Raw genomic sequence first — 115,343 nt, forward strand, 5'->3', positions numbered from 1 at the left:
TATAGACAAGTCATTCTGCAGCTTCACCTTTAATTTTTGATCACTTTCCAGTTTTCTAAAATCCAATATTTGATTTACCAGTTCCAACAAACGATTGCTATTTCTATGCATCATGCGCAAAATTTTAGAATCTGGGGCCACACCATATTTAGTGTATTGATCCAAAGGAGAGGCAATCAAGGTCAACGGGGTTCTTAGTTCATGGGAGATATTGGTAAAAAATCGCAATTTCATCTGTGCCAATTCTTCAAATTGATATACCCGTTCCTTTTCCAATGCAAACTTATTCTTTATTCTTTCCCGTTTAATTATTCGCAATAAGACAAGCGTCAGAAGAAGGATTAATAAGCTTACAAAAATAAACTTAACCCAGAATAGCTCCCAAAACGGAGGTTTTACTACTATATTTAAATGGGTAATTTTGGTGTCCCATATCCCATCCTCATTGCTAGCTTTTAGTAAAAACTTATAATTCCCAGAAGGTAAATTTGTATATGTTGCCTTTGTTCCGTTGGCTATGGTCCATGACGTATCAAAGCCCTCTAATTTATAGGAGTACTGACATCTTTGGGTATTTACATATTGGATTGCCTGAAACTCTAATTCAATTTTTTTATCCGTATGCTCCAAATACAGATTATCTTCAACTTCTATACTTCGCTTTATATAGGAACTATTGGGTTGCACTAATTCATTATTTACCCAAAGCTTGGCAATATAAACCGCCGGTACATTTTTCTTGGGCTCCACCTTTTTGGGGTCAAAAACCATTAAACCTTTGTTAGTGGAAAAAACTAAATGGCCATTGTCCAACATGCAACTGGAGAGACCAATTTTGTGAGATATTAATCCATCCTGACTATTTAGTATTCTAATTTCATTATCGGTGTAATTGAACTTTATTAAACCATTTGGAGTGCCTACCCATAAATTGCCATCCATATCTTGTTGAATGGAATTTATGATCTTATCCTTTATAATATCATGGTTAAGCTGCGTAAAAACATTGTTTGCCCGGTCAAAACTACATAAACCAGAATTGGTCCCCACCCAAAGAACATGATCATTATCTTCAAAAATTGTGTTTATAAAATTATTGTTGATGGTCTGCGTGTTTCCTATTTGATGGCGGTAATGTGTAAATTCTTGGGTTTCAGGCAGATATTTTTTAAGGCCGTCTCCATCGGTACCTATCCATAACTGTCCTTCCGAATCCTCAAAAACAATATTACCCCTATGAAAATAGCCTATTCCTTCAGGTTTATTGGGGTCACAATCAAAATAGGTAGTGGTATTGGTTTTGGGATCAAAAACCCTTGCGCCCAATACTTCCCCTGTCCATATATACCCTTCCGAGCTTTCCATGGCATCAAACAATTCACCAGGTTCACGGGGATACTTTTGCAATAGCTCACCAGATGGGGTAAACTTATATATATCATTCCTGTCCACTACCCAAACATTTTGGCCATTAAATGAGGTTATATGGGTCCGATTTATAAACCCTTTTAAAATCCTTAGTAGTTTGTGATTTTTTTTGTCGAATATCTTGATTTTCCCTCCTTGAAAAACCCAATAATTCTCCTCGGTCTTAAAAATTTTCACATCTGTTCTAGGTTCCAGAAAATAGTCGAATATTACAGGAGATTTTTTTACCAGAAAAAAATCTCCGTTCTGATCCAAAACCCAAGATTCATTTGACAGCTTGTTATGGAATACCTTTACTAGATTAAATCCATTATCTACAAATCTATCATTCAAGGAGATGTGTTCCTTTAATTCAAAATCCGAATCCACCAGGGCAATCTGATCCTTTTCCAGCAACCAACAATGTCCGCCAAAATCCTTTTTTATATAATTGGCCCTTTCAAATAAAAAATTGAAGTTTTGAAAGTCATTGGAGCTATCCAAAGTATAAAGCTTAGTATTGGATAGGATCAATTCTTCATAGTACTCTAAATTTGGATAATAATGTGCGGCACCCCCTGACTTTTGGGACAGCCTTTTGAACTTTTCCGTCTTGGGGTCAAAAATATTCAACCCTATCCAAGTTCCTACATACAGTACATCTGCTGGTCCTTCCTCAATTGCTAGTACATTGTTGTGACTAATACTTAAAGAATCATTTACCTCATGTGCATAATTTTTAAAAGTACCTTTTTCCCTATCCATTCGGTTCAATCCACCCCCATCGGTTCCCACATAAAATTCCTTTCCCGAAGTTTCAAAAATGACCCTTACCTCATTAAAACTTAAACTTTTCGGATCCGTTTCATTATGAATAAATCTTTGAAAGCGATCATATTCGCGATCATATTTTAATAGGCCACCCCCATAAGTCCCAACCCACAGCGTACCATCAGTGTCTTCGTACAAACAAGAAATATGATTATCCGTGATACTGGTTGCCTCATTTTCATTTTTTATGTAATTCTTAAAGTTGCCCCCATCATATCTCCACAATCCATTTGTCGTAGCAATCCATACAAAGCCATATGCATCTTCCAAAATATCAGTGGCATTGGTTTCTATTGGTAGTTTAAATCGTGTTATCTCATAGGTAGTTGATGGTTCTTGAGCAACAGATAAAACTGTTCCGATGAACCAAAAACAGAAAAAGACCAAGGGATAATAAAGTTGTTTATTAAACATTTTATAAAAATAGAAACAATTCAATACAAATTTTGAATCATTGGTGAACGCACTCGAAAAATCGCGGTGTTCATTAATTTCGGCTCTGTTCCTACCTATAATCTTATAGATTCCTGAAAAATTGCAAAGCGGAAGATAAAAATTATATCAGAATAGTGACCGAAAAACTGGGCACTAAAGTGGAAACCGTACTTTTTATTCTTTTTAATTTTAAAAAGCAAAAAGGCTGATCTTCATTGGATTTCCCATCAAGCCAATAACATTAAATATTAATCTCACAAATCCCATTGAATTTGATTTATGGAAATGGTTTTACACCCGAGATTCAAATTAGGCCAACTAGTAAAAAAAGGAACTCATGGTGCATTACTACCCAGTACAACCAAGGTATTAAGATAACGCTAAGTCAAATTCCATTATTTGATATTTGGCAAAAAAAATGTACACAAAATTCATTAACAAGAATATTATTTCGCTATCAACGTTATTGTGTCCCCTTTTTCTGTTTCGATAAAATACTCATAAAAGACTGGAACATCTATTTGAGGCAATTGTGTTTTCTTATGATCCAGAAATGGTCCTACATCCATTGGACACAATAAATCATTGGGTGTCTTTTCCTTCATCATATGCCCTCCCTTAATATCTAAGGCTACTGAACTTCTTATGGGCAGTACTCCGCTTTTATTGGCAACAATTTTCGCCTCCTTTATTGAATTACTTTTCCAAGTTATGCCTACTTCGAAATCACCACGCGCTTTTAGACCCGTAGCGGTCCCTTGTTTCCATTTAGTAGGTAAAGCAGGAAGTAAGTGAACAAAGCCATCATGAGTTTGTAGGAGCATTTCAGCAATACCCGCCGTAGCACCAAAATTACCATCAATCTGAAATGGTGGATGTGCGTCAAACATATTTGGATAACTGCCAGAGCCCTTAAATTTGGGATCATTCTCTTTAACTAGATTTATTAATTTTGACATAATTTCCAAAGACTTATCACCATCGTAAAGTCGGGCCCACATATTTACTTTCCATCCCATGGACCAACCAGTGGCCTGATCCCCTCTTCTTATCAATACTTGCTTTACAGCCTTTGTCAAATCTGGACTAGTTGTCGGAGTAATTTGATTTCCTGGATGGAAAGGATACAAATGAGAAATATGTCGATGGTGAATTTCCTTATCTTCAAAGTCGAACTGCCATTCTTGAAGCTGTGCATATTTCCCTATTTGATAAGGTAACAATCTATTTTGTTTTTCAATTATTTCATTCTTCAATTCAGTATCATCAATGCCCAAAATGTCCAAGGATTTCAAATAGCGGTTAAAGCTCTCCTTTATTAAAGCCATATCCATCGTTGGTCCTGGACTTAAAGTTGAGCTTTCTCCTTCCCCATATAAAAAACTTTGTTCAGGCGAATGACCTACAGGCGTCACCAAAAAACCGTCTTTATTGGGAACCAGCCAATCTTTGTAAAAAAGTACTGCTCCCTTAAGTAATGGGTAGGCTTCATCCCTAAGAAATTCCTCATTACCCGTGAAAAGATAATGTTCCCAAAAATGGCTAACCAGCCAACCCGAAGCTACTGGCCAAAATGAGCAGGCACAGGAATCGACAGGCCCAGAATTCCGCCAAATGGACATATTATGGTTGGCCAACCATCCAGAATTACCATACATTGAGCGTGCCATTTTTGCCCCATTTTCCGACAACTCCTTTACAGATGTGAAAAATGGTTGATGGCATTCCGAGAGATTTGTGACCTCCGCAGGCCAGTAGTTCATTTCCATATTAATATTCATTGTATATGCACTGGCCCATGGCGGTATAAGTTTATCATTCCAAATCCCCTGTAAATTAAGTGGCTGTCCTCCAGGCCTTGAACCCGAAATCATTAAATAGCGCCCGTACTGAAAAAATAGTGCTACGAGATTTTCATCACCTCCTCTTTGTAGCGCATGATCCGTTCGTCAGTGGAAAGACTTAACCGTTTCCCGACTTTGTTTATTTCAATATCGACTCGATCAAACAGAGAAGTGTAGTCCGCAATATGACGTTCTTTAATTTTCTCATAATTGGAATTCAGCACCCCTTTAAGATATGACTTAACCCGTTGTCCAGGCAATTCTATACTAATAGGGCTTTCGTCGAAAGCAGTAAAACTTGTAGCCGATGTAAGCTTTATGACCATTTCATCGACATTCGTAAACGTTAACTTCCCATCGATGTATACTACTTCTCCGCCCTCATGATCAACCATTAATCGAGATTGAAAGTACATACCTAACCCATCTACCTCATCATGGTATAGAATCTGTTTGGCAATAGGTTTTCTAGTACGATCCTTATTATATATTTCTGGATATTTATGCTCGTCCTGATAGTTTTCCACGTGTTCAAGGGTTCTTCTCAGTGCAAATCCAGGTACCTGTGCATTAAGACAAAGTTCATTATTTGAGCCACCAACTTCCATTGTAGGTTCGTGAATCGTGGAGAAAGATATCGCTCCGCTCATTTTGTCCGGTCCTTTGGATGAAAGCTTAATAACAAAAATGTGATCAGGATAACTGGCAAAAACTTCCCTTTCGTATTTAGTTTTACCAATGGCATACGACACTTTATGTACGGCATTGGAAATATCCAATACTCTTTTGTAATTGGAGACCTTTCCGGTATGTAGCATATCTATCCAGAGATCACTCATGGGCTGGTACAAATCCTGCGGGCGACCCAACCATTTTTTTTGAACCATTTCCTGACCCTCGGCATATTTACCTTGATCAAACAATGCCATAATTTCATTATAGTCCGCGCGAATATTAAAATTTTCATATTTCCTGTGCGGATCACCACTGTACAGTGTTGACTCGTTGAGTTGAATTCTCTCCTTATAGGGATCGCCAAAGAACATTCCTCCCATATACCCATTCCCTATGGGTAAGGCCTCCGTCCATACCTCGGCAGGTTTATCATACTGAAGGATGTATGAATTGGTTTGCCCAAATACATTATAAACAAAGAGCAAATAAGCTATAATTCCAATTGTTTTTTTCATAATATCAAATTGCCTATTTTACTTTCCTATTTATGATTAACTATACGTACGTCTGCCCGTCTACTTTCAGGAAATACTTTTAGCCCCTCTATTTTACCGTCTTTGAATATTCCTTCAACAGTAGTATTTTTCGGTGCATGCAACTTAAAATTCACATCCCAAGTTTTTGGCCAAGCCGGAAACAACAGTATTTCGTTTCCAAAACATTGCATCAACATTTCCTGTAGTCCGATCATACCAGAACCTCCCCAATTGTGATCAGGAACCCAGTCATGTCCAGGGCCCCAGAATGTTGGATATCGACGATCTGAATTTTTCAATTTCTTTGCATTATAATCTGCCGCAGCATCGGTCATTCCCATCCTAGCAAATTGAATACCGTCCTGATGCCAGCTAATAATATTTCCTTTTCGGAAGGCAGGAGCTAAATCATAAGAGTTTTGGAATGATTCTAGCTCCGTATCACCAATCTTAAACTGATTAAAAGGAAACAGCGGGTAGAATTGTGGTAGTTCTTGGTTTGACTCATTTATCCAGCTTTCCGCTGGCTTAATTGTTCGTATACCATTGACCTCTTCAAATGCGTAATTGGGAATGCGGTTTAAATATTCCCGATAGTATTCTTTTCTTTTTGAAGGGAGTAATTTTTCGCTTAAGGTCAGCATGTTGGTCAAGCATGCCTTAAGACCCGAAAGTACGTCAACAGGGTTTTTTGCCCCGCGATACGATTCACAAGAAGTAGAAGGAAAAATTACAAGTTTTCCGTTTTTATCCAATTCTTTAGCGTTACGCATTTTTTGTCGTCCACGGTAGTGTTCATCAAAAAAGATTAAAGACTTTTCAATGAAAGGCATATACCTTGTTATATCGGCTCCAGTAAATCGGTGATATTCCAATATTATATAGGCATGTTCAATCTGCGACTCCCAATGGTAGGCTATGGACCCATTTGCCATGACCCCTTTTTCTACAGGGTCATTATATGCTTTAGCTCCATTTGCTCGAGGGTCGCCAAAAGGAATTTCCTCCCCGCGTATCCTGTAATTTTGATCATTCTGCCATCCCCAGCCATCTCCAAAGGCTATTCCTGGAACACTCGTATATTCACAATAAACTGCCCCTTCATGGCCAAAATGTTCCTTTACACGTGCAGTAGCACCTGGCAGTCCTTTTAGGTACAGTTCAAACTGAGGCAATATCGCATCAAAATCACCCGATTTAAGCATTGGCCAATAAAGCAATCTCTGGTTTTGTGCCGTAAACACGGATCCGCCCCATTGACGCCAATCGGGACCGTGCGCTTTTTCTTCATTCACCAGACCAGAATCAAAAGTTAGATTACCACCGTTAAATTTTGTTGGGTATTCGCCAAAAGCATTTCCCCCCAGCTGGTAACGGAACAATTGATAGTTACGTCCAATTTGCCAAATGGAATCGTTGGGATTCGAATTTTCAGGTTGGATCACAATATAACTTCGATTCCAGAAATCGTTCCACCACAATACCGAATTCTCAAATGATTTCTGATGGTCAACTTTAGAAGATTCAACCGTATTTAAAAGCTTGGCTTTCCATTCGGAAACTGTTTCAGCTTGTGCAATGTGTGTTGCAATACTAATTTTATGTTTCCTTTTTGCGGTGTTACTTTTTATTCCCCAAGATTTAAAAGGAGTATTCTGATATTTTCCAACCCTAGTTCCATTTGCAATAAAGCCCTCGCCAAATAACAATCCTCCAAATGTTCGATTTTTTAGGTCATCTTTTATTTCATCGGTATATTCCTCCAATCCCTGAAGTTTTACATATGCCTCAGGTATAGGTTTCATGACCGGGTTGCGGTGATAAAATAAAATTCCATCAGTCCATTGTTCAAAAATGTCTTTAGTCCTGATAACTTTTCCGGGATAACCTTCAAGGCCAAATGCTCCGAAGCGTTCCTTTCCAAACGTTAATTCTTTATCTTCTGTTCGCCAACTTTCGTATTCAACAGTGGCATTTATTTTTTGATTTGATTCTACATCTATGTGTACGATTGGTCGAAATACATCGACCCATAATTTAATTTTAACATTTAGACTGTTTGGAACAACCTTTTTCTTTGATTCAATCTCAATAAATCCGTCGACTAATTCTAGCTCTTGCTTGAAGCTATTTTCTCCAACCAATGGGTTTGGATTCAATTTTACACGGAAGCGGCCCATTTTTAAAAACTCTCCGATTTCACTAAAGCTACCACTGCGCTGTACATAAAGTAGGACCTCACCGTTTTCTACCCAAACGTTACACCCAATATCACCACCACCCAATGGCATTGATTCAGAACTATTTTTACTTGGCTCTTGCCAAACAATATTGTATAAATCAGGTAGTTGTTGTTGTGATTGGGAAAAGACTTTACTCAGACTAATCAGTAAAAAATAGAGTATTTTTATTTTATAAAAATTCATCGCATATTTACTTTTATTTAAAAAAAAGGACTGGCGTTAAATCCAGTCCCCTTTTTCCAACTAACTCAAAACAACTCTTATTACTTTTTTCTAGAATAGTTATAATCAAGGTACTTATAGGCCTAATGTTCTATAGTTCAGTTCAGATATTATTATGCCCTAATATGTTAATACCCTGGGTTTTGTTGTAAATTAGGGTTAACATCCATTTCAGATTGTGGAAATGGCCATAAATAGTGTTTTGTAGGATTAAATACGCGTGGAGTACCACTATTAGGTTCAACCAACGTATTGATATAGGTCTCTGCCAATTTCCATCTTCTAATATCACTGTATCTCAACCCCTCCATTGCGAACTCAACCCTCCTTTCGTTCCAAATTCGAGCCCTCATTTCGTCTTTAGATAACCCATCTGGAAGGGGTGGCATACCAATTCCTGTTCTTCCACGTACAGCATTTACTGCATCATACACTTCAGTCGTAGGGCCGCTGATTTCGTTTGTCGCTTCAGCGAAATTCAGCAAGACCTCTGCATATCTTAACAATATCCAGTCATGTTCACTTCTGGTGGCATAATCCACCGGTAGTGCTTCCACATCAGCACCTTTGGTTGGCATATACCCAGTGACAGAAGGATTGTTATAGGCGTAAGGTAAAATTTCTCCTGAGGCTTTAACGGCTGGGTCATCAAATGGTTTTAAGGTGTATTCCAACCTTGGATCCCGGTTTAACTTATAATTGGCAGGGTCGTACAGTGGAGATTCACTAATCGATAGGCCATCTGTGCATTCGAATGCATCCCTGAGTTCCTCTCTAGGGTTCCAAACTCCATGCCATTCAATTCTAATATCCTGTTGGTTGGAATTGTCAGGGTTTAGATATCTAGTTGAAAACATTATTTCCGGATTGGCATCCTGCCCATATACCAAGAACATATTCTGGAAATCATCCGATAGACTAAATTTTCCCTCAGTCATTACTTGATTTGCCGCAGCTGCTGCACCTGACCAATCACCTTGATATAGCAGCACCCTCGATTTTAGTGCCAATGCAGAACCTTTTACCGCGTGTCCTGCACTGCTGTAATCCGTATTGGGCAGATTAGTGATAGCTAGATCTAAATCCGCAATAACCTGGGCAATAACCTCCTCTTTTGAACTCTGAGCCACCTTAGCCTCCCCAATATTTTCAAGCGTTTCTGTATATAATGGCACTCCCCCGTAATAGTCGGTCAATGTAAAATAAAACAACGCCCTTAAAAATAGTACCTCTGCCTTATAAACATCTATTGTACTGGTAGGGATTGGAGTGTTATCAATGTTGGCCAAGAAAAAATTACATGATGCTATACCTCTGTAACAATCATTATAGACAGATGAAATTAGTCCCCCTGAGGTGGATTCTACTAAGCCTAAAGCCATGTTTTGGGCATTGCCACTTCCATTACTTGCCTCTCCAGCAAGAACATCTAAACTCATCTTACTCTCGAAATTGAATGTAGAATTATTTAGGCGTGCATAACAACCGGCAAGGGCCATGTCGGCATCATTCTTGGTATTCCAGAATGTAGAGCTTGAAATTTCAGTCAACGGATTTTTATCCAATAAGTCTTTTTCACATGAAAGTGTAAAAAGTGCCAATAGGACAATGGTGAAAGTGATAACCTTGTCCATTTTTATGTATATCTTCATAATAATATATTTTAAGATTATATTTTCAATTTAACTCCCATAGTGTATGTCGTGAGCTGAGGGTAGGCCGTAAACCAGCCGGTATTGGCCTTTTCAGGATCTGATCCCGGCCATTGCGTGATGGTAAATAAATTGTCGCCGGACATGTAAATATTAATACCCTGAAGTCCTATTGTTTTGCATATATCGGTGGGGATATTATATCCGATAGACAAGTTCTTAAGTCTGAAATAGGATGAATCCAATAACCAATAGGTGTTAGGTGTTCCAGTGACCGGTCCGTATCCAGTAACGAACATGGCAGGATGTGAATTTGTAGATCCTTCCCCTGTCCATCTATTTTTTACGAAATCAAGTGTCGGTGGCGATCCTTGCATGTACGGCGTAAGACCCCATGCCAATGTCTGGACGTGTGCCTTGGACCCCTCGACTCCTTGGAAAAACAGCGACAAATCAAAGTTTTTCCAACTAAGGTCTAGTGTGCCACCATAAAAGAACTTGGGATAGGCTCCATCCACCACGACCCTGTCATCGGCATTTATGGTGCCATCACCGTTTGCATCCTTGAATTTCAGGTCTCCCGGTTTTGGGTTGAACGGATGAACGGCAGCTGCATCTATTTCCGTCTGGTTTTGAAATATTCCGTCGAATTCGATCAAATAATGGGAATTAAACGGAAGACCTACCTGAGTAGTGGTATTTCCATAAGTCGGGGACAAAATCTCCAACACTTCATTCTTGTAACTGGAATAATTGACACTAGTACTGTAGGAAAAATCACCAAAACTTTTCTGGCTACCCACGACAAGATCGATTCCCGTGTTCTTCATTTTGCCAAAGTTCACTGTGGGTGCAGATAAGCCAATACTTGCCGGTACCGGAATCTGATAAAGGATATCATCGGTAATTTTGTCATACCAGTCGAACGTAAAGCTAAACAAGCCATTGAGCATGCTAAAATCAACTCCCAAATCGGTCATTGTAGTTGTTTCCCATTTAAGACTTTTATCCACCATGCGGCTTTGTATTACACCTGGTTCCGAGTTTATAAACGGGTAGGAAGTGGTTGACAATACTTCTTGATAAGGATAAAGTCCAACATTTTGGTTTCCCAATTGTCCCCAGGAAGCCCGGAGTTTTAAATTGCCCAACCAATCCACTTTGTCCATAAACGCTTCTTCTGAAATCCTCCATCCAGCTGATAAGGAAGGAAAGAAACCCCATCGTGTATCCGGTGAAATTCTCGAAGTACCGTCGTATCTGGCATTGGCCTCGAGCAAGTATTTACCCTGATAATCATAATTAATTCTCCCAAAATATGACTGTATTGCCCACTCCGTTGCACCACCACCGGTAGATTGACCATTGGTAGCACCGGCATCCAATTCTTTCAGATCGTTGGTCGGAAAATTAATTCTCTGCCCTCTAAGATATCTATCCTTAAATCCTTCTTGGTTATATCCTGCCAAGACACTGAAGTTGTTATCGTTTAAGGATTTGGTATAATTTAGGGTTGAATAAAAGGTAGACAACTTACTGGTGGTCCATCTATCCTCCACCCCTAACCTCCAAGTAGCATTGTTGTGGGCATATGAACCGTCTTTAAAGTAATAGTTGTCTACGGCATGCTCATGATTCTTATACTGATTATTGTCAATGGTAAGGGCATATTTGGAATTCCAAGTCAGGTTATTGGTAAGATTAACCTCACTATAGAACTGGGGCAGTACATTGTACCGGGTCTCCGTCATTAGACCACTTGCATCTTGAGCGTCAGGGTTTCTAACAGTCCATTCGGCAATATCGGCACTGTAACGGGCTACATATCCAGTACTTCCATCCGGCAAAGTCATCGTAGGTGTATAATTTGGTCCTGCTCCGTAAATGGCAAGAATTTGGTAGTCCACATTATTGTCCCAGTTACTTCTGGTTATGTCCTTATTTACAAACTGAATGTCGCCCCCGATCTTGATCCAGTCATTCAATCTGGAGTCTACCGTAACACGGCCGTTAAATTTTTGATACTCATAATTACTTGTGATACCTGGTTGGTCCAGATATCCAAGGGAAGCACTGAAAACCGTTTTTTCGTTTCCCCCACTGATACGAAAAGACTGGTTATGTGCAATGGCGGTATTGAAAGTATGGTCGATCCAATTGAAATTGGGATAATTTACAGGATCGTTAGGGTTGTTTCTGAACCCATCTATTTCCGCCTGGGTGAAATGTGGGGCTTGACCGTTCCTAATCCTTGCTTCGTTCCAAAATTGCATATAGTCTGCAGAATTGTACAATAAGTCCGGCAATCTACTAGCGCTCTGCGCCTGAATATTGCCGTGATAGTCAATTACAAGGCTACCTGCTTTACCTTGCTTTGTAGTAATAAGAATAACCCCATTGGCAGCTCTGGCTCCATAAATGGCACTGGAAGCGGCATCCTTTAAAACAGAAACCGATTCTATGTCGTTCGGGTCAAGGTTGGTCATATCACCGCTTATACCATTTATAAGCACCAATGGACTACTTCCCGCTCCACTAAATGTACCTATTCCCCTTATCCGCAGAGTATTTCCTTCATCTCCAGGTTTACCGGAAGACGATGAAACTTGTAGACCAGGAACTCTCCCCTGCAATAAGTTTTCTACATTCGCTGCCGGTCTCTTTATAAGTTCGTCAGAACTTACCGTAGCTACAGAACCCGTAAGGTTTTCCTTTTTTTGCGTACCGTATCCCACCACGACGACTTCATCCAAACCAGCGGCATCCTCTTTTAATACTGCCGTGACATTACTTCGGCCATTGAGTGATATTTCCTGTTTAGTAAAGCCTATGTACGAAATGATAAGCGTAGCATTGGCTTCCTGTACTTGTATTGAAAATTTTCCATCAAAATCAGCGGTAACCCCATTGCTGGTCCCTTTTTCAACAATGTTGGCTCCTGGTAGGGGCATCCCCTCATTATCCATTATGGTTCCACTCACCTGAAATTGTAATTTCTTATCCAAGATCTCAACTAAATTATTTACAGAGGAATCAACTGGACTTTTTTTCACTACAATAGTGGAACCATCTGTAAATTTATATGTAAAACTTATGGGAGAAAGACATTTATCCAAAAGATCACCAGCTTTGATAACTCCTTTTTTAAGGTCTATATCTGGAGCAATCTTAATGAGATCATGTCTATATACAAACTTATAATCCGTTTGTTTATTGATTAGCCGAAAGACCTGTTTAACGTTCAAGGTGACATCTGAATCGACAATAATCTCTGCATTTTGGCCTACCCCACTGATGGGGGTGAGTGCAAATGAAATCGAGCAAAAGAGAAAAATAATGGATTTCATAAAAAAGCGTAAAAGGACTTTACCCAACGGGCAAGGTGGTCGGTTGGTTAATTTAATTTTCATAAATTTGTAATGGTTTAGTTAAACATTGTTTTAATTGATCTACTGGGAAAAAGGCTATTGCTGTGGAAGGTGCTGGCCTTTTCCTTTTCTTATTTAATACTAATTGTTTTATTGTTTATTTCAAATTTTATCTGACCCTCGCTGGTGGCCTCAATAAGCTTGAGTATATCCTCTACGGTTTCGGTTCTTTCCAATATTCCAGTAAAGACAAAACTCTTGTGCTTGGCATTTTCATAAACAACTTCGGTATCATACCATCTGGACAAATCCGTCATTATTTCTCCTAAAGGTTTTTCATTAAAACTAAACAATCCGTTTACCCATGCAATTTCTTGGGAAACATCAATTTCTTGAATATCCATGTTATCACTACCACGACTAATCCTGGCCTGTTGATTTGGCCGCAAGGTTTTACTTTGCTCTCCCTTTTTTATATTAATTTTCCCTTCTACCAAGGTGGTGGAAATTAGCTCCTCATTATTATAGGCCCTCACATTAAATTCGGTACCCAATACATTTATTTCCTGGGATTTGGTCAACACATGAAAGGCAGCTCCCTTGTGCTCCTCACTGGGTGAAACCTTAAAATAAGCTTCCCCGTAGATTAGTTCCACGTTACGCGTAAGACCGTCCTTAAATGCTACCGGATATTTTAATTTGGATTCTGAATTTAACCAAACCTCGGTCCCATCCGATAATTTAACGAAAAACTGCCCTCCCCTAGGAATAGTGAGGTAATTGTACATCTGCTCTTTTACATCGGTTTCATTTTGTTCTTTATCAACATATATTAATTCTTCACCATTACTGCTAGCCTTAGCAGTTTGAATTTTTTTCCCTTTTTCCAAAGCTACCTCATTACCATTTTCAAGGGTCAGAATGGCCTTATCAGTACCCGCTACAATTAAATTAGATTGTTTTTCAGGTTCAGACACTTTCACTGGCCTATTATCATACAAAAGGTAAAAAGCCATGCCAAGCAACAGCATAATGGAAGCCGCTACCGCTATTTTCTTAGATAGGTACACCCTTCTTGTCTGTTCGCCCTTTTTCAACCTAGTTTTAATAGTCTCCTTGGCCTTATTAACATCATATTCTGTCATGGAAAGTGTACTTAGGTATTGTGTTTTAACAAAATTATTAAAGACTTGAATTCTTTGTTCATTCTTAATAAAAGTTTCCAATTTTTCCAACTCGGAATAATTTGATTCTTGATTTAAAAACTTAACGATTATTTTTTCTATTTCGGCCATTTAATTTTTTACACTTATGTACCTAATACGTTCAAATTTTTAATACCCCTCTATTTTTTTATGATTATTTTGAATTTTTTACTAATATTATCTTCTAATAATGATAATAACGCATTTAAAATGAACAGCAAAAGAAGCTTATTCCTGGCCAAAAGGTTAATTTTAGGTGATGAAAAAGCCTATGACCTGCTAATGGATTCTTATTACCAGAATTTGTGTACCTATGCCCAATCCTTGTGCCACGACCATAGTATGGCCGAAGATATTGTTCAAAATGTATTCGTCACTATTTGGACCAATAGAAAAAATATAAATCCTAAATTATCCGTAAAAAGTTATTTATACAAATCGGTCTATAACGAGTTTATTAACCAATATCGTAAAAATAAACCTGTAATATACTTGGAGAAAAAATATTTTGAAGCCATAGATCTGGTGGCAGATATAGAACCTGAAGAATTGGATGGTCTAATTAACTTAATGAATGCCGAAATTGAAAATTTACCTTCCAAATGCAGGGAGATATTTTTAATGAATAAAAAAGAAGGGCTTACCCATACCGAAATCTCCGAATACTTGAATATTTCCATAAAAACCGTGGAGGGCCATATTACACGAGCCTTCAAGATCCTTACCGAAAAGCTCGGTTCCAAGGTGGAAGCCGTACTTTTTATTCTTTTTAGTTTCAAGAAAGAAAAACAACGGCCTTATTTAGGCTGAAAAAATGCCTCCGCAGGAATAGTCCCTTTCTCTATACCAGGACCGTGCCATTCCAATTTTAGGGATGGTTTTCCTTTTGGTCCTGGGGTATAATATAATCGATATGGATGCAGGCCAGCCTTAAGTTTAATATCTCCGCTTTTGGGTGCGTTTCTAAAGTATTCATAGTCGGCATCAACAACTGCAACATCATGGATCCTAAGAAATGCTGCCGAATTGGCCGAGACGTAAAAGGTATAGTCCCCATCAACTGGAACACTTATGTAGCCCTCCAGAAGCATAGCCCCCGATTTGAGACTGTGCTGTATCACCGCGCTCAACTCCTTTTCCTCTCCAGAATTGGATTCCTTGAGGTTGCTTACTTGTGGCACCCATGAAAAATTGCCTTGATATGTCCTCCATTTTATACCCCTTTCCATTTCCCGCTCAGTAACTGCAGGAATAAGGGCGTCATCGTAGGGTCGTAAAGCCGTATTGTTTGGCGTACGCGAACGTAGAACCTTATCCTTCATCTGCTGCTGTAAGGGAGCCAATTTTGGGTCCTTGGCCAGATTCTGCGTCTGTTGGGGATCTTTTACCACATCATAAATTTCAAAATCATCGTCCTGGGACCTAATATCGTAACGCAAGCCAACATAATCTTCTAAACGTACCATCTGCATTTGGTTGCGACGGCGCCCTTGGTGCCCCGGAATAAAATCAGCGTATTCCGGTGTTTTGCCTGGCTGATAGTATTCAATATAGATATTACTATTGGGCTGTTTGCCTTTTCCCAGTAAGGAAGGCAATAGGGATACCCCGTCCGATACTGCCGGTGCGGGAAGTCCGGCCATCTGAGCAAAGGTCGGCATCCAGTCATAGGAAATACTAGGGGTTTCAATCTGGCTCCCTGCCGGGATTTTCCCTGGCCATATTGCCAATGTTGGCATACGCACTCCACCTTCCAAACAATCGCGCTTTATGCCATCAAAAGGCCCAAAACTCTTAAAAAAGCTAGGTGATATAGGTTCATTGGTTATATACGATTCCTTGGACGGACCGTTGTCCGAAGTAAATACCACCATGGTATTTTCATCAATTTCCAAATCTTTGAGCAGTTGCAGTATATCGCCCACGGCATCGTCTATCCGCCTGGTATCAGTTGCATAACGTTTGTAGACCTCAGGCCATGCCAATTGGGCAGTTGCTAGATCCCCATCATGGTTATAAGTTGCATTGGCATAATCTGGATGCATCCAAGAATCCACCTTTCCAGAAGCGGTATTGATCATATGCCCTGGCTCTCCCAACCATTGTAGTCCGCCATGCAATCCACCTCCCTCAGGGTAGGCCTGGGTAGGCAATTCTAGAACGGCATGGGGGGTATCATAGGCCAGATACATAAAAAAGGGCTTATCGCCATCGTCTCCTTTCTTAAAATCGACAATCCATTTCTTCGCAGCCGCCGTAAACAAGTCGGTAGTATAACATTTATCAAGGTCTTCGGCAATATTGGTCCTGTTTTCATACACTTCTTTCTTACCTCTATAAACCCCTTCTTTAGGATAGTGCTCATGACCATCACCATGACGTATATAACCCAAATAGTAATCAAAACCTCGATTAAGTGGGTGGGCAGTCCAATTGGGTGCCTTACCTCCTTTTCCCTGTAAGCCCCATTTTCCAATGGCCGCTGTGGTATAGCCTGCAGTTTGCAATACAGACCCTAAGGTGTGGTTATTATCCAAGGCCTTGTCGAACTGATTGTCCCTGATATTGGCATGACCCTGACTACGCCCCAACAACAGTGAGGCCCGGGATGGGGCACAGACTGGTGCGGCAGAATAATGCTGTGACATCAGGGCACCTTCCGCTGCCATTTGATCCAGATTGGGAGTATACGCTCGCGGGTGGACAGAACCTTTTTCCATAGCCCTCATATTTTGAAACAATACACCAAGGTCCCCATACCCCAGATCATCTGTAAGGATAAAAATGATATTGGGCTTTTTGTTAACATCATCACCCATCGGTTTATTATTAGTTTGGGCAATTAATGAATTAAAGGCACCTACCAATATAAGGGCAAGCATACTTTTTGTGATCATTATTTTATAAATCATAAAGTGTTATTTTCTTATCTGATTAAAAATGGGTAGGTCAAATTAAGATTAATCCTTTGAATGGAAAACAAATGTAGTTACCGATTTACCCAAGACCTGTATCTTACCATTAGGTATTTGACCGTCGGACATTTTATGAAGATTATGGGATTCATTGGTAACATAAGTCCGGACTTCATTAATAAATGGCTTATCTATATTTAATTTTAAATCCTTAGCCTTTTCCCCTTGGTTTACTGCAACCAACACCAAACTTTTGTCCGTATTTATATAGGCCGATAACAATACTCCATCTTTCAGGTTTTCCACCGTATTAAAATTGTCATAGGTGACCAAGACCCTTTTGGCTCCTGGCCTTATAAACCTGGAATAATTTCCCAATGCCCAAAGTAATTTGGTGCCATAGAAGTTTCCGTCCTCACTATCCTTATCCACATAAATTAGTCCGTCTTTAAAATCGTACGGGCTCATTGCCAACCACCAATGCCAAGCACTGGCATTGGCAATAGTAAGGTCGGCATGAATGAGACGGGCCACGTAAAGTGCCGTGGACATACCTAGATCCCTACCTTTTCCCCTGATCTCCTCATTGTTCTCCAAAATACAGTATTCGCTCATCCAATATTCCAAGGAAGGATATTCAGCTAGTTTTTGTGCAATCCGCTGCCTTTTATTTTTGAGTTTTGAAATATCCCAGGTAGTAAAGTAACTGTGTGCTGCTATTTTTGGGGCCAAGGATTTTAAATCCCCTAAATAATTAGGGCTTTCAGGACTAAAGAATGTAGTAATCTGGTTGCTCCTATTCCGATACTTTTCTTTTTCCCCAGTTATATAGTCTATTTGGCCCGCTTCAGTTATTTCTATTTTTGAATCTATTTTTTGCTTAAGAAACACAGAATCGATCACCCTAGTAGCATTGGCCAATTCATCATTGTTCCAGGGAGACCCCTCCTGTCCGCCTTTCCATTCCCACTGGGGTTCGTTAAACGGACTTATATACTTAAATTGGATTGCTAAACTGTCTTTAAAATGTTTTAGCACCGTAGCTAGAAATTTGGCATAATCCACATAGTTGTCCTTGGATAAATTTGCGGCCAAGCCATCAGTAGAATGTGCCTTATGGTTTGTTGTCAACTGTATGGGCGGACTATTGACAAATGCAATGAATTGATTCACCCCTTGTTTCTTTGCCGCTTGTAGGAACCATTGTTGCCCAGCCTGCTTTTGCCAATCATAACTTCCGTCATTCTGTAAAAAGCCTTCGGCCCGCCTCCACGGATCTTTTATACCACTTTCTTCTCCTTGAGACGTACTCCCTGCCCCTATATTAAAACGCCAAGCCGACAATCCAATTCCCTTGGGAGAACCGTTGGCATCGCGTTCCATACTAAATAACCACCTGGCCATTTGGCTCTTTTTTTCATTGGACCATAAGCCCGTATATTCGGCCGCCCATGCATCCGAGGCTGCAAAATTATGAATGGTCTGAAACTCCTTATCCGTAAAAATATCGACCTCTACCAGCCCCTTTTCCTGCGAAAGCGCAAAGCAAGAAGTTAGTAAAGTACAGGCCAACATGAAACCGAAATGCAAATTCCTATTTTTTGGAAGTATCGTAAGCTTTAAAAATTTACCTATTTTCATTATGCTTCTATCGCCAATTATTTAAACTGAAATTCCTCTGAGTATGTTCTACTATTATTTAATTGCTTTATAAGCGCCTTGGCCTTTTTGGGCTGGTCATCTATAATATTCCTAGTTTCACTAGGTTCTTCCTCTATATTATACAGCTCATAGTTCCCCGCTTTATTAACATTATATCTAATTAATTTCCATTTCCCTGACCGCAGCGCCTGTCTACCTCCCCGTTCATGAAATTCCCAATACAAATAGTCATGTTTAGGTTGCTTCTTTTTACCCAGAAGCGTGGGTAAAAAAGATATCCCGTCCAAATCACTATTCAGTTCAACACCTAATAAGTCGGCCATAGTAGGCAAAACATCCCAAAAAGCCGAAATATGGTCGGTTTTAGTATCTTTTTCAATTACACCAGGCCAACTGGCAATCATGGGTACTCTGATTCCCCCTTCGTACAAATCGCGTTTATAGCCCCTGTATATACCATTACTATCAAAATAGTCAGGGTCTGCACCCCCTTCTTTATGAGGGCCGTTATCTGATGTAAATATGATTATGGTATTATCTGTTAATCCCAGTTGCTCTACCTTTTGCATAATTTCTCCTACTTGATCGTCCAAAAGGTTTACCATGGCAACAAAGGCAGCATGCGGAAATTCTTGGGACCCATAAGGGCCTTTTCTGTATTTGGGCCCATCATCAACTCCCTTGTACGGACTTTCCGGATCAAAGGCTCCTATATATTTTTCCATATATTCCCTAGGGGCAAACAGTTCGGCATGGGGCACGATAGACGGATAATAAAGAAAAAAGGGATTGTCTTTATTTTTATCTATAAACTGTAGCGCCTTCCTATGGATAAGGTCAGGGGCATATTCCCCGGTTCCTCTTCCCGTGTTTCCTTCTAAAATCACTTTCTGGTCATCCTCCCATAAAAAGTAAGGATAGTAATTATGGGCCAAAGATTGATTGTTATACCCATAAAAATGGTCAAAACCTTGCTTTAAAGGATCTCCTTCAGATCCAACCTTCCCCATTCCCCATTTTCCGAAGGCAGCTGTAGCATATCCATTTTCCTTTAACACCTCTGCCAAGGTAACACTCTGGGCAGGCAGTGGCACCTTCTTATTACCCCTTATTGGGGTATGCCCTGTGTGCTGTCCTGTCATCAATGCAGAACGGGAAGGGGCACAGACGGTAGACCCGGAATAATGTTGGGTAAATACCTTACCCTGTTTGGCCAATTTATCTATGTTTGGTGTTGAAAATTTCTTTTGGCCATAACAACTTAAATCACCGTAGCCCAAATCGTCGGCAAGGATATAGATAATATTGGGCTTTTGCTTGCCTACTGCCAGGCCATCCAAATCCTGTGCATGTCCCCCCGAGGTAAAAAGAAGAATAACCAACAGGAATCGCATATTTTTAACAAGGATTTTGCACAACCTAATACTGTTTTGGTTTGTTTTTATCATGTAACTTATCTTTTAAACAACTAATATATTCAATATTACCTCTTATTTTTTATAGATACCGTAAATTCTAAGTGAGCGTATTTTGTACTGGTAATCAATACTTCGGCCCCATTTTATATCCCCGTTTTTAAATACCTCTATCCAAATTGATAGTTCATATAAAATAAAAGGGGCTACCAAAAAATGGCGCCCCTTTTAGCAACTAAAAAAACTAACTTACTAACACTATATCCAACTTACTATTTTACGTTTAGGTAGGTACCCTGATCAAAAGTAAATACCTCTGAGGGGGTCCTAGCTTCTTCAAGTATATTTTTCATCTCCTCTACTACTTTGGGGTAATCTTTGGCAAGGTTGTTCTCTTCTCCTAGATCGGTATCCAGATCATAGAGTTCTATTGGTGAATCTGAAGAACCAAATACATTGTATTTTACTGCCTTCCAATTCCCTTTTCGGATGGCCTGTCTACCCCCTTTCTCATGAAACTCCCAATACAAATATTCATGTTCTTCTTGATCTTTTTCCTTGCCCAAGAGGGTAGGCAAAAAGGAAACACCATCCAAAGACTGGGGCACTTCCAAATTGGCAATATTGGAAATAGTTGGAAAAACATCCCAAAATGCCGAAACATGATCTGTTCTGGTATTTGGCTTTATTTGTCCTGGCCATTTCACAATTAAAGGAACGCGTATACCTCCTTCATAAAGGTCGCGTTTGGTGCCTTTGAAAGGACCATTGCTGTTAAAATACTCCGGATCGGCTCCACCTTCCATATGTGGGCCATTGTCCGAGGTAAACATCACAATGGTGTTATCTGCTATTCCCAGTTTTTCCAATTTAGCCATAATCTCACCCACTTGGTTGTCCAGGATGTGGATCATAGAAACAAAGGCGGCATGGGTTTCTTTCTGGGATTCATAGGGCCCTTTTCTATATTCCGGACCGTCATCTACACCCTTATAAGCTTTTTCTGGAGGGAATTTGCCCCTGTATTTTTTTAATATTTCCTCCGGGGCTGCCAGTTCCGCATGTGGGATAATGGAAGCAACGTAAAGGAAAAATGGATTATCCTTGTTAAACTCTATAAAGTCCAAGGTCTTTTCATGAATTAGTTGGGGCGCATATACGCCTTTATTCTTTCCTGAATTTTCCTCCAACACCAAGGAGTCCTTATTGGCCCATAGGTGTCGCGGATAGTAATTATGCCCTAACCGTTGGCAATTGTATCCAAAAAAGGTATCAAAGCCTTGGTTAATTGGGTCTCCTTCGGAACCGGGGTAACCCAAACCCCATTTACCAAAAGCACCAGTAACATAACCCGCCTTTTTCATGGCCTCTGCCATGGTAAAGGTATTGTCCGGAATAGGATACTGCCCTTCCGGTTGAATTTCTTTATTGCCACGGACAAAAGTATGTCCAGTGTGCATTCCGGTCAATAGTGCGGACCTGGACGGAGCACATACTGTACTGCCGGAATAATGTTGGGTAAAAAGCATGCCTTCCCTTGCCAACTTATCTATGTTGGGTGTGGTAAATTTTTGCTGACCATAGGCACTTAGGTCACCATAGCCCAAATCATCGGCTAGAATATAAATGATATTAGGTTTATCTACCTTATTGAAGGTGGGTTCCTCCCCTGATGTAGTAGGAATTTCCCCCTTGTTTTTACAGGAGGACAATACACTGATCATGAATAAAAAGGAAACTAAATAAGAGAATTGTCTCATAATTGGTAGGTATAAAAAATACCATGGGACAAGAAAATCATGTCCCATGGTGGTTACTTTATGTTGTATTATCTGTACCCGTTATTGGTAGGGTCGGACTCCAATAAATTTGGATTTAATTCCAACTGATTCTGTGGAATGGGCAACAATACGTGATATGGCTGAATGTTGGCAGCCGGATTGTTCCATGCCCTGTGTTCAACAGTTTTCACCCTATCCAACAATATACCCCATCTAATTAGATCCATTCGTCGGTGTCCCTCGGCACTTAGCTCAAACTTTCTCTCCTCGTACATAGCCTCTCTAAACTCTCCTTGAGACATTCCGCTCCAAGGCTGATCTGGCTCAAAAGCTCGTTCCCTTACCTTATTCACATAAAAATAAGCATTATCTGGTCCGTTCAATTCATTTTCGGCCTCAGCAGCCATCAAATAAACATCTGCCAAACGGAAAACGATATAGTTTTCGGGGTGATTTCCTCGCAAAGAGTTTTCCTGATCCAGATTCCAATTCTTCCTAAAGTATGGAAAAGATAATTTCCAGCCTAAATATTCGGTAACAATGGTAGCATCATAGCGCAAATCGCCATCTTGCCAATTCTCCCTTAAGGCAAATTCTGGCAAAGGAACTGACCAACCATAACCGGTCATATCTTCATTTCTGTCACGCAAAAGGCCTTGAAATATATTAACCTTGGAACCAGAAACCCCGTTTACCACGGTATCCTTATTACGATCTGCAGGTTCGTCCCTGATACGGGGGTTGTAATCATCTGTTCTTGTTGTAGATAATTCACCTACTAAATCTGCCTCAAAATCGATTACAAAAATATGCTCATTGTTGTACTGTGCACCTGGATCGGACTGATCAAATACATCGGCATAATTATCCAAAAGTGAATGAGGACTTTGATCGATAACAATATCACATTCAGCCTTGGCCAATGCCCACTCTTTATCAAAAAGGTGGTATTTAGCCTTAAGGGTCGCAGCAGCCCATTTGGTAGCCCTACCCAAGTTGTTACCCGAATATGAAGTAGGCAATAGATCAAAGGCGCGCGCCAGATCCGTCTTCATAGCGCTTCTAATTTCCGCTTTAGGCGTTCTCCCAAGTGTGGACCTTTCTGGCACTGGTAATTGCTCGGTATAAAATGGAACGTCGCCCCAAAGATTGGTTAAATGATAATAGGCCAAAGCCCTTAAAAACAAAAGCTCTCCCACTCTTTGATCCCTAGCATCTTGCGATAAGCTTTCATTACCTTCAATATTGGTAATAAACTCGGTGGTATTGTTTACCACGCGATATAGGTAAATCCAGGTACCATTGCCATCTGCCGTACCTTCTTGAATAAGATAATTGTGTATAGATCCATTTACGTTTCTATTGGCCGCCTGTATATCGGCTCCGCTTGTGTAATAATTGTCCAGACCGCGTTGTGCGTAAAGGTTGTTGTTATGAAATAACCTGTAGACACCGTTAACGGCCAGCTCGGCTTCCTTATCATTGGTAAAAAAGGCCTCCGGTGTTATCTCATCCCTTAGATCTTCTTCCAGAAACTTGTCACAAGAGCTCAAAACAAGTAAGCCCATGAGTAGCATTAAAAATTTGCTCGTTATATTAGTTTTCATATCTATTTTTTTTAAAATTCTACTTTTACACCTAGGGTTATGGTTTTAGCATATGGATATTGACCAGATGCAAAACCTTGGGAAACAGAACCAAGTCCGCTACCTGCAGTAAAAGCATTTACTTCCGGATCTCCCAAAGTAAAATCTGACCATAGGAAAAGATTTGTTCCGGTAACATAAACATTCATTGCACTAAACACATTCCCCAGCCCTTTGGCTTCCATAGGTATGTTGTAGTTAAAAGTCATTGTTTTTAATCTTAAATAGGAGCCGTCTTCAATATTTAAGCTACTATTAGGGTTAAACAGACTATTGGATGGACCAGCCCTTGGTATATCAGAGGTTTCATTTACCCCGGCTATCCAACGTTCCATTACTATAGGATCCACATTTTGTTCTCCCCTACCGTAATAGGCCGTCTGGGTTCTAGTATTAAAAATTTCAGCTCCATAGCTACCATGGAAAAATACATCCAAGGAAAGGTTTTTATAGGTAAAGGTATTTCTAAATCCTCCATAAAAATCCGGTATTGGACTACCAAGTACCTGAAAGTCTTCGTCATTGATATTAGAATCGCCATTTACATCCTCAAATCTAGGACCACCAATAAAGGACACTCCTTCTCTACCGTCGGCGATAATCTCTTCGGCAGTCTTATAGGTCCCCAAATATTTCGCCCCAACAAAAGTTGGCATCGCCTCCCCAACAATTAACCTAGCAGAATTACCCCCTTGATTTCCCGTTGATTGTAGTGAAATATATTCCTGATCATCCAGTTCCAATATCTCACTTTTGTTAGAGGATATACTAAGATTGGACTCCCAAGTAAAGTTATCATTCTGTATGTTGATGGTATTAAGACCAAATTCAAAGCCTCTGTTCTCTACAGAACCTAAATTCTGCAATTGGGTGGTTGAATTGGCTCCTACCTGACCAGATAAAGCCACTGCCAAAAGAAGATCCTCGGTTGTCTTTTTGTAATAATCGGCCTCAAAAGATATTCTATTGTTCCAAAATCCGAGTTCCAGACCAAGGTCCATTTGCTTGGTGGTTTCCCAAGTTAATCCACTACTGGGCACTTGTCCAACCAATACTCCATTCACCGAAGTACCATTGAATACGGTGGTTGTGTTGGCATATGTGGCAATGGAATTGTAAGCTGCAACACCTTGTTCCCCAACAATACCATAACTACCTCTAATTTTAAACCTATTTATTACATTGGAATCTATCATAAAATCCTCCTCATCAACATTCCAAGCTGCACCTACAGAAGGGAAAAAAGCATACTTATTGCCTTCCTCAAATACTGAGGAACCATCATATCTTCCTACCAAGGTAAGCAAGTATTTACTTTTATAGCCGTAATTTACCCTACCAAGAAAAGAGGTCAAGGTTCGCTGACCGTAACCCGAGCCAACCTTTGCAGTTTCCGAATCCCCAAGAGCCAAATTATTAAACTGCACTACATCGTTAGGGAAATTATCTGCTTCTGCAAACGTACTTTCATTATTATCCTTTTGCCAGGTAAATCCACCCAACAATTTTAGAGAGTGATCACCCAAATCTACGTTATAGTTCAGGGTGTTCTCGTTTAGGATACTTTTGGAAAAATTGGTGTTGATCCTACCATAACCTCCATTCACACGTTCGGGTAATATACCCGGCAAATAGTTGTTTTGCTTAACATAATTTAGCTGGGCACCAAATGTAGATTTAAAGGATAGGTTTTTAGCTATTTCATACTCTGCATACGCATTGGTTATGATTTGGGTCACCAAGTCATGATCTACTCGTAATTGTATGTCAGCTTCCGGGTTTCGCTCTAGGCCGGCACTAATAGGGTTTTCAAAAGAAAAACTTCCATCTTCCAAATAAACTGGTCTAATAGGTAAAACACTGGAAACAATATTCCCGTAATTTACCTTATTGTTTTCTACTTTATAATGCGTTAGGTTTGTTCTGATTCCTGTCTTAAACCTATCGGAAATTTTTACATCCACATTGGTCCTAAAGTTTACCCTTTCCAGACCAGACCCCCTTAACAACCCTTTCTGATTGTAATAGTTACCTGAAATAAAATAATTAGCATTTTCAGAATTTCCGGTAATGGACAAATCCGTATTGGAGATCGTTCCTGGCTGCTCTACTAAATCCAACCAATCTGTTGTAGTGGTATTTTCGGGATCCAACACCAACGGCAATGTAGTATCTGTAAATCCAAAACCATCAGGTCCAGGTACAAACTGATAGGATTCATTTTTATAATCGATAAAATCCTGTCCCCCCAGAATATTGATCCGGTTGGCCGTTTCCTGCATACTTTGGTAATGATTGATGGCAATTACCGGCTTTCCTGCCGCCATTCCCTTACCATTTTTTGTTGTAATCAAGATAACACCGGAGGCCCCCCTAGTTCCGTAAATAGATAGGGCGGTAGCATCCTTCAGAATTTCAACCGATTCAATATCGTTGACATTAATGGTATTAAGGTTAAAACCAGTACCGGCAATAAAGCCATCTACAACATATAAGGGGTCATTGTTTCCATTAATGGAACTGTTACCCCTAATACGAATAGTAGCACCCGTACCCGGTGTTCCGTTATTGGAAGTAACCTCTACCCCGGTAGCACGACCTTGTAAGGCCTGATCTACCCTGGCTACTGGTTGGTTTTCCAAAACATCCGATTTAACAGAGGATACAGAAGAAACCAAATCCTTTTTAGTAGAAGTACCGTAGCCTATAACTACAACCTCATCTAAAAGTGATACATCTTCCTGTAGCACCACATCTATAGTAGTGGAAGCGCCTACCGTAACATTTTGAGCAATAAAGCCCAAATAACTAAATTCCAAAACTGCCCCCTGAGCAGCCTTTATGGAATAATTCCCGTCAAAATCAGCCACAGTTCCTGTAGCGGTTCCCTGTACCAAAACGTTCACCCCTGGAAGAGGCTGGCCAGTTTCATCCGTCACAGTTCCGCTAACAACTTGCTGCGCTTGTAGCGACACCATACTGAAAAACAGCAGTAGCAATAAAATTCTCTTTAATTTCATATTGGTTTTTATTGGTTAACATTAAACCCGATTTTTCTTTAACAATCGGCATTGTGTAAATGTATAATGGAGTCGAAAATTATAAATCTCGATTAGGTGTCAAAATGTTGCATTCCCTTGTATTACAGGCGTAAATAAACTATTTTGCAACATTTAAACCCCTAATAATAGACATAAGCACCCCTCAATTAGAGCTTTCGCCGCTTATTTTTAACACTTATTAACAATATTACTGGCATTATGCATACCCAAAGACACTTAATTGCTCCTTTTAATTGCAATTTTTTCCCAGGTAGTGGCAATTATGCTCAGAACAAGCCATACTCTATGAAGCAGATACCTTTATTCTTCCTAGCCCTACTACTATCTTTAGGGTGCATGGCCCAAGAGAAAAGTGCATATCTTCAAAAACTGAACATAGAAGGCATCCCTTTCAACAAAAAGACCAATGTTATATTTGAAGACCACCTAGGCTTTCTATGGTTGGGAACAGATAGTGGGCTATACCGATATGACGGTCATACACTAATTGAAAACCAATACGATGTTTTTGACGAGCATTCCATTCCCAACAACAGTATAAACTCCCTTGTGGAAGACAATCTTGGAAATCTATGGATAGGCAGTGAAAGTTATTTAATATGGTACAATAGAAAAACAAACCAATTTAAGGGCTTCTACAAAAACAATACCTCCAAATTATTGGGAAAATCATCGGATGGTACAATATGGGCCAATTTAAGGAACACCGGGATTGTAAAAATAATTCCCAACCAAAAGGCAGAGAACCTTACATTTATTACGGAATTCAATTATAAGCAAGAAAATAAAATTTGGACCAATGATAAACAGGTAAATCATTTAGAGGAAGATCTATTTGGTAGATTATGGTTTGCCACACCCAATGGCATACTCGTTTTAGGTCCCGATAATAAATTAATTGAAAGCGGATTCCCAAAAGCTACAGAAGCGCTTATCAAAACCAATAACAACAGTTTTATTGCAAGAACTGATCAAGGTATATATGTTCTTGGCTATGGGCAGGACAACTATGAATTGGAAGTCTTGGAAAGCTATACCACTTTTCCAATTAACAAAACCAAAAACACTGCGTTAACGGCATTGGCAAAAGAAAAGGAATCCCCTATCTTATGGATTGGAACACAGTCTGGAGTAATTAAGGGAAGTCGCAAAAACAACCAATACTCCTTTCAACACATAAACAACTCCAACAACCCTTATGGGTCTCTAGGGGTTCGCATCAACTCCTTGACCATTGATAAATTCAATAATCTTTGGTTGGCCACCAACAAGGGGGTAAAAAAGTATACCGGTAGAACTTCAATATTCCAATTTACTCCGTTGGACAAGGAGTTGACCAATTTCTTTCCCCAATCGCTACTAAAAGAAAACAGCCACAAGTTCTTATTGTCTATTAATGGGAAAGGGCTTTATCGCTTTAACAAATCCCTGAACACCAACAAACTACTACTGCCTACCCAAGAACTTTCAACCGTTGTCAGGAAAGACTATGAAAAAAAAGAACTCTTAGTGGGCCTTGGCCCATACCTTTTAAAAACCACAAATTATCTGCCTAACAGGAGTTCCTTTAAAACGGATACCCTTGAACAATACTCAAAGGACATAAAAGATATTATTCCCATTAACAAAAATGAAACTTGGGTAGGACTTTGGGGCGGGGGCATCGACATTGTAAATACCGAGGCAGCCCTGTCTAATTTTAAACAAAAGATAATCTCGCTACTATTAGGTAAAAACGTATCGGTAATGCTATTGGACCGTATGCAAAACATTTGGGTAGGAACCAGAGGAGACGGACTATATAAAATAGACCTGATCAATGAAGAGATAAAAACATTTATCCCTTCTATAGATCACGGCCTTTCTTCCAATGCCATATTAAGTTTGTTGGAAACGGGACAAGGTAACATATGGATTGGGACAAGAGGTGGAGGTTTAAATTTTTATAATGCCCAAGACCAGTCCATAACATCCTATGGCAAAAATGAGGGCTTACAATCTACCACTATTGCAGGTATAGAGCAGGACAAGGACGGGTATTTATGGTTAAGTACACGTGCGGGCATTTCACGCTTCAATATAGACGATAAAAAGTTCGTGAATTTTGGAATGGAAGACGGTCTTGCCGAAAGTCATTTCATATTCAATTCCCACACCAAAGATGATAAAGGCGTCTTATATTTCGGTTGCCCAGGTGGATTTTATAGCCTTAACGCAAATAACTACCAGAAATCCAAGCTTTTACCCAACACCATCATCACTAAATTCCATGTTCTTAGCAATGGATCAAAAAATTCAAATTTAAAAGACATATCAACCTCCCTGGCACTACAAGAAGACACCAAAGAGTTGGAATTACCTTATAACAACAATAATATTGCCATAGAATTCTCCTCATTGGATTTTACGGCCCCCAATAAAAACAAATACGCTTATAAGTTGGAAGGAATCAATGACTTTTGGAACCGCACCACTGCCTCCAACAGAAATGCCAATTATAATGACCTTCCTCCGGGAAAATACACTTTTAAGGTAAGAAGCAGTAACAGTGATGGCGTATGGAATACCACCCCAGCCTCATTTAGCTTTATAATTACCCCTCCTTATTGGAAAAGCAATTTGGCTTATCTAATTTACTTTATACTATTGACTATTTGTATATACATTACCTATCTACTGGTACAAAGGTGGTATAAACTGAAAAAGAATTTAGTTACCGAAACAATCAGCCGAGAAAAAGACAATGAAATAAACCGAATGAAAATGGTCTTTTTTACGGACATTTCCCATGAATTACGTACTCCTTTGGCCTTAATTCTAGGAACCATTGAAAAAGTAGTAAAAGAAAAAAAATTCACTCTAAGTCCGTTAACCTCCCAACGTATCTACAATAACACCTTAAGGATGCACAGGCTGATCAACCAAATAATGGACATTAGAAAATTTGACGAGGGCAAGCTCAAATTAAATATTTCAAAAAATGATATCGTAAAGGACATCAATACAATAAAGAGTGCCTTTAACGACTTTGCACGGATTTACGAAATAAAATATGATTTCAAATGCGAAAAACAAGAAATAAAAGGTTGGTACGATGTAGATATTTTAGAAAAAATACTATTTAACCTTTTATCCAACGCCTTTAAATACACTCCTAAAAAAGGGGAAATCAACGTTACGCTACAATTGGCCAACACCCATGATCTTTACTCTATTGTAAAGCTAAGAGGAAAAGGGAAATACATTAAATGTAGCGTACGCGACAATGGTATTGGAATACCTAAAAGTGATTTGCCCAACATTTTTGATCGATATTATCAGGCGACCAAAGCATATAGCAATCAAATACCAGGTACCGGAATTGGCATGGAACTAGTTCAAAAACTTGTAGAAAGACATCATGGTGCTATAAGGGTTGAAAGTGAAGAAGGTGTATTCACCGAGTTTACGTTTTTTCTTCCTGTCAATAAAAATGCCTTTGATAAAAATGAAAGGATTGATACTGGAAAACCACTGACCAGAAATTTCATTCACAATTCCGAATACCAGGTCATTGAGGAAGTCTCTTCAGAATTTGAAGCAAAGACAAACTCAAATAACGACGGTAAACCCAAGGTGTTATTGGTTGAGGACAACAATGACCTCAGGTTAATGCTAAAGCAGGAGTTAATCAATGATTTCTACGTTATAGAAGCCTCCAATGGCCAAGAGGGCTACAATTCAATTATAGAAGAAAGACCTCAATTGGTTATTTGTGATATTCTTATGCCTGTTGAAGACGGTATTTCAATGCTAAAACGGGTCAAAGAAAATAATGACATAAACACCATCCCCATTTTTATGTTGACCGCTAAAAATTCGGAGGACACAAAAATTGAATGTTTAAGTCTAGGGGCGGCAGATTACATAGAGAAGCCTTTTAGTATAGAATTTGTAAAATGGAAGGTTAAAAACACCCTTCTAACCAGAAAAGAACTCAAAGCAAAATATAGCAAAATCATTACCTCGGCACCTTCTAATATTGAGGTGGAGTCCAATGATGAAAAGTTTATAAAAAAACTGATCCAAATTATTGAGGATTCCATGGATGATAATTTACTGAGTGTAGAGTACCTGGCTTCGGAGGTGGGTATGAGCAGGGCCAACCTGTATAGAAAAGTACAGGCCATTGTAAGTGATACTCCCGTTAACTTTATTAAACAAATACGGCTTAAAAGGGCTGCCCAATTACTACAGAAAAACAATATGTATATTTCGGAAGTAGCCTATATGTGTGGTTTCAACAATCAGAAATACTTTAGTAAATGCTTTAGTAAGGAATATGGTAAAAGTCCCACGGAATACGCTAAACAATTTTCTGCCGAGAAAGTGGAACATCCGTCTTAAAACAAATTTTAAACTCAAAAGAAAAATGGAAATATATTGTCCCATATAACTATGCTGCCCTATTTTTGACACATAACCCATTTGGAGATTCCATTAATCTTATGAAACATACAAAACACTTCCTCTTTATTATTATTGCAACCATATTGGTGACAATCTTTCAATCTTGTAAAGCTCCCAAGGACAAACAAGCAGACAAGCCGCTCCCCAATATTGTACTGATAAATGTTGACGATCTAGGATGGAAAGATCTGGGCTTTATGGGAAGTGAATATTATGAAACACCCAATCTGGATATTTTGGCCAAAGAAGGGATGATATTTTACAATGCCTACGCGGGGGCAGCCAATTGTGCCCCTAGCAGGGCCTGCCTCCTTTCCGGGCTCAACACCCCGAGGCATGGTGTATATACTGTTAGTCCATCGGACAGGGGCAACCCCAAAACCAGAAAACTGGTACCCATAAAAAACACCAAGCATCTTAATGACAGCCTCTACACACTTCCACAAATGTTAAAGTCGGCCGGATATGTTACCGGAAGTTTTGGGAAATGGCATGTTGGAAATGACCCCAAAAAACAAGGCATAGATATAAATGTAGGTGGGAGTGACAGAGGTAATCCCGGATCGGGGGGGTACTTTTCCCCTTATAAAATAGATAATATTACCAATGGTCCCAAAGGAGAGTATTTAACAGACCGACTTACCCAGGAGGCCATTTCATTTATAGAAAAACAAAAGGATACCACCTTTTTCCTATATCTACCTTTCTACACCGTACATACTCCGATTATGGGAAAGGAGGAACTAATTGCCAAATACAAGGACAAAAAGGGGTCCAACGGGCAAAACAGACCGGACTATGCTGCTATGGTAGCTTCCATGGATGAAAATGTGGGCAAACTGCTAACTGCCATTAAAGAAACCGGACTGGAAAAAAACACCATGGTGATTTTTACCTCCGACAATGGTGGCATTAGGGCCATTTCCGAACAGAACCCTCTGCGTGCTGGAAAAGGTTCTTACTATGAAGGCGGAATCCGCGTACCCATGCTTGTTAAGTGGCCTGGAAAGATACAGCCCAATTCACGCTCCATGGACCGTGTGGTTAATTTGGATATTTACCCCACCCTCCAACAAATTGTAAATCCCCCAAAAAAAGCCCCACTATTGGATGGAAAAGACCTTACTCCGATTTTCAACAAGCAAGCTGCCGCTCAAAGGGATCTGTTTTTTCACTTCCCCGTATACCTTCAGAAATATAGCGGCATAGAAGACGGGGGCAGGGACCCCCTGTTCCGGACCCGTCCAGGCTCTGTTATCATTTCGGGCGATTGGAAACTTCACGAGTATTTTGAGGATGGGGCATTGGAATTATACAACTTAAAATCTGACCCAGGTGAAGCTAATAATATTACCGAACAAAATCCGGATAAGACCAAGGAACTACATGACAAACTAATAGCATGGCGAAATAAAATGAATGCTCCGGTGCCAACCGTAAAAAACCGTGAATACGATGCCACCTTTGAACAAACTAGGATCATGCAGCAAGGTAAGGAGGAATAACAAACGGCAGCTAAGCCTTAAACCACTATTACAGCACTCCTAAATTCATTGGGCCGTAATTTTATGTTGGGAGAAAGAATCGCGAAATATGGGCATGTATTTATAGGCACTGGCTACGAGAATAACTACCAAGCCATTTTTGCCTACTACTTGTGAGAGCCTATCAGTGGCCTGCGCATAACCAGTTGCCGTATCTATGTCCTGAGAGTTTACACCAGCCTTTTCCAATCCTTCTTTAAGCAGTTTGGCTAATTCACCAGGGGCACGACCCCGGGCATAGTGCTCCAACTCATAACAAATAAAATGGTCAAAATGGGAGCAAAGAATTTCACCAAGCTCTGTATAGTGCCATGCAGGACGGTTGCCCGGTGTAGTGTACATACAAACCCTTGACCCTGAAAACTGTATTTGCATTAAATCAAGACTTTGTACCAAAGCCTTACAGGAAGGTACGGAAGCTATTGTATCTAAAAGTATGGTTTGTGCATACCCCTCTATAAAGTTTAAGTGCCCAGGAGAATCTTTCATCGAATTTTTAAAGGTCTGTAGGGCTCTACCGATTGTTTTAAAAGAGATGCCCATCCCTTCTGCCATGGCCGCTGCCGCCAAGGCATTGGCTATATTTTGAAAAAACACACCATTTCCGGCAGCGGGCAAATCACTCAAATAAATAATAGTTAGCTTTTTATCCTTCTCCCAGCGTTCCAGACGCTTAGCATTACCTGGTCCATTCAGGACATAGGCTATACCTCCCCTTTCTATGTGATTCTTAACAAATAAATTATCGGCTTTCAAAGAAAATAAAATAAGGCGGTGAACGGGATAGCTATTTATCATTCCGGTGCAGAGAACATCATCTGCATTGAGTACCACAGCATCGCGAGCAGCATTGATAACCCGTTGCTTTAGGCTTGCCATCTGTTCCAGGGTCTCAATACCATCTATCCCAATTTGCTCACGGCCTACGTTCAAAAGTGCCGCTACATTGCATTGGTCCCTATACAGCCCTAGCTTCAACAATCCTCCACGTGCCGTCTCCAACACAGCTGCTGTTATGGAAGGATGGGACAATAAAATACGCGCCCCGTTATAATCGGCATAGTCATATCTGTTAAGGTACTCCCCATTGACCACTACCCCATCCGTTGACGTATACCCCACAATGTGGCCAGCCTGGGAAAGTATATGTGCCAGCATTCTGGTAGTTGTAGTTTTTCCCTTAGTTCCAGTTACCATGGCAATAGGTATCCTTCGCCCAAATACCCGCCTTAAAGGAACTAAAGCATATTTACGCAGTACAAACCTTATTAACCGTAAATACGGGACAAGTTTGCGCCACATTGCCATCTTAACACTCTTTATATGCTTCAATACTGCTGTGATAGTCTATTTAGGTATTATTGTCAAGATAAATAAAATAGGTCTATTAAAATATGCCAAACTAATACCTCTCTACAGAGTGGCCCTTAGCATTTCTTTGACCAATGGATGCTTTCTGTATCCCCCATATCCTACCTCGGACATGGTAAGGTTGGTATTGTGATTGCCTTCAAGAACTATTGGTCCATATGGAGTTATAGCGATGTCCCATCCCATAAGCTTGTTGGGATACATTAGACTCATATCCAGTGCCAATTGCCTGGACTCTGCATAAAATGGTATGCTAAAACCATTAAAAACATAGTTGGAATCAGGGTGACTTTGATACTCTTTTCCTCCGAAAGTCATTTGAGAAAATCCCTTTCCAATAAGACATTCATTCCTATCATCTATTGAAACACAAAACCCACCTTTACTCCTATTGTCCACAACATTGCCTCCTTGTCCAAAACGCATTACAGCTCCCAGCAAATGTGGTATGTTATCTTCGCCCATATATACATCAAACCTCAAAGTGTTAATGCTATTTTCATAAATTTTGTTAATATCATGGTGTTGCACCAAACACTCTTGGTATATGAAGGAGCCATCAAGGATTATTGCCCCTATTTCTTCTATTTGCCTGTATAGATGCTGTTTCTCCAACATATATATTCCTTTCCCTCCCTTATCCCGTATACTCTTAGCAAATAATTTTGTAACCTGAAAATGCTGAAACAATCCCTGAAAGAACTCCAATAAATCCGAAGTCGTGGTAATGAGCTGTTTTTGTTTATTCTTATAAAAATTTGAAGCAGAATTGTAACCGTATAAGCGCGGTGCCGGTAGTCCATTGGATTCACATAAAAGTGCAAACAGCAATTTATTCTCTACCACATCCACATAGAATGGGTTTTGAATTTTATCGGAACAATAAAGTTTTGTCAATTCTGCGGTACTAATATAATCCCTGTAATTTTTAAACTTGGTCCGATAGAGGAATCTGCTAAAATAATGCACTGGCAGTTTTCTTTGTTCTATCCACAACAGTAGGAATTCCTTGGCTATTTGCGTTGATTTTTTCTTCTGGGTGTCCGCTATAACAGACTTTATCCCCGACACAACCCTTTTTATCATAGTTTACATTCATTATCAGCCTTTTAAAGCTCTTCCTAAGATAACAAATGTCTTTTTATTTTAAGGAAACTATACTCTTTTTACCCATTTCACCTCCCATAACCTACCCAAAACCCTTCAGATTGACAGCTTATGACCTGGCCTTTTTTATTTTCCTTTCAGAGAATGTTTCCACTAGGTCCAATGTATGATATAAGAAAATAGCAGGTTATAAAACCTGCCCATTTTACAAAACATGTGGTATTCCGTACTTTCTATCCATTACTTTTTGGATTGTTCAATGTATTTATCATCAAGTTCCTTAGAGTCTTTGTATTTAACCCTTAGTGCGGCCAGTTCTTTCTTAAGCTTTGCTACAACATCTGCATAATCTGGATCATCATACACATTGTTCATCTCCTTGGGATCTTTTATACGGTCATACAATTCCCATTCGTCCACGTCATAATAAAAGTGGGCCAGTTTGTATTCCTTGGTCACAATACCGTAATGGCGTTTAACCATATGTACACTGGGATATTCGTAATAGTGATAATAAACGGCATCCCTGTTCCATTCATCAGCCTGCCCCTTCAATAAGGGCATAAGGCTTTCTCCCTGCATATCATCTGGAGCCTTGATCTGGGCGGCTTCCAAAAAGGTCTGGGCAAAGTCTAGGTTTTGCACCATCTCCTCCTCGGTTGTACCCGGTTTTATTTCATTGGGCCAACGGATCAACAATGGCGTTTTAAAGGATTCGTCATAGATAAAACGCTTGTCGAACCAACCGTGCTCCCCTAAATAGAATCCCTGATCTGAGGTATAGACCACTATGGTATTCTCTGCCAAGCCGTTGTTGTCCAAATAATCCAGCACCCGTCCCACATTATCGTCAACAGAGGAAATACTTCCCAAATAGTCCTGCATATAGCGCTGGTATTTCCAAATCATTTTTTCCTTGTCGGTCATAGTAGGCCATTTTTCTCTAAAATCTTGGTTTATGGCATCAATTATAGGTTTGTACTGACTCTTTTGTTCTTCGTTTCCTCGATTGAATTCGTTATTCACATCGGCTTGGGAACCTTCAACAACAGGCTGCACGTCTCCCATAGCTTCCAAGGTTGCGGGCCATATCTTGCTGTCATGGCTATATTGCATATGGTGCAAAAGGTTCATTTCGGCCGTTTTGGCCGCAGTACCCCTGTTGGAATAATCGTCAAATAAAGTTTCTGGTAGCGGAAAAGTTTTTTGGGTATACTCCTTAAACTTGTCGGCTCTTGGCCACCACGGTCTGTGTGGGGCTTTGTGCAGATACATCAGGAGGAATGGCTTACTGGGGTCTCTTTTCTTATCCAACCATTCAAGACTCATATCGGTAATAATATCGGTAACGTATCCGGTGATGGTGGTATCTCCTTTTTGGGTGATAAAATCCGGATTTATATAATGTCCCTGCCCTGGCAGAATCATAAAGTCGTCCACTCCCTTGGGGTTGTTCCCAAAGTGCAATTTCCCGAACATGGCCGTTTGGTAGCCAGCTTTCTGAAAAAGTTGCGGAAAGGTAACCTGGGTAGTGTCGAACGGATTGTGATTGTCTATTTTCCCATTAATGTGGGTGTGTTTCCCCGTAAGAATAGTAGCTCTGGATGGGGCACAAATGGAGTTGGTGACGCTAGCGTTAGTGAATACTATCCCCTCCTTGGCCAGGCGATCTATATTTGGAGTATTAATTAAATGATCACTATAGGCACTAATAGCCTGATAGGCATGATCATCGGACATAATAAACAGTATGTTCGGTTTCTTGGGTTTTTGTTCCTTCTTTTCTGAACAGCTTTGGAACAAAAAAAGACCCAAGGCAACAAGGGAAAATAATGGTAGTGATTTCATAAGTTTGGTTAAATTAATAATACTCTTATTAAAGAGAATCAATAAATATAAAGGGTTTAGGGATAAACATCAAAAAATTATGCTACATAGGAAGAGGTACCTTCCTGGATAAGTTTAACTTTTCTACATGCTAAACAGAAATCCACAGGTTTAGGCCGCTTCCAATTTAAACATTGCTTTAATCCTACAAAGGGTTCACGCGCAAAAGTATGGTTGATTTTGGATCCATAACCAATTCCAATTGGCTTGAAGAATCGGTCAATATTTCATTTTTTATTGGGTCTATAATCTGTGCCTTAAACGGAAAAGTGATATTTTTTTTCCCTCCTTTTATGGTATGTATGCCCATCCAGTTTCTGCCTATATAGAATACATCCTGAGTCTCAATATACCGGTGCACTCCTGCTCCTTCCCATAGTTCCCCTAATTCCGAAGCAGTCCATTTTAGTTTTCCTTCTAGAAACAATTGATCTCTATTTGGGCGGAATATATTGGTTCCTTTTCCGTTCGTCCACAGCACCGTAACCCCTTGTTTGGTCAACCTTTGTATCCTCGTTTCCTCTTCTGAATGAAGTTCCAATAATCCCAGCAGCCACACTAGCTTGTATTGGGAAGTCGACATACGTTCCAAATCTGTCCTGAGAAAGAGATCGTAAGAATTTCCGGTTTTTGCCAACGGATAACGATTGGAGATGAGATTCTCTGTAAGATGGCCGTAGGTTGGGTCCCAAAAGGAGAGTTCTTCATCTACTATTACCCCCACTTGAGATTTCATTTTTTCACCCGATGAGGGTGGAAACCTAGTGTACAATTGCTGTGTTTTATCTAAAACGTTCAATAACTCAGGATCACTGAACCACCCACCCCACATATCAAACCACCAACCTCCATATCCATAAGCCAACATTCTTGCCGTATTTTTCCATAAAAAGGATACTGAGGTTTTCAGGTCCTCCGGCCCCAACCACACTCCGTTCTCATACTGTCCGGGAGGCGCTATACCATTTGAACGATCTTTTAACAAGGTGGTAATAGAAGTTCGGGTATCGTTTTCAGTAAGCCATAATTTGCCGTGCAACTGTACTGAATTGACGGCCGCCATCGGCGGCCAGTCTTCCCCTATCACACGATTATAGGAATTGGGACTAGACAAATAATCCAAATCTGGGCAATCTAACAATTTGGCCAAGGCCCCGTGTCCACGCCTTGGGTCTCCCACAAAATAATGGTACCCATAAAAGGCACCTGTTAAAAGATTGCCATGACTCTTTTGTTTCACAATTTTACTGAAATAGGCAATATTGTCTACCATGACCTCTGCCTGGAAGCGATAGGTGTCAATATAGTGCTGTTCTTGGTCAAGATTACGCCATTCCTTACTTTTTGCATGCTCATCGATATTTGCTAGCAGCGCATTTTCAAAAGAGACCGATATGTTATTCCATGCCTTTTGCAGGGCCTCTTTATTCCCATATCTACCTTTTAACCACTGCCTAAACGCCTTTAATCTGTCCGGATTTTGGTCCTGATATTGTTTGGGGTGATAAAACCATTCCTCTGTAAAGCCACTGGCCACATGGATTCCCGCCAAATACTCAGCATATCGTGAACCTAAAAGCCAGTCCAAACAATCACCCAATACTTCCCCAGTCTTATTCCGCCATATTTCCGATGCAAAGCATTGACGAAAAGTACTGCCATTTGGCAGATGGGCGGAAGCTTCCGGATACAATGAGGTCCACCATTGTGGTGGGTCCAAATAAAACCGGATAATTACTTTGGCCTTGGGGTCCGATTGTATGATTTTTTCAAAATCCTTAATAAGGTCAGTAAAATCATATTTACCTTCCCCCAACCAAATGGGAGTTCTAAAAGGACCTATACCTGAAATGGTATTGATTCCACCCTCTCCTAGATAAGCCGGGATGTTATAAATATGGATACCGGTCGCCGCTATTTCCTTATAATATTCTTCCTCCCCCAAATAAGACATATAGGCATAAGGAGGATAAATTTCGCCGTCAATAACAAGGGTAGGACTTCCAGTATCCAATCGTATTTCGGCCTTGGACTGTGCTTCTCCCGACTCAAGCCCTATTAACAGCAACACAACTATGGAAATGAAGTTCATAAAATAACTGCCCTTTATACTTTCATAAAAACAATATGATGAGTATGTATCCAACATTAATAAAACTTTAAAAATCAGTATCATAAACCGTAAAGCTCCGAATAGCACCCTTGTTGGCAACACTGGTATATGACAATCGTAGTTTAGTTGTCCTTATGCTATCAAAAATCTGTATTCGCTTTCTCCCTATACTTTGACCATTGGCAATGCCCAACCATTCCCCATTAATATAGGCTTCCACATTGTAGTCCTTAATGAATTGTCCCTGCCGTAGGTCCTCCTCCAGTACCAATAGCCTTATAGATTTTTTCTTGGGAAGATGCATATAAATTTCTCCTTCCTGATGGTCATTCGTAAATTCGGCCGTGCCAATGGGATCCGCATAAACCTTATCTATAGTCATTCCCAATTCCTTAAGCATATCTACTTCCTTTTGCGGAATTAATCCTGTTGTATCCGGTGTCATATTAATTAAGATATTGGCACCTCTACCAATGGTTTGGAGATAGACCTTTTTTAAATAATCCATATCCCGTAAAGTACCGTCGGAATTAGAGGTCCAAAACCATTTCTCCCTAGGATGTATATTGGCTTCGGCAGGTATATAGCCAGCAGTTTGTGGTCCCACCCAATGAGAAAATCCCTCACCCTGCTCCAATATATTCCACAGTGGATATGCTGCCCAACCCTGCTCGCTCCCTGACCAGCGCACATCTGGTTTTGTGCCTCCCATCACCACGGCATTGGGCTGCAAATGTTCCACCATAGTTCTAATGGCATCACCATAAGCGGTACCTAAGGGCTTCATGGTTTTGGGATCCATTACATCCCATCCAAACGGATCATAGGCTCCATCAAACCAAACATAGGAGATATCGCCATAACCCGTCAATAATTCCCGTAGTTGCTCCAGAAATACGGGGTAGTATTGGTGTATGTCACCTACCAGTTTTCTTTCCCCTTGGGGATCAGGTGTACTGCTAACCCCAAAATGCTTATCCCCTCCTGAAATATATAATCCAACTTTGATATCATATTTTCGGCAGGCCTTTACAAATTCGGAAACCACATCCCCTTTGCCTTCCTTCCATGGCGATTGTTTAACAGAGTATTCTGTGGTCTTTGTAGGCCACAAACAGTAACCATTATGATGTTTGGCCGTAAGAACAATATGCTTGGCTCCAAAGGATTTGGCAGTTTTTACCCATTGTTCTGCATTTAATTGAGACGGATTAAATACATCTGCAGCAGGTACACTCATAAAATCCGATTCAATGTAAGTAGCCGGACCAAAGTGGATAAAAGCCCCCATTTGTCTTTCCTGAAAGGCCAATTGCTGGGGAGTTGGTGTTCTGCTAATCGCCGATAATGAAACCGCACCATACTCAGCAGTATCTTGAGGGGCCGTTAGTACCGGAGCCCAATCTCCTTGGTGCTCAGGAGGCTTCACTTTTACTCCATTGGTGTTTTTAAAAAAATGTTCAAACAATTGTTGGGGCGTCCCATCATAGGTTGCCCATTGTAAATCTCCGGCAGTCGTTTGGTCGCTTCCCGTAAAATAAAGTATAGTCCGTCCGTTATAGTAACACAGTTCCACATCGGAAGCGTTACTCTCACTTATTGAAAGATCAATTAACGGAATGTTCTTATGGGCTGTATCAAATGTTATAAAGGGTCTGTCCACATCTGCGTCTTCCCAATGCAGTAAATCCTTGGAACGCGTAATCCGGGTTTCATAACCTGGGTTTAAAGCCTCCAAATAAAGGGTATAATACCATCCTCCTTCATAATATAATGCAGGTCCGCCCACATATTTATCTGTACCATAGATAGCGTTGGGAATGGCTTCCCAATTAATCAGGTCGGTCGATTTCATATATCTAAACGTAAACGGCTTCCAATGTTTATCGTTAGTCTCATAGAGTAGGATAAATTCACTTTTGCCCCGACAAACAGCCGTATTAAAGAAAAACTCATTTTTGCCCGCTCTGAGTATCACTTGGGGTTTGGTCCAAGTCTTTAGGTCAGAGGTGCTGGTCATGCTGATCTCTGTAATCTGCCGCCAAGGTTTCCCCTCACCATAGTCGCCCGCAAAAACATACACCCGATCGTTCCAAACCAGAGCGGTTCCGAATCCGTGGTTTTTTAGTGGTACGGAAATTATTTTATCGGATTTAACATCCCTTATACGCACCTCATCCTCATGAAAATAATCTCCTGGCTTGGCTCTTTTTACATCCCAAAACCGTTGATTGTTTTCCAATAAATACAGTTTATCCTCAAAAACAAATGGGGAGGTTTCCACCAATGGCGAACCCAGTCGACCCTTCTTTTCAATTGGATTTTCAAAGGCAGTTTGAGCGCTTAAAGCTTCCCCAATTAAGACCATTAAAACACCCAAAAAAAGATTCTTAGACCACACAATACCACCGCAATTTTAGAGAAAAAATAAAACTAAGGATAAAACCAGCCTAAGTCTACATAGAATTAACCTTATACCTATATATTTTTACCCATAGACTGCTAATCTGCTGTCCTCTAAAGCTAAACAAATAGCACTTAAATTACTTCTCAAAATAGAAAAAGCCGTTTTACATTCCTGTAAAACGGCTTTTCAATGGTAATAAAGTAATCCTCGTCGGAACTATTGTTTATCCCATCCCCCTCCTAAGGCCTTGTACATTGCTACTTTCGCCAACATTTGGTCCTTTTTGGTTTCAATAAGTTCCACACTGGATTCCAGTGCTTCCCGTTGTGTCAGTAACACTTCCAAATAATCTGCCCTGGCCGATTGAAAAAGGCGTAAGGAAATATCAATGGACTCATTAAGTGCTTCAACCTGTGCAGTTTCCAAATCATAACTCTTGTTAAGATTATCAATATTGGACAACTGATTGGCCACCTCTATATAAGCATTTAACACAGCCATTTCATACTCGTACACCGCTTGTATTTGTCTAGCATTTGCATTATTGTATTGTGCCTTAATAGCGCTCCTATTGATTAAAGGGGCCACTACGTCACCTACAACATTATACAACACAGATTCTGGGGTTGAAGTCAGGAATCTAGGCTTAAAGGCCTCTAATCCCACACCGGCCTTAATACCCAAGGAAGGATAGAAATTGGCCTTGGCAACCTTAACATTCAACTTCGCCGCTGCCAACTCGTATTCGGCTTGCCTTATATCTGGGCGGTTTTGGAGTAATTGGGAGGGTATTCCAGCATTAATTGAATCCATCGTTTTCTCAACAAAACCTTCAGAATCCCTTAGGATATGCTGTGGTGATCTCCCAATCAAGAAATTGATCTTGTTTTCGGTCTCCAGAATCTCTTGCTGTAATTCATACTTCTGACTTTGATTCTTAAGTACCTCAGCCTGAAACCTACGTACGGCCAGCTCTGTTGCCTTTGCGGCTTTTTTCTGGAGCTTTACCATGGCTAGGGCGTTTTGTTGAAGGGAAAGATTTTGTTCTATAATGGCCAATTGATTGTCCAAGGCAACCAACTCATAGTATGAATTGGCCACCTCCGAGACCAAATTGGTCACCATAAAATTCTTACCTTCTACAGTAGAAAGATATTCAAAAACCGCTGCCTTTTTAGCATTTCGCAGCTTTTTCCAAACATCCACCTCCCACGAAGCGAAAGCTCCTACCATATAATTAGGCAAAGGCTCAGGGAATTCCTCTCCTTCCCTAACGTCCAAATGCTCTTCCACAGCTCCGTTTCTGGTATACTCCCCAACTTTTTCAAGCTCGGCTCCTGTCTGTATGTTAACAGAAGGCAGATATTCCCCTTTTCTGGCCCCTATTTCATTCTTGGCCATATCTACCCGCTGCATGATAATATTCAGTTCTTGATTATTGATCAAGGCGGCGTCTATAAGTGCCGCGAGATTAGGTTCAGAGAAATAGTCCTTCCACTGGATCGTTCCAGTATTTAAGGTGTCTGAAGAGCCATTTTTATATTGATCCGGTAAATTGGCGTTCTCCTCCTGTATTGCTCTTGTTGGCACGCATGAATATAAGACCACGATTGAGACTAAGCCAACCAAAATTGATTTCTTATTCCTAAATATATTTGCTGTTTCCTTATTCATTTCCTTGTCTTTTGGTTAGTTTTTTCAGCAGTTTCGTTATCTCACGTAGTTTTGCCTTGGTTTTACTTTCCCCTTCACTCGTTCTCATTAATTCTTCCGAGAAAGGTTCGGTAAACTCATCCTTGATAAGGCTTCTGCCCTCAGCCATTTTACCAAAAAAGTAATACAAACCCGGAATAACCAAGACCCCAAAAATGGTTCCTATCAACATACCTCCCAATGCTGATCCACCTATGGTCCTGTTTCCAATAGCCCCAGCTCCTGTAGCTACAACCAAGGGAATTAACCCGGCGATAAAAGCAAAAGATGTCATAAGTATTGGTCTGAACCTTGCTTTAGAACCTTCAATGGCCGCTTCCAAAACGGTTGCACCCTGTCTATGTTTTTGTACCGCAAATTCAACGATAAGCACGGCATTTTTACCCAGCAGTCCTACCAACATAATGACCCCTATCTGGGCATAAACATCATTTGCCAGCCCCATCATCTTCAACAATGCGAAGGAACCAAAAACCCCAACGGGCAAGGAAAGTATAACTGCAAATGGCAGTAAAAAACTCTCATACTGTGCAGCAAGTACGAAGTAGACGAAAATCAATACAACAATAAAAATGTAGAGCGATTCACTACCTCTATTGGCCTCATCATACGACAGCCCTTCCCAAGCAATGTCATAGCCTCTAGGGAGCGACTCTTCGGCTACTTCCTTTATGGCATTAATGGCATCGCCACTGGTGAACCCTGCAGCTGGAAGCCCCCTGATGGCAGCTGAATTATATAAATTATAACGGGTTACCTCATTGGGACCCAATTGTTTTTCAAGGCTCATAAAGGCTGAGTAGGGAACCATATCTCCTTCCTCATTTTTCACAAAAAGCTTGTCCAGATCGGTAGGCAAGGCCCTATACTCTGGAGCTGCCTGGGTATACACTTTGAAAAATCTACCAAAACGAATAAACCCTTGCTCATAGGTACTCCCTATTAAAATATTCAGGTTTTCCATAGCCTTTCCAATGGTAACCCCTTTTTGCATGGCAATTTTGTTGTTGATCTTCAATTTATATTGTGGATAATTCGCAGAAAAGAAGGTAAACAGCCCGGTTAATTCCTTGCGTTTGGACAGGGCTTCCATAAATTCATTATTAATACGTTCAAATTCATGATAATCCGTACCATTGGTCTTATCCAACAAACGCATAGCAAAACCACCCGAGGAACCAAATCCAGGTACTGCTGGCGGTTCAAAGTATTCTATTACTGCCCCCAGATCCTTGGTTTTCTCTTCCAACTCTTCCATGATTTCATGAACAGCATGATGCCTTTCGGACCAAGGTTTTAAATTGATTAAACAGGTACCTGCATTGGAACCACGACCTTCAGTCATAATTTCATAACCGGCCAAAGACGAAACGGATTCCACTCCCTCTGTTTCCTCACAGATTTTTTGCAATTTTCTGGCCACTTCGTTGGTACGCTCCAGGGTGGCACCCGGAGGGGTCTGAATAATGGCATATATCATCCCCTGATCTTCGTTGGGAATAAATCCTGCCGGTAGCACTTGATTAGTTAAGAATATTCCGGCACAAAAAGCTATTAATATTCCAAAAGTAACAATCCTTCTAGCCACAATTTTGTTTAAGAGCCCTACATAGCTTCCCGTTAGTTTTTCAAAACCTTTGTTAAACCAATCAATAAACCTATCTATTGGTGACCTTCTTTTAGGTTTACCGTGATTGCTTTTCAACATCATGGCACAGAGTACAGGTGTAAGGGTCAAGGCCACAACGGCTGAAATCACAATAGATCCGGCCATGGTAATTGAGAATTGTCTATAGAATACCCCTACTGGCCCTGTCATAAAAGAAATAGGGATAAATACGGACACCATGACCAGTGTAATGGCTATAATAGCTCCCCCAATTTCCTGCAGTACTGCTGCAGATGCCTTATAGGGTGTTAGCTTCTCCTCTTCCATTTTTACATGGACGGCCTCTACCACTACAATGGCATTATCTACCACAATACCAATCGCCAATACCAGAGCAAATAGGGTTATGAGGTTGATGGAGAGTCCAAAAATCTGCATTACAAAAAAAGCACCTATCAGGGACACTGGTACTGCTATGATAGGGATTAATGTTGAACGCCAATCACCTAAAAACAGGAAGACCACTATGGCCACCAAAATAAAAGCATCCCTCAACGTATGTAATACCTGCTCTATAGAGGCATCCAAGAAGTTGGAGACATCATAACTGATCTGAAACTCTATTCCTGGAGGCAGTTCGGCTTCAAGCTCTTTCAGCTTATCTTTTACGGACAAAATCACATCACTACCATTACTTCCAAAGGTTTGCTTTAAAACAATAGAGGCAGAAGGCTGTCCATCCAAGTTGGAATAGATATCGAAGAATTCACTACCCAATTCCACATCGGCTATATCTCCCAGCTTTAAAATTTCCCCTTCCTCATTGGCCTTAATAATAATATCCTTATACTCCTGGGGCTCGTCATATCTGTCTTGATAAGTAAGCACATACTCTAAGGCTTGTGACGTTTTTCCAGAACTCCTCCCCAACCTTCCTGGTCTGGCAAGGATACTCTGGTCTTCCATAGCTTCCAAAACTTCTTCTGCCGATACATTATAGGCACGCATACGGTCTGGCTTTAACCATACCCTCATGGCATACTTACGGCTCCCTAAAATCTGGGCACTGGCAATACCTTTGATCCTTTGAATTTCCGGAACCACCTTGGTGTAGGCATAGTTGTACAGGAACTTCTCATCATTGTTCTTCTCCTTACTAAAAAGGTTTACGTACATCAACATACTGGGCTGTACAGGGGTTATCACCACCCCTTCACGTTGCACCAATTCTGGAAGTAAGGGCATTACTTGGTCTACCCTTGTCTTAACCCGGACTACCGCCTGGTTGGGGTCTGTACCGGGTTCAAAAATAACCCTAAGGGTACCCTCTCCCGCACTAGTAGCGTCAGAAGCTATATACCGCATTCCTTGAACCCCATTGATAGCTGTTTCCAATGGTATAAGGGTGGATTTTACCAAAACATCGGCACTGGACCCTGGGTAGGCAATAAAAATATTAACGGTAGTTGGGGCAATCTGTGGAAACTGGGAAATGGGCAATTGCTTAATAGCCAGCAAACCAGTAAATACGATAATTACCGAAATGACAATAGCCAATACCGGTCTATGTATAAATTTTTTAAACATGTTTGTCTAGATTAAGTATTAATTATTCCGCATAAAGCGCCAAATGTGACAAGACAGCATCAGGCTCCTGAAACTCGGTGTGAATCTTGTCCTGGTCCTTTACCTTTCTAATTCCTTCCAACAATATTTTATCACTTTCGGACAAACCATTTTCCACAATAAAAAGATTGGGCAATTCAGCACCTACGGTAATCTCTTGCTGTTGTACTACATTGTTATTATCTACTACAAAAACATATTTTTTATCCAAAATCTGAAAGGTGGCTTTTTGGGGAATGACCAAAACATCCTCAAAGGGAATCCTCATAAGAATACTTCCCGTTTCGCCATGTCTCAGAATACCATCAGGATTAGGAAAGGTAGCACGGAAAGGAATATTTCCAGTTTCACTGTTAAATTCCCCTTCAATGGTCTCTACAATACCTGTTTGACCGAAGCGCTTGTTATTGGCCATTAAAAGGCCGACCTCTTTTTTTGTGCTGTTGTCTACGTTGGTAATATAATCCAAGTATTCTGCCTCTGGCACATTAAAATATACCCACATCTGGCTGTTGTCGGACAAAGTGGTCAACAATTCCCCTTCATCCAATAGACTACCTTCCCTTACGTGTAGGTGATCCATGATGCCATTAAATGGTGCCTTGATATTAGTAAAGCCCAGATGGGTCTTGGCAAGCAATACTTCTGCCTTGGCCTTTTCATAACCGGCCTTTGCCATGGCCAGCTCATTTTCGGACACCACATTGCCATCGGCTAGGAGCTTTGTATTCTGGAATTCGATTTTGGCAACTTGAGCCTCGGCCTCGGCCTTTTGAAGTTCAGCCTCGTATATATTGGGCATAATTTGGAACATTTTCTGACCTTTTTTAACGGTTTGCCCCTCATCTACCGAAATATGTTGTAAATACCCCTTTTCCAGTGCCCGGACCTCTATATTCCGAATGGAGTGTATTTGGCAGACATAGTCTTTGATTATAGCCGTATCCTTTTTAACCGGACTGGTTATTAGGTACTTGGTTTCCTCATGTTTTTCATGTTTTTTGTTGTTGCAGCTTAATTGGCTCAATAGTATAAACGCGCCAATAATCATGGGAGTTTTCCTCATAATGATGTTATTTAAGAAAATTTAATTGGTTTTTTAACAAATGAATCTGCTTGCAAGTCCAATTGAAAGATTCAAGGGCTTACATGATTCGAAATAAAAATTAAAATGTAATAAGAGTGTTCATTGGCCCTTGAGGTTAAAGACCAATCCATGGAATTCTATATTCTAAAAACCTGGAATTTAATATGCCGCTTACAAGGGTAAGCAAAAGCATGGGGTTTAAAATAAATGGAACTGTTTTCTATTCCACTTAAAAAATATCCTGACATTTGGGCATAAAAAACGGCGGTTAGCAAACCCCCGTAAATTTTATTTTGAGTTAAGGAAAAAAGCACTTTATTACTAACTTTTTCCTCCTCTTCCGCCTCAGCAACTTCTGCTATTATCGGTTGTTGAACTTCAAACAGATGGGTATTGTCGAATACTTTGATGGGCAACCCTTCAGCCATCTCACAATCGGAATTCCCTGAAGCTGTGAAATTTGATATGGGGCTGTATGGGTCTAATATCGGGAGTGTGTCCGCATAAACACTATTGAATCCATTTACTAAAAGGATACAAAGAAGAAATAAATATTTTTTAAATGCCCGATTCATACGGGCATCAAAACTAGACCTTGGCCTCGACACGCACAAGTAGTAGTTGTTAAAATTAATTAAAATACCTGTTGTAACCCTTACTTTTATCAAACCCTTTCTACGAGTACCTCCAAATATTGTTTTATCTAAAATTGTTGTCCATCTATTGCTAAATGCGCATTGCAATACCCTTATGACCAGCACCATAGGCTGGATAATTCATTTAATCCAAGGTATCCAACTTATTAAGAGGCAATAAAATAGTGAATTGCGACCCGCCATTAGGAATGGACTTCATGGAAATATGACCATGATGAAATTCCACTATCTTTTTGCAATAGGCAAGACCAATTCCTTTACCACTATCCGGGTGGAACTTCTGCAACAACCCAAAAACTCTTCCTTCTGCATTGGGTGGGAATCCACTAGAATTGTCTTTTATCCGTATTTGGATAAAATGGGTAAACTTGTACGCATCCTCAACAACCTGGTAAAAATTATCCTTAATAATGTCTGCAGTTATGTTGATGGATAGAGGCTCTTCTTGGCTACGGAACTTATAGGAGTTAAACATCAACTCCCCTAATACCCATGTAAGCCTAGGAATGTCCCCATAGACCTCCACAGCCCTCAGGCCACTTAAATCAGGTGCAATCCCGGGATTATTGAGCTTAATTAAAGCCGAGTGGATCATGGCCGACAAATTACCTGTAGTACTTTCATTTATCCTATCCTCTAGGGAATGATAACGCTGCAATCTGGCCATTAATTCCTGGGCGTATTCAGATAGATCCAGTAGTTTGTGCAAATATGACCTTAGCTTTGGATCAAAACCTTCATTTTCCGTTCTTCCCTCAAGTAGTCCGGCAAAAAGATGGATCTTCCGCAGTGGTTCCTGCAAATCATGGGATAGGATTTTACCAAACTCCTCCTGCTCTTGGTTAACACGCCTAAGATCCCTTAATTGTTGTTCATTCACTTCCTGCTGTTTTTCCAGCTTTAATTTCATTTTGAGAAGTAACTCGTTATCCAACAAAGCTTTTTCTGCAGTACGTTTGGCTTCTATAATTCCCTTTTCGTATTTATTCCTTTTGGCCATATGAAGACCAACCGCTTGTATGGTCTGCCTACCATCACTGTTCACCAGCACCATATTCATAAGTACCGGATATTCCTTACCCCCTTTGGAAGATACGGACAGGAACATTTCATCTACCTTATTTTGCATCATCAACATGGGGAGAAAATGGGTTTTATAAAAGATTTTGCTCCCTGGCGTCAACAGGTCTTCAAAACGCAACTTGCCTATAAGCTCGGAAGATTCGTATCCCAAATAATCCAGCATCCTTTGATTTACCTGGGTAAGCAGCCCATCAACTGGAAAAGAAAAAAGAAAACAGGGGAGATTTTGGTTCAAAATATCTGAGGGTGTTAGGTATTGGTTTATTTTAGGCAATCTTGGGTTTCAAGATATTCCTGAATACATTTAATGGTTTCATCCGGATGGCTCATATGGGGACAGTGACCAGTGGCCTCCATATAACTTATTTCACTTTCCTTAAGTTCACGGTGCACATATTGACCAACTTCCTTGGAAGCAATATCGTCTTCAGCACATTGAAGGATTAGGCTTGGCACCAACACCTTTTTCAGGTCTGCCCGATTATCCGAGAAAAAAGTGACACGGGCAAAATTCGCTGTAATTTCCTTATCCATAGAACAAAAACTAGTTTCCAATTCCTTGGTAAGCTCTGGTTTGTCTGAATTTTTCATAACTACCGGAGCCAAAAAACTGGCCCAGCCCACATAATTATTGTCCATCACATCCATTAGATCTTCCAAATCCTTTTCCTCAAAGCCTCCATAATATCCAGGTTTGTTAATATAACATGGAGAGGGACAAACTAAAACAAGGGATTTAAAAAGATGGGGCTCCCTTATGGAGGCCAACATTCCAATCATAGAACTTACCGAATGGGCAACAAGTATTACATCCTTTAGCTTTAGTTCTTGGCATATTTCAATAATATCCAAAGCATACCCCTCTAGCGAACCGTAGCGTGCCTCGGCATATTTGCCAATGTCCGATTTTCCGCAGCCCACATAATCAAAAAGTACAATTTGGTACTCTTTCTCAAATGCCGGAGTTATATACCTCCACATACCCTGGTCACAGCCAAAACCGTGCGCAAACATAATTACTTCAGGTCCATTTCCGAAAATTTGAACGTTATTTCGCTTTAGTACATCCATAGTTTTGAGTTTGCCTAAAGATATATGAAAAGGACCAAGAATCAATTCAAAGATTATAAAAGTGTAAGGAGAAACTACACAACCTTGTACCCTAATCATATCCCGTGCAAAAAAATTATTCCCAACTAGTACAAAGGCAATATCCTCTCCTTCTTAAGCCTATATCCCAATTCCCCTACTTACCAAAAAATTAATAGCTACATTTTCACTATATTCAAAAACTATAATTTAAATGTGTTAAAGGAAAATTTAACCAAAAAGCAGGGGGTATGGAGGTAATAAGCGACCCAAAAGTTAAGACAGTATTTAATAACTATCCCACAGTTGTGCGCAAACAACTAAACAATTTAAGGAAGTTGGTCCTGGAAACGGCAGCCGAGATAGAGGAAGTTAAAAAGTTGGAAGAAACGCTTAAATGGGGAGAACCCAGTTACCTCACCAAATATGGGAGCACAATAAGAATGGATTGGAAAGAAAAAAATCCAGATCAGTTTGCCATCTATTTTAAATGCACTTCAAAATTGGTCCCAACATTTAAAACTATTTATGGGGACAAATTTAATTTTGAAGGCAATAGAGCCATTGTTTTTAAACTTCAGGATAAGATACCCGAAGCTGAATTAAAACATTGTATTTCCCTAGCCTTGACCTATCATAAGGTAAAACATATGCCGCTATTGGGGGCGTAAAAAGGAATTAATCTCTATAAGTGTGTGTACATGTGCGTAGATTGTATAAACAGCACCAACTATCCCACAGCTGGTGCTGTCTTCAATTTTTGCTAAACCCAAATATGGTGCATTCATAAAGTTTAATGCACATAAATTTAAACTTTAATAATTTTCACTAATACCATTTTAAATTTTCCACAAAAAAACACTGACCAGGTAGATACACCCAGTCAATGTTCATATACAATTCATTTATGTTTCTAATTTAGAGACCTATAGATCTTTTTTAAACATTTTCAGGAACTTCAAATCCTTCCCTATAGTTACGGGTAAGCATTTTGTCGGCTTCCTGATCATTTACAAAGGTTTCGGACTTTGGATTAAATGTTAAAACACGATCCAATCTATAGGCAATGTTTCCAAGGTGTGCCAATCCAGAAGATAGGTGAGCGGTTTCAACCGGCCCGTTCAATATACTTTTGTCATGTTTACGTACAGCCTCTATAAAATTGGCAAAGTGCCCATCTGTACCTCCTGCTCCCCTGTCCATACCGGATGCCGCTTTTCCTCCATCGTCACCAGACTTACCAGGTGTTCTATCCTTACCTAGATAGGTTTTATACTTGTCGTAACCATCTACGACTAGAATACCTTTATCGCCATAGAAAATATTTCCAACGGTAGCGCCATCTTCGGTGTTGGTACACCAAGGACGGACTTCGAACTGAATAATTTTGCCCTCATCCGGGTACTTATATACAGAGGTAAGAACTTCTGGTACCTCCTTACAATCGTCCCAAAGGAACTTACCTCCCATGGAAGTTATTTTAGAAGGAAGCCCAACATCCAATCCCCACATACAAAGATCGGTTTCATGGATACCCTGATTCCCCACATCGCCATTACCGTAATCCCAATGCCAATGCCAATTATAATGCACAAGGTTTCTAGTAAACGGACGTTTTGGTGCTGGGCCTGTCCATAAATCGTAATCTATACCTTTGGGAACGGGAGAAAACCCTTGATCACCTATATCCCCTCTCCAACGAAAGACTAGTCCGCGTGCCATATATACACGACCTATATAGCCATCGCGCATTAATTCTATGGCCTCGTTAATGGCCGGGGAACTTCTTAGCTGTACCCCATGCTGTACAATTCGATCATATTTATGTGCTGCCTCCACCATCTTACGACCTTCCCAAATATTGTGGGATCCCGGTTTTTCCACATATACATCCTTACCGGCCTGGCAAGCCCATATTACTGATAATGCGTGCCAGTGATTGGGCGAGGCTATACTTACCACATCTATATCTTTGTTATCCATGACCCTTCTTAGGTCTTGTTCCAGCGCCACGTCCTTGTTATAGGTTTCCTTAAAAGATTTTTGCCGCTCTTTTAAGAGGTTCATATCAGGGTCACAGAGTGTGGCCACCCTAACATTATTTTGGACCATTAAACTCTTAATGTGGCTTTTACCACGTCCGTTTACACCTAAAACTGCAGCGTTGATACGGTCGTTAGCACCAAACACTTGTGATGAGACTATTGTTGGCGCCGCAATTATACCGGAACTGGCCACAGCCGTTTTCTTTAAAAAAGATCTTCGGGTTGATTTCATTTGCTTATATATTTAAAATGACTTAAAATTCTGCAGACAAATACGAACTATTTGGCATCTCCAACTTAAAATAAATCACTCATCATTGTTTAAAATACAGCCATACCATACAGATTTAAAAGGTGCTGCCTAGTCCAATATAAAGCGTTTGTTAACAGCAAGGAGCAGATTAAAACACCCCACAGATAACAACCGCCATATTTTTTACCTAGGAAAGTTAACAATTTTTTATCAAGTTCGTTAACGTTAACGTTAAATATTTTGGTTTTCCTTAAAATGCAGGCCAATAAAACACCAACTATCATAATTACCTACATACAGATTATAATTAATACCATAGGCCTAAAATGGTAATAAGATTCCAATTAAAAGGGTTCTATAATTCCGGTTCAGGACAATTGAACAAACGACATAACCATTTCCGATTACTTAAAAATTGTTATCTTAGTCTACAACACCTATTACCAAAGCTTGGACAAGATTAATCACCCCATTTTACGGACTTGGCCATCCTTTGATTTACCCTATAAGCCATGGAAGAGGAAAAAACACCAATGGTAGAAACCCAGATGATGATAAGAAAACCTGTATCCACAGTTTTCAATGCCTTCATTGACCCCACTATTACCACAAAATTCTGGTTCAGCAAGTCTGACGGAAAACTAACACAAGGCAAAACCGTTACCTGGGAATGGGAGATGTACAATATTTCAACCAAGGTCTTTATCAAAGCGATTATTCCCAACCAACTAATTTCAATGGAATGGGGCAATCCAACCACAACAGTGGACTACGAGTTTACCAAATTGGGAGCGAACACCACCTATGTTATCATTAAGAATTATGGCTTTCAACAAAAGGGGGCCGACCTTATAGAGGCTATCAAGGATAACACAGGTGGATTTACAACAGTTCTAGACGGATTAAAGGCTTATCTGGAACATAATATAGTTCTAAACTTAATAGCCGACAAATATCCAGCTAAGGGGAATTAATTTGAAAATCTTAGAAATGATCTATATGGCAACCTAGTAGCAAGAAAAGGAATTAACAAAAGACCAACAACAAACTATTTGGGAAATTAAAAGATTCGTTATCTTAGTACCATATGGACGTAGCACGCTAACCACAATGCTAATTAACCTTTGCCATCCTTGTTTATAGATGAACGAACCGACACGACAGGAATTAGAGAATGAAATTGCCAAGCTGAAGGAACAAAACGAAAAACTGCGCGCGCATATAGCAACACAAAACCAAGAAGAAATAAAAGACTTGGCTTATCCGGAAAGTGAAGAATTAGAGCATTATACCCACACCGTTCTCAACAACATGGGCGACGCTGTATTTCTAAAGGATGACCAAAGTAGGTTATTGTTCGTCAACGATGCTTTTTGTGAAATGTTCAATCTGCCCAAAACTGAAGTTCTTGGTAAAACCTTAGCAGAAAAAGTTCCAATTGAAGAACGTGAAAGTTTTTTAAGTATAGACAAAAAGGTATTGGAAGATGGTATTGAAAATACCAATGAAGAAACCTTAACGTTAAACGGAGAAAATTCGCGAAATATATCTACTCGAAAATCACGCTATATAGACCAAAAAGGCAATAAGTTCCTTGTTGGCGTAATCCGTGATATTACCGACCAGAAAAGATCGGAATTGATACTAAAGGAAAATGAATCCCGATTAAGAGAGCTCAACGCTACAAAAGATAAACTATTCTCTATTATTGCCCACGACCTAAGGAGTCCGTTCAACAATATAATTTTGTTAAGCGAACTATTGACCAAAGAGGCAAAAATACGGGAAATCCCTAAATCCGAGCAATTCCTAAACCTTATACATACAACTGCCCAAAACACTATTGTTTTATTGGACAATTTATTTAACTGGGCAAAATCCCAAAATGGAGAGTTAAAATTTAAATCCGAGAAAACTAATATAGCCACTGTTATAAGCGAGGTATTGGAACTATCAAGCGCCATAGCAAAAACCAAAAATATAACCCTTAAGCCAACCAACCTTGAAGAGGTGGAAATTTATTCGGACGAGAAAATAATTAAAACTGTCCTACGCAATCTCATTTCCAACGCCATAAAATATTCAAATCCTGGCGACGATATTACCGTTTTCGCCGTTTCAAATAAAGACCATGTAAAAATTACCGTTTCCGACAATGGGGTTGGGATAGACGAGACAACACGGAAAAAACTTTTCCGAATATCTACCAATGTATCATCCCCTGGGACGGCAAAAGAAAAAGGCTCTGGATTTGGCTTAATTCTTTGCAAGGAATTTGTAGAAAAACTAGGTGGTAACATATGGGTAGAAAGCGAAAAAGGCAAGGGCAGTGATTTCATATTCACCTTGCCTTTCGAAAACAAATCCTAAGCATTTTCTAACCCATTCCAAGCACTATATTGGCTCTCTTAGAGCAACAACCAAACTATTGTTGTCAGGGCGCAGCAACTTATTTGAAGGTTTTACGATGACCATAAATTGCTTTAACAGCACCTTTCCCTTCCCCCGCTTACATGGTAATAAGGCCTATATATTTACTCGCTATGGACTGCGGATTTACTAGTATCCAATTTCCAAGCCCTAAAAAACCCCTAAGCGCTTTGGTTCCTCCTAAATTAAAACCTTAAGTAATTACAAAACACCTAAGAACGCTACTTACAGTAGAGATAATAGTCAAGAAAAAAATTACTCCATTAATCGTACTGACACAAATAAGCGGTTTGGCCCACAGATTTCACCTTAAATGAAGTATTGGCCCCCACTTTAAAAAACGCACCCGTTTTATAAGATTTCCATTCCGTTTCACCTGGTAATAATGCTATGAGTTCACCCTCAACCACGTTCATGGTCTCTTTGGCAGAGGTATTAAATTCATATTCCCCAGGCTCCATTACCCCAATGGTAGATTTTCCGGTTGCTGAGATGTAACCTAGCGATTTTACCGTTCCATCAAAATATTCGTTACTAGAAATCATAGTGTAGTCTTTTTTAGATAGGCCGCAAATATATAGAAAGGATGTCTTGTCTGGTCATGGGCCCCATATTTTATATCCAAAAAATATTTCAATATTCCATACCCTTATGATCCAAACAGCTTTTAATAAAATACCACCTTTAACTTCTTATAAGCTATTATACCCATAAACCTTATGCACTAATATTTATTCTTTTAAAAAATAATGAAAAGACATTTTCTCTTTTTAAGCTCCAATTTTTATGGTAAAGCATATGTCATTAACACTCTCTACATTCTGGTTTAAACATTTGCTTTTCACTATATACATTCGTACTTTGTTAAATTAAATACTCCCTCCTACCTGTTAAAAGATCCCCCTAAGAATAGGTTTGATTATAGCTTGGCGTGCCATTTTTTTCCTGAAATGCCTGCTAAATCTTAACAGTATGTACATAAAAAAAACAAAACTATGAAAGCACTTCAACCCATCTTTAAAAGCCACGGAAATGAGTTTAAGATATTCATTATCACAGCCTTCATACTGCACAGTTGCGGACCGGACAAAAAACCCAAATCGGAAGAGAAATTAGTTGTCAAAAAGGACAACATTGTCCAAATCACAACAACTGCAATGGACTTTATAAGCCCCGATACCATTCCCTATGGTTGGAATACATTTAATTATCAAAATAAATCTTCTGAAACACATTTCTTTTTACTGGACAAATACCCCGAAGGCAAGACGATCCAAGACACAAAAAATGAGGTCTTTCCTCCCTTTGACAAGGGAATGAATTTAATTAATGAAGGAAAAACGGAAGCGGGTTATGCAGAATTCAACAATCTTCCTGCCTGGTTTTTTGAAGTAGTCTTTTCAGGGGGATCTGGCCTGGTCTCCCCAAAGAAGAACAGTACTACCACTGTTAAATTGGAACCTGGATACTACATTATGGAATGTTACGTAAAAATGCCCAATGGAAAATTTCATTCCTCGATGGGCATGGCCAAACCAATCATAGTATCCAACCAAAAAAGTAGCACTTCACCTCCTAACGCCACTACAAAAATTACCATTTCCAGTAGTGAAGGTATTAACTATAATGGCCCAATTAACAAAGGCCAACAAGTATTTTCCGTAGAATTTAAAGACCAAATTACACATGAAAATTTTGTAGGGCATGATGTAAATTTGGTTAAATTAGCGGACACCACCAACCTTGAGGCTCTTGAACAATGGATGAATTGGGCAGATCCAAAAGGACTTATCACCCCAGCGCCGGAAGGAGTTACTTTTTTGGGAGGCGTTAATGACTGTCCAACTGGCAGCACTGGCTATTTTACAGTGAATCTGGAACCGGGCAATTACGCCTTTATCTCGGAAGTCCCCAATACAGTGCAAAAAGGCATGTTAAAAACATTTTCGGTTCAAGAATAAAACTACCTATTTGTTTTTATGAAAACATTACTATGGCTTCCCCTGCTTTTATTAAGCATACAATCTGTTGCACAAACCAAGGTTATACTTGATACGGATATTGACTCGGATGTAGATGATGTACAGGCCTTGACCATGCTACATGCCTACGCAAAACAAGGCATTATAGACCTAATTGGGGTAATTGTTACCAGTTCGGATAGTTTCTCTTATAAATGTGCCAATGCCATTAACACCTTTTACGACTCAGCGGAAATACCTATCGGTTTTTTGAAACAACAAAAGAATCTTAGTAATTTTTCCAAATACACTAGGCAGATCAGTGCCGAATTTCCACATGCGATCAAGACCATTGATGAAACTACCGAGGCTGCTGTGCTATATCGAAAACTCCTATCCCAGAGTGAAGATAATAGTGTTATCATAGTAACAATTGGACATTTAAGCAGTCTTCAAAATTTGTTGAAATCTGAAGCGGACAGTATATCGCCCCTCAGCGGAAAGCAACTGGTGAACAAAAAAGTAAAAAAATGGCTCTGTATGGGAGGTACCTATCCAAAAGGTCTGGAAGCCAACTTTTATCGTCCAGATCCAGTCTCCACAGTATATTGCCTTGATAATTGGGAAAAGGAAGTTATTTTTTGCGGTTGGGAATTGGGAAATAAAATTATTACCGGGGGAGATTACTTAAAGTCAGCATTACAATCCAACAACCCGGTTTACCGCAGTTATGAGCTATACAATAATTTTAAGGGAAGACCGGCATGGGATCAGGCTGCCGTACTGCTTTTGGACCCCAATACTACTTCTAAATTTTTCAATATCAATACCAATGGCTATGTTTCTGTACAACAAGATGGCAGTAATAAATGGCATTGGAAAAAGAGCAAAAAAGGTAAAAAACACGCCTTTATATCCATTAAGGAAAATGTTGATCCGGAGACCGTTGCCAAAACTATGGACGATCTTATTCTGCAACTAGAGTCCAATTAAAAAAAACCTCTTCAATAAAAGCTAATGACAAGCATATCAATTAGGTGGAATTTAAGACAAAGATCCTTTAAAACATTAAACAGTTTTACACCAATTGTTTTGATTGGGACTTTACAGGTTACGGTCCTACTTATACCGCTATTTCCAATAGTGAATTGGGCGGAGGTTTTTAAAAGACCGAAGACACCATTATAAATGGCACCTTGATAATTTTACATCACAGTCAGCTGGATGCAATAAAAAACAAAATTATGGAAGCGGAAGGAAAAATCACCAAAGATATTTTTTCCTTCCCAAGGGGGCCTAGGTTCCATTTTACAGATCCTTCCGGGAACGAGCTTGCTGTTTGGTAAGACCAGTAGTAATCTATCATCATAATTCTTACTCTATCCCATTCCAATCTAGGGATTCTTTACAGATATCGCTTACCAATCTTGCTAATCCCCCAAAGTTTTCGCATATTTAAGTATGGGATTCTTCATTGGAAAACCATACCATTCATTATTATACCAAATAAAACCCGCTCAGCAGTAAATATGGATGCAGGAGGCATTAAAATATCGCGTATAACCAACAAAACCACTTCTAATGCAAGGGATGGTTATTATGCCGTTTTTTGGATCCATAACGGAGTAAAATCACTTGAAATTGACAAAGTTCCCTACAAAAACGTGTCAAATTCAATTTTTTTTCTGCATCCAAGTATCGATTGGAAATTAATAAAGGACAATACAACCTCATCCTCGGGGTATATTTTGTATTTGTCCCAGGACATCTTGGACAATCCATTGTTGAGCAAACTTCACATTAATGAAATTAGGCTTTTTGCGTCGGATGCCATCCCCAAAATAAACCTTTCCCCTGGGATTGAAAAAAGGATTCAGTCTATTTTGGAAATGTTGGACGAGCTGATAGGGTCTGAACTTAACCATAAGGACGATGCCATTATCTCCTTATTGAACACCATTTTTGTCTACTGTGATGGACAGTGCAATATCAAATCGGTCATATCGGAAAATAACGCAAAAAAGACACTCGTCTATAAATTTAAAAAACTGGTAGACCAGCGCTTTGCCGTAAACCACAAGGTTAGCGACTATGCAGAAATGCTTAATGTCTCGGACAATTATTTAAATGAATGCATAAAAGAAACCATTGGTGTTAACGCAAAGGCCGTTATTACCGAAAAGCGCATAATGAGCTCCCGTCACGAATTAAAATTTACGGACAAAACCATAAAGGAAATTTGTTATGAGCTTGGCTTTTCCTCCCCGGATTACTTCAGCTATTTTTTTAAAAAGCACACCGGAATTACCCCATCCATGCTCAGAGAAAACTAAAAGCTGTAAAATCTAAGGATATACCCAGTTTTTCACATTCCCATTCTTTAGGTATTAGCCTAATTTGCTAATTCTAAAAACAATATTATGGACAGGAAAAAATTTATAAGAGCTTCTGGAATAGGTTTGGGCATAATGATGATGCCTGGCATGGTACAATGTCAGTCGGCCGCCGCCAATGATTATTCCTTAAAAACAGAACCCAAGATTATCAAGGACGAGGAAGGAAATGTTTTAAATGTAATTGGGGATATACAAACCCATAAACTAGTGGGTAGCGAAACGGGAAACCAAATAGTGGAATGGGTAGATAATGTAGAGCCTGGAGTGGGCATACCTCCACATATTCACACCCGTGAAGATGAAATATTTAGGGTCATTAAGGGACAAGTAGAAATAATGATAGATGGAGAAACCACGGTCTTAAATGAGGGCGATGTGGCATTTGCTCCCAAAAACATCCCACATTCTTGGAAGGTAGTTGGAACCGAAAAGGCCAAAATGATCACCTCCGCTTTCCCCGCTGGGATAGAATTTATGTTTCAAGAACTGGCCGAACTGCCAGAGGGCCCTCCAGATTTTGAAAAAGTAGCAGCAATATGTGCAAAGCAAGGTATTAGCTTTGTGTAGATTTCATCAATACATTTAATATAAAGCCTTCCCATTTTCAGGGAAGGCTTTTTTGTTCAGTATTTTAATGTCCTATAGCTAAAACTATATTTGGGAAATGAATTAGGATGGCCTTATCTTTATAATTATTGGAACAGATAAAGCGGTCATTAACAACACCCTTTGTTATACAAAAAATATTGCATGGGATTTTATCAATTTAAAAGAAAACAGGAAATCAATGCCACTTTGGAACAGGTATGGGAGTTTATTGCCAACCCCGCCAATCTAAAAAAAATAACCCCAGATTATATGGGTTTTGATATTACCTCCAAAGACATACCCTCCAAAATGTATCCTGGCATGATCATTAGCTACAAGGTCTCTCCCTTGCTGGGCATTAAAACCACCTGGGTAACAGAAATTACACACCTAAAGGAAAATAGCTATTTTGTGGATGAGCAAAGGGTTGGTCCCTATAAAATTTGGCACCATCAGCATATAATAGAATCCACCCCAAACGGAACCTTAATGACAGACATAGTTAGCTACCAGCCTCCACTGGGCGTTTTGGGAAGTATAGCCAATAACCTGATTATAAAAGGAAAACTCAACGAGATATTTAATTATAGAACCAAAGCTTTAAAGAAAATATTCTGATGCCAACAAATAAATACACGCAAAAAGCCTTTATGATAAATAGCTCTTCTTTTTAGTTTTACATTAGTTTAACGCTACTATATGAACAAAAAGTCTATCATAAAAATTAAAGGAGGGAAAGTAGGAATGATCGGCTATGGAATGCTAACCTCTTTGGAGAGTATTCAAGATATTCTTAATAGTCCATACCATGGTGCCATATATCAGGTACATTTGGAAGGCTTCCAAAGAGCCTGGAATTTCGCATGTCCCAACAACGACCCTATACTACAAGATGACTACTTGGAGTATGAGTCGTTCTTTATTAAAAACAACCAACACATACCCTTTGAGAAAACTATCTTTTTAAACATTATAGAAAATAAGGCGGTACAACTAAACTGCAGCCTATTTTTTGTAAGTCCTCAGGAATTGGCAGTATTTGATGATTTTGAGCTAGGGTATAAAAGGATAGATGTCACCCATCAAATTTCAGAATACCAATTTGAAAATGGAAAGGTTTATGCCTATAAGGCTTTACCGACGTATGAGCTTAACGCCTTAGCGGATATCGATAAATGCATCATCGATCAAAATTATTTGGATTTAGTACATTCCTCCTATGATGCACTTGGGATTGAATCCCGAAAAGAATTTGACCATACCACCGTACCTCCAAATCCTAAATTAGTGGCTCCTGTTGTTCATAGGAAGATCAGGAGATAAATAAATTTTTTGTTTTGAAAAATGAATATGCAGGGCAGGAAAACTTGACCCCATGCATCTGATTGTAACTATAACAAACTCCTATTACTTGAGTACATCTTTCCCAAGCCATAATGTCACTGTTTTCCTTAAATGCAACATATATACGGTGTAGCTACATTGCTATAAGAATGAAATACAGCTCCTTTACGCTACTTGTTTTTTATCTATAATTTTCTACCATCCAAAAGATTGATGATTCGCGAACCAAAGGTTGCATTTTTTTCTGAATGGGTTACCTGAATTATGGTAACACCATCTTCATTTAATTGCTTAAAAAGTTCCATGATCTCTTCCCCTTGTTTAGAGTTTAAATTCCCTGTTGGTTCATCGGCCAAAATAAGTTTTGGAGAAGAAATTAATGCCCTTGCAACACCTACCAATTGTTGTTGTCCGCCGCTTAACTGTGTAGGAAACAAATCTTTCTTTCCTACTAAATTAAATCGGTCCAAGGTATCGGCCACTAAGGATTTCCGTTCCGAGTTGCGCACTTTTTTATAAAGCAGGGGCATTTCCAGATTTTCCTGAACGGTAAGATCGTCCAGCAAGTGGTAGGATTGAAAAACAAAGCCTATATATTGTTTGTACAAATTGGCACGGTGTTTTTCTTTTAGGGTATGAACAGGCTCATCCATAAAACAGTATTTCCCCTCATCAAAATTGTCCAACATGCCAATGACATTGAGCAAGGTAGATTTCCCCGAACCGGAGGGTCCCATAACCGAAATAAACTCTCCTTCCTCCACGGTAAGATTTATATCCTTTAACAGGAAGACACGTTGCCCACCTGAGTTTACCCATTTAAAAATGTTGTTTAATTGTAGCAGCATATTGTAATTTATTTAGTTGATGTCACCCCCCCTTACTCCTGATCTGTAATATTCACTCTGTACGCAAACTTTTAACAGGGTTCGAATTCGCCGCTTTAATGGCTTGAAAACTTACGGTAATAACAGTTACCATCATGGCACCGAAAACGGCCAAGGCGAAAATCCACCATTCAAGAAGCATGTGATAAGGGTAATCCTGCAACCAACCGTTCATTACATAATAGGCAATAGGTATTGCTATAAAACAAGAGATGATGACCAGTTTAAGGAAATCCTTTGACAGCATACCCCAAACGTTGAACACGGTTGCCCCCAACACTTTCCGTACCCCAATTTCTTTGGTGCGCTGCTCTGCAACAAAGGAGGTTAGCCCAAATAAACCTAGACAACTGATTAATATGGCCAGAGCAGTAAAAATTCCGGATAGTGTGCCAATCCGTTCCTCTGAGGCAAATTTTGCCCCGTATTCGCTATCCACGAAATCATACTCAAAAGGAAGATCTGGAAAGTGTTCTTTGAATACCCCTTCTATGATGGCAATATTCTGACTGGCACTTTGATTAGGATTCAATCGTAAATTATAGAAACTGGAATTACCATGTTTGTCAAAAACATAAATCCCTTGTTTAACTGGTTCATAAGGTGATTGTGTGATCATATCTTCCACTACCCCAATAATTTTCAGTGGAGGTTCTCCCCCATCATCATTGTCATCCCTTAAAAACTTACCAACAGGATCCTTGATACCCATATATTTTACGGCAGTCCGATTTAACAAAACGGCGTTGGAATCGGAAGCGAACTCTCTGGAAAAATCACGGCCTTCTACAATTTTCATCCCCAAAGACTTGGCGTATTCCGGAGTTACATCGGTCCATGCCAAATCTTCCTGAAAACCTTCGGGCTTGCCTTCCCAATCAAATCCACTACGATTGGACCAGATCTCAGTGGTTGGGCTACTGGAAGCCGACATTTCAATTACAGCGTTCGTGCTTAGAAACTCACTGCGCATTAAATCATATTTACCTTCAAAATCTTGACTGAAAGTAGGTATTTGAATCAATCCCTCCTTATTATACCCAATAGGACGGTTTTTAGCATGATTGATCTGTTGCATAACGATTATGGTACCTATTATGAAAGCCACTGAAACCGTAAATTGTAGTACCACCAATATTTTTCTTGGCAATCCGGCATACTTCCCAGCTTTAAATGTTCCCTTTAAAACATCAACAGGTTTGAAAGAGGATAAATACAATGCAGGATAACTACCCGATACCAAGGCAGTAAACACTATAAAGACCAGCGAGCTCAACCAAAAAATGCCATTTTCCCATGGAAAGGAAATCTCCTTTTTGGAAAGGTCATTAAATCCGTTTAAGCACAGCAGTACAATTACTATGGCCACTACAAAAGCAAATAGGACCACTATAAAAGATTCACTCAAAAATTGATTGATCAATTGATTTCTTCGTGAACCTATGGATTTTCTTATCCCAACTTCTTTCGCCCTTTTTTCCGATCTTGCCGTGCTCAGGTTCATAAAATTAATACAGGCCAAAAGCAATACGAACACCCCAATTATTCCGAAGAGCCATACATATTTTATTCTCCCTCCAGACTGCTTTCCGTTTTCGAAATTACCACGTAGGTACCAATCTTTCATAGGGAAGAGAAATATTTGTGGGTTGTACTCAGCCGTATCTTCATTCAGGTTTTTCTTCACATTTAATATGGCCTTGGTAACCCTATCCATGGTGGTATTGTTGGTAATCTCAACGAACATCTGAAATGAGTTGTTTCCCCATTGATCCTCAGCATTTTTCATCCATTCTTGGGTCGCGATCATTTTGTCCCAAGACATTAGGAACTCTGCATCGTGAAAAGAGTTATTAAATGGAATATCCTCATATACCGCAGTCACCATTACATCATATTGATTGTTAACCTGTAAGGTCTTGCCAATGGGTTCCTCGGCTCCAAAAAGTGCATGGGCGACCGATTCGGACAGCATTACTGAGTTTAGCTCCCGCAAGCCGTCTTTCTCCCCTTTCAGTATCTTTAAATTCAACATTTCCGGAGCCTCCCGCTGCATGAAGTTACCTGTTTGGGAAATGCTTTTGCCCTTGTACTTTAAGTATCTAGATATGTTCCATGATGACATGACCAGATGTTTGAAGTTATCTGCATAACCATCTCTTAAAGCCTTTTCTAAGGGTCTAGGGATAGCTGGACCTGTACTCGTATTTCCATTAAAAGTCTGTGATTGAAAAACCTGGGCAATCTTCTCCTTTTTGGAAAAATAATTGTTGTGAGACAGCTCGTCCTGGATCCATAGACCTATGATAAGGGTTACGGCCATACCCATGGCCAGTCCACCTACATTTATGGCAGTATATCCCTTATTGTTCCACAGGTTCCTCCAGGCGATTTTTAGATAATTCTTAAACATGTTGTTCAATATTTGATTTGATTGATGATATGCGTTTCATTTCCTATCTATTCACAGTTCCCAAAAACTGCCAATTGTTCCGTGTTTATTACTAGTTGATATATTGCTATATGCTTACTTTTTAATTCCCACTGCCCTCAACTCATTGTTAATGGCTAATTGTTTACTGCCAATTGTACACTGTTTACTGTCTCACTCTGTTCGCAAACTTTTCACTGGGTTCACTATCGCAGCTTTTATACTCTGATAGCTAACCGTAAGTATTGCTATGGTTAGTGCAATTAATGCTGCCGTGGCCAACACCCACCAACTAATTTCCATCCGATATGTAAAATCCTCTAGCCACCTGTTCATTAGGTACCATCCTATGGGTAGGGCAACAGCAATGGCGATACCTACCATTTTTAAAAAGTCGGTAGTTAGACGATAGGTTATTTGGCCAACACTTGCCCCCAATACTTTTCGAATGCCAATCTCCTTGGTACGCTTTTGGGCATTAAAGGCTGCTAGGCCAAACAGCCCCAGGCATGCTATTAAAATAGACAGTAAAGTAAATGTCATAAAAATGCTCCCTAATTGCTGTTCAGCCTTATAGGTAGTGTTAAAGGAGTCTTCCATAAATCGATAGCTAAATGGTTGCCCCGGAGCCACTTTGCTCCAAATCCCTTCAATACTTGTAATAGCGTTCATAAAATCACCTGCTTCAAGTTTCACCGCTAAAGCACCCGTAGACCTACCCAAGGTCATGCTCAAGGCGCCAATATTTTCCCGAAGCGATTCATAATTAAAATTTTTGACGACACCGATAATCGTGAAATAATTAGAAGTACCATTTTCGAAATTGCGGATAATTCGCATCCCCAAAGCCTCTTCGGGCTGCACGCCCAAAATGGCAGCGGCCGATTCGTTGATCAACATAGCGGTGGAGTCTGTAGCAAACTGTGAGTCAAAATTCCTTCCCTCTATGATCTCCATGTTTAAAGTGGGGATGTAATTATGATCAATATTCCATATCTGCATGTTGATGGAGTTTTCTGCCGTTGCACCACCTTCTTTAAAAAAGGAAGTGTTACTTCGGCTAGATGGAGTAGGTAAAAAACTGCTCAATGTGGCATTTTCTACTTGGCCCAGTTTTGCAACTTCTTCCTTAAAAGCAGTAGTTTTTTCTCCCAAAGTATATACATCTTCAACTATCAAAACCTGATCTTTTGTAAAACCCAAATCCTTACTTTGAATAAACTTCAATTGCATAAAGACCACCAAAGTACTTACAATTAAGAACACTGAAATAGCAAATTGGAATACAACTAGGAAACTTCTAATATTACCGCCACCAGTACTAGTTGAGCCAGCCCCCTTAAGCACTTTAACGGGTACAAAACGGGACATGAAAAAAGCAGGATACATCCCTGATAAAAAAGCCAAAACTGCAGCTCCAAATAATAAAGCCGTCCAAAAAAATGGATCGGTAAATGGAATTGAAATTGACTTGCCGGATAGCGCATTAAAGTAAGGTGTTGCCAATGCTGCTAAACCCAAGGCAAACAATAGGGAGATAAAGGAAATTAAACCTGATTCCGTTAAAAATTGTCTTATCAAGGCAGATTTGTCCGACCCCAAAGTCTTACGAATACCCACTTCTTTTGCCCTTTTAAGGGATTGTGCCGTTGATAGGTTCATAAAATTAACGCTGGCCAATATGATTAGGAACAAGCCTATAAAAGATAAAATGTAGACATTTTGAATACTGCTATTTTGACTGAGTTCGTAATCCCTGTCAGAATAGAGGTGTATATCTTTCAGGGGCGTGGTGCTAAAATTCAGATAATTACCAGAGGCTACCAATTGCTCTTCTGTAGCACCGGGCAAGAAAGTCTGTACATAAGGCATTATATATGTACCAAGCATAGACTGTAATGGCTCCTGAAAATCTGCAATGTCGGATTCGGGGTTCAGTTTAATAAAAGTAAAGAAATTATGACTTGTCCATTCTTGATTTTTTGCCTCTTCACTCCCGGCCATCGACATAAAAACATTGTGATTTCTAAGGAATGACCGTTTTGACATATCCTCTATTACTCCTGTTACGGTATAGGTATCGGTATTGTTCAACAATAACTTTTGACCTAACGCGTCTTTTAATCCAAAATGTTTTAGTGCGGCTGTTCTGGTCAGTACTAAGGTATTGGGTTCTTTTAGGGCAGTTCTTACATCCCCTTCCAAAAGATCCAGCCCGAACATCTCAAAGAAGGTAGCATCCACAAAGGTGGAACCTTGTTCTTTTACGTTTGCTTCCGCATTACTCTTTCTAAGAAGCATACTGCCTAAATCCCTAAATCTTGTGGTTAGTTCCACCTGTGAAAAATCGCGTTCCATGGCGGCAGCCATAGGTGCTGAAACTTCTGCGGATTTACTCTCGGTACCTCCAAATTTAATATCGGCATCAATTCTATAAATACGTTCTGCATCCTTAAACATCGTATCAAAATTCACCTCATCATAGATGTACAACGAAATAAGCAAACCACCGGCCATACCAATGGCCAGACCGATAGTATTCAGGAAGGTAAAAAAAGGTTGCCTTTTGAGACTTCTCCAAGCTATTTTGACGTGATTTTTAAACATGATTAGTGTTTTTTTGGCACTGAAAATTATTCAGTACTTATTTATATTGATGAATAAACTCCTTCCGCCAATTAACCTGCAAGGTTTCCTAAACTTGGTGCGCCTGACCCCCGCCCTAACCGGCAAGGTTTCCAAAACCTTATAGGTTTTCATCAACAGGCAACATTCCTTCCCGTCCAGACCCAAGACCTACAAGGAGGTCCACCGAAATGGCGGACAACACCTTGCAGGTCTATCTCATGCCCCCCACTGCCCTATTATGGCTTTCGGTGGCAATTTGTCCATCAAAAAGGTTTACCACACGGTGTGCATAGTGCGAATCCCTGTCCGAGTGCGTGACCATTACAATGGTAGTTCCCTCTTGGTTCAACTCTGTCAACAGTTTCATTACCTCTATCCCATTTTTGGAATCCAGATTTCCGGTGGGCTCATCTGCTAAAATCAATTTTGGATTGGTAACAACGGCCCTCGAAATAGCGACTCGCTGTTGCTGCCCCCCTGAAAGTTGCTGGGGAAAATGTTTCTCCCGGTGCGCTATCTTCATCCGTTCCAATACGGCCATTACCTTTTGCTTGCGCTCACTCTTGTTCATTTTAAGATAGATCAACGGTAATTCTACATTTTCATAGACCGTGAGTTCGTCTATCAGATTAAAACTTTGAAAGACAAAGCCCAAATTGCCCTTGCGCAATTGGGTACGCTGATTCTCCTTTAAATGTCCCACCTCATGGCCTGCAAATTGGTAACTCCCCGAGCTTGGGTTGTCCAGCATACCTATTATGTTCAACAAGGTAGATTTCCCGCAGCCAGAAGGTCCCATAATGGCAACAAATTCCCCATCTTGAACTTTGAGGCTAACATTGTTCAGTGCCAAAGTTTCTACCTCTTCGGTCCTAAAGCTTTTTTTAAGATTCTGTATTTGTATCATTCTAAAAGGATTATGCGTTATATAGTTGACGTCCTTAACGGCCCATTTGTGACAGTTTCGGCTAAGTATTTTTTAAATTTATTTTAAAATTATACGATCGGCCTCACCAAAATGGTCATAATTGGAGGTAATAATTTTTTCCCCATTTTCCAGTCCCTCCAATACTTCGTAGTATCTGGAGTTTTGTTTTCCAATCCTTATATTTCGTTTTAAGGCCTGATTGCTGTCCGGATCCACAACAAAAATCCATTGTCCCCCGGTGCTTTGAAAAAAGCTCCCCTTGGGCAATAGTAAGGCATCACTGGATTCACCCAATTGTAGTTTTATATTATAGCTTTGACCCGCACGAATATTTTTGGGCTTATTCCCTGTAAAAACCAAATCTACCTTAAACTTGCCATTTCGCACTTCGGGATATACCTTTCGTAACCTCAGGGTATACTCTGTTCCATTCCGTTCAAAAGTGGCATTTAAGTCGCGCTTCACTCGATCTATATAATGCTCATCTATATCCGCCTCTACCTTATAGTCTGTAAGCACATTGACCTGCCCAATACGTTCACCTTGGCCTATATTCTGCCCTATTTCGGCATCCAAAAAACCCAATTGTCCATTTGCAGGCGCCCTTACGTTTAAATGGTCCAGACGTTCGTATACCATGGTCAATGTCTTGCGCATACGCTCCAAATCGGTATCCAAACCTGCCAATGAGGTACTGCGCATTTCATCGTCATGTTCGGTCTGCAGTTTAACTATGTCATATTGCTTTTTGGAAAGCTCATAGTTTTCTTTTGAAATTAGATACGCTTCCCTCGATATTAATTCGTCATCGAACAATTCTTGGTTTTGTTCAAAATTTCGCTTCAGTTTGGTGAGTTCGTACTGCGCATTGGCCAATGACTTTCTGCCTTCCACCTGTCTGGAGTCGAAAGTTAGTTTCGTAGACCTAAGATCGTTCTGTTTTAAGGCCAAATTACTTTCACTATTCAAAATTTGTTCGTAAAGGCCTATGTTCTCCAATTTTAGAATGATATCCCCTTGTTTTACCATGGCCCCTTCTTCAATCAATTTTTCAGTAACCCTCCCGCCTTCGTAGGCATCCATATAAATAGTAGCAATAGGCGCCACCGTCCCATTAATGGTGATGTAATCATCGAATTTGCCCTGGATTACCTCCGAAATTGACAATTTGTCTTTTTCAGTCCTAAAGGTACTTCCCCCACTTCCGGTTATCATTTTCCAACCTACAAAGAGCAGTAATATACCAAGAGCTATGTACCCATAGTGTTTTGGTCGAAGTCCTTTCTTTTTTTCTAATTGTATATCCATTTTAATTGATGCTTTTTATGTTAAAAATAGGCAGGCCTTGGTAAAATGACAGCGTATTCTGGTTGATTTGAAGTAGTTGTTTTACCTGTAAATTTTTGTTTTGTGAGGTAGCGAACATGGATTTGGCAAGGTTTAGTTCCATTATAGTTAACAAGCCTTTTTCATATTTCTTTTGTGCCACTCCAAAAGCCTGTTCTTGCGCCAGAATTTGTTTTTCACTTTGAATGAGTTCTACCTGTAGCGCCTTCTCTTCCTGTACCAATTGTTGTATGGCCTTAAATATTTCCTGCTCTTGTATTTCCAAGTTATTCTGCTCCCTTTTCAAAGCAATCTTTTGTTGTTTTATGTTAGATCGGGTAGACCAGGCATTGAAAATTGGAACACTAAGTGAAAAACCAACAAATCTGGAGGCGTTATCCCTTATCTGAGTTTTGAATGGAATAGTAACACCTAGGGTATCCCTGGTAGTTTCATAGTATCCGGTGCCGTAGCCCGTAGTAAAAGAGAGTGAGGGGTAAAGCTTTCCCTTTGCAATGCCTACTTCTTTTTGGGCTGCCTCAATTCTATATTTTTGTGCTTTGAGCAGGGGGACAAAATCCTTTGCCTTTTGGTAGATACTATCAGTGTCATTTTTAGTTTCTATAATGGTATTGGTAGCTACTGGATTTAATTGAATGGTATTGGTGTTTACCAAATTCATTTCCTGTATCAGGCTAAGCTTGGCCGCCTGTAATTGGTTTTCGCTCTGAGTAACACCCAATTGATCCGAAAATAATATGGATTCTGCCTCATATAGATCGGCGCCGGCTTTCAGCCCCAGTTCAATTTGTTTCTTGGCCAATTTAAAGTTCGCTTCCGAGATGGACAATTGCTCCTTGGAGATTGCCAAGAGACCTTCGTAATACTGAATATCATGATAAGCAGTCATGACTCTAAGTGCCAATAAAAAACGCTGTTGTTGTGCCGTTTCTTGGGTTGCCTTAAACACAAGCTTTCTTGCTTTGATCGTATTGATCTTTTGGAATCCTTGAAAAAGATCAATAGAGGCATTAAGGGCATAACCATTGGAGAAAAAATCGGTATCTACTATATCATTGGTATATGGGTCCGTAGATCTACCATATCTAATATTATAATCGGCGAAACCGTTTACCCTTGGAAGCATATCCCTTATGGCCTGATTATAAATCTCCTTCCCAGAATTTTCTTGATATTGATAATCACGCAGTGTAAGATTATGCTCCAAAGCATAAGAGATGCAATTATCCAAGGTCCAGTTCTCTTGTGCTTGGAGATACATGCTGATTAACATCAATAGAAAAAATAATTTTCCTTTCTTAAAACCCATAATACACTTACATTTAAAAAAGTCAATGACAGGATACCTAAAACCCTTATGACTCTTAGTTGTAGTCTAAGTTCGTGCCACTATTGTATCTTATTGGTTTTCAGTTATATAAGAATTACATACTATATTTGAGGTATTTAAACGTAAAATATTTGTACAATAAGTGTCCAATATTTTGACACTTTGCATGTTTTAAAAAGTCTGTTTTGTAGTTTTAAATTTCCAATAATGACAGAATTATGGTAGATGCCAAGATCCTTGTAGTAGACGACAATAAAAGTGTCCTGAGCGCTTTGGAAATACTATTGCAATTTGAGTATTCCAACATTAACACCATTTCCAATCCAAATAGGATATCGTCCTTTCCTGATTTGGATAAAATTGATGTGGTGCTCCTGGATATGAATTTTTCGGCCGGTGTAAATTCGGGTAACGAGGGTTTGTTCTGGCTAAAAGAAATCAAAAAAAAAGCTCCAATGACCGTGGTTATAATGATGACTGCCTATGGCGCCGTTGAATTGGCAGTCCAGGCTTTAAAGGAAGGAGCATCGGACTTCATTTTAAAACCTTGGAACAACGACAAGTTTTTGGCTACTGTAAAGGCCGCCTACATGCTTCGAAATTCTCAAAAGGAAATAAATCAACTTAAACAAAAGGAAAGTAAACTAAAACAGGTCATTAATCAGGACAAGAATTATATTATTGGTAATTCAAAGGCCTTGAGCACCGTTTTAACCCTAACCAATAAGGTTGCCAAAACCGATGTAAATGTTCTGATTACGGGTGAAAATGGCACTGGAAAGGAACTCATTGCCCGTCAGTTGCACAAAATGTCCCCTAGACAAAATGAGGTTTTTATTGCTGTGGATATGGGCTCAATTTCAGAAAATTTGTTTGAAAGCGAGTTGTTCGGCCACCTAAGAGGATCTTTTACCGATGCCAAGGAGGATAGAATTGGTAAATTTGAAGCAGCCAATGGAGGCACACTGTTTCTGGATGAAATAGGAAACCTTTCCTTGCAAATGCAATCTAAATTGCTTTCGGCCATTCAGAATAAGGTTATAGTGCGAGTGGGCTCCAATGTGTCCATTCCGGTAGATATTCGCTTGGTTTGCGCTACCAATTGTAATTTGGAACAAATGGTATCAGATGGGCTGTTTAGGGAAGATCTATTATATCGAATTAACACCATACATATAGAGGTACCTCCCTTACGGGACAGAGGGAATGATATTTTGATACTGGCAGATTTCTATTTAAAGAAATTTAGCTCTAAATATGCCAAGCACGGACTTCGAATAAACGATATTGCAGAGGAAAAATTAAAGCAATATTCTTGGCCGGGCAATGTACGGGAATTGCAACATACCATGGAAAGGGCAGTGATCTTGTGTGAAGGAAATATTCTGAAACCTACTGATTTTATATTGAATACTAAGTCGTCCACGACCTTAGAACTAGGGCCAAAGACCTTGGAGGAAATGGAAGAGATTATGATCCAAAACGCTCTGCACAATAATGATGGAAATTACAGTGCCGCTGCCGCACAATTGGGAATATCCAGGCAAACCCTTTATAACAAAATTAAAAAGCAGGATAATAATGCTGAGTAAGAATTTTTATTTCCAGACCATAGGCAGGGTAATCTTTATTGCCGTTACAGCCTTATTGTTTGCTTTTCTAATGGTTTGGAATAATTATGTTTATTCGTTTTTAATGCTAATTGTCCTTGTATTCCAAGCGTACTATTTAATTAGATATGTAAATGAGACCAATAGAAAAATAGCCTATTTCTTTGATGCCATTAAAAACGAGGATTTCACCCTTAGGTTTCCTGAAAAATTGAGTATCAAGTCCCTAGAAGAGCTTAATCACAGCCTCAATATGCTCAATGAAATGATTCAGAGGATACACTTGAAAAATCAGACCCAAGAAAGGTTTTATCAAGAAATTTTAAAACAGGCGGACATAGGCATTCTGGCGATCAATGACAAAGGACATATTCTATTTGCCAATCCCAGACTGGAGCTTATGTTGAATTATACTCCTCTTAATCACATAAAGCAATTAGCCCAAATTGATGAAGACCTATATCATCTATTTAGTAAATTAAGGCCGTTTGAACGCCGAGTGTTCCCATTGACCAATGAACGCGAAAAAATTGACTTGGCAATTAAATCCTCTTCTTTTAATTTGGATGGACAAGAATTGTTATTGGTAGTTATACAAGATATACATCAAGAATTGGACGAAAAAGAAACGGAATCATGGACCCGACTTATCAGGGTGTTGACACACGAGATTATGAATTCTATTACACCCATAACTTCTATTTCCGATTCCATTTTAAAATATCACGAAAAGGGAGGAACATTGGCCAAAAGCGACTTTGAATATAAAAAAAAGATGGAAACAACCATCAAAGGTTTGGAGGTAATAAAAGATCAAGGTGCTAATTTAATGGGTTTTGTACAATCTTATAGAAGCTTTTTAAACGTTCCGGTTCCGGACAAGAAAATTATTCGGGCAATTAACATTTTGGAAAAGGTTAAATTACTCGTTGGACAAAATCAGGAGTTTTCAAATACTTCCATTGAACTGGATTTGGAAATCCAAGACTTAGAGCTATTTATTGATGAAAAACAAATAACCCAGGTTCTGATCAATTTGTGCAAAAATGCATTACAATCACTCTCCAATCGCAAGAATAGTTACATTAAATTGATAGCAGGAATTAATACCGAAGGGCAAAAATATATTGAAGTAAAAGACAATGGCCCCGGGATACCCCCTGAATTGATCAATGAGATATTTGTTCCTTTTTTTACTACTAAAAATTCAGGTACAGGTGTGGGGCTTAGTCTTTCCAAACAGATTTTACGTATGCATGGAGGTGGTTTAAAGGTGAACTCGGTGCCCAATGAGAATACGACCTTTACCTTGCTATTTTAAGTTGGCACCATCCGTACATACCATATTTTTAATTACACAGTATACTATTGATACTTACAAAGACAAATATATTAGCTCTTAACGGTTAAACATTATGTCATAAGAACCTACGCCAAAAACTCTAGAGCCAACCAGGCCATTAATCCTCCTCCTGTCTCCAACGCAGATTCATCTATGTCAAAGGTTGGGGTATGTAATCCGGAAGTAATTCCCTTTTCCAAATTCCCTACGCCCAATAAGTAAAAACAGGCCGGGTTATTTTGGGAATAGTAGGCAAAATCCTCTGCTGCCATCCATAAATCCAGGTCAACTACATTATCCTCTCCTAAAAATAATATAGCATCCTGTTTCACAGAATTGGTGAGGGCCACGTCATTCTTTAGGTGTGGATATCCTCTTGGAATATCAACTATGCATTCTGCTCCCATGCCTTCCGCGATGGATTTGACCAATTTTGTAAGTTTTTCTATGGCTTCTGTTCTCCAAACTTCATCATAAGTCCTAAAAGTACCTTCAATAGTTACCTTGTCCGGAATAACGTTATTGGCACCATCCCCAATAATACGGCCAAAAGATAATACACTAGGTGTTTTAGGCGATGCCATTCTACTAACCAACTGTTGTGCGGCAATGATAATATGGGAAGCAATTAGAATGGGATCTATACATTCTTCCGGAACTGCGGCGTGCCCACCCTTTCCGATTACGGTAATATGAATTTCATCCATACTGGCCATAAACAATCCAGGTTTAAAACCTACTTTCCCTGCGGGAAGGTTTGGCATTACATGCTGACCCAAATGGGGAATAGGGCCCAAGGCCTTATAAGAGTCCTCCTTCATTACCATAGTAGCTCCTCCTGGCATGACTTCCTCCCCTGGTTGAAATAGTAATTCTACCGTACCCGAGAACTCATTTTTAAGCTCATATAGTATTTTAGCGGCCAACAATAAAGAAGTCATATGTACATCATGTCCGCAGGCATGCATAACCCCATTGTTTTTGGAAATGTAATCTACCGTATTTTCCTCTTGAATAGGAAGGGCGTCCATATCTGCCCTTAAAAGGATGGTTTTATCTTTTTCGGTTCCATGAATAGTAGCCAACAAACCAGTTTCTGCCACTGTTTGTATATGCTCTATGCCAATTTTCCTAAGCTGCTGCCGTATATATTTACTGGTCTGGTGTTCGTTAAAAGATAGTTCTGGATGCTGGTGTAGATGTCTTCTAACTTGAACAAAATCCGTGGAAAAGGCTTTTGCCAGCTGTTTTATTTTCTCCTTGATTTCCATTTTACTTCTATATGTTCACAATATTACAACTTAAATGCCTGCCCTGTAAATCACCCCTTCCGTCCCAATCCACTCAGCCGTGGATTGGTCCACCTTCCCCTGCTAGGGGAAGGAACTTTTTATTCTTTTTTATCATTAAAATTATCCCTTATTTCTTGTAAAACGCTGGGCAGATTTTCACAAAACCATTTTATTCATAAAACGGATCACCGTGTATCCCTTGTCATTCAGAAATGTTGTTCTTTTATCGTCATTTTCAGTTGAGATTGCATTATTGTGCATCTCTCCGTCCAATTCAATTATCAAGTTCTCTTGTGCACAATAAAAATCCGTAATATAGTTTCCAATACTGTGTTGTCTCCTAAATTTTCTTCCATCCAATTTTTTGCCTTTCAATTCATTCCAAAGAAACGCTTCGGCAGAAGTCAGACTGTTGCGGAACTGTATTCTTATACTTTTAGTCTCTGGTTTATTACGTATTCTCTTCTGTTTCATGTTATTTAAAAACCAACTACATTGCTCCTTCCATTGATAAGGGAAGGTGGGTTTTGAACCTTTTTCAGGGACAAAAGTCGGAAGGAATCAGACTCTGAACTCCAATTAACCTTACAAAAATCACCCCTTTCGTTCCACTTCACTTGAGGTGAAGTGGAACATCTTCCTTGCTAGGTGAAGGGCCCTATTCTTTTCTTAATTATTATTTTATGTCAATCTTCAATCACATAATTTAAAAATCCGGAACTATTCCACTGCCGGTAGCCGTCAGGAATATCCTCTACCATAAAGACCTCCAACCCATCAGCCTTACTTACCACTCTTTTTCCGTCTTCTACTCCCAAGACACTTAATGCAGAGGCATATGCATCTGCCATGGTTCCATTAGGGGCAATGGTGGTCACCTGTATATTATTGCTTAAAGCCCTGCCGTTTCGTGGGTCTATTATATGGGAGTACCTTATATTGTCTATCACAACATATTGATATAAATCCCCTGAGGTGGCCACAGCCCTATTTTTCAACTTTATTTTTTGGAAGACCTCCTTGCCATTTTCATCATAATAACTAAATCCCAAAACCCAATAGTCCTTATCCGGTGGTGCATCGCTAACGGTAATATCACCGCCCATGTCCACCAAAGCCGCAATTACCCCATTGTTTTTTAAGATTTTAATGGCCTCATCGGCTGCAAAGCCCTTACCAATACCCCCTACATCCAATTGCATACCGTTCTTAGTTAGTTTCACCACATTTTTTGAAGGCAATTGCAGGTTTTCACTGCCAGTTTTTACCATAGCAGTGCGTATTTCATTAAGGGCAGGAAGCTCTCTGTTATCCCTTGCCGTTCGCCATAGTCCAATTAAGGGTCCCAATGTAACATCAAAGGCCCCTTTGGTCTCTTTTGAAAAGTTGGCAGACTGCTTCAATATATAAAAGAGATCATTGCTAACGGCTACATTCGTAAACGGAGTATTACTTAAAATGTTGATTTCACTATCGGGAATATAATTACTTAGCCTGCTATTTAGCTCATCAATTCTATTGAAAACCAATTGCGCCACTGAATCTGCTTTTGCTTTATTTTCATCATAAAACACCAGACCTATTTGAGTCCCCATTTGCCGATGTGAATATTGAAACCTTTTTTGAGCCGTTAAGCACATATTAAAAGCAAAAAGAAATAAGAGAATAGGGAAAGGGCTGGTTTTGATCATATTGGCTCTGGTAAATCCTTTCACGAATTTACTGTAAACTATCCAGACTAGTGGCCTGCTTTATAAATGCATCTTTTAGTTCCGGATCTATCCCACGTACAATATGCACATTGGGCAGTGCCTCTTTAAGCTCAGAAAGTCCGCTATCTGTAATTTGGGTTTCCCATATATACAAACTTTTTAGACTACTAAAGCCTTTTAAAACAGTTACACTTTCATCTGTAATAGCCGTTTCATAAGCCTTTATGACCCGTAATTTGGAAAGCGTCTTCAACTTATCAATTCCCAAATCCGTTATAGGGGTCCGGTCAATCTCCAACCATTCTAAATTTTGACATTGGCCCACCGCAGCCAATTCTTCTTCCCCTATTGGAATACCACTCATATCCAACTCAACAATGTTATTGGCTATCCTTTGCAATCGGGTAATATTTTTGGAACTATAATTAGGGGGTAAAAATACGGAAACACTCAAGGCCTGGGAATTACCGCTTATTCGTCTAATGGTAACGTAATCGGAGGCCAGATTTAGCAGGGTAGTATCAGCTACCTTGGGAAGTTTGGCCCATTTATTTTCCGCTCCTTGGTCCATCATTTTTCTTACTAGGCCCACCAATGGATCCGTATTGTCCAAATGCTCCAGTCTTAAGGTATCAGAGGCCCCCAAGGTTATCCAACGCTCCAATATCCGTATCTCATCTTGGGACAAGGGCTTCTTCCCTTCCGGGGGCATATGCTCCTCATTCTCCATGGGCAGGTGAAGTCGCCTTATAAGTTCACTATTTTCTGGGTCCCCAACCACAATAGAGGGCCCACTTTCCCCGCCTTCTATGAGTGCCCCCAAACTGTTCATCTCCAATTCCCCTTTTTTCTTATTAGGATTGTGGCATGCAATACAATTTTTGTCCATTATCCTGTGTACAACATGCTCATATATCAAGGGATTTTCGGGTATTTTTTCCGTTTTATTACTATTGGGCAAAGCCAAAAAATCTTCCCCATGGGTAATCATTCCCCCATAATGCCCCGTTAATCCTATTAAGACAATAACAACCAACTGTATGCCCCTTACCAAATAAGTTTGTTGCAAATGATTGGTGCTTATCCAATACCATAATACTGCCAACAATGCAACCCCGGCCCCCATCCATTGATGCCAAAAAAGGAGATCCGCTTTAGGAGCCGATTCCGTACCCAAAAAAAACCCGGTAATAGCAGTAATCAAAGCGGACAGCGTGGCAATGGTCAATAATAATCTGGGTACAATTTGATTCAGCAGGCCAATACCTGCTGCCATCAACAACAGTACTATAGGAAAATGTAAGACCAATGGGTGCAAGCGTCCCAACCAAGCAACCATACTAGGCAAGTCTAAAAAGGATTCGAAAACAAGACAAAAAATTAAAAATACCGTTAGGCCAAAAATAACATAATCGACCCTTGGGGAACTGTTCTTTTTAATCATATACTAGGTTATAATATCTTTTATTACATTACCGGCAACATCAGTAAGCCTAAAGCGACGTCCCTGGTATTTGTATGTTAATTGTTCATGATCAAGACCCAGATTATTCATAATGGTGGCATGAAAATCATTGATATGAACTGGATTTTTTACAATATTATAACCAAATTCATCGGTTTCCCCAAAAGTAATTCCCGGTTTTATTCCTCCACCTGCCATCCATATACTGAATGCCCTGGGATGATGGTCCCTACCATAATTTTTAGGGTCAAAATTTCCTTGACAATAGTTGGTCCTGCCAAATTCGCCGCCCCAGATTACAAGTGTATCCTCTAACATTCCCCGCTGTTTAAGATCTAGGATCAGGGCTGCCGAGGCCTGATCCACATCTTTTGCCTGGCCTGCCATCTCATTAGGTAAATTTCCGTGCTGGTCCCAACCTTGATGGTACAATTGAATAAAACGTACACCGTTTTCTGCAAGCCTACGGGCCTGTAAACAATTGGCGGCATAAGTTCCCGGGACCTGTGAGTCTTCGCCGTACAATTTTATAATGGATTCCGGTTCCTTTTTTATGTCCATTACATCCGGTACTGACATTTGCATCCTATAGGCCATCTCGTATTGTGCAATCCTGGATTCTATTTCATCATCACCTGTTTCTATATGGTGTAGTTTATTAAGGGAAGAAACATGGTCCAACAAATGACGTTTATCGGAACGTGAAATTCCGTCAGGATCGTTTAAATATAGTACTGGGTCCTTCCCAGACCTTAATAATACCCCTTGGTGCTTGGAGTCCAAAAATCCACTGGACCACAGTTTGGAATAAAGGCCTTGGCTATTGCCTTTTCCCCTAGAGGTAAGCACTACAAAAGAGGGTAAATTTTGATTTTCACTACCTAGTCCATAACTCATCCAAGATCCCATACTGGGCCTTCCTGATTGTTGACTACCAGTCTGAAAAAAGGTAATGGCCGGATCGTGGTTAATGGCCTCGGTATGCATACTTTTTACTATACAGATGTCGTCTGCAATTTTCGCTATATGTGGAAAAAATTCACTTACCCAGGCTCCGCTTTTTCCGTGTTGGGCAAACTTGGCTGCCGAAGGCATCAAAGGAAATTTATCCTGCCCTGCGGTCATTCCGGTAAGACGCTGGCCATTCCGGACGGAGTCTGGCAGGTCTTCTCCCATCCTTTTGGCCAAGGTTGGTTTGTAATCAAAAGATTCCAATTGTGATGGAGCCCCTGATTGAAACAAATAAATGACCCTTTTAGCCTTAGGGGCAAAATGCGGGATACCCAATGGCTGACTCGCCAAAGGTTTGGGACCGCCTTTGAAGAGGTCCGGAATCAACAATGACCCCAAAGCCAAGGAACCGATCCCAACACTAAGCTGGGAGAAGAAGTGCCTACGGTTTACTTTAAGCGGATTTTCGGATTTTGATTTGTCTTCTTCCATGATCGTTATTCTTTTGTTATTGTTTCATCAAGATTATATATCACCTGTGCCGTTAACATCAGCGCAGCTGTTTTAACCGGATCTGTTTCCATATTTTTGTATTCTCCTTGGGCTATCAATTTTTCTGCATTACCCTCTTCCTTTAAAAACTTGTCCAAGGCATCGGAATAATAGTTCTCCAAGACCTTAAGCTCCTCATCTTTGGGGTTCCGGATCAGTATCCTTTGAAAAACGGTGGTAACCCATTGATTGGGAGGCTGTATTTCAGCAATCACATTCTGGGCCAATACCCTGGCCGCTTCCAACATTTGAACGTCATTTTGAAGGGCCAATGCCTGTAATGGTGTATTGGTCTTCTGTCTTCTAACCTCACAAATATCCCTATTAGGGGCATCAAAAATGGACATACTGGGCGGGGGCAATGTCCTTTTCCAAAGGGTGTACAGGGAACGCCTGTACAACTTATCGCCCTCATCGGCTACATAGGTGGTCAGCACCCCTCTATTGCCACCTGCATTGGTCTCCTCCCATAGCCCTGGAGGCTGGTAAGGTTTTACACTGGGCCCTCCTATTTCTTTGTTCAACAAACCACTGGTGGCCAAAATATAATCGCGAATAATCTCCCCACTCATTCTAAATCTAGGAGCCCTGGACAGCCATCTATTCTCGGGGTCTGCTTTTTTCACTTCTTCTGTTGCCACGGAACTTTGCTGATAGGTTGCCGATAGCATTATTTTTTTTAATAGATATTTTATATCCCAATTATGCTCAACAAAATCCCTTGCAAGCCAGTCCAGCAATTGCGGATGGGTCGGCAAGCTTCCCTGTACCCCAAAATCCTCAGCAGTCTCTACCAGCCCTTTACCGAACAACATGCCCCAAATCCTATTTACAAAAACCCTAGAGGTAAGCGGATTGTCCTCATCAGTCACCCATTTGGCCAATCCCAACCTATTTTTGGGCAGGTTCTCGGAAAAAGGCAGGATAATATCCGGGGTGCCGGGGGCTACTTCCTCTCCCGGGCTATCATAGGCACCACGATTAAATATATAGGTCTTTCTTGGCATAGAATCGTTCATTACCATTACCTTGACCTCCTCTCCTTCAGGCTTATTTATAAATGACAATACCCCAGCAGTTTCCTCATCGGATATTTCAATATAGGGAGCATCCGCAAAATATTTCTGCCGCGCGGCTTGTACGGCATCCATCCGCAATCCTTTTTCATTTACATTGTTAAAAAAGGAATATATCTCAAAATAATCCCTCTGGGACAATTGATCATATTTGTGATCGTGACATTTGGCGCATTCCAATGTCAACCCTAAAATGCCTTTTCCCAAGGTGTTGGTACGGTCCGAGACGTAGTAGGAGTGGTACTCCTCCTGTATAACCCCACCTTCCTGGGTTATAGGATGGTTTCTGTTGAATCCCGTAGCCAAGATCTGCTCCATACCCGCATTGGGCATGAGATCACCTGCCAATTGCAAGGTCAAAAACTCATCATAGGGCAGATTATTATTAAAGGCATGGATAACCCAGTCGCGCCAAGGCCACATACTTCTATAACTGTCATCCTGATACCCGTGTGAATCCGCATACCTGGCCACGTCCAACCAGACCTGTGTCATCCGTTCCCCATAGGCGGGCGAAGCCAGAAATTCATCTATCGCCTGCTCCAGGATATCCTCGGAGGAATTGGAAAGAAACAGCCTTACCTGCGCTGCATTGGGTGGTAGGCCTGTTAAATCCAAACTCATTCTTCTAATCAACGTATGGTCATCCGCCTTTGAGGAAGGAGATAGGCCATTCTCTTCCAGTTTTTCCAAAATAAAGGCATCAATTTCATTCTCCCCCCAATTGGTTGCTTCATTTTGTGGAAGATCGGCCTTTTTGGGGGGTATAAAAGCCCAGTGCTTTTCAAATTTAGCCCCTTGCTCTATCCATTTTTTAAGCAATTTTTTTTCGTATGAATTTAATTTTAGTTGTGAATCTGGAGGGGGCATAATTTGTTTGGGGTCATCAGAAACTACTTGTTGATACAACAGACTACGGTTAGGCTTTCCAGCCACGATGGCAAATTTCCCAGGGTTCTCCGGCAACTCTGAAAATGCCGCCTGCTCATCATCCAATCGCAAACCTGCCTTTCTTTTGTTGGCATCAGGTCCATGACAGGTATAGCAATTATCGGATAGTATGGGTTTTATATGAAAATTATAATCCACAACATCCGGTAGCTTCTGGCTAACATATTCATCGTCCACTGCTTTAAAAAGTCCCGATTTAAAGGCAAACAGCAGGGCGATCAAGCCAGTCAATATTAAAAGAACTATAGCTTTTATTTTCATCAGGGAACTGTAATTATTGCGGTAAAATACAGCGTATAAGCCTTAACACAGATGACCAATATCCAAAAGGCAGCCTACATCTACTTTTACCTATATTATATTATTTTTCCTAAATTAACAACATATTTTTAAAAAACCATCTAAAATTTTCCCAATTAACCAAAGTGGACTACAATTACACAAAAACCTAAAACAAGAAGTTTATTACAGTGCCGTTGCAGCTTACATTCCCAATATAATGGTAGGTCCTTCTCCATAGGCCTGAAAATTTGCCACTTGATCTTCGGTGATAGTCGTCCCCCATACATAAACCCTTTCCAATGCCTTCATTTTAGCAAAAATGTCAAAACTTGAGGCCGTAATTTGTGTTTGATATAAATTGAGTCCGGTTAAACTTTCGTTTGAAGCAATATACCCCACACCTGCATCTGTAATTGGATTTTTTTCTACCTCCAATTTCTGAAGATTCTTGAACTGGCCAATGGTTTCCATATGCCTGTCCTGAACAAAATTGTCCTTTAGGGACAGCCATAAAATATTGTTTTTTATAGGAAGTAACTTCTGCAGTTTTACATCCAGTCCATCACCCTTTTCACTACTTACGGATTTTGATGGGAGAACAATTTCATATACATTGGCACCATACACCAATTCCCTTACTTTAAAGCCAGCAGCTACAATATCTTTTAATACCTCTGTGCCAACCTCATCAACAATGGGCATGGCAATGCCACTTTTACCGGTTTTATCCTCCAGCCCCAGCATTAGGGATGCAATGCTTATAATCTCTTCCGGGGCTTCCAAATCGGCCATGGCAACCTTAAAATCGGCATTCCCCTTTTCTATCCAGAATGACAAAATGGACTTTTCTTCCTCTGTCAAGGGAGTCTTCCCTTCTGGAGGCATAAAATCATCATGGTGCGGATCTAACATAGTGCGCCGAATCAATTCCGATTTTTGTGCATTTCCAGCAATTAGGGCATCCCCATTTTTACCTCCGCGCATAATAGCAGTTGAATCCTGTAAGGACAGTCCTCCCTTTTTCTTACTGGAATTATGACATCCAATACATTTGTCATCCAGAATTGGATTTACCAAATAGTCATATACGGTAGCTTCTCCCAAGTGTTCTATAGACGGTAATACTACCTTTTCCGTTCTTCCAAAAGGGGCATATTTCACCAAGTAATCACTACCATGGGTTAAATTGCCTCCATAGTGTCCAGTTACACTTACCAATACCACTACCAAGGTCAGTGCTGCTATTTTAGATTTTAAAACGTTGAATTTTCCAATATCGATCTTACCCGAGCGTATGGCCCACGCAAAAAACGTCACTATTGTTGTTACTGTTCCAAACCAAAAATGGGTATCCAAGGTACTCACGTCATAGTCTCCGCTCAAGGAAAGCATATAACCCAGAACCGATGCAACTGCGGCGCTTATGGCCCCCGCCAACAAGGCAAATTCAATGGCCATGGAATGCGCGGAATGTTTTTTCCAATGGCTGTATAGTTCCAAAATAAAGGCAAAGAATAAAAAACCAATAGGCAAATGCACCACAAGTGGGTGAAATCTACCTATGAACAAAACAAAATCTGGCACACTACTTTCCATCCTTATTTTTTAATTTCCATTAATCTTTAAATAGAACCCTAAACCCTTTCCAATTTTATAGGTGCCGTGTTATAAGCATTCCATTGACAGACATATAAATTCTTGTCTGGATCCACAAAAACGTCATGACCATGGTTAAAAATAGGGGTTTGGGCATTGCGCATGGTCTGAAGTTCCCCGTTGATATAATTAGGTTCCTCTCCCCCCGGATTGGAAACCACCTTATTTTTTCCATCCAAAATGGTTACAAAACCAGTATCCCGCACCCATTTTTTACCATCTCTGGTTTCCGACCAACATACTCCCGAATAAATATTATCACCATCCAAAACAGCACGACAGACAAAAGCCCCCGGCAAATTCAAGGTCTTAATATATATTCCGTCAAGAGTGAAAAATTTGAAAGCATTTTCCGTTCTAGAAGTTACGATCAATACCGGGTTTTTACTATCTCTATAATCTACCGCCACTCCATGGGCATTCATCAAATTATAATTTTCATCGGCATTGTTTTTACCTCCCCATTTCCTAATAAATTCGCCTTTGTGGTTGAATTGAAGAATATAGTCCGAACCATAACCATCGGCCACATAGATATCCCCATTGGGCCCAACAGCAGTTTCAGTGGGCATATAAGCCTCCCCTTCCGCATATACCCCAATAGTTAATGGATGTGGCAGCGGAAAAATGAGTCGGCCGTCAATAGTTGTCTTAAAAACCTGACCAGCCTGTTTGTGGTACTTTCCCGTTTTATCTACATAATACCCACAATCTGCGATATATAGGACGTCTTCACCTCCTTCGTTATGTAAGGTTAGACCATGTCCTCCCGGATACCCAGTACCCCAATGATCCAATAGTTTTCCAGATTTGTCGAAGACCAAAATATTATTGGCGGTATGATCACCGATCATCAATAATCTACCCTTACTGTCCATTTGCATTTCATGACAGTTTAGAATAGGGTTATGGGCCGTGGATATTTTTGCCCAATCTCTATGTACTTTATATCTGTACTCCCCATGCCCCACAATATTTTCTTTTTGGCCTTCTTTTCCAAGAATATGGAATCCAAACGACGGGGTCGCTGCCAATGCAGACCCCACCAAAGTAGTGGTGCTTATAAATTTCCTTCTAGAATTGTTCATCATGTTGGTTTAATACTATAATAATATTTTTTAGGTCAGTATATCCTTAACCACATCGCCATGCACATCTGTAAGCCTAAAGCGCCGCCCTTGATGTTTATAGGTTAACCGCTCATGATCTATACCAAAAAGATGAAGCAAGGTAGCTTGAAAATCATGTGTGTGCACGGGATCTTTTACAATATTATAACTAAAGTCATCGGTCTCGCCGTAGGTAAATCCAGGTTTGACCCCGGCTCCTGCCATAAACATGGTAAAAGCTTTGGGGTGATGGTCCCGACCATAATTGGTATCCGTAAGCTGTCCTTGGGAGTAAACGGTACGACCAAATTCACCTCCCCACACAACTAGCGTATCCTCTAGCATGCCCCGTTGTTTTAAATCTTTGATCAGGGCAGCCGTTCCCTGGTCCGTATTCTTGCTCTGATGCCTTACCCCTCCTGGGCAATTGCCATGCTGATCCCACCCTTGGTGATATAGCTGAACAAATTTCACATCTTTCTCCAGTAACTTTCTTGCCATTAGGCAGTTGGCCGCATACGTTCCGGGGTTCCTACTGTCTGGACCGTACATATCAAATATATAATCCGGTTCATCTGATATATCTGTAACTTCCGGTACCGAAGTTTGCATTCTATAGGCCATTTCATATTGTGATATCCTGGCATTGATCTCGGGATCACCATACGCATCATGGGCAATTCCGTTCAGTTTGTTCAGATAATCCAACATTTTTCTTCTATCATGGCCGTCATAGTTCTCCGGGTCGCTTAGATATAATACCGGATCTTTCCCTGAGCGAAATTGCACCCCTTGGTGTTCGGTTGGCAGAAACCCATTGCCCCATAACCTGGAATACAATGGCTGCCCTGATCCATTCTTGGACACTAGGGCTATAAAGGTGGGCAAATTATCATTGTCCGACCCCAGACCGTAACTAAGCCATGACCCTATTGATGGCCTCCCTGGCTGTTGACTCCCCGTCTGAAAAAAGGTTATTGCCGGATCATGGTTAATAGCATCGGTGTGCATGCTTTTTATAAAACACAGGTCATCTACCACCTCTGACAAATAGGGCATGGCATCACTCACCCAGGCTCTGGATTCGCCATATTGTTTAAAGTTTAAAATGGATGCCGCAATAGGGAAGGCCGTTTGATCGGCACTCATCCCGGTTAACCGTTGTCCTGCCCTAACCGAATCGGGCAAGTCTTGGCCATACATATCGGTTAGTTTGGGTTTGTAATCAAAGAGATCTATTTGGGAGGGGCCTCCGCTCTGAAAAAGATATACGATGCGTTTGGCCTTAGGTAAATGATGGGGCAGTCCCAATTTGTTTTTGGTGAAGGCCGTGATGGCTTGTTCTGGGTGCGACAGAGGGTTTACGGCACTCCATAACTTTTCTGTATTCAACAAAGAACCCAAGGCAAGGGCTCCGATTCCCATTGTTGTTTTTTTAAAGAATTCTCGCCTATCCAGTTGCTTTTCAACAGCTTGTAGGTCCTTGTTATTAGACCTTAACTTATCATGATGATCACACATAACCAACTAATTGTTTTAACTATCCTTTATTTGTATACTACCTTTTTGTTATAAAAAAATCAGAATTCATGATAGTATTCGCCACTACTGCATTGGCTGCCACCAAAGCCTTATCATCGTTTCTATCCAATTTAAACTCTCCGGTATTTAACCAACCTTGTGCTTTACTTAGGTTGGCAGAGAATTTTTTATATTCTTCATCCCTAAGATCTACCAACAATTGCAGCTCCTTCTCTTGAATTTTCCTTCCCGTAAGTTGCCTAAAGACCTGGGAAACAGCAATTCTTGAATTTTTCTCCCTGCTCATTCTCTTGCCCAGAACCCTGGAAGCCTCAATATAGGTAGGGTCATTTAGCAGCACCAAGGCCTGGAGCGGGGTATTTGTTTCCTGTCTTTGGATGGTACATACGTCACGTGCAGGGGCATCAAACGTGGCCAAGGTAGGGTGTGGTACGGAGCGTTTCCAAATAGTGTACATACTTCGGCGATACAGCTTGTCCCCTGAATCTTCCCGGTAGGTCGCATTATTTACCCTCCATAGTCCCTCTGGCTGATATGGGCTTACACTTTCCCCTCCAATAGTCTTATTTAGCAAACCGGAAGCGGCCAAGGCATTATCCCGTAACATTTCTCCTGTTAACCTTTTTGCCGGACCTCTTGCCAGTAATCTATTGGCTATATCACGCTCCATGAGTTCCTCACTTGCAGCCGACGATTGTTGATAGGTATGGGACATTACAATCATTTTCTGTAATGCTTTAATATCCCATCCAGATTCCCTAAATTTTATGGATAGCCAATCCAGCAGTTTTGGATGACTGGGCATTTCGCCTTGATTCCCAAAATCTTCCGAGGTCTTTACCAGGCCGTATCCAAAATAATGCTGCCAAAATCGGTTTACCGCCACTCTAGCGGTTAAGGGATGGTCTTCATGAAACAACCACTTGGCAAACCCCAAACGGTTTTTAGGATAGTCACCGGGCATTGGCAAAATGGCTTCCGGGGTATTGGGAAACACCTCCTCTGTTCTGGCGTTGTACACCCCACGATCCAAAATATAGGCCTGTACCGATTGGGCCGTCTCCTCCATAACCATCACTTCCTTTACTTTTTCAATGCTGTCTACATAACTCTTGCGCAATTCTGCCAATTGGCGGCGATCTGCCTTGGCCTTTTTGGACACGGCCTTCGTATAATACTCTTTCAACACTTTCCTATCAGCAGGCGAAAGTTCTGTGACTAACTTATTCGTTAACCGTACAGCATCCTCATGCCCGGCAAGCTGCATAATCTCCAATGAAGACAAATCCCTTTCATAAACCCTGATCTCGTCTATTACGGCCCCCTTAATTCCCTTGCCACGCAATCTGGCCCCCAATTGTAATCCGGGTTCATTGTTGTTCCTAAACAGAATATCTTTATAAAGGTTGTCTGTTTGCACCAGGGTCTCCATCTCCTTACCATTTACAAACAGCTTATAACCTTCCGCGGTACTGGAACCATCATAGGTAATGGTCAAGTGTACCCATTGGTCACGAGGAAATTCGGTTTTTGAAACCTCCACAATAGCATTATTGGGGGCCGTATGCGCCATCATGAGTTCCAATTTGTTGTCTACAATCTTTAAATGATATCCCCGCCAATTATAGAGAATGGCCCCGTCACCCTTGTGAAAAATATTACCCTGGGAAATATCGGCAGGAATATTGGCCCAAAGGCTTACACTAAAAGCATCACTTCTCCCAAATACTCCTGTTTTCCTCAGGTCTAACCAAGTATCCCCATCTAGCAAAACCCCTTTTCCCTGCTTCCCTACGGAAAGGCTTATTTTCTGACCTTCGGTCCCCTCCCGCTTCATGGTGCCATTATTACGGGCGTCTACCAAATTCCTTAGACTTGTGTCGTTTAAGTTGTAATAGGCAGTTAACCCATCAACAGGACTATTCTTTGGTATGGATTGGTAGGCCTTTTTCGAAATCCATTGATCAAAATTTGCAGCCACTTCATTGTGCTCCAAAGCTTTGATTTCCGCTTCCTTCCCTTTAATCAATTCCTCCATATAAGCTAGAACCTGATCTTCCTCTTCAGTGGTCAACATCAAGGTAGGTACGGGCGTGGCATCGTTCCAGGAAATCTGTCCGGACTCGTTTACATTGTTGAAAAAACTGGTCAATTCGTAGAAATTCTTATGCGAAATGGGGTCATATTTATGATCGTGACATCTGGCACATGCCACCGTAAGCCCCATAAAGGCCTGCCCAACTGTACTAGCGCGGTCCACAGCGTATTCTACCAAAAACTCTTCGTTCACAATACCTCCTTCCATATTTTGTGGATGGATCCGATTAAAGGCCGTGGCCAAAATCATTTCCCTGGAAGGATTATCCATAAGGTCTCCTGCCAATTGCCAGCTAACAAATTGCTCATAGGACATATTATTGTTAAACGCCTCAATCACCCAATCTCTCCAGGGCGACATGTCACGATACCGGTCTACACTATATCCGTGTGTATCGGCGAAGCGAGAAAGGTCCATCCAATCCAAAGCCATTTGTTCCCCATAGTGGGGAGAAGCCAACAATTTATCAACTTGCTTTTCATAAGCATTGGGGGAGCTATCCTGCAAAAAGGCATCCATTTCTTCCAAGGAAGGTGGCAATCCAGTTAAATCCAAGTACAGTCGCCTCAACAACAATTCCTTGTTCGCCCTGGGTGAAAACTGCAAACTATCCTGCTCTAAACGGGAGAGGACAAAATTATCTATTGGATTAATCAGCATGCTATCATCCTTCACCTTAGGCACCTCATAGGCCATTGGTTTAATAAAAGCCCAATGGTCTTTGTATTCCGCGCCATCTTCTATCCATTTTATCAAAACCGCCTTTTCATAATCGGATAGGGACAGATGGGAGTCCGGTTCCGGCATAATGTATTTTGGATCTTCGGTAATAATTCTGTGAAATACCTCGCTTTTATTAAGGTTGCCCGGTACAATAGCAAAGGTTCCTGGTGATTCCGTAGACTCCTTAAAGGCCAACCCAGGACTGTGTAATTGCAAGCCGCCCTTTATCTTTGCATTGTCCGGCCCATGACAAATAAAACATTTATCGGACAAAATAGGTTTTACGTGCAGGTTAAAATCTATTTCCTTAGGCAATTTTTCATATTCTAGGGTTACCAGCTCAGGGAGCTCTGGCCCACCACAGGAAATAATGGATAAAAAACCAATACAAAGCAACAAATTCTTAAAAATTGTCATAGCAAAACAATCATTTAGCAAATTATCAAAGTTAAAATTTAAGTATCCATAAAAGTATATCCAAATCAGCTTAAGTATAACACATTTCCGACATTTTTAATTGACCAATAAAAATTATTCCTTTACACCTTAAAAATACAGTCATTTTATCCCTATATTAGGCAAGATGGCCTTAAATACACACTCTGTTCTAAATCCGACAAATATCTTAAGACCATGTCTAAAACACTGCAATCCTTAAAATTGGCCCTTCTAAATGTTGGGTACGCCAAATTAGGCCCTTTATGGGACTATGATGATGTAATCAGTCCGTTCTTCCGAATGTACTATATAACTGCTGGAAAGGCCATGATATACCACAGCAATGAAACCATTAAACTAAAACCCGGCCACATATACCTTATCCCCAGCTATACTTTTGGCAGATACAAATGTGATGACTACCATGAACAGTACTACATAAGTTGTTTGGAAGAATTAAAAAATGGTTACTCCATTTTTAATTACGGCAGCTTTAGCTATGAGGCAAAAGCGAACTCCATGGACCTTTATTACTTTAAACGCCTATTGGAATTAAACCCCAATAGGCAGTTGGAGAACGACAACCCCAAAGTTTATGACAATAGGCCATCCATAATGGATTTTGAAAAGAGAAATGAAGATTTAAGCCTTTCTGAATATTTGGAAACCCATGCGATATTAAGAATATTACTCTCTAGGTTCGTAGCAGGTACCAATGCACAAAGAGGCAAGAGCAATATAAAAAAAGAATTTGGGATGGTTCTTAATTATATCCACTCTAACCTACACAAACATTTAACGGTAAAGCAATTGGCCGCCTTTTGTCATTTAAATACCGACCACTTCTCTAGGGTATTCAATGAAAATTTTGGGATGCGCCCCAATAAATACATACAATCCAAACGTATTGAAAGAGCACAATTACTATTGCTTTCCACAAACAATTCCCTAAAGCAAATTGCCGAAAAGGTAGGACTGGAGAACCTTTCCTACTTTACAAGAACATTTAAGAATCATACGGGCAAGACACCCGGAAAATTTAGGGAGGAACAACTTAAAGGAAATAGCTGATTCAAGAGAGTAGCTATTATAAACAGCATAACCTTATGCCGGGAAACATGGTTCCTTCATAAGGTTATAAGTGTTAATATAGGGGTTTAAGCGAAAGCTATAAAATACCCCATACAATTCTATTTCTTGGCAAAAACCAAATCAAAGTTTACCGTAACATCATCACCAACAATAATTTGGCCAAACATGGCCGTTGGTGGCACCATATTAAAATCCTGTAATACAATTCCCTTAGTACCTTTAAATGAGTAACTACCTTCTTCTTTTTGCAATTGGGATGTTATCTCAACCACCTTGCCCACACCGGCTATGGTAAGCAGTCCTTTAAGATTAAGGGTGTTAACCGCTTCTGGAACTTCCTTTACCTCCTGTAGCTTAAAAGATACCTCCGGATGCTCTTCCTTCTTTAAGGCTGCGTGCATTTTTTTATCCATGGCCGCACCGCGTTCACTATTAATATTTGCCACATCAACCTGAAACAATAGTTCTTTAATTACTTCTCCTGTAACTTCCATACTTCCCTTTATGGAATTGGCCTCTACCGTCCAATCATGGATAGTTGAGCTGCCATTTATCTTAAGGGTGCTTTCACTGGTCAAGGAAAAAGATTCTTGCGCATGACCCACAAAAACCATAAATAACACTACTAATATAAAAAGTCTATTTTGCATACAATTGGTTTACTATTGTTGTATTGATGAAAATCTATATCTATTCGTCCAAAACAGTTTGCCAGAACAATTTCTGTTCTTCTTCGGTTGGCTGCTCTTTGGGGCTTACCAATCTAAACCCAATAAAATTAGAATCTGTGTTCCACCAAAAGCTTTTTGGAATTTGCGGATCCCTCTTTTGAAGTTTTAAACTTGACGCCACCCTGGCAGAAGATCTTAAAACGTCAGCATCATCATCCCAAGACCCCCCTCTGATAACACGTGGATGAATTACCGTGGGCTGTACCCAAGGGTTTTTGGATTCTGTCATGGCATAGGCATTTTCCTTGTATTCATCCAATGTCCATTCCGCAACATTTCCGTGCATATCGTAAAGTCCCCACGGATTGGGAAGTTTGGTACCCACCTTGGCATATTGATTATTGGAATTCTTATAATACACCGCATAGTCATCTATCTTAGAAACATCATCCCCAAAAGAATAAGCCGTATTGGTTCCAGCCTTGGCCGCATACTCCCATTCTGCCTCCGTTGGCAGTCTATAGAATCTTCCCGTAACTGTACTCAACCATTTGCAGAAAACCAGTGCAGAGTAAGCAGACATACTAATGGCGGGGTACCCTACTTTCCCCATACCATAGGAAGGGTCCTCATATGGTGGACTAGGCCTTGTAATGGCATCTATTGCACTTAGTTTATCTGATTCCAAGTTCTGGAACATATTCTTATTTTGCTTAAAAAACAACTCAAAAGCCTCCCATCCCAGTTCGTATTTCCCCATATAAAAAGCATCTAGCTCTACGTTTTTAACAGGCCCTTCATGTGCTTTCCTATTGGCTTGGGATTCCGGACTGCCCATCATAAAACTGCCTTCGGGAATCAACACCATATCAAAAGTGATATCGGTAGCGGGGATGTTCTCTGTAAATTCTTTGACTGAGTCTGTTGCTGCCTCCGTTTTTTCGGGAACAGCAGCTACTGGTTGTACCGTTTTACAGGATTCAAGAAAAGCAATTAAAAAAACAAAAAGGAAAAGGTTAAAAAAAGATAGATTTGAAAATCTATTGGTAACGTTATGCATTTTAAACATTAGTTTTAGTTGATCGCATAAAAATATTATTAATTATTTAAACTTTGCAACCCAAAGTTCATTTTATACCAAATAACTTAACATTTGTAAGGTTTAATCCCTAATAACAGCCATATAATTTCGTAATATTGACTACTCAAAAAACAACATGATCATGAAAACAAAAATCATCTTCACACTATTGATTAGCCTTGTTTCTGTTAGCCTGTCCTATGGACAACTAAAAAAGGTGACCACAGTGGAAGGCATTACGGAGTACAAAATGGACAACGGGCTAAAAGTACTTTTGTTTCCGGATAATTCCTCACAAACAATTACGGTAAACATTACCTACTTGGTAGGATCAAGACATGAAGGCTATGGGGAAAAGGGAATGGCCCATTTACTGGAACACATGGTCTTTAAGGGCACGCCAAACCACCCTAACATTCCGAAAGAATTAAGTTCACATGGCGCCAGACCAAATGGCACCACCTGGTACGACAGAACCAACTATTTTGAGACTTTTAACGCCACGGACGACAATCTGGAATGGGCCTTGGATCTGGAAGCAGATCGAATGGTAAATTCCTATATCGCCAAAAAAGATTTGGAATCCGAATTTAGTGTGGTGCGGAACGAATTTGAGAGTGGCGAAAACGACCCATCACGGGTACTCATGCAAAAAGTAATAAGTGCCGGATATATTTGGCACAACTACGGTAATTCCACTATAGGGAACCGATCGGATATAGAAAGGGTGCCCATAGAGAACCTCAAGGCTTTTTACAAAAAATTCTACAGACCGGACAATGCGGTATTAATGGTTACCGGTAAGTTTGATGAAGACAAAACCCTGGCCCTGATTGAAAAGAAGTTTGGGATCCTGGAAAAACCAAGTGTTCCATTAAGTGATTCCTATACCAAAGAACCCGCCCAGGATGGTGAAAAGACCGTACACCTTAGTAGGGTGGGCGATTTACAATTGGTATCCGCCATGTACCATACCCCTGCGGGATCGCATGAAGATTACGCAGCCATGGCAATTGTGGAAAATGCCTTAACCGACGAACCTTCGGGCCGACTTTACAAAGCCCTGATAGAAAACCAAAAGGCATCCTCTATTTGGTCCTTTTCACCATTCACAAAGGAACCTGGGTTTTTATACATCAATGTAGACGTGCCTTCGGACAAAGATGCCAATGAGGTAGAGAAAACACTTAAGCAAACCTTGGACGACATCAAAAACCAACCTATTACCCAAGAAGAACTGGATCGGGCAAAGGCAAACCTCTTAAAACAGATAGATCAAATTTTTAGAAACTCGGCCTATCTGGGCACTTACATGAGCGAATTCATTGGTGCGGGCGATTGGCGATTGGCTTTTATACAGAGGGATAGAATTGAAAATATGACCCTGGAACAAGTAAATAAAAGTGCTAAGAAATACCTGATCGCTACCAATAGAACTATTGGAAGATTTAAACCCACCAAACAACCCGAAAGAGTAGAAATAGATCACACACAAGACCTGGAAGCCTTGGTATCCAATTATACAGGCAAGAAGGATATGGGTACTGGTGAGGCCTTTGACGTTAGCTATGATGCCATACAATCTAGACTGGATACCGGTGAACTCTCCAACGGCATTGCCTTTGGTATTATTGAAAAAAACAATAGGGGCAAAACGGTAAGAGTAAGTTTTAGCACCAGGAACGGCAATGCTAAATCTCTTACCGATAAAGGGGTAGTCCCTTCGTTTACCGCAAGCATGCTAAACAAGGGCACCACCTCCAAAACCAGGCAACAAATAGAGGATGAGCTGAGCAAGTTAAAGTCTTCCATATCCTTTAGGGCCAGTAATGGAAATCTCTATGCTACGGTAGTATCCACTGAGGAAAATTTGATGCCCAGCCTGACACTGATGTCCGAAATGCTAAAAAATCCAGCTTTTGAGGAGTCAGAATTGGAAAAATTAAAAACAGAATCCCTGGCCTATTTGGAGAGCAATAAGACCGAACCTCAGTTCCTGGCCACAAAAAGAATGTCTGTCATAAACAATGTACACCCAAAAGGACACCCATTGTACAACATGACGGTTGAAGAGGAAGAAGCTGCAATTAAAGCGGTGACCATTGAGGACATAAAGAAATTCCACAAAAACTTTTACGGTCTGGGCAGATCCATATTGGTGGGTATAGGGGATTTACCCTCCACAGAGGTCAAAGGTTTTATGACCAAAGAATTTACCAAATACCGCAGCAAAAACCGTTACGAGCGACTAAAAAATCCGCATGTAGCATCCAAAGATATACATGAGGACATACTAACCCCTGACAAGAAAAACGCTATGACATTTGGTAACCTCAACATAAAAATAAGCCAAGACCATGAGGACTATGCTGCCCTTAGTATTGGCGCCACCATTTTAGGTGGAGGTTTTTTAAATTCGAGGATAGCAGATAGATTGAGGCAAAAAGATGGTGTTAGTTATGGCGCAGGAGCTGGGTTCCGAGCAGATTTTGATGCCCAAGACCAAAATTCCTCTATGTACCTCTATGCAATTTATGCCCCGGAAAACTATGACAAAGTTCAACTTGGCTTCCAAGAAGAGATAGATCGTTTTATTAAGGAGGGAATAACGCAGGACGAGTTAAAGGACGCAGTAAATGGTTGGATACAGGAAGAAAATGTATCCCGTGCCAAGGATGCCGAATTGGCAAACATGATAAACAACAATATCTTTTACGGTCGCAGTATGGATTTCCAAAAATCCCTTGAAGAACAAGTGAAGAGCTTAACGGTAAGCGATGTTAACAAAGCTATTCAAAAATACATAAAGCCTTATAAAATCTGGACAGTGGTAAACGCCGGAGATTTTAAAAAATAAGAAGAAAAAGCTTTAACCTACTAAAAAGAAACAGTCCAAAAACTAAAGTTTTTGGACTGTTTCTTTTTAGACACCCTTTAAAACTGCTACCTTATTGACCAATTTCCGAAGCCTCAAACGACATTAATTCGCCATTTCCAAAAACGGGAGTAACAGCAATGGGATTACAACAAACTTCACAATCCTCAACATAGGTCTGTTTACTTACAGATGGATCCAATAACATGGATATCTCTTCCCAACAATAGGGACATTGAAAAAAGTGCTCGTACATGACTCTAGTGCTCTTCTAAAAATTAAGCTTAAGATAATTCCCTTAAAAAAAAGGAATTACCATCCATTAAAATGACACCTCCAATAATTGCCCTGTTAATTGTAGTAGTTGCAGTTCGGCCAATTTGGCGTCATACTTGGCCAAATTTTTATTGGTCTGGGCATTTAAGAGGTTAATCTGTGCCTGTCTGAATTCTATAGATGTAATTCTACCCAACTGGAACTGCTCTTTGGAACGCTCAAAATTATTCTGATTGGTTATTACATTCTGTTCCTGAATCTTAAATATCTGCAATCTATTTTCATAGATTTCCAAGGCGTTTAAAATATCCCTATCCACCTCAAGGGATACCTGCTCCTTTAACAACTCTTGGTTTTCATAAGCTATTTTAGAATTCTTGACCCTTACAGCAGTTCCTCCTCCATCAAACAAATTCCAAGTAAGACTGGCTCCCAAGGCAAAGTTTAAACTGTTCCTGTTGCTACCTGGTATAATCTGGCCAGGTATAAAGGAGGTAGCCGCACTCTGGTTTAAATTCCACCCGTAGGAACCACTTAGCCCCAAGCTGGGAAGGTATCCTGACCTGTTCACTTTAATATCGTACTCATTAATAGCCAAATTCCGTTCTGTTTGAAGTATGGCAACATTATACTCCTTGGCACGAGCTATATATTCCTCTATTTGTAATCGAGGTATAAAAGACACCAAGGTGTCTACAGCGTACCTTTCATTTAAATTCTGACTTAGGACTACATTTAAATCGCGTTTGGCATTGACCAAATTCTGCTGTACATTCATTAAACTGATGCTGTCGTTGGTAACATCCACTTGGGCATTTAAGATATCCAATTTTGTATTCTGTCCATATTCAAAGGAATATTCTGCTCTTTTAATTCGGTCCTTGGAAATCTGCAATGCTTGTCGCAATACATTTTCATTCTCACTCAGTCTTGCTACTTCATAGTAAACACTAAACAACTGCAGAATGGTATTCTCTATGGTTTCCCTAGCCTGTAGCTCCGTTAAATGATATTGTTCCTTTAAGCGCTTATAATTATAAAGTCGACCAAACCCATCAAAAAGGGTATAGTTTAAGCTTAGACCGGCGTTATAAGATTGGGACTCCGCATCATTTATCTCCAAATCTGGTCTTGGAATCCCTTCTGAATCAAATTGACCCGGATATTCTGTATTACTGTTCAATTCATTATAATTAGCACCGGCCGAACCGCTAAGGCTGGGCAAATACCCAGAGTTCAATAAACCACTGTTATTTTCGGCTATGGCCAACTGGTTCATGGCTACCTTAATTCCAAAGTTGTTTTCCAATGCAAGGGAAACGGCCTCATCTTTGGACAATAGTTTTTCCTGTGCCTTTGCACCACTACATACAGAAAATAAGAAAGTGGCTATTAAATAGGTATATCTCATTATTTCTTTTCTTCCAATTTGTTGGCCATTACATTTTCACCCTCCACGGGTGCTGTAATTTCTTGTAGGTGCCCGTTGTTTTTATGTCTTTCAAAGCCCTGCATATGGCGCTCTTCAACTTGTTCCTTTATAGCCCTTTCTACCTCTTCCTTGCTTACTTCTTTTCCGGTTGCCAACCATTTGCTCCCTACTTTAATCTTATTGCTAAATGCAAGCAGCAAAGGCAACATCAACAAAGTCAGCAAGGTTGCATATCCAATTCCATAAGCAATGGAGATAGCCATAGGCTTTAAAAATTGTGCCTGCCTGCTTTTCTCCAATAGTAAAGGTGCCAATCCGGCAATTGTGGTAATTGAAGTTAAAAATATGGCCCTAAACCTGGAACGACCGGCCTCATATATTGCGTCATCAAATTTCATCCCCTCCCTCAGATTACCATTAAACTTCCCTATAAGGACCAGCCCGTCGTTCACCATAATCCCGATCAGGGCAATAATACCCAACATTGACAAGACATTAATTGGAAAATCATGGATCCAATGTCCCCAAGATACCGCCGTAATACTAAAAGGCACCAAAACGATCAACATAAGTGGTTGACTAAAGCTTCTAAAAGTAAAGGCAATGGTAATATAAATCAACATTAAAACAGAAAGGCCAACAAACTTTAAGGACCCAAATAGTTTATTGGTTTCCCTATTCTGCCCTTCATAAGAGGCTGTCACCGTTGGATATTTAGAATGTATTTCTGGCATTATTACGGTCCTAATTTCATTCATTATATCGGTAGCACTAGTGGTCTTATCATCTTTAATATCTGCCGAGACCTGAATTTCACGCTGTCCTTCCAAATGGTTTATGGCCACATCCCCTCTTTCTATAACATAGGTCGCAATCTCTTTTAAGGGCACCTTACTACCGTTGGGCGCACTGATCCTCATATCGTCCAAATCATTTATGGACGATCTATCCGTTCTATCGTAGCGCACCCAAACACGAATTTCATCCTGACCCCGTTGAAAGCGCTGTGCTTGGGAACCAAAGAACCCGGCCCTGACCTGGTTCATAACACTTCTAAGGTCTAGCCCCATTAAATAGGCATTCTCTTTAAGTTCCAAGCGTATCTCCTTAATTCCTGCAGGATCATTATCGGCCACATCCTTGAGCAGGGCATTATTTTCCAATATGGTCTTAAGTTCTTTCTTGGCGGCCTTCAACTCCCCTATATTATTACCCAACAAGGACACAGAAATAGGGCTTCCCCCAAAATTGCCCCCAGAACCGTAAATAAGACTTTCTACCCCTACCACGGGTCCAACCAACTCTTGCAGCCTATTTGTAATTAAATCGGACCGTATTGCGTCTGGTCGTTCCTCACCAGGCAAGAGGTTTATATCCAAGGAAGCCGTAGAGGAACCTGGCCCAACCTTCCTGATCATATTTTCAAAAAGTTGCTTACCCGTTCCCTTTAAATACTTCTCTGTAAGCTCCTTGTCTACTATCTTGGCTTTTTCCTCTATTAGGCTAATAATGGAATCGGTCACCCTTTCATGGGTGCCGTTGGGCATTAATAGATCTACGGACACCCTATCACTGGCTACCCTGGGAAAGAAGGAGGTTCTAATAATGCCCCCTCCAATGGAACCGAAGCTCAAAAATAGCAACATCACGAACACCGAAAACATCAGGATCTTATACTTAAGCGAGAAACGCAATAATGGACCATATAGCCTATCACGCATCCAATTCATAAAGTTATCGCCCCATTCATTAATGATCCTCAATTTGGCAAACAACCCTGCAACCCCAGTTTTAGGTTTTTTATCCAGGGGCTGAAGCGCTTTGGAATGAGCAAGGTGAGCAGGCAATATAATCAAAGCCTCTACCAAGGACACCACTAGGGTAAGAATTACGATTACCGAAACCTCCCCAAAAAACTCTCCTATCCTACTGTCTAAAAACAGAAATATGGAAAATGCCAGGATGGTAGTTATAATGGCCGAGATAATAGGAGGCATTACCTCCATGACCCCATCTACTGCAGCTTGGATGGGAGGCTTTCCCTTCTCATAATTCTGATAGATATTTTCTGCAATCACAATACCATCATCTACCAAGATACCTATAACGATAATCATCCCGAAAAGAGACAAAACATTGATGGTTACATCAAAGAATCCTGCAAAAACGAACATCCCCAAAAATGCCACTGGCAGTCCAAAAGCCACCCAAAAAGCTAATCTGGTATTTAGGAAGAGTGAAAGAAACACAAGCACTAGGATCATCCCCATAATAGCATTTTCTGTCAGTAATTGCGTTCGCTGGGTAAGGGTTACGGATTGGTCGCTGACTACGCTCAATTGAACGTTGTTATGCTTCTGGTTATACTCTTCTATATATGCCTTGACCTTTTCAGAAGAGGTTATTAAATCTTCAGTATTGGTACTCGTTATAGCTATATTTACAGCGAGGTTTCCATTAAAATACGTAGCATTGGGGGTTTCCGAAAATCTATCCCGGATATCGGCAACATCTTTGAGTCGCACGGTTTGTCCGGAAGAATTTGCCCTTACGATTAAATTGGACAGCTCCTTTCCATAGTATGACCTATTATTGGCCCTAATAAGAAACTCTTCGGCATTGGTCTTGATATTACCACCGGTAACTAAAATATTGGCATTGGAGACAGCCTGGGCCACATCATCAAATGAAACATTGTATGCCAACAGGCTATTTTCATTTACGGCAATCTCTATTTCCTCATCGGGATATCCGGTTACATTGATTTGGGAGATGCCCTCCATGGCCCTGATATCATTCTCTACCTGCCTACCAATATGCTTTAGGGCCGTCAAGGTGATATTTTCACCACTTATGGCAAAACTAATGGTCTGTCTTACCGTCTCCAATTTGGAGACCACCAAAGGCTCCATTCCTGATGGAAAAGAAGGCACTCTATCTACTGCATTCTTAACCTCCAACAACATAAAATCTATATCCCTCCCCTTCTCTATCTCTACATTTATAACACCGCTGTTCTCCCTTGAATTGGAAGTAACCCTATCTACCCCCTCAAGGCCTTTCAAATTATCCTCAATTTTAAGAACTATACCCTCTTCCACCTCTTGTGGGGAAGCACCGGGATAGGTTACGTTTATGGTTATATTCTTGGAATCGGTTAATGGGAAAAATGAAGATTTTAGGGATAAGGCCCCTACAACACCAAAAACAAGAAAAGCTACAATTACAACATTTACTGCAACATGATACTTTATAAAATAGGCTATAACATTTCTCATTGGTCCTCTTTGTTGGTTTCTTGATCCTTATACACTTTAACCAACATTCCCGAATAGGCCCCCATTACAGGTTTGGATACAATGGACAGTCCTTCTGGCACATTCTTGAGCACCACTTTTTCATCTGAAAAATAAACTGGATTAACCGGTACCAAGTCCAAAACAGAGTCCCTGACTACAAAGATCTCTCCGTTCTCGGTAAGCAAACTCCGGTTTACCTCTATGGCGTTCGTTTCCTCCTTAGCCTTCAGATAGGCCTCCAAGTACATTCCTTCGCGCAGATTTGGATTATTGACCTCTATATAGGCATTTATAGTCTGTGAGCCTAGATCTACCCGTCCGTTTATCCGGGTAACCGTACCTTCATAGGTTTTAGCCTCATCTATACTCCTTAACTCTACTACTTCACCAACCTTTAACAAATCACTATATGATTTGCTTATGGCCACTTCCAGCTCATAGGAACTGGTATTTATAAACTCCCCTAATTTCTGCCCAGATCGTACCAAGCTGCCCTCTGTGACCAAAGCCTCGGTCAACACTCCATTAAAAGGGGCCCTTATGGTATATTTGGAGAGCCGCTGCTCCATATTCTTAAGGTTGTAATAATTGCTTAAAATCCCCCGGCCAGAAATAAAGTACTTCTCCTTTTCGGAAGCCATTTCCGGAAGGTCCGGAACACTTTCCTCCAAATCAAAATTAGCCAGATAGCGCTGCCACTTACCGTAAACCTCCGGATAATCCAATCGTAAATCGGGCATTATAGAGGTTATAAGATTATATAAATTACTCTTGGCAGACTGAACGCTGGCATAATATTCAGCCGGATCAATTTGTATAAGTACCTCACCCTTCCTGTATTCCTGTCCGGGTTTAAACAACTTTTTGCCCGGCCTAAAGATTCCTTGGACCTCGGCATATAGCTCTACCCTCCTTTTGGCAACAAGATTACCATTGGCAGGAACCACTATTGGCACATTGCCATTTTTTACCTTTTCGACAAAAACGGTCTTTATCACCTTTTCCGGGCGTGGCCTTGGGGTCTTCTTACTGTCGATAATTTTTTTAGCGCCAAAAAAAGACCCTATGATCAATAGGACCCCCAAAACGGACAATATAATTTTTCTAGAATTCATATGTTGGGTAGCAAGCTGGTTTGATTACAAAACTATCTATAAGTTTAAGCGCACTTTGTTAAATGTATCTTAAAGTTACACATAAGCCACAATACAAAAAAAAGGGAATGTACAATACATTCCCTTTTACCAAACCAACTTAGATTTAAGTATATTCTACTCTTCTATTTCATCTTCAAATTTTGTGTCGGCCATTCTGGTCCTTATTACATCAAAATCCCTGTATTTATTCTCTTTTTTCTCTTCTACCTTATCATAATCAAAAACAAGGAACTGACCAGAATTCAATTGACCCATATTATCAAATGAAAAAATGTTGTTATTCTGAATTTGCAAAATCTGCAAACTTGCCAATTGACCAAATTCTTTCGGAATTTCCCCACCAAGTTCGTTATTGGCCAACACCAATTCTTTTAGTTGTCCCAATTTACCTAGTTCTCCCGGAATGGCCCCATATAACTTATTTTCAAAAAGTCCTAGGCTTTCCAACTGGGAAAGCTCACCCAAAGAATTGGGTATACGGCCAGTTAAATTATTGCTAGACAAATTAAGTTCTTTCAATTTTTGCATATTCCCAAGGCTCTCAGGGATTCGTCCGCTAAGGAAATTATTAAAAGCCGTTAACTTCACCAATGCCTGTAAATTTCCTAGTTCTGAAGGTATCTCTCCTTCCAACCTATTCATTTCCAACTGTAGAACCTCCAACTTTTTTAATTCGGCGATGCTTTTTGGAATCTCCCCCCCAATAACATTAAAAGCAAGGTTTAAATGTACCAAATGCTTCAACCCACCTATTTCCTCAGGCAGGCTACCTACCAAATTATTCCTAAAAAGATTAATTTCCACTACATGGCCTTTCTTAATCGTAACTCCATGCCAAGTAGATATATCCGCGTTTAAATCCCAAGTATTGTTCCAATTTTCACCTCCAGTGCTATGATACAGGGACAACAATACATTTTTTTCGCTTTTTGGAACCACAGCATATAAGGCTGATCCAAAAATCATGCAACATACAACAATAGCCAATGAGCAGCTTGCTTGTAACTTTTTAATTTTCATGCTTCTATCTTTATTATTCCATATTATCTTCAAACCTTGTCTCAGCAGTTCTGATATCCTTTTCACTAGGCAAATTTTTTACATCAAAATTTCTAAAACCGCTTTCTCCGTCATAATCAAAAAGTGCAAAGTTTTCCGCACTATTTACCTGTCTTAAAGAATGTTTATCAAAACTGTTCTTTTGCAGCTGCACCAGCTCCAAATTAGGAAGTTTTAAAATCTCCTCAGGAAAATGGCCTATAAAATTATTTTCAGCCAAAACCAACATTTTTAAATTGGTTAACCTATCCAAATTTTTAGGTATCACGCCCCCTAAATTATTATCGCCCATTTCAAGACGCTCTAAGTTTTTCAAATTACCAATGGCATTTGGAACACTTCCGCTTAAACCGTTATTTGAAAGCAAGAGCACCCTGAGTGTTTTAATTTTGCCCAAACTCTCTGGCAGTTCTCCTGTAAGACTATTATCGAACAGATCCAGTACCACAAGTCTTTGCAACTCCCCAATGTTTTCCGGGATACCACCGGATATCTTGTTTTTTCCAAGTCTTAAAACAACCAAACTCTTTAAGGAGGCAACAGCTTCTGGCAGGGTTCCACTAATTTTATTAAGCGCAAGGTTCAAAACCCGTAAATGCTTTAGATCTCCCATAGATGAAGGCAGACTACCTTTGAGGTTATTCCCCATTAAATCTATAGAAACCACCTTATCCCCCTCTACGGTAACTCCTTCCCAGTTGGCAACAGGAGCACTAAGGTTCCAGCTTTTGAACCAAGAACCACCTTGGGTACTGGTATATATGTCTATAAGTGCATTTTTTTCCTGATCTGATATTTGACCGGATAAAACTTGCGCTACAAAAACAAACAGCACTAAGATGCCTTTTTTCATCATTTTGTACATTGCCCCATAAGAGACTTAAAGAATTACCTTACAAAATAAGATTATAGTAAGGTAAACCGCAAAAAAACTCGACAAAATACCCCAGTATCTACTGTTTTTGTGGTGTAGGTACTAAAAGTTGTGGTGTACGAAGCGTATAATAAAGGTCCAATTTAACTATGAAGCAAATTCTTCCAACTCCAAGGTGATTTTTTCCCAGGATTTCATAAGGGTTTCCAGCTCTTTTTTCTTGTTCTGATACATGTCAAAAAAATTGGGCTCCGCTATGGTCTTATCATAATTCATTAGCAAATCCTGATCAATCCGCGCAATTTCCTTTTCTAATTTGGCGATATTATTTTCAGTGTTGCTGAGCTTATTTTTGAGGGATTTTATCTTTTTTTGATCCTCAAAAACTACATGCTTTTCCTGGGGTTTGTCTTTCTTCTGTGACGGGACATTTTTCTTCTCAATGGCCCTGAAATCCTCCACCTTACGTTGTTCCAAATAGAAATCAATATCCCCCAGATACTCCTTAATTTTACCATCCCTGAACTCATATACCTTATTGGTAAGCCCTTGAAGGAAATCCCTATCGTGACTCACTAGAATTAGCGTGCCGTCAAAATTTTGCAAAGCTTGCTTAAGGACGTTTTTGGATTTGATATCCAAATGGTTGGTTGGCTCATCCATTACCAAAACATTAAAAGGCTGTAAAAGCATTTTAGCCAAGGCCAAACGGTTTCTTTCCCCTCCCGAAAGGACTTTCACATACTTATCCACCTCATCTCCCCTAAACAGGAAGGAGCCCAAAATATCCCTCACCTTGCTCCTATTCTTTTCATTGGCAGCATCAATCATGGTGTCCAATATAGTCTTATTACCATCCAGGTATTCCGCCTGGTTCTGGGCAAAATACCCTATCTGCACATTATGACCTAACTTTAGGATACCCTTATGGTCCAGCTCGCCGACCATGATTTTTGCCAAGGTAGATTTACCCTGGCCATTTTGACCGACAAAGGCAGTTTTGGAATCCCTTTCAATTAAAAGGTCTATTCCTTTGAGCACATGGTTGTCCCCATAACTCTTTTCCAAGCTTTCCATTTCCGCTACCACCTTTCCAGGAGTAACCGAGACCTGAAACCTTAAATTCATCACACTATTATCATCTTCATCCACCTCAATACGCTCCATCTTATCGAGCTTTTTTATAAGGGATTGGGCCATAGAGGCCTTGGTAGATTTTGCCCTGAATTTCTCTATTAGTCGCTCTGCCTGTTGTATTTCCTTCTCTTGGTTCTTTTGAGCGTTCAACTGTTGTTGCTTGATCTCATTTCGAAGCACCAAATATTGGGTGTAGGGCTTATTATAATCGTAGATCCTACCAAGGGAAATCTCAATGGTACGATTGGTTACATTATCCAAAAACATCTTGTCGTGAGACACTATCATCACCCCTCCGCTATAGTTTTTTAGAAAATTTTCCAACCAAATAATAGATTCTATGTCCAAGTGGTTGGTTGGCTCATCAAGCAAAAGCACGTCATTACTCTGTAACAAAAGTTTTGCCAATTCTATCCGCATCCTCCATCCTCCGGAAAAAGTTTCGGTTTTACGATCAAAATCCTCCCGTTTAAAACCAAGACCCAACAATACCTTTTCTGTTTCACCCTGGTAATTATAGCCCCCTAGAATTTCGTAATGATGTGTAACATCGTTCAAATCAATGATGAGCTGATTATACCCTTCACTTTCGTAGTCTGTACGTTCTGCCAACTGATGGTTTATCTCATCCAACCTTAGCTCTAACCCTTTAATTTCCTCAAAGGCCTGTTGGGCCTCTTCCAGCACGGTCCTGCCCAAATCAAAATCGATGTCCTGGCGCAAGAAGCCCATCTTAAGATCCTTATCACTAGCTATAGTCCCAGAATCTATAGGCATGTCCTTGGCCAAGATCTTTAAAAGGGTAGATTTTCCCGCCCCATTTTTCCCAATAAGACCAACACGATCCCCGGAGTTTAATCTAAAGGATATTTCTTCAAATAAATATTCTCCTCCAAAGGAAACAGAAAGATTGTGAATATTGAGCATAATATGTGACTATTGTTACAAGGATTAATTAAGTAAAAATGTACTTTTACATAAACTTTTGCAAATGTTAAAAAAAGGAAGCAAACTCTACAGTATTTTAACAGGAACTTGTCCTAAATGCCAAGAAGAGAGTATGTACAAAGACAAGAACCCTTATCATTTGGGAAATATATTTAAGATGAACGAGCGTTGCTCCTGTTGTGGAACCAAATACAAAATTGAGCCCTCCTTTTTTTATGGAGCTATGTACGTAAGTTATGGGGTTGGGGTTGCCTTTGCCGTTGGCACTTTCATTATTGCCTTTTTAATGTTCAAGGCAACGTTGATCCAATCATTTATTGCCATAATTGCCACCTTGATCGTTTTTATGCCGTTTATTATTAGGGTTTCCAGAAACATCTGGATCAATTTCTTTATTAAATACGACCCCAAAGCAGCCAAGGTTAATTCCTAAAGTGCTTATCAGTAAAACGCGCTAGGTCCATTTCTGGATCCAAAGCTTGTTTGTTTTCTATAAAATCATACAACTTCTCAGATACCGTTGGGGCTATTATAACCCCTCTGGAACCAAGCCCGTTCAACAAATACATATTGCCATGATCCGGGTGCCTTCCTACTAGCGGCTTTCTATCGCTGACCGTAGGCCTTATTCCGGCCACATGGTTTACCACTTTATAGGCACAATTTAAAAAACTATCCAGTTTTTCCAATAACTCCTTCTTTGATTCCTGGGTAGGCAGGTTTGTTTTATCCTTCCATTTATAGGTGGCCCCTATCCTGTAAAGGTCATCTCCTAAAGGAATAATAAAGACCGAAGATTTTATAACATTTTCTTCTTTTAATGCCGGAGCCTCTATGGTTAGCAATTCCCCTTTGGTACCATTGAGCGGTAAATAATTGAAATAGGGATTATTTTTCATTCCAAATCCCGTTGCGAAGACGATTTTTTTTGCCCTTACTCCCTTGTATTCTACATATTCGCTACTTAGCTCCAGAGCTTCATAATGAAGCGTATCCTGAACTAACAAATCCCGCTCTTGCAGGTAGGTCTTGTAGTGAGACAATAAAGTAGCCGTATCTACCCTTCCTGTATATAAAACTTCTCCGTAACCAAATGGCGATTGAATATGAGGATTGTTATAAGTACTGATCTTGGGAGCCAAAAAATATCCCAAGCTGGCTTTATCCCTTGCTTCAAACCATAGATTTTGTTCGTTTATATTGGCAAAACGCCTTAGAATTGGGATTTTATGGTCCAATTTAATCTGCAATTTTTGTTCCAGACCTTTGTAAAAAGGTATAGCCACCTCAAGCTGCTCCTTGGCATTCCAAGCCAAGGTAAACCTTTTTAGGATCACTGGATTGTACAAGCCTCCAGCCACCACCGATGATGTTTGGGAGTCATCGCTAATTACCTTATACGACTTGTTGTTCTGTTCCAATACTTCACAAAAAGAAATTCCGGCCAAGCCCAAGCCTACGATTATATAATCTACCATGCCGTAAAAGTAGAGAAGGATTTTTAAATCCCCGTACAATTTAAGGCTTTAATCATTTACTTGCCCTGAGGTCTCTTACAATGTAGGTCCGCACCACCATTGAAATTATAGTTGTTAAAAAAAGCTACTATAAATAAGAAGCGCCACATCAAATGATGTAGCGCATATTCTTACAATTGAATTGGAATTTTATTTTGGCTAGTAAGCCCACATATCCTGTTCCCTATCTCTGATAGTTTCCTTAATACGTTTGGCCTCCAACAACTGGAACAAGGCATTGTCCGCTATATAATCTTTCACTTCTCGATCTCCGTGAACATTGTCCTCTTTATAAATGGTAGCATTGAACCTTCTTGCATTCAACAACATATCAAAAGATATTGGCTGTGCCGAATTACGTTGGTTAAACACCTTTGCGTCATGCAATATTTGCCTGGCACTGGGATACCAAACCCAAAACAAAGGAACCTTTGCCTCGGCCAAATCCATAGACTCATCATCAATAAAGTTTACATCCGGAGCAACCGGGGCAATACCCAACAATCGGTATTTTAGCTCTCCCTGTCTTTTGTCGAAATACCAGATACCTTTAATCAGGTACTCCTCCAGATCCGCAGCGGTAATACTTCTTTTATTAATATATTCTGGAGAAATAGGTTCTCCGGCATTATATTGCTCGTATCCGTAGTCTGTAGTATCTACTTTTTGCAATGTAGCCTCCAAATCACTGAATTTTCTTTTTTCAGTAAAATAAGAATCCACATACACATCTGTTAGATTACCGTTTTTTATATTCTTGATCAACACATCGTACAAGGACCTTCTATCTGGACCTATATCAATGGTATCAAGCGGATAATACAAAGGAAAATTAACACGCTCGTCCAAGTCTATTACCTCCCAAACAGTTTTGGACCAGAGAATATCCCTATCGTCCACATAACCATAAGGCAAAGGGGCGTCATTATCCTTCGCGATCTGTGCCTCGGTCTTTTTCCCTATCTCTTCCGGTTTCTTGGCATTTAAGATATTTGCCTGAGCGGAAATAGATAGCGGCAAAAGAACAACCGCTCCCATTACTAAAACATTTTTCCAATTCATTTGTTTACTAATTTTTTATTTGTACTCAACCTGACTGCTTTCAGGAGGAATCGACTATGGCAGATAAGGTGTATCTGCCATGACGATGTCCTAATATAATTCTTATTAGTTTGTTATCTCCACAACAACCGGAGATACCTTTTTAAGCTTATAGCTTTTGTTGTTTGTTATGTAGGCTTCAATATCAAATATCTGAACTGCATCCCCACGTTTGGCTCTTTTTAGGGCCGATTTTGCCCTGGCATCCAATTTGTTACCTTTAACACTTACCGTTGGCTGTCCTGGCACTTTTAATTTAAAACCGCTAACCGCAAGGTTAAGATCAAAATCAAAGTCTTCCAATAAAGCTCCGATGGTAGAGATAGCCAAGTTATTTTTACCCATTTTGGCACTTCCGGATTCACCTCTTACAGAGCCTGAAGGTCTTGGAATATCCTTAATCCTAAATTCGGAAGAAGTTTTAATCATTTGACCATCTGGCAACTTACCGGAAGCAGTAATGGAAACTGTTCTTCCCTTCCCTGGATTCATTGTGTATTTACTACCACTCTGTTTTTTAAGTCCAACTGCAGACGCACTAACATTATTGTCTGGAATACCTGGTATGGAAATCGTAATTGGGTTAGCCACCCCACGATATACGACGTTCATTTTGTCTGCGGAAATTACCGCCGCATTAGGCTTTGTAATGGTTGCAAAAGACTGGGAAACCTTAACAGGTATTTCCTCTCCATCCTGCATAAAGATAAGCTCTCCTTCAATCTTATGATCTCCGGCACTACCGGCATTCACCGTTAGCCTAACTTTTCCATCTTCGATAACATAATCTGAACCTTCGTTCAATTTTCTACCATCTAGGGTCAAATTAACCTGATTAGGCTTGGTACTGTCATCCTTACGACCCAAAACGATATTACCGGAAAACTTTTCACCGGCATAAAAGGCCGACTTTTCCTGCTCTAATAAAGTTGTGTAGTTGGTCATGGAAACCTCACTGCTCAACTGTCCTTGCAACATGGCTTTCAAAGCATCTTCCTCAGTAGCCTTTACATCTGCCTGAAGCGAAGTAATCTTAGTTAATGAGGCTACCAAAGGATAACCTTCAAAGTTATAGTTTAACCAATCCTGTTTGGTACCATCCCTTTTTTCTACCTTACCGTTTTCGTCCCCGGTTTCAAATCTAGTTTGCACGGACGACTTAACAGAAGCTAATTCTTCGGGCATAACGGCAGTGATCTGATTGCGATAGTTTATCAATCTATCCAAAAATTCCTTTCCATCGGCACCAAGTTGGTCACCTTGAAAAAATCGTTGATCCAAATAATCGGTCTTGTCCATTACTTGGTAATCCTTAGGATCCTCAACATCTGCCATCATCTCCTTCTTAAGGTTTTCCAGGTAGTTGTAATACTCCAAGGACAACTCTTTTATCTTTTTGGCATCTTCCAAAAGCGGACCAAATTTCTCTTTGTTTTCTGATGCTTTTGTTTCCAAACCACTTAGGAAAGCCATATTGTTTTCCGTGGTTTTTATATTAGAAGCTTCTAACTTTTCGTTCATAAGACCGAATGCCGATAGAACTTCTTTTCCCATATTTAAGGCCAACATCGCGATGAAGATCAAATACATTAGATTGATCATCTTCTGACGTGGTGTTGCTTTTCCTCCTGCCATTTTTCTAATTAGTTTTAATTAATAATTGATTTGGGTTTGGTTATGGTATTATTGATTACCACTAATTAGTTTTTGTTCATTGCGGATAACATACCGCCATAGACCCCGTTCAAGGAAGAAAGATTGGTGGCCAAAGATTCCATCTGCTCTTTAAGCGCACTGGAATTCTGTACTACTTCCTCATTAATTGAAGCCTGTCTGCTTGCGCTTTCCAACTGCACTTTGTACAAGCTGTTCAAAGATTCCATCTGGGCTGCGGCCTGTACCATTTCATCTGAATACTTCTTGGTAGACTCCATAGCGTCAACAGTTGGTGCAATACCTTTGGCAGCACCTTCAAAGTTTCTAATGCTAGACCCAAGGCTTTCCATAAGATTGGCATCCACACCAGCTTCTTTTAACAAATCGTCCAATTTTTTGGATAAGGAAGTTTCTGTCTCTTTAACTTCTGCAACAGCATTTTTTCTTTCGGCAGACGCTCCGCCATTCAATTCTGGGTACACCAATGACCAATCGTACTCGTCATCCACTGGTTCAAATGCACTAATAGCAAAAATTAATGCTTCGGTGATAAGTCCAATTGCCAAAAGCAATCCACCTGTAAGCGGACCAAATTGCCAGTGAAGGATCTTAAACAATGCACCTATAATTACTACAGATGCACCTAGGCCATAGGCCATATTAAATAATTTTTTTGTTGATTTTGACTGTGCCATAATTTTTAATTTAAATAAGAAATGTTAATAATAAGTATTTGGTATAACGTTTGATTTTATATTAAACTCTTTGTTCTTTAATTTAGTTGGTAGAATCTTCCTCGCCCATATAATCCTGAACGGTTCTAAATCCTATATAACTTCTTGCAGAATCTTGGTATTCATAATCCCTGGTACTTACCTGTAAGAAATAAGCAACATCCTTCCAAGATCCTCCCCTGATGACTTTTCTGGCATTCTGTGTAGATTCCGCATTGGGGTTCATAGTGGACACATATTCATATGAATTTGGGTCATAACTACTATTTGTCCATTCAGAAACGTTACCTGCCATATTGTACAGGTTATAATCATTGGGCTCATAGGCTTTGGCCTCTACGGTATACAATGCCTGATCTGCCGCATAATCCCCACGCTGAGGCTTAAAGTTGGCCATAAAACAACCTGTGTCACTAATAACATAAGGTCCTCCCCAAGGGTAGGTACCTCCTTCTATACCACCCCGGGCAGCGTATTCCCACTCTGCTTCCGTGGGCAATCTAAAGCGGTTAACAAATTGTTTGCCCCTACTTTTTTGATCGTCGTTCTTAAACTTTGTCCTCCAATTACAAAAAGCCTGGGCCTGTTTCCAAGAAACCCCCACAACAGGATAATCACTATAGGCATCATGCCAAAAGTAATCGTTGTGCATAGGCTCATTATAAGAGTAGGAGAAATCCTTTATCCATACAGTAGTATCTGGATATATATTCAACTCTTCCTGTTTTATAAAATCTTTTCTACTGCCCTTTTTAGCTCTTGCAGCAGCTTCAATATCCATCCAGGTGTACTTATATTTTAATTTGGAAACATCTATATGACGTTGCCCATTATAAGACTCTTCCTCAGAAATATACATAGAATCTACCATGATTTCGGTATAGTACTCGTCCGGATATTTGGACACATCCCAAATTAGTTCAACTCTCTTGTTCAACGCCCTTCCTTCATAGCCAGTTTCACCAAGCCCGGAATAGTTGTTTAGCATATACTTATCATAAGCAGACAATCTTGTAGTATCGGCATCCTTAAAGGCATATTCCCCTATACCACCATCATCGGGCCCTAGGCCCAATTCATCTGCCAATATTGCCAATTTTGTCCTGGTAACAGAATCCTTTACCCATTCTACAAACTGGCGATATTCGCTATTTGTAATTTCGGTATCGTCCATATAAAAAGATCGAACAGTAACAGTCTTTGTCGGGGCATTTAGAATCTTTGCCTGATCTTCCTCACTTTTACCCATTATGAATGCTCCTCTGGGAATCAATTCCATACCATAAGGTTTTTCGGGATACCATTTTTTTCCTTGAGCTCCGACCAGCTCCCCTTTTGTTTTGGACCCACAACTTGAGAGTAAAAAAACAAATGCTATAGATGACAACAATAGCTTCTTCATACGTTAGGTTAAATTTCAATTATGATTATAAATGCAAACACAAGTATTATTCTCTAAAACTTATTTTTAAATAATTTATTGTATAAAATTTGTTTTATACCTTAAAAAATATTATTTCAATTAAAACCCTTTTTATAGGCTTTAAACCAGCGCTCAGGAATATTTTGATTACATGCATCCAAATAATCAAGTTCTGTGCAAGGTAATAACGCCGGTGAATTTGTTTTAGTATGTGAAGTTAAAATAGATGGTACCTCTACCCACCATCTTTCGGAAAGATGGCTTTTATAAAAAATGAGCGATTCATCTTCAGTAGGCACGGTATACTTGGTGAAGTCGTTACTATTACTATCTGGTATTTCCTGAATCCTAAAATTAAGACCCTCAATAAAATACCATATTATTTGTGCAATAAGTTGAAAGGACTGGTTGTGATTTTCTGCCTCGTATATTCCAAATACCGATACATTATCGCTTATACCGGCATATCTGGCAATGGCACAAATTTCCCTACCGGTAAATCCGTTAGGTGAAAAATTCTTGGAATACCCTATGTCTGCCGATCGTATGGCACGGGCATCCAAACTAACCAAATGGGCATTCCTCAATACTGGTTCCGCCAAAGTTATATCCGAAATCAGCTCTCCCAACCTATAGGAATCAAAAAATAGGCGCTCCATGAGGTCCATTTCCTCCTGGGAATTAAAATAACTTTGGTAGCCTATATTGGAAAAGTTGAAAAGATTGTTAGGCTTATCTGTGATGATCTTGCTCATATAGGAATGGGAAGAAATAATATCCTCATCCATCCCAAAGTCGAACCTGCTATCTATGGACACCAAATTCACCATATTTTTAAGCCCGTCAAAGGCCCTATACGTAGCATATGTAATATCCTGGGTAGCCCCAATGACAATAGGAATTATGTTCTCTTCCAATAAACCCGCAACAATTTCCTTGACCACAAAGTAGGTATCCTCAACAGATTCGCCCTCTTCAATATCACCTAGATCCACAATGGAGGAATTCCAATTCCCCATCATCAGATTATAGAGTTGCAGTCTGATTTCTGAAATATCCAGGCGCTCCGGCTTTTTTTCAAAGGCGTTCCTGGATTCGTTTACCCCCAGTATGGCTACACTGACATTCGCCAACACTGGCAGTCCATGCCTTTCCGTATGCATGTAAACGTGTTTTCCCAACGCCTGGGCCGGCAACAGTTCGCAGTGGGCCAATACCCTATCACTCACGGGTACTAAAAAATCGAATGCCATATTATTTTTTAGCCTTAGGTTTTGCCTTTGTTTTTTTCTTTGGTGTTTTTTTCTCAATTAATTCCTTGGCCTCCTTCAGGGAAATCTTGGTAGCGTCAACATCCTTTGAAACCTCTACCTTAATTTTACCCTTTATGATGGAGTGCCTCCCCCACCTTGCCTTTTCAATCCTAATACCCTCTTCTGGCCACTCCTGGATCAATTTATCAATTTCCTTTTGTTTCTTTATCTCAATGATCTCTTCAATATTCTCCTGGGTCAGGTTATCAAAATCATATTTCTTGCTCACATTGATGAACATCCCGTCCCATTTAATAAACGGACCAAAACGCCCCACTCCCTTGGTAACATCCTTACCCTCGTAGGTTGTTATGGGAGCATCTGCTTTTTGTTTTGCCTTTATAAGCTCTATAGCCCTATCCATACCTATTTCCATGGCATTCTCATCTTTACCCAAGGAAATAAATTTCTTGCCAAACCTTATATAAGGTCCAAACCTCCCTACATTGGCCTCTACTTCCTCTCCCTCATATTCACCCAATTTCCTAGGCAATTTAAACAGGTCCATAGCTTCCTCATAGGTAATGCTGTTCAGGGACTGATCTGGCAGTAGACTGGCAAACAAGGGCTTTTCCTCGTCGTCTACAGTACCCACTTGCACCATAGGACCAAAACGGCCCAATCTTACCGAAACCTGCCTACCGGATTTGGGGTCTGTCCCCAAAATACGCTCGCCACTGGCCCTGTCAGCGTTGGCCTCAACATCCACTACCCTGGGATGAAAGTCTCCATAAAAATCCTTCAGCACTTTTTGCCAATCCTCATCCCCTGAGGCAATTTCATCAAAATCTTCTTCTACCTTAGCTGTAAAATGGTAATCCAATATAGTCGCAAAATGATTCACCAAAAAATCGGTAACGATCATACCGATATCCGTTGGGACCATTTTTCCTTTATCAGATCCAACATTTTCTGTCAAATTTTTAGCGGTAAGCGAATCTGATTCCAAAAGAAGCTGAACATATTTCCTTTCTGTTCCCTCTATGGTTCCCTTCTCCACGTAACCTCTATTTTGTATAGTGGATATGGTAGGGGCGTAGGTAGATGGTCTTCCTATACCCAATTCCTCCAGTTTTTTTACCAAAGATGCCTCTGTAAACCTATATGGGGGCCTACTAAATCGCTCTGTAGCGGTAATATAGTTATTACTTAGTTGCTCCCCTTCTTTCATTGACGGCAACATCCCTTCCTGCTCTTCATTTATATCCTCCTCATCTGTTCCTTCCAGATACACTTTAAGGAAACCATCAAATTTTATCACCTCCCCATTGGCGGTAAACACCTCCTTATGGGTATTGGTCTTGATCTTTACATTGGTACGCTCCAATTGGGCATCACTCATTTGCGATGCCAAGGTACGCTTCCATATTAATTCGTATAACTTGGACTGGTCCCTATCCAAGGAGGGCGACTGGTTGGTCATATCTGTTGGACGAATGGCCTCATGCGCCTCTTGGGCCCCTTTGGTCTTCCCCGTAAAATTCCTAACCTTGCTATACTCCTTGCCGTAATTACCAATAATGGCTTCCTTGGCAGCGTCTATTGCGTCCTTGGAAAGGTTTATACTATCGGTCCTCATATAAGTAATAAGTCCCGCCTCGTACAAACGCTGGGCCACTTGCATAGTCCTAGATACCGAAAAATATAATTTTCTGGCAGCTTCCTGCTGTAAGGTTGATGTGGTAAATGGC

The 115,343-nt window shown here is 40.1% G+C and carries 74 protein-coding genes and 1 pseudogene (2 of these 75 running past the window's edge); 17 read left to right on the forward strand and 58 right to left on the reverse strand.

Annotated elements, in window-relative coordinates; genetic code table 11:
- The 7 genes and pseudogenes from EHW67_RS03760 to EHW67_RS03790 form a co-directional block, all read right to left on the reverse strand.
- Positions 1-2,652: the 5' portion of a hybrid sensor histidine kinase/response regulator transcription factor gene (locus tag EHW67_RS03760; protein WP_126161026.1), read on the reverse strand. The gene continues 1,263 nt to the left of window position 1, outside the view; the window shows 2,652 of its 3,915 coding nt (coding positions 1-2,652); it begins with the start codon at positions 2,650-2,652; its stop codon lies beyond the left edge, outside the window.
- Between the two features lie 467 nt (positions 2,653-3,119).
- Positions 3,120-3,563, reverse strand: a complete 444-nt coding sequence (locus EHW67_RS20980; RefSeq protein ID WP_394343580.1) for a glycoside hydrolase family 95-like protein — start codon at positions 3,561-3,563, stop codon at positions 3,120-3,122.
- A pseudogene (locus EHW67_RS20985) lies at positions 3,552-5,707 on the reverse strand (glycoside hydrolase family 95 protein); the annotation flags it as partial. The pseudogene EHW67_RS20985 and the gene EHW67_RS20980, both read right to left, overlap by 12 nt.
- Before the next feature lie 26 nt (positions 5,708-5,733).
- Positions 5,734-8,154, reverse strand: coding sequence for a DUF5703 domain-containing protein (locus tag EHW67_RS03775; protein WP_126161029.1), 2,421 nt, complete (start codon positions 8,152-8,154; stop codon positions 5,734-5,736).
- A gap of 167 nt (positions 8,155-8,321) precedes the next feature.
- A complete protein-coding gene (locus EHW67_RS03780; RefSeq protein ID WP_126161030.1) occupies positions 8,322-9,845 on the reverse strand; it encodes a RagB/SusD family nutrient uptake outer membrane protein in 1,524 nt (507 codons plus the stop codon).
- 17 nt (positions 9,846-9,862) lie between these two features.
- A complete protein-coding gene (locus EHW67_RS03785; protein WP_158285067.1) occupies positions 9,863-13,192 on the reverse strand; it encodes a SusC/RagA family TonB-linked outer membrane protein in 3,330 nt (1,109 codons plus the stop codon).
- Between the two features lie 152 nt (positions 13,193-13,344).
- Positions 13,345-14,508, reverse strand: a complete 1,164-nt coding sequence (locus EHW67_RS03790; RefSeq protein WP_126161032.1) for a FecR family protein — start codon at positions 14,506-14,508, stop codon at positions 13,345-13,347.
- A 120-nt stretch (positions 14,509-14,628) separates the two neighbouring features.
- Here EHW67_RS03790 and EHW67_RS03795 point away from each other — a divergent pair, with 120 nt between their 5' ends.
- Entirely contained in the window at positions 14,629-15,228 is a 600-nt protein-coding gene (locus EHW67_RS03795) for an RNA polymerase sigma factor (protein WP_126161033.1), read from the forward strand.
- Here EHW67_RS03795 and EHW67_RS03800 read toward each other — a convergent pair.
- The 6 genes from EHW67_RS03800 to EHW67_RS03825 all read right to left on the reverse strand — a co-directional run bounded on the left by EHW67_RS03800 (position 15,216) and on the right by EHW67_RS03825 (position 26,857).
- On the reverse strand, positions 15,216-17,330 hold the full coding sequence (locus EHW67_RS03800; RefSeq protein ID WP_202911908.1) for a sulfatase-like hydrolase/transferase: 2,115 nt from the start codon (positions 17,328-17,330) through the stop codon (positions 15,216-15,218). The genes EHW67_RS03795 and EHW67_RS03800 overlap by 13 nt on opposite strands.
- A gap of 48 nt (positions 17,331-17,378) precedes the next feature.
- On the reverse strand, positions 17,379-18,923 hold the full coding sequence (locus EHW67_RS03805) for a glycoside hydrolase family 30 protein (RefSeq protein ID WP_158285068.1): 1,545 nt from the start codon (positions 18,921-18,923) through the stop codon (positions 17,379-17,381).
- Positions 18,924-18,991: 68 nt separating this feature from the next.
- The gene (locus tag EHW67_RS03810) at positions 18,992-20,443 is read right to left on the reverse strand and encodes an arylsulfatase (RefSeq protein WP_238389837.1); all 1,452 of its coding nucleotides are present in this window, start codon (positions 20,441-20,443) and stop codon (positions 18,992-18,994) included.
- 239 nt (positions 20,444-20,682) lie between these two features.
- Positions 20,683-22,170 carry an arylsulfatase gene (locus tag EHW67_RS03815; protein ID WP_126161036.1) on the reverse strand — a complete coding sequence of 496 codons (1,488 nt, stop codon included), beginning with the start codon at positions 22,168-22,170 and terminating at the stop codon, positions 20,683-20,685.
- A gap of 68 nt (positions 22,171-22,238) precedes the next feature.
- Positions 22,239-23,798: a RagB/SusD family nutrient uptake outer membrane protein gene (locus EHW67_RS03820; protein ID WP_126161037.1), complete on the reverse strand. Its 1,560-nt coding sequence runs from the start codon at positions 23,796-23,798 to the stop codon at positions 22,239-22,241.
- Positions 23,799-23,809: 11 nt separating this feature from the next.
- Positions 23,810-26,857: a SusC/RagA family TonB-linked outer membrane protein gene (locus tag EHW67_RS03825; protein WP_126161038.1), complete on the reverse strand. Its 3,048-nt coding sequence runs from the start codon at positions 26,855-26,857 to the stop codon at positions 23,810-23,812.
- A gap of 327 nt (positions 26,858-27,184) precedes the next feature.
- Between EHW67_RS03825 and EHW67_RS03830 the strand changes: the two genes are divergently transcribed.
- Both EHW67_RS03830 and EHW67_RS03835 read left to right on the forward strand, forming a co-directional pair.
- Entirely contained in the window at positions 27,185-31,285 is a 4,101-nt protein-coding gene (locus EHW67_RS03830; RefSeq protein WP_158285069.1) for a hybrid sensor histidine kinase/response regulator transcription factor, read from the forward strand.
- 101 nt (positions 31,286-31,386) lie between these two features.
- On the forward strand, positions 31,387-32,853 hold the full coding sequence (locus tag EHW67_RS03835) for a sulfatase (RefSeq protein ID WP_126161040.1): 1,467 nt from the start codon (positions 31,387-31,389) through the stop codon (positions 32,851-32,853).
- A 45-nt stretch (positions 32,854-32,898) separates the two neighbouring features.
- Here EHW67_RS03835 and EHW67_RS03840 read toward each other — a convergent pair whose 3' ends face one another.
- From EHW67_RS03840 to EHW67_RS03890, 11 genes are all read right to left on the reverse strand, one after another.
- Positions 32,899-34,200, reverse strand: a complete 1,302-nt coding sequence (locus EHW67_RS03840) for a Mur ligase family protein (RefSeq protein WP_158285070.1) — start codon at positions 34,198-34,200, stop codon at positions 32,899-32,901.
- A 105-nt stretch (positions 34,201-34,305) separates the two neighbouring features.
- Positions 34,306-35,349, reverse strand: coding sequence for a sugar-transfer associated ATP-grasp domain-containing protein (locus tag EHW67_RS03845; protein WP_126161042.1), 1,044 nt, complete (start codon positions 35,347-35,349; stop codon positions 34,306-34,308).
- A gap of 261 nt (positions 35,350-35,610) precedes the next feature.
- The gene (locus EHW67_RS03850) at positions 35,611-37,218 is read right to left on the reverse strand and encodes a sulfatase family protein (protein WP_126161043.1); all 1,608 of its coding nucleotides are present in this window, start codon (positions 37,216-37,218) and stop codon (positions 35,611-35,613) included.
- A 184-nt stretch (positions 37,219-37,402) separates the two neighbouring features.
- Complete coding sequence (locus tag EHW67_RS03855; RefSeq protein ID WP_158285071.1) at positions 37,403-39,349, reverse strand: beta-galactosidase; 1,947 nt, start codon at positions 39,347-39,349, stop codon at positions 37,403-37,405.
- Positions 39,350-39,416: 67 nt separating this feature from the next.
- Positions 39,417-41,771 carry an alpha-L-fucosidase gene (locus EHW67_RS03860; protein WP_126161045.1) on the reverse strand — a complete coding sequence of 785 codons (2,355 nt, stop codon included), beginning with the start codon at positions 41,769-41,771 and terminating at the stop codon, positions 39,417-39,419.
- Between the two features lie 222 nt (positions 41,772-41,993).
- A complete protein-coding gene (locus tag EHW67_RS03865) occupies positions 41,994-43,451 on the reverse strand; it encodes a TolC family protein (protein ID WP_126161046.1) in 1,458 nt (485 codons plus the stop codon).
- On the reverse strand, positions 43,444-46,686 hold the full coding sequence (locus tag EHW67_RS03870; RefSeq protein ID WP_126161047.1) for an efflux RND transporter permease subunit: 3,243 nt from the start codon (positions 46,684-46,686) through the stop codon (positions 43,444-43,446). The genes EHW67_RS03865 and EHW67_RS03870 overlap by 8 nt, the downstream gene beginning before the upstream one ends.
- Positions 46,687-46,708: 22 nt before the next feature.
- A complete protein-coding gene (locus EHW67_RS03875; RefSeq protein ID WP_126161048.1) occupies positions 46,709-47,791 on the reverse strand; it encodes an efflux RND transporter periplasmic adaptor subunit in 1,083 nt (360 codons plus the stop codon).
- A gap of 158 nt (positions 47,792-47,949) precedes the next feature.
- Entirely contained in the window at positions 47,950-48,576 is a 627-nt protein-coding gene (locus tag EHW67_RS03880) for a hypothetical protein (RefSeq protein ID WP_126161049.1), read from the reverse strand.
- A 16-nt stretch (positions 48,577-48,592) separates the two neighbouring features.
- Positions 48,593-49,786, reverse strand: a complete 1,194-nt coding sequence (locus EHW67_RS03885; RefSeq protein ID WP_158285072.1) for an ATP-binding protein — start codon at positions 49,784-49,786, stop codon at positions 48,593-48,595.
- A 26-nt stretch (positions 49,787-49,812) separates the two neighbouring features.
- Complete coding sequence (locus tag EHW67_RS03890) at positions 49,813-50,622, reverse strand: alpha/beta fold hydrolase (protein ID WP_126161051.1); 810 nt, start codon at positions 50,620-50,622, stop codon at positions 49,813-49,815.
- 269 nt (positions 50,623-50,891) lie between these two features.
- Here EHW67_RS03890 and EHW67_RS03895 point away from each other — a divergent pair, with 269 nt between their 5' ends.
- Positions 50,892-51,311, forward strand: a complete 420-nt coding sequence (locus EHW67_RS03895; RefSeq protein WP_126161052.1) for a DUF1801 domain-containing protein — start codon at positions 50,892-50,894, stop codon at positions 51,309-51,311.
- 268 nt (positions 51,312-51,579) lie between these two features.
- Here the strand turns inward: EHW67_RS03895 and EHW67_RS03900 are convergent, their stop codons facing one another.
- The gene (locus EHW67_RS03900; RefSeq protein ID WP_126161053.1) at positions 51,580-52,917 is read right to left on the reverse strand and encodes a Gfo/Idh/MocA family protein; all 1,338 of its coding nucleotides are present in this window, start codon (positions 52,915-52,917) and stop codon (positions 51,580-51,582) included.
- A gap of 533 nt (positions 52,918-53,450) precedes the next feature.
- Here EHW67_RS03900 and EHW67_RS03905 point away from each other — a divergent pair.
- A complete protein-coding gene (locus EHW67_RS03905) occupies positions 53,451-53,912 on the forward strand; it encodes an SRPBCC family protein (RefSeq protein ID WP_202911910.1) in 462 nt (153 codons plus the stop codon).
- 169 nt (positions 53,913-54,081) lie between these two features.
- Positions 54,082-55,308 carry a PAS domain-containing sensor histidine kinase gene (locus EHW67_RS03910; RefSeq protein WP_126161054.1) on the forward strand — a complete coding sequence of 409 codons (1,227 nt, stop codon included), beginning with the start codon at positions 54,082-54,084 and terminating at the stop codon, positions 55,306-55,308.
- 323 nt (positions 55,309-55,631) lie between these two features.
- Here EHW67_RS03910 and ppnP read toward each other — a convergent pair whose 3' ends face one another.
- On the reverse strand, positions 55,632-55,913 hold the full coding sequence (gene ppnP, locus EHW67_RS03915) for a pyrimidine/purine nucleoside phosphorylase (protein ID WP_126161055.1): 282 nt from the start codon (positions 55,911-55,913) through the stop codon (positions 55,632-55,634).
- Positions 55,914-56,363: 450 nt separating this feature from the next.
- Between ppnP and EHW67_RS03920 the strand changes: the two genes are divergently transcribed.
- From EHW67_RS03920 to EHW67_RS03950, 6 genes are all read left to right on the forward strand, one after another.
- The gene (locus tag EHW67_RS03920; protein ID WP_126161056.1) at positions 56,364-57,329 is read left to right on the forward strand and encodes a hypothetical protein; all 966 of its coding nucleotides are present in this window, start codon (positions 56,364-56,366) and stop codon (positions 57,327-57,329) included.
- An 18-nt stretch (positions 57,330-57,347) separates the two neighbouring features.
- Positions 57,348-58,322 carry a nucleoside hydrolase gene (locus tag EHW67_RS03925; RefSeq protein WP_126161057.1) on the forward strand — a complete coding sequence of 325 codons (975 nt, stop codon included), beginning with the start codon at positions 57,348-57,350 and terminating at the stop codon, positions 58,320-58,322.
- 671 nt (positions 58,323-58,993) lie between these two features.
- The gene (locus tag EHW67_RS03935; protein WP_238389839.1) at positions 58,994-59,662 is read left to right on the forward strand and encodes a helix-turn-helix domain-containing protein; all 669 of its coding nucleotides are present in this window, start codon (positions 58,994-58,996) and stop codon (positions 59,660-59,662) included.
- An 87-nt stretch (positions 59,663-59,749) separates the two neighbouring features.
- On the forward strand, positions 59,750-60,292 hold the full coding sequence (locus tag EHW67_RS03940; RefSeq protein ID WP_126161059.1) for a cupin domain-containing protein: 543 nt from the start codon (positions 59,750-59,752) through the stop codon (positions 60,290-60,292).
- A gap of 183 nt (positions 60,293-60,475) precedes the next feature.
- Positions 60,476-60,931, forward strand: coding sequence for an SRPBCC family protein (locus EHW67_RS03945; RefSeq protein ID WP_126161060.1), 456 nt, complete (start codon positions 60,476-60,478; stop codon positions 60,929-60,931).
- A gap of 81 nt (positions 60,932-61,012) precedes the next feature.
- Positions 61,013-61,636 (forward strand): hypothetical protein, encoded by a 624-nt coding sequence (locus EHW67_RS03950; protein WP_126161061.1) that lies wholly within the window; start codon positions 61,013-61,015, stop codon positions 61,634-61,636.
- 206 nt (positions 61,637-61,842) lie between these two features.
- Here EHW67_RS03950 and EHW67_RS03955 read toward each other — a convergent pair whose 3' ends face one another.
- From EHW67_RS03955 to EHW67_RS03980, 6 genes are all read right to left on the reverse strand, one after another.
- Positions 61,843-62,505: an ABC transporter ATP-binding protein gene (locus EHW67_RS03955; protein WP_126161062.1), complete on the reverse strand. Its 663-nt coding sequence runs from the start codon at positions 62,503-62,505 to the stop codon at positions 61,843-61,845.
- A gap of 52 nt (positions 62,506-62,557) precedes the next feature.
- Positions 62,558-64,957, reverse strand: a complete 2,400-nt coding sequence (locus EHW67_RS03960; protein ID WP_126161063.1) for an ABC transporter permease — start codon at positions 64,955-64,957, stop codon at positions 62,558-62,560.
- 192 nt (positions 64,958-65,149) lie between these two features.
- Positions 65,150-67,582 carry an ABC transporter permease gene (locus tag EHW67_RS03965; RefSeq protein WP_126161064.1) on the reverse strand — a complete coding sequence of 811 codons (2,433 nt, stop codon included), beginning with the start codon at positions 67,580-67,582 and terminating at the stop codon, positions 65,150-65,152.
- A 232-nt stretch (positions 67,583-67,814) separates the two neighbouring features.
- A complete protein-coding gene (locus tag EHW67_RS03970) occupies positions 67,815-68,510 on the reverse strand; it encodes an ABC transporter ATP-binding protein (protein WP_126161065.1) in 696 nt (231 codons plus the stop codon).
- Positions 68,511-68,588: 78 nt separating this feature from the next.
- The gene (locus tag EHW67_RS03975; RefSeq protein ID WP_126161066.1) at positions 68,589-69,839 is read right to left on the reverse strand and encodes an efflux RND transporter periplasmic adaptor subunit; all 1,251 of its coding nucleotides are present in this window, start codon (positions 69,837-69,839) and stop codon (positions 68,589-68,591) included.
- Position 69,840: 1 nt separating this feature from the next.
- A complete protein-coding gene (locus EHW67_RS03980; protein WP_126161067.1) occupies positions 69,841-71,187 on the reverse strand; it encodes a TolC family protein in 1,347 nt (448 codons plus the stop codon).
- Positions 71,188-71,426: 239 nt separating this feature from the next.
- Here EHW67_RS03980 and EHW67_RS03985 point away from each other — a divergent pair, with 239 nt between their 5' ends.
- Positions 71,427-72,800, forward strand: a complete 1,374-nt coding sequence (locus EHW67_RS03985) for a sigma-54-dependent transcriptional regulator (RefSeq protein WP_126161068.1) — start codon at positions 71,427-71,429, stop codon at positions 72,798-72,800.
- The gene (locus EHW67_RS03990; RefSeq protein WP_126161069.1) at positions 72,790-74,139 is read left to right on the forward strand and encodes a sensor histidine kinase; all 1,350 of its coding nucleotides are present in this window, start codon (positions 72,790-72,792) and stop codon (positions 74,137-74,139) included. The genes EHW67_RS03985 and EHW67_RS03990 overlap by 11 nt, the downstream gene beginning before the upstream one ends.
- 107 nt (positions 74,140-74,246) lie before the next feature.
- On the opposite strand, the gene EHW67_RS03995 is transcribed toward EHW67_RS03990, so the two are convergent.
- The 10 genes from EHW67_RS03995 to EHW67_RS04040 form a co-directional block, all read right to left on the reverse strand.
- Positions 74,247-75,431, reverse strand: a complete 1,185-nt coding sequence (locus EHW67_RS03995; RefSeq protein WP_126161070.1) for a M20 metallopeptidase family protein — start codon at positions 75,429-75,431, stop codon at positions 74,247-74,249.
- A gap of 177 nt (positions 75,432-75,608) precedes the next feature.
- Positions 75,609-75,926: an endonuclease domain-containing protein gene (locus EHW67_RS04000; RefSeq protein ID WP_238389841.1), complete on the reverse strand. Its 318-nt coding sequence runs from the start codon at positions 75,924-75,926 to the stop codon at positions 75,609-75,611.
- A 212-nt stretch (positions 75,927-76,138) separates the two neighbouring features.
- Positions 76,139-77,047 (reverse strand): FAD:protein FMN transferase, encoded by a 909-nt coding sequence (locus tag EHW67_RS04005; protein ID WP_158285073.1) that lies wholly within the window; start codon positions 77,045-77,047, stop codon positions 76,139-76,141.
- Positions 77,048-77,171: 124 nt separating this feature from the next.
- On the reverse strand, positions 77,172-78,608 hold the full coding sequence (locus tag EHW67_RS04010; RefSeq protein ID WP_126161072.1) for a c-type cytochrome domain-containing protein: 1,437 nt from the start codon (positions 78,606-78,608) through the stop codon (positions 77,172-77,174).
- Positions 78,609-78,611: 3 nt separating this feature from the next.
- Positions 78,612-80,072 carry a DUF1501 domain-containing protein gene (locus EHW67_RS04015; RefSeq protein WP_126161073.1) on the reverse strand — a complete coding sequence of 487 codons (1,461 nt, stop codon included), beginning with the start codon at positions 80,070-80,072 and terminating at the stop codon, positions 78,612-78,614.
- A 5-nt stretch (positions 80,073-80,077) separates the two neighbouring features.
- A complete protein-coding gene (locus EHW67_RS04020) occupies positions 80,078-82,420 on the reverse strand; it encodes a PSD1 and planctomycete cytochrome C domain-containing protein (RefSeq protein WP_126161074.1) in 2,343 nt (780 codons plus the stop codon).
- A 222-nt stretch (positions 82,421-82,642) separates the two neighbouring features.
- Entirely contained in the window at positions 82,643-84,037 is a 1,395-nt protein-coding gene (locus EHW67_RS04025) for a c-type cytochrome domain-containing protein (RefSeq protein ID WP_126161075.1), read from the reverse strand.
- A 38-nt stretch (positions 84,038-84,075) separates the two neighbouring features.
- Complete coding sequence (locus tag EHW67_RS04030) at positions 84,076-85,185, reverse strand: NHL repeat-containing protein (RefSeq protein ID WP_126161076.1); 1,110 nt, start codon at positions 85,183-85,185, stop codon at positions 84,076-84,078.
- A gap of 30 nt (positions 85,186-85,215) precedes the next feature.
- Positions 85,216-86,727 carry a DUF1501 domain-containing protein gene (locus EHW67_RS04035; protein ID WP_126161077.1) on the reverse strand — a complete coding sequence of 504 codons (1,512 nt, stop codon included), beginning with the start codon at positions 86,725-86,727 and terminating at the stop codon, positions 85,216-85,218.
- A 37-nt stretch (positions 86,728-86,764) separates the two neighbouring features.
- A complete protein-coding gene (locus EHW67_RS04040) occupies positions 86,765-89,986 on the reverse strand; it encodes a DUF1553 domain-containing protein (protein WP_126161078.1) in 3,222 nt (1,073 codons plus the stop codon).
- A gap of 216 nt (positions 89,987-90,202) precedes the next feature.
- On the opposite strand from EHW67_RS04040, the gene EHW67_RS04045 reads away from it, so the two are divergent.
- On the forward strand, positions 90,203-91,078 hold the full coding sequence (locus EHW67_RS04045) for a helix-turn-helix domain-containing protein (protein ID WP_126161079.1): 876 nt from the start codon (positions 90,203-90,205) through the stop codon (positions 91,076-91,078).
- A gap of 119 nt (positions 91,079-91,197) precedes the next feature.
- Here the strand turns inward: EHW67_RS04045 and EHW67_RS04050 are convergent, their stop codons facing one another.
- The gene (locus EHW67_RS04050) at positions 91,198-91,749 is read right to left on the reverse strand and encodes a YceI family protein (RefSeq protein WP_126161080.1); all 552 of its coding nucleotides are present in this window, start codon (positions 91,747-91,749) and stop codon (positions 91,198-91,200) included.
- Between the two features lie 40 nt (positions 91,750-91,789).
- A complete protein-coding gene (locus EHW67_RS04055; protein WP_238389842.1) occupies positions 91,790-92,839 on the reverse strand; it encodes a formylglycine-generating enzyme family protein in 1,050 nt (349 codons plus the stop codon).
- 154 nt (positions 92,840-92,993) lie between these two features.
- Here EHW67_RS04055 and EHW67_RS04060 point away from each other — a divergent pair, with 154 nt between their 5' ends.
- On the forward strand, positions 92,994-95,708 hold the full coding sequence (locus EHW67_RS04060) for a M16 family metallopeptidase (protein ID WP_158285074.1): 2,715 nt from the start codon (positions 92,994-92,996) through the stop codon (positions 95,706-95,708).
- A 91-nt stretch (positions 95,709-95,799) separates the two neighbouring features.
- Here the strand turns inward: EHW67_RS04060 and EHW67_RS04065 are convergent, their stop codons facing one another.
- The 7 genes from EHW67_RS04065 to EHW67_RS04095 form a co-directional block, all read right to left on the reverse strand.
- On the reverse strand, positions 95,800-95,982 hold the full coding sequence (locus EHW67_RS04065) for a CPXCG motif-containing cysteine-rich protein (RefSeq protein ID WP_126161082.1): 183 nt from the start codon (positions 95,980-95,982) through the stop codon (positions 95,800-95,802).
- Positions 95,983-96,048: 66 nt separating this feature from the next.
- Positions 96,049-97,413: a TolC family protein gene (locus EHW67_RS04070; protein WP_126161083.1), complete on the reverse strand. Its 1,365-nt coding sequence runs from the start codon at positions 97,411-97,413 to the stop codon at positions 96,049-96,051.
- A complete protein-coding gene (locus EHW67_RS04075; protein ID WP_126161084.1) occupies positions 97,413-100,712 on the reverse strand; it encodes an efflux RND transporter permease subunit in 3,300 nt (1,099 codons plus the stop codon). The genes EHW67_RS04070 and EHW67_RS04075 overlap by 1 nt, the downstream gene beginning before the upstream one ends.
- Positions 100,709-101,848 (reverse strand): efflux RND transporter periplasmic adaptor subunit, encoded by a 1,140-nt coding sequence (locus EHW67_RS04080; protein WP_126161085.1) that lies wholly within the window; start codon positions 101,846-101,848, stop codon positions 100,709-100,711. The genes EHW67_RS04075 and EHW67_RS04080 overlap by 4 nt, the downstream gene beginning before the upstream one ends.
- 156 nt (positions 101,849-102,004) lie before the next feature.
- Positions 102,005-102,910 (reverse strand): leucine-rich repeat domain-containing protein, encoded by a 906-nt coding sequence (locus EHW67_RS04085; RefSeq protein WP_126161086.1) that lies wholly within the window; start codon positions 102,908-102,910, stop codon positions 102,005-102,007.
- A 13-nt stretch (positions 102,911-102,923) separates the two neighbouring features.
- Positions 102,924-103,802, reverse strand: a complete 879-nt coding sequence (locus tag EHW67_RS04090) for a leucine-rich repeat domain-containing protein (RefSeq protein ID WP_158285075.1) — start codon at positions 103,800-103,802, stop codon at positions 102,924-102,926.
- A gap of 168 nt (positions 103,803-103,970) precedes the next feature.
- The gene (locus EHW67_RS04095) at positions 103,971-105,887 is read right to left on the reverse strand and encodes an ABC-F family ATP-binding cassette domain-containing protein (protein ID WP_126161088.1); all 1,917 of its coding nucleotides are present in this window, start codon (positions 105,885-105,887) and stop codon (positions 103,971-103,973) included.
- Positions 105,888-105,951: 64 nt separating this feature from the next.
- Between EHW67_RS04095 and EHW67_RS04100 the strand changes: the two genes are divergently transcribed.
- Entirely contained in the window at positions 105,952-106,341 is a 390-nt protein-coding gene (locus EHW67_RS04100; protein ID WP_126161089.1) for a DUF983 domain-containing protein, read from the forward strand.
- Here the strand turns inward: EHW67_RS04100 and EHW67_RS04105 are convergent.
- The 7 genes from EHW67_RS04105 to topA form a co-directional block, all read right to left on the reverse strand.
- On the reverse strand, positions 106,331-107,386 hold the full coding sequence (locus EHW67_RS04105) for an NAD(P)/FAD-dependent oxidoreductase (protein WP_126161090.1): 1,056 nt from the start codon (positions 107,384-107,386) through the stop codon (positions 106,331-106,333). The genes EHW67_RS04100 and EHW67_RS04105 overlap by 11 nt on opposite strands.
- Positions 107,387-107,584: 198 nt before the next feature.
- A complete protein-coding gene (porN, locus tag EHW67_RS04110; protein WP_126161091.1) occupies positions 107,585-108,487 on the reverse strand; it encodes a type IX secretion system ring subunit PorN/GldN in 903 nt (300 codons plus the stop codon).
- A 105-nt stretch (positions 108,488-108,592) separates the two neighbouring features.
- Positions 108,593-110,161, reverse strand: a complete 1,569-nt coding sequence (gene porM, locus EHW67_RS04115; RefSeq protein WP_126161092.1) for a type IX secretion system motor protein PorM/GldM — start codon at positions 110,159-110,161, stop codon at positions 108,593-108,595.
- Between the two features lie 65 nt (positions 110,162-110,226).
- Positions 110,227-110,877 carry a type IX secretion system motor protein PorL/GldL gene (porL, locus tag EHW67_RS04120; protein ID WP_126161093.1) on the reverse strand — a complete coding sequence of 217 codons (651 nt, stop codon included), beginning with the start codon at positions 110,875-110,877 and terminating at the stop codon, positions 110,227-110,229.
- 82 nt (positions 110,878-110,959) lie between these two features.
- The gene (gene porK / locus EHW67_RS04125; protein ID WP_126161094.1) at positions 110,960-112,318 is read right to left on the reverse strand and encodes a T9SS ring complex lipoprotein PorK/GldK; all 1,359 of its coding nucleotides are present in this window, start codon (positions 112,316-112,318) and stop codon (positions 110,960-110,962) included.
- A 116-nt stretch (positions 112,319-112,434) separates the two neighbouring features.
- Positions 112,435-113,592, reverse strand: a complete 1,158-nt coding sequence (locus tag EHW67_RS04130) for a formimidoylglutamase (RefSeq protein ID WP_126161095.1) — start codon at positions 113,590-113,592, stop codon at positions 112,435-112,437.
- 1 nt (position 113,593) lies between these two features.
- On the reverse strand, positions 113,594-115,343 hold the 3' portion of the coding sequence (gene topA / locus EHW67_RS04135) for a type I DNA topoisomerase (RefSeq protein ID WP_126161096.1). Its footprint extends 740 nt past the window's final position; 1,750 of the gene's 2,490 nt are visible here — the last part of the coding sequence; its start codon lies beyond the right edge, outside the window — the gene reads right to left on this strand; its stop codon occupies positions 113,594-113,596.

Source organism: Arenibacter aquaticus (assembly GCF_003957295.1).
GTDB classification, from domain to species: domain Bacteria; phylum Bacteroidota; class Bacteroidia; order Flavobacteriales; family Flavobacteriaceae; genus Arenibacter; species Arenibacter aquaticus.

Bases quoted from the DNA above. Each gene is read 5' to 3' on its own strand.
- EHW67_RS04035 (WP_126161077.1), bottom strand. From the start codon at position 86,727: ATGTGTGATCATCATGATAAGTTAAGGTCTAATAACAAGGACCTACAA.
- EHW67_RS03990 (WP_126161069.1), top strand. From the start codon at position 72,790: ATGCTGAGTAAGAATTTTTATTTCCAGACCATAGGCAGGGTAATCTTT.
- porL (WP_126161093.1), bottom strand. From the start codon at position 110,877: ATGGCACAGTCAAAATCAACAAAAAAATTATTTAATATGGCCTATGGC.
- EHW67_RS04060 (WP_158285074.1), top strand. From the start codon at position 92,994: ATGAAAACAAAAATCATCTTCACACTATTGATTAGCCTTGTTTCTGTT.
- EHW67_RS03960 (WP_126161063.1), bottom strand. From the start codon at position 64,957: ATGTTTAAGAATTATCTAAAAATCGCCTGGAGGAACCTGTGGAACAAT.
- EHW67_RS03855 (WP_158285071.1), bottom strand. From the start codon at position 39,349: ATGAACTTCATTTCCATAGTTGTGTTGCTGTTAATAGGGCTTGAGTCG.
- EHW67_RS04010 (WP_126161072.1), bottom strand. From the start codon at position 78,608: ATGATTAAAAAGAACAGTTCCCCAAGGGTCGATTATGTTATTTTTGGC.
- EHW67_RS04000 (WP_238389841.1), bottom strand. From the start codon at position 75,926: ATGAAACAGAAGAGAATACGTAATAAACCAGAGACTAAAAGTATAAGA.
- EHW67_RS03840 (WP_158285070.1), bottom strand. From the start codon at position 34,200: ATGGCAATGTGGCGCAAACTTGTCCCGTATTTACGGTTAATAAGGTTT.
- EHW67_RS04040 (WP_126161078.1), bottom strand. From the start codon at position 89,986: ATGACAATTTTTAAGAATTTGTTGCTTTGTATTGGTTTTTTATCCATT.
- EHW67_RS03900 (WP_126161053.1), bottom strand. From the start codon at position 52,917: ATGAAATCAACCCGAAGATCTTTTTTAAAGAAAACGGCTGTGGCCAGT.
- EHW67_RS03905 (WP_202911910.1), top strand. From the start codon at position 53,451: ATGGAAGAGGAAAAAACACCAATGGTAGAAACCCAGATGATGATAAGA.
- EHW67_RS03850 (WP_126161043.1), bottom strand. From the start codon at position 37,218: ATGAAATCACTACCATTATTTTCCCTTGTTGCCTTGGGTCTTTTTTTG.
- EHW67_RS03970 (WP_126161065.1), bottom strand. From the start codon at position 68,510: ATGATACAAATACAGAATCTTAAAAAAAGCTTTAGGACCGAAGAGGTA.
- EHW67_RS03795 (WP_126161033.1), top strand. From the start codon at position 14,629: ATGAACAGCAAAAGAAGCTTATTCCTGGCCAAAAGGTTAATTTTAGGT.
- EHW67_RS03825 (WP_126161038.1), bottom strand. From the start codon at position 26,857: ATGAAATTAAAGAGAATTTTATTGCTACTGCTGTTTTTCAGTATGGTG.
- EHW67_RS04095 (WP_126161088.1), bottom strand. From the start codon at position 105,887: ATGCTCAATATTCACAATCTTTCTGTTTCCTTTGGAGGAGAATATTTA.
- EHW67_RS03945 (WP_126161060.1), top strand. From the start codon at position 60,476: ATGGGATTTTATCAATTTAAAAGAAAACAGGAAATCAATGCCACTTTG.
- EHW67_RS04020 (WP_126161074.1), bottom strand. From the start codon at position 82,420: ATGAAAATAAAAGCTATAGTTCTTTTAATATTGACTGGCTTGATCGCC.
- EHW67_RS03880 (WP_126161049.1), bottom strand. From the start codon at position 48,576: ATGGTGCTGGTCATAAGGGTATTGCAATGCGCATTTAGCAATAGATGG.
- EHW67_RS03980 (WP_126161067.1), bottom strand. From the start codon at position 71,187: ATGGGTTTTAAGAAAGGAAAATTATTTTTTCTATTGATGTTAATCAGC.
- EHW67_RS04065 (WP_126161082.1), bottom strand. From the start codon at position 95,982: ATGTACGAGCACTTTTTTCAATGTCCCTATTGTTGGGAAGAGATATCC.
- EHW67_RS03985 (WP_126161068.1), top strand. From the start codon at position 71,427: ATGGTAGATGCCAAGATCCTTGTAGTAGACGACAATAAAAGTGTCCTG.
- EHW67_RS04050 (WP_126161080.1), bottom strand. From the start codon at position 91,749: ATGCAAAATAGACTTTTTATATTAGTAGTGTTATTTATGGTTTTTGTG.
- EHW67_RS04075 (WP_126161084.1), bottom strand. From the start codon at position 100,712: ATGAGAAATGTTATAGCCTATTTTATAAAGTATCATGTTGCAGTAAAT.
- EHW67_RS03815 (WP_126161036.1), bottom strand. From the start codon at position 22,170: ATGAGACAATTCTCTTATTTAGTTTCCTTTTTATTCATGATCAGTGTA.
- porN (WP_126161091.1), bottom strand. From the start codon at position 108,487: ATGAATTGGAAAAATGTTTTAGTAATGGGAGCGGTTGTTCTTTTGCCG.
- porM (WP_126161092.1), bottom strand. From the start codon at position 110,161: ATGGCAGGAGGAAAAGCAACACCACGTCAGAAGATGATCAATCTAATG.
- EHW67_RS03820 (WP_126161037.1), bottom strand. From the start codon at position 23,798: ATGAAAACTAATATAACGAGCAAATTTTTAATGCTACTCATGGGCTTA.
- EHW67_RS04025 (WP_126161075.1), bottom strand. From the start codon at position 84,037: ATGGAAAGTAGTGTGCCAGATTTTGTTTTGTTCATAGGTAGATTTCAC.
- EHW67_RS04085 (WP_126161086.1), bottom strand. From the start codon at position 102,910: ATGAAAATTAAAAAGTTACAAGCAAGCTGCTCATTGGCTATTGTTGTA.
- EHW67_RS03865 (WP_126161046.1), bottom strand. From the start codon at position 43,451: ATGAATAAGGAAACAGCAAATATATTTAGGAATAAGAAATCAATTTTG.
- EHW67_RS04130 (WP_126161095.1), bottom strand. From the start codon at position 113,592: ATGGCATTCGATTTTTTAGTACCCGTGAGTGATAGGGTATTGGCCCAC.
- EHW67_RS03925 (WP_126161057.1), top strand. From the start codon at position 57,348: ATGAAAACATTACTATGGCTTCCCCTGCTTTTATTAAGCATACAATCT.
- EHW67_RS03965 (WP_126161064.1), bottom strand. From the start codon at position 67,582: ATGTTTAAAAATCACGTCAAAATAGCTTGGAGAAGTCTCAAAAGGCAA.
- EHW67_RS04105 (WP_126161090.1), bottom strand. From the start codon at position 107,386: ATGGTAGATTATATAATCGTAGGCTTGGGCTTGGCCGGAATTTCTTTT.
- EHW67_RS03940 (WP_126161059.1), top strand. From the start codon at position 59,750: ATGGACAGGAAAAAATTTATAAGAGCTTCTGGAATAGGTTTGGGCATA.
- EHW67_RS03910 (WP_126161054.1), top strand. From the start codon at position 54,082: ATGAACGAACCGACACGACAGGAATTAGAGAATGAAATTGCCAAGCTG.
- EHW67_RS03895 (WP_126161052.1), top strand. From the start codon at position 50,892: ATGGAGGTAATAAGCGACCCAAAAGTTAAGACAGTATTTAATAACTAT.
- EHW67_RS04015 (WP_126161073.1), bottom strand. From the start codon at position 80,072: ATGGAAGAAGACAAATCAAAATCCGAAAATCCGCTTAAAGTAAACCGT.
- EHW67_RS03955 (WP_126161062.1), bottom strand. From the start codon at position 62,505: ATGCTGCTACAATTAAACAACATTTTTAAATGGGTAAACTCAGGTGGG.
- EHW67_RS03890 (WP_126161051.1), bottom strand. From the start codon at position 50,622: ATGGATGTACTAAAGCGAAATAACGTTCAAATTTTCGGAAATGGACCT.
- EHW67_RS03790 (WP_126161032.1), bottom strand. From the start codon at position 14,508: ATGGCCGAAATAGAAAAAATAATCGTTAAGTTTTTAAATCAAGAATCA.
- EHW67_RS03950 (WP_126161061.1), top strand. From the start codon at position 61,013: ATGAACAAAAAGTCTATCATAAAAATTAAAGGAGGGAAAGTAGGAATG.
- EHW67_RS04100 (WP_126161089.1), top strand. From the start codon at position 105,952: ATGTTAAAAAAAGGAAGCAAACTCTACAGTATTTTAACAGGAACTTGT.
- EHW67_RS04045 (WP_126161079.1), top strand. From the start codon at position 90,203: ATGTCTAAAACACTGCAATCCTTAAAATTGGCCCTTCTAAATGTTGGG.
- EHW67_RS03775 (WP_126161029.1), bottom strand. From the start codon at position 8,154: ATGAATTTTTATAAAATAAAAATACTCTATTTTTTACTGATTAGTCTG.
- EHW67_RS04090 (WP_158285075.1), bottom strand. From the start codon at position 103,802: ATGAAAAAAGGCATCTTAGTGCTGTTTGTTTTTGTAGCGCAAGTTTTA.
- EHW67_RS03975 (WP_126161066.1), bottom strand. From the start codon at position 69,839: ATGGATATACAATTAGAAAAAAAGAAAGGACTTCGACCAAAACACTAT.
- EHW67_RS03845 (WP_126161042.1), bottom strand. From the start codon at position 35,349: ATGATAAAAAGGGTTGTGTCGGGGATAAAGTCTGTTATAGCGGACACC.
- EHW67_RS03830 (WP_158285069.1), top strand. From the start codon at position 27,185: ATGAAGCAGATACCTTTATTCTTCCTAGCCCTACTACTATCTTTAGGG.
- EHW67_RS04080 (WP_126161085.1), bottom strand. From the start codon at position 101,848: ATGAATTCTAGAAAAATTATATTGTCCGTTTTGGGGGTCCTATTGATC.
- EHW67_RS04070 (WP_126161083.1), bottom strand. From the start codon at position 97,413: ATGAGATATACCTATTTAATAGCCACTTTCTTATTTTCTGTATGTAGT.
- EHW67_RS03800 (WP_202911908.1), bottom strand. From the start codon at position 17,330: ATGATTTATAAAATAATGATCACAAAAAGTATGCTTGCCCTTATATTG.
- EHW67_RS20980 (WP_394343580.1), bottom strand. From the start codon at position 3,563: ATGTTTGACGCACATCCACCATTTCAGATTGATGGTAATTTTGGTGCT.
- EHW67_RS03870 (WP_126161047.1), bottom strand. From the start codon at position 46,686: ATGTTTAAAAAATTTATACATAGACCGGTATTGGCTATTGTCATTTCG.
- EHW67_RS04030 (WP_126161076.1), bottom strand. From the start codon at position 85,185: ATGAACAATTCTAGAAGGAAATTTATAAGCACCACTACTTTGGTGGGG.
- EHW67_RS03810 (WP_238389837.1), bottom strand. From the start codon at position 20,443: ATGATAAAAACAAACCAAAACAGTATTAGGTTGTGCAAAATCCTTGTT.
- EHW67_RS04005 (WP_158285073.1), bottom strand. From the start codon at position 77,047: ATGGGGACTCAAATAGGTCTGGTGTTTTATGATGAAAATAAAGCAAAA.
- EHW67_RS03780 (WP_126161030.1), bottom strand. From the start codon at position 9,845: ATGAAGATATACATAAAAATGGACAAGGTTATCACTTTCACCATTGTC.
- EHW67_RS03835 (WP_126161040.1), top strand. From the start codon at position 31,387: ATGAAACATACAAAACACTTCCTCTTTATTATTATTGCAACCATATTG.
- ppnP (WP_126161055.1), bottom strand. From the start codon at position 55,913: ATGATTTCTAGTAACGAATATTTTGATGGAACGGTAAAATCGCTAGGT.
- EHW67_RS03875 (WP_126161048.1), bottom strand. From the start codon at position 47,791: ATGAGGAAAACTCCCATGATTATTGGCGCGTTTATACTATTGAGCCAA.
- EHW67_RS04055 (WP_238389842.1), bottom strand. From the start codon at position 92,839: ATGTTTAAAATGCATAACGTTACCAATAGATTTTCAAATCTATCTTTT.
- EHW67_RS03920 (WP_126161056.1), top strand. From the start codon at position 56,364: ATGAAAGCACTTCAACCCATCTTTAAAAGCCACGGAAATGAGTTTAAG.
- porK (WP_126161094.1), bottom strand. From the start codon at position 112,318: ATGAAGAAGCTATTGTTGTCATCTATAGCATTTGTTTTTTTACTCTCA.
- EHW67_RS03785 (WP_158285067.1), bottom strand. From the start codon at position 13,192: ATGAAATCCATTATTTTTCTCTTTTGCTCGATTTCATTTGCACTCACC.
- EHW67_RS03995 (WP_126161070.1), bottom strand. From the start codon at position 75,431: ATGGAAATCAAGGAGAAAATAAAACAGCTGGCAAAAGCCTTTTCCACG.